79 protein-coding genes are annotated in these 102,874 nt (G+C 46.1%); 51 read left to right on the plus strand and 28 right to left on the minus strand.

Annotated elements, in window-relative coordinates; genetic code table 11:
* Positions 1-18: 18 nt before the first annotated feature.
* From V4C51_RS00005 to V4C51_RS00015, 3 genes are all read right to left on the minus strand, one after another.
* Positions 19-513 carry a helix-turn-helix domain-containing protein gene (locus V4C51_RS00005; protein ID WP_330923914.1) on the minus strand — a complete coding sequence of 165 codons (495 nt, stop codon included), beginning with the start codon at positions 511-513 and terminating at the stop codon, positions 19-21.
* A gap of 237 nt (positions 514-750) precedes the next feature.
* Positions 751-2,409 carry a ShlB/FhaC/HecB family hemolysin secretion/activation protein gene (locus V4C51_RS00010; RefSeq protein ID WP_330923916.1) on the minus strand — a complete coding sequence of 553 codons (1,659 nt, stop codon included), beginning with the start codon at positions 2,407-2,409 and terminating at the stop codon, positions 751-753.
* Positions 2,410-21,639: a leukotoxin LktA family filamentous adhesin gene (locus V4C51_RS00015; protein WP_330923918.1), complete on the minus strand. Its 19,230-nt coding sequence runs from the start codon at positions 21,637-21,639 to the stop codon at positions 2,410-2,412.
* Positions 21,640-22,095: 456 nt separating this feature from the next.
* Between V4C51_RS00015 and V4C51_RS00020 the strand changes: the two genes are divergently transcribed.
* The 9 genes from V4C51_RS00020 (at position 22,096) to V4C51_RS00060 (ending at position 34,067) form a co-directional block, all read left to right on the plus strand.
* The gene (locus tag V4C51_RS00020; protein WP_330923919.1) at positions 22,096-23,172 is read left to right on the plus strand and encodes a chymotrypsin family serine protease; all 1,077 of its coding nucleotides are present in this window, start codon (positions 22,096-22,098) and stop codon (positions 23,170-23,172) included.
* 103 nt (positions 23,173-23,275) lie between these two features.
* Positions 23,276-24,346: a chymotrypsin family serine protease gene (locus V4C51_RS00025; RefSeq protein ID WP_330923921.1), complete on the plus strand. Its 1,071-nt coding sequence runs from the start codon at positions 23,276-23,278 to the stop codon at positions 24,344-24,346.
* Positions 24,347-24,462: 116 nt separating this feature from the next.
* Positions 24,463-25,542 (plus strand): chymotrypsin family serine protease, encoded by a 1,080-nt coding sequence (locus tag V4C51_RS00030; RefSeq protein WP_330923923.1) that lies wholly within the window; start codon positions 24,463-24,465, stop codon positions 25,540-25,542.
* Positions 25,543-25,658: 116 nt separating this feature from the next.
* The gene (locus V4C51_RS00035; RefSeq protein ID WP_330923924.1) at positions 25,659-26,735 is read left to right on the plus strand and encodes a chymotrypsin family serine protease; all 1,077 of its coding nucleotides are present in this window, start codon (positions 25,659-25,661) and stop codon (positions 26,733-26,735) included.
* Between the two features lie 116 nt (positions 26,736-26,851).
* The gene (locus V4C51_RS00040) at positions 26,852-27,937 is read left to right on the plus strand and encodes a chymotrypsin family serine protease (protein WP_330923926.1); all 1,086 of its coding nucleotides are present in this window, start codon (positions 26,852-26,854) and stop codon (positions 27,935-27,937) included.
* Between the two features lie 1,107 nt (positions 27,938-29,044).
* The gene (locus tag V4C51_RS00045) at positions 29,045-30,127 is read left to right on the plus strand and encodes a chymotrypsin family serine protease (protein ID WP_330923928.1); all 1,083 of its coding nucleotides are present in this window, start codon (positions 29,045-29,047) and stop codon (positions 30,125-30,127) included.
* Positions 30,128-30,520: 393 nt separating this feature from the next.
* Positions 30,521-31,594 carry a chymotrypsin family serine protease gene (locus V4C51_RS00050; RefSeq protein ID WP_330923930.1) on the plus strand — a complete coding sequence of 358 codons (1,074 nt, stop codon included), beginning with the start codon at positions 30,521-30,523 and terminating at the stop codon, positions 31,592-31,594.
* A gap of 116 nt (positions 31,595-31,710) precedes the next feature.
* The gene (locus tag V4C51_RS00055) at positions 31,711-32,784 is read left to right on the plus strand and encodes a chymotrypsin family serine protease (protein WP_330923932.1); all 1,074 of its coding nucleotides are present in this window, start codon (positions 31,711-31,713) and stop codon (positions 32,782-32,784) included.
* 656 nt (positions 32,785-33,440) lie between these two features.
* The gene (locus V4C51_RS00060; RefSeq protein ID WP_330923934.1) at positions 33,441-34,067 is read left to right on the plus strand and encodes a heme-binding beta-barrel domain-containing protein; all 627 of its coding nucleotides are present in this window, start codon (positions 33,441-33,443) and stop codon (positions 34,065-34,067) included.
* Positions 34,068-34,386: 319 nt separating this feature from the next.
* Here the strand turns inward: V4C51_RS00060 and V4C51_RS00065 are convergent, their stop codons facing one another.
* Both V4C51_RS00065 and V4C51_RS00070 read right to left on the minus strand, forming a co-directional pair.
* Complete coding sequence (locus tag V4C51_RS00065; RefSeq protein WP_330923936.1) at positions 34,387-35,493, minus strand: hypothetical protein; 1,107 nt, start codon at positions 35,491-35,493, stop codon at positions 34,387-34,389.
* A gap of 160 nt (positions 35,494-35,653) precedes the next feature.
* Complete coding sequence (locus tag V4C51_RS00070) at positions 35,654-36,421, minus strand: SapC family protein (protein WP_330923938.1); 768 nt, start codon at positions 36,419-36,421, stop codon at positions 35,654-35,656.
* A 292-nt stretch (positions 36,422-36,713) separates the two neighbouring features.
* Between V4C51_RS00070 and V4C51_RS00075 the strand changes: the two genes are divergently transcribed.
* Positions 36,714-39,227: a hypothetical protein gene (locus tag V4C51_RS00075; protein ID WP_330923940.1), complete on the plus strand. Its 2,514-nt coding sequence runs from the start codon at positions 36,714-36,716 to the stop codon at positions 39,225-39,227.
* A gap of 182 nt (positions 39,228-39,409) precedes the next feature.
* Here V4C51_RS00075 and tuf read toward each other — a convergent pair whose 3' ends face one another.
* The 4 genes from tuf to rpsL form a co-directional block, all read right to left on the minus strand.
* Positions 39,410-40,603 carry an elongation factor Tu gene (gene tuf, locus V4C51_RS00080; RefSeq protein WP_330923942.1) on the minus strand — a complete coding sequence of 398 codons (1,194 nt, stop codon included), beginning with the start codon at positions 40,601-40,603 and terminating at the stop codon, positions 39,410-39,412.
* 33 nt (positions 40,604-40,636) lie between these two features.
* Entirely contained in the window at positions 40,637-42,733 is a 2,097-nt protein-coding gene (fusA, locus tag V4C51_RS00085; protein WP_330923944.1) for an elongation factor G, read from the minus strand.
* An 18-nt stretch (positions 42,734-42,751) separates the two neighbouring features.
* Entirely contained in the window at positions 42,752-43,222 is a 471-nt protein-coding gene (gene rpsG, locus V4C51_RS00090) for a 30S ribosomal protein S7 (protein WP_330923946.1), read from the minus strand.
* A 259-nt stretch (positions 43,223-43,481) separates the two neighbouring features.
* Positions 43,482-43,856, minus strand: a complete 375-nt coding sequence (gene rpsL / locus V4C51_RS00095) for a 30S ribosomal protein S12 (protein WP_263081729.1) — start codon at positions 43,854-43,856, stop codon at positions 43,482-43,484.
* A 1,039-nt stretch (positions 43,857-44,895) separates the two neighbouring features.
* Here rpsL and V4C51_RS00100 point away from each other — a divergent pair.
* A complete protein-coding gene (locus V4C51_RS00100) occupies positions 44,896-48,075 on the plus strand; it encodes a protein kinase domain-containing protein (RefSeq protein WP_330923950.1) in 3,180 nt (1,059 codons plus the stop codon).
* 305 nt (positions 48,076-48,380) lie between these two features.
* On the opposite strand, the gene fghA is transcribed toward V4C51_RS00100, so the two are convergent.
* Together fghA and V4C51_RS00110 are read right to left on the minus strand one after the other, a co-directional pair.
* Positions 48,381-49,238 carry an S-formylglutathione hydrolase gene (fghA, locus tag V4C51_RS00105; protein ID WP_330923952.1) on the minus strand — a complete coding sequence of 286 codons (858 nt, stop codon included), beginning with the start codon at positions 49,236-49,238 and terminating at the stop codon, positions 48,381-48,383.
* A 163-nt stretch (positions 49,239-49,401) separates the two neighbouring features.
* Positions 49,402-50,430, minus strand: coding sequence for an RNA-guided endonuclease InsQ/TnpB family protein (locus tag V4C51_RS00110; protein ID WP_330924067.1), 1,029 nt, complete (start codon positions 50,428-50,430; stop codon positions 49,402-49,404).
* A gap of 317 nt (positions 50,431-50,747) precedes the next feature.
* Between V4C51_RS00110 and V4C51_RS00115 the strand changes: the two genes are divergently transcribed.
* The 12 genes from V4C51_RS00115 (at position 50,748) to V4C51_RS00170 (ending at position 59,849) form a co-directional block, all read left to right on the plus strand.
* Positions 50,748-51,251: a hypothetical protein gene (locus V4C51_RS00115; protein WP_330923954.1), complete on the plus strand. Its 504-nt coding sequence runs from the start codon at positions 50,748-50,750 to the stop codon at positions 51,249-51,251.
* A 1,065-nt stretch (positions 51,252-52,316) separates the two neighbouring features.
* Positions 52,317-52,805: a hypothetical protein gene (locus V4C51_RS00120; RefSeq protein WP_330923956.1), complete on the plus strand. Its 489-nt coding sequence runs from the start codon at positions 52,317-52,319 to the stop codon at positions 52,803-52,805.
* 258 nt (positions 52,806-53,063) lie between these two features.
* The gene (locus tag V4C51_RS00125; protein ID WP_330923958.1) at positions 53,064-53,633 is read left to right on the plus strand and encodes a hypothetical protein; all 570 of its coding nucleotides are present in this window, start codon (positions 53,064-53,066) and stop codon (positions 53,631-53,633) included.
* 231 nt (positions 53,634-53,864) lie between these two features.
* Positions 53,865-54,374 (plus strand): hypothetical protein, encoded by a 510-nt coding sequence (locus V4C51_RS00130; RefSeq protein ID WP_330923960.1) that lies wholly within the window; start codon positions 53,865-53,867, stop codon positions 54,372-54,374.
* Between the two features lie 169 nt (positions 54,375-54,543).
* Positions 54,544-55,044 carry a hypothetical protein gene (locus V4C51_RS00135; RefSeq protein ID WP_330923962.1) on the plus strand — a complete coding sequence of 167 codons (501 nt, stop codon included), beginning with the start codon at positions 54,544-54,546 and terminating at the stop codon, positions 55,042-55,044.
* A 259-nt stretch (positions 55,045-55,303) separates the two neighbouring features.
* Positions 55,304-55,807, plus strand: a complete 504-nt coding sequence (locus V4C51_RS00140; RefSeq protein WP_330923964.1) for a hypothetical protein — start codon at positions 55,304-55,306, stop codon at positions 55,805-55,807.
* A 184-nt stretch (positions 55,808-55,991) separates the two neighbouring features.
* The gene (locus tag V4C51_RS00145; RefSeq protein ID WP_330923965.1) at positions 55,992-56,495 is read left to right on the plus strand and encodes a hypothetical protein; all 504 of its coding nucleotides are present in this window, start codon (positions 55,992-55,994) and stop codon (positions 56,493-56,495) included.
* A 184-nt stretch (positions 56,496-56,679) separates the two neighbouring features.
* A complete protein-coding gene (locus V4C51_RS00150; RefSeq protein ID WP_330923966.1) occupies positions 56,680-57,189 on the plus strand; it encodes a hypothetical protein in 510 nt (169 codons plus the stop codon).
* Positions 57,190-57,368: 179 nt separating this feature from the next.
* Complete coding sequence (locus tag V4C51_RS00155) at positions 57,369-57,878, plus strand: hypothetical protein (protein ID WP_330923967.1); 510 nt, start codon at positions 57,369-57,371, stop codon at positions 57,876-57,878.
* An 80-nt stretch (positions 57,879-57,958) separates the two neighbouring features.
* Positions 57,959-58,468 (plus strand): hypothetical protein, encoded by a 510-nt coding sequence (locus V4C51_RS00160; RefSeq protein WP_330923969.1) that lies wholly within the window; start codon positions 57,959-57,961, stop codon positions 58,466-58,468.
* A 179-nt stretch (positions 58,469-58,647) separates the two neighbouring features.
* Positions 58,648-59,151 (plus strand): hypothetical protein, encoded by a 504-nt coding sequence (locus tag V4C51_RS00165; protein ID WP_330923971.1) that lies wholly within the window; start codon positions 58,648-58,650, stop codon positions 59,149-59,151.
* A gap of 191 nt (positions 59,152-59,342) precedes the next feature.
* Positions 59,343-59,849 carry a hypothetical protein gene (locus V4C51_RS00170; protein WP_330923973.1) on the plus strand — a complete coding sequence of 169 codons (507 nt, stop codon included), beginning with the start codon at positions 59,343-59,345 and terminating at the stop codon, positions 59,847-59,849.
* A gap of 112 nt (positions 59,850-59,961) precedes the next feature.
* Here the strand turns inward: V4C51_RS00170 and V4C51_RS00175 are convergent, their stop codons facing one another.
* A complete protein-coding gene (locus V4C51_RS00175) occupies positions 59,962-60,477 on the minus strand; it encodes a hypothetical protein (RefSeq protein WP_330923975.1) in 516 nt (171 codons plus the stop codon).
* Positions 60,478-61,204: 727 nt separating this feature from the next.
* Here V4C51_RS00175 and V4C51_RS00180 point away from each other — a divergent pair.
* The 3 genes from V4C51_RS00180 (at position 61,205) to V4C51_RS00190 (ending at position 64,183) form a co-directional block, all read left to right on the plus strand.
* A complete protein-coding gene (locus V4C51_RS00180) occupies positions 61,205-61,723 on the plus strand; it encodes a hypothetical protein (protein ID WP_330923977.1) in 519 nt (172 codons plus the stop codon).
* 1,031 nt (positions 61,724-62,754) lie between these two features.
* Positions 62,755-63,270, plus strand: a complete 516-nt coding sequence (locus V4C51_RS00185) for a hypothetical protein (RefSeq protein ID WP_330923979.1) — start codon at positions 62,755-62,757, stop codon at positions 63,268-63,270.
* Positions 63,271-63,673: 403 nt separating this feature from the next.
* Complete coding sequence (locus V4C51_RS00190; RefSeq protein ID WP_330923981.1) at positions 63,674-64,183, plus strand: hypothetical protein; 510 nt, start codon at positions 63,674-63,676, stop codon at positions 64,181-64,183.
* Between the two features lie 167 nt (positions 64,184-64,350).
* On the opposite strand, the gene V4C51_RS00195 is transcribed toward V4C51_RS00190, so the two are convergent.
* Positions 64,351-64,800 carry a hypothetical protein gene (locus tag V4C51_RS00195; RefSeq protein WP_330923983.1) on the minus strand — a complete coding sequence of 150 codons (450 nt, stop codon included), beginning with the start codon at positions 64,798-64,800 and terminating at the stop codon, positions 64,351-64,353.
* A gap of 15 nt (positions 64,801-64,815) precedes the next feature.
* Positions 64,816-66,435: a PTS transporter subunit EIIC gene (locus V4C51_RS00200; RefSeq protein ID WP_330923985.1), complete on the minus strand. Its 1,620-nt coding sequence runs from the start codon at positions 66,433-66,435 to the stop codon at positions 64,816-64,818.
* A 207-nt stretch (positions 66,436-66,642) separates the two neighbouring features.
* Here V4C51_RS00200 and V4C51_RS00205 point away from each other — a divergent pair, with 207 nt between their 5' ends.
* Complete coding sequence (locus V4C51_RS00205; protein WP_330923987.1) at positions 66,643-67,722, plus strand: glycine betaine ABC transporter substrate-binding protein; 1,080 nt, start codon at positions 66,643-66,645, stop codon at positions 67,720-67,722.
* Between the two features lie 83 nt (positions 67,723-67,805).
* Entirely contained in the window at positions 67,806-68,912 is a 1,107-nt protein-coding gene (locus tag V4C51_RS00210) for a phosphoribosylaminoimidazolesuccinocarboxamide synthase (protein ID WP_330923989.1), read from the plus strand.
* Positions 68,913-69,189: 277 nt separating this feature from the next.
* On the opposite strand, the gene V4C51_RS00215 is transcribed toward V4C51_RS00210, so the two are convergent.
* Entirely contained in the window at positions 69,190-69,801 is a 612-nt protein-coding gene (locus V4C51_RS00215) for an alpha-ketoglutarate-dependent dioxygenase AlkB family protein (RefSeq protein ID WP_330923991.1), read from the minus strand.
* A 179-nt stretch (positions 69,802-69,980) separates the two neighbouring features.
* Here V4C51_RS00215 and V4C51_RS00220 point away from each other — a divergent pair, with 179 nt between their 5' ends.
* The 6 genes from V4C51_RS00220 (at position 69,981) to V4C51_RS00245 (ending at position 73,212) form a co-directional block, all read left to right on the plus strand.
* Positions 69,981-70,277, plus strand: a complete 297-nt coding sequence (locus tag V4C51_RS00220; RefSeq protein ID WP_330923993.1) for a hypothetical protein — start codon at positions 69,981-69,983, stop codon at positions 70,275-70,277.
* A gap of 322 nt (positions 70,278-70,599) precedes the next feature.
* Positions 70,600-70,896, plus strand: coding sequence for a hypothetical protein (locus tag V4C51_RS00225; RefSeq protein WP_330923995.1), 297 nt, complete (start codon positions 70,600-70,602; stop codon positions 70,894-70,896).
* 288 nt (positions 70,897-71,184) lie between these two features.
* Positions 71,185-71,475: a hypothetical protein gene (locus tag V4C51_RS00230; RefSeq protein ID WP_330923997.1), complete on the plus strand. Its 291-nt coding sequence runs from the start codon at positions 71,185-71,187 to the stop codon at positions 71,473-71,475.
* Between the two features lie 284 nt (positions 71,476-71,759).
* A complete protein-coding gene (locus V4C51_RS00235; protein WP_330923999.1) occupies positions 71,760-72,053 on the plus strand; it encodes a hypothetical protein in 294 nt (97 codons plus the stop codon).
* A 284-nt stretch (positions 72,054-72,337) separates the two neighbouring features.
* Positions 72,338-72,628: a hypothetical protein gene (locus tag V4C51_RS00240; RefSeq protein ID WP_330924001.1), complete on the plus strand. Its 291-nt coding sequence runs from the start codon at positions 72,338-72,340 to the stop codon at positions 72,626-72,628.
* A gap of 284 nt (positions 72,629-72,912) precedes the next feature.
* Complete coding sequence (locus V4C51_RS00245; RefSeq protein WP_330924003.1) at positions 72,913-73,212, plus strand: hypothetical protein; 300 nt, start codon at positions 72,913-72,915, stop codon at positions 73,210-73,212.
* 229 nt (positions 73,213-73,441) lie between these two features.
* Here V4C51_RS00245 and V4C51_RS00250 read toward each other — a convergent pair whose 3' ends face one another.
* The 5 genes from V4C51_RS00250 to V4C51_RS00270 form a co-directional block, all read right to left on the minus strand.
* Entirely contained in the window at positions 73,442-74,047 is a 606-nt protein-coding gene (locus tag V4C51_RS00250) for a LysE family translocator (RefSeq protein WP_330924005.1), read from the minus strand.
* Between the two features lie 40 nt (positions 74,048-74,087).
* Complete coding sequence (gene fdxA, locus V4C51_RS00255; RefSeq protein WP_330924007.1) at positions 74,088-74,423, minus strand: ferredoxin FdxA; 336 nt, start codon at positions 74,421-74,423, stop codon at positions 74,088-74,090.
* 54 nt (positions 74,424-74,477) lie between these two features.
* Positions 74,478-75,593 (minus strand): trans-sulfuration enzyme family protein, encoded by a 1,116-nt coding sequence (locus V4C51_RS00260; protein ID WP_330924009.1) that lies wholly within the window; start codon positions 75,591-75,593, stop codon positions 74,478-74,480.
* A gap of 68 nt (positions 75,594-75,661) precedes the next feature.
* Positions 75,662-77,074: an AmmeMemoRadiSam system radical SAM enzyme gene (gene amrS, locus V4C51_RS00265; RefSeq protein WP_330924011.1), complete on the minus strand. Its 1,413-nt coding sequence runs from the start codon at positions 77,072-77,074 to the stop codon at positions 75,662-75,664.
* Between the two features lie 589 nt (positions 77,075-77,663).
* Positions 77,664-78,344, minus strand: coding sequence for a hypothetical protein (locus tag V4C51_RS00270; protein ID WP_330924013.1), 681 nt, complete (start codon positions 78,342-78,344; stop codon positions 77,664-77,666).
* Positions 78,345-78,433: 89 nt separating this feature from the next.
* On the opposite strand from V4C51_RS00270, the gene V4C51_RS00275 reads away from it, so the two are divergent.
* On the plus strand, positions 78,434-79,096 hold the full coding sequence (locus V4C51_RS00275; RefSeq protein WP_330924016.1) for a methylated-DNA--[protein]-cysteine S-methyltransferase: 663 nt from the start codon (positions 78,434-78,436) through the stop codon (positions 79,094-79,096).
* Positions 79,097-79,138: 42 nt separating this feature from the next.
* Here the strand turns inward: V4C51_RS00275 and gltS are convergent, their stop codons facing one another.
* The 3 genes from gltS to V4C51_RS00290 form a co-directional block, all read right to left on the minus strand.
* A complete protein-coding gene (gltS, locus tag V4C51_RS00280; protein ID WP_330924018.1) occupies positions 79,139-80,338 on the minus strand; it encodes a sodium/glutamate symporter in 1,200 nt (399 codons plus the stop codon).
* 768 nt (positions 80,339-81,106) lie between these two features.
* Positions 81,107-81,493, minus strand: a complete 387-nt coding sequence (locus tag V4C51_RS00285; RefSeq protein WP_330924020.1) for a hypothetical protein — start codon at positions 81,491-81,493, stop codon at positions 81,107-81,109.
* A gap of 159 nt (positions 81,494-81,652) precedes the next feature.
* Positions 81,653-82,219: a hypothetical protein gene (locus V4C51_RS00290; protein ID WP_330924022.1), complete on the minus strand. Its 567-nt coding sequence runs from the start codon at positions 82,217-82,219 to the stop codon at positions 81,653-81,655.
* 91 nt (positions 82,220-82,310) lie between these two features.
* Here V4C51_RS00290 and V4C51_RS00295 point away from each other — a divergent pair, with 91 nt between their 5' ends.
* From V4C51_RS00295 to V4C51_RS00315, 5 genes are all read left to right on the plus strand, one after another.
* Positions 82,311-82,583, plus strand: coding sequence for a hypothetical protein (locus V4C51_RS00295; RefSeq protein ID WP_330924024.1), 273 nt, complete (start codon positions 82,311-82,313; stop codon positions 82,581-82,583).
* Positions 82,584-82,722: 139 nt separating this feature from the next.
* On the plus strand, positions 82,723-83,520 hold the full coding sequence (gene panB / locus V4C51_RS00300) for a 3-methyl-2-oxobutanoate hydroxymethyltransferase (RefSeq protein WP_330924026.1): 798 nt from the start codon (positions 82,723-82,725) through the stop codon (positions 83,518-83,520).
* Between the two features lie 16 nt (positions 83,521-83,536).
* A complete protein-coding gene (gene panC, locus V4C51_RS00305) occupies positions 83,537-84,388 on the plus strand; it encodes a pantoate--beta-alanine ligase (protein WP_330924028.1) in 852 nt (283 codons plus the stop codon).
* A 39-nt stretch (positions 84,389-84,427) separates the two neighbouring features.
* Complete coding sequence (gene panD / locus V4C51_RS00310) at positions 84,428-84,808, plus strand: aspartate 1-decarboxylase (RefSeq protein WP_330924030.1); 381 nt, start codon at positions 84,428-84,430, stop codon at positions 84,806-84,808.
* A gap of 21 nt (positions 84,809-84,829) precedes the next feature.
* The gene (locus V4C51_RS00315) at positions 84,830-85,231 is read left to right on the plus strand and encodes an SMI1/KNR4 family protein (protein ID WP_330924032.1); all 402 of its coding nucleotides are present in this window, start codon (positions 84,830-84,832) and stop codon (positions 85,229-85,231) included.
* 166 nt (positions 85,232-85,397) lie between these two features.
* Here V4C51_RS00315 and V4C51_RS00320 read toward each other — a convergent pair whose 3' ends face one another.
* Positions 85,398-86,228 carry an ABC transporter permease subunit gene (locus V4C51_RS00320; protein ID WP_330924034.1) on the minus strand — a complete coding sequence of 277 codons (831 nt, stop codon included), beginning with the start codon at positions 86,226-86,228 and terminating at the stop codon, positions 85,398-85,400.
* Complete coding sequence (locus V4C51_RS00325) at positions 86,225-87,148, minus strand: ABC transporter permease subunit (protein ID WP_330924036.1); 924 nt, start codon at positions 87,146-87,148, stop codon at positions 86,225-86,227. The genes V4C51_RS00320 and V4C51_RS00325 overlap by 4 nt, the downstream gene beginning before the upstream one ends.
* 903 nt (positions 87,149-88,051) lie before the next feature.
* Between V4C51_RS00325 and V4C51_RS00330 the strand changes: the two genes are divergently transcribed.
* Positions 88,052-88,777, plus strand: coding sequence for a putative adhesin (locus V4C51_RS00330; RefSeq protein ID WP_330924038.1), 726 nt, complete (start codon positions 88,052-88,054; stop codon positions 88,775-88,777).
* A gap of 476 nt (positions 88,778-89,253) precedes the next feature.
* Positions 89,254-89,964, plus strand: a complete 711-nt coding sequence (locus V4C51_RS00335; RefSeq protein WP_330924040.1) for a putative adhesin — start codon at positions 89,254-89,256, stop codon at positions 89,962-89,964.
* A gap of 108 nt (positions 89,965-90,072) precedes the next feature.
* Here V4C51_RS00335 and V4C51_RS00340 read toward each other — a convergent pair whose 3' ends face one another.
* Positions 90,073-91,215 (minus strand): ABC transporter ATP-binding protein, encoded by a 1,143-nt coding sequence (locus V4C51_RS00340; protein WP_330924042.1) that lies wholly within the window; start codon positions 91,213-91,215, stop codon positions 90,073-90,075.
* 728 nt (positions 91,216-91,943) lie between these two features.
* On the opposite strand from V4C51_RS00340, the gene V4C51_RS00345 reads away from it, so the two are divergent.
* The gene (locus V4C51_RS00345; protein WP_330924044.1) at positions 91,944-92,432 is read left to right on the plus strand and encodes a winged helix-turn-helix transcriptional regulator; all 489 of its coding nucleotides are present in this window, start codon (positions 91,944-91,946) and stop codon (positions 92,430-92,432) included.
* A 6-nt stretch (positions 92,433-92,438) separates the two neighbouring features.
* On the opposite strand, the gene V4C51_RS00350 is transcribed toward V4C51_RS00345, so the two are convergent.
* A complete protein-coding gene (locus V4C51_RS00350) occupies positions 92,439-92,798 on the minus strand; it encodes a PilZ domain-containing protein (protein ID WP_330924047.1) in 360 nt (119 codons plus the stop codon).
* Between the two features lie 173 nt (positions 92,799-92,971).
* Here V4C51_RS00350 and V4C51_RS00355 point away from each other — a divergent pair, with 173 nt between their 5' ends.
* The 4 genes from V4C51_RS00355 to V4C51_RS00370 are packed head-to-tail and all read left to right on the plus strand — an operon-like array spanning position 92,972 to position 97,229.
* Positions 92,972-94,018 (plus strand): Leu/Phe/Val dehydrogenase, encoded by a 1,047-nt coding sequence (locus V4C51_RS00355; RefSeq protein WP_330924049.1) that lies wholly within the window; start codon positions 92,972-92,974, stop codon positions 94,016-94,018.
* A gap of 43 nt (positions 94,019-94,061) precedes the next feature.
* Positions 94,062-95,165, plus strand: coding sequence for a pyruvate dehydrogenase (acetyl-transferring) E1 component subunit alpha (pdhA, locus tag V4C51_RS00360; RefSeq protein ID WP_330924051.1), 1,104 nt, complete (start codon positions 94,062-94,064; stop codon positions 95,163-95,165).
* Complete coding sequence (locus V4C51_RS00365; RefSeq protein ID WP_330924053.1) at positions 95,158-96,150, plus strand: alpha-ketoacid dehydrogenase subunit beta; 993 nt, start codon at positions 95,158-95,160, stop codon at positions 96,148-96,150. Before pdhA ends, V4C51_RS00365 begins: the two co-directional genes overlap by 8 nt.
* Positions 96,150-97,229, plus strand: a complete 1,080-nt coding sequence (locus V4C51_RS00370) for a dihydrolipoamide acetyltransferase family protein (RefSeq protein ID WP_330924055.1) — start codon at positions 96,150-96,152, stop codon at positions 97,227-97,229. Before V4C51_RS00365 ends, V4C51_RS00370 begins: the two co-directional genes overlap by 1 nt.
* A gap of 75 nt (positions 97,230-97,304) precedes the next feature.
* Here the strand turns inward: V4C51_RS00370 and V4C51_RS00375 are convergent, their stop codons facing one another.
* Positions 97,305-97,754: a hypothetical protein gene (locus V4C51_RS00375; protein WP_330924057.1), complete on the minus strand. Its 450-nt coding sequence runs from the start codon at positions 97,752-97,754 to the stop codon at positions 97,305-97,307.
* Positions 97,755-98,405: 651 nt separating this feature from the next.
* Between V4C51_RS00375 and V4C51_RS00380 the strand changes: the two genes are divergently transcribed.
* The 4 genes from V4C51_RS00380 to V4C51_RS00395 form a co-directional block, all read left to right on the plus strand.
* A complete protein-coding gene (locus V4C51_RS00380) occupies positions 98,406-99,758 on the plus strand; it encodes a protein kinase domain-containing protein (protein ID WP_330924059.1) in 1,353 nt (450 codons plus the stop codon).
* 324 nt (positions 99,759-100,082) lie between these two features.
* Complete coding sequence (locus V4C51_RS00385) at positions 100,083-100,613, plus strand: hypothetical protein (RefSeq protein WP_330924061.1); 531 nt, start codon at positions 100,083-100,085, stop codon at positions 100,611-100,613.
* A gap of 450 nt (positions 100,614-101,063) precedes the next feature.
* Positions 101,064-101,591 carry a hypothetical protein gene (locus tag V4C51_RS00390; protein WP_330924063.1) on the plus strand — a complete coding sequence of 176 codons (528 nt, stop codon included), beginning with the start codon at positions 101,064-101,066 and terminating at the stop codon, positions 101,589-101,591.
* Positions 101,592-102,100: 509 nt separating this feature from the next.
* Positions 102,101-102,874, plus strand: a 774-nt coding sequence (locus V4C51_RS00395; protein WP_330924065.1) for an FkbM family methyltransferase, incomplete at its 3' end; no start/stop codon positions are given.

Genomic DNA, 102,874 nt, shown 5'->3' on the forward strand with positions numbered 1-102,874 from the left:
CTTTCATCTTTTGGCGTATCAATCCAGCCCTCTACCTTGTCTGGCCGAATATCTGCCTGATTTTAAAAAACGCCCTACCTGTCGCTGTGAAATCGAGGAGACAATCCCTTTATCGACAGAAGCCATAGCCAGTGAGTTCTCCGACCAATGGCTGAAAGGATAGCCATGGTCTTCCGGTTTATCACAAGCCATCGCAATAATTTCGCAGATCTGTTCTGCCGTAAATTTTGCGGGCGCGCCAGAACGAGAAGCTTCCTTGAATCGTTCCATAACCGGCGTATCATCTGGACAGTTAACCCAACGTTTGCGCCAAAGTCTGACCGTTTCCCGGTTACAACCCAAGCTTCGCACAGATGCTTTGATGCTTACCCCATCAGCGGCAGCAAGTATGATCCTGCTACGCAAGACCAGAGCTTGAGCACTGTTTCGCTTTCTAATAATCGACTCCAACTCTGCACGTTGGTTATCTGAGAGAGTGATTGTTTTGGTGTGGTTCAACTGCATCCCTGCCATTTACTTATGTCTTACTGGAGATGCGGATTAAACCACATTTTCAAAGGGATAGATATTAGGGCTTAGCACCACTAGCCCGGATATTTCATAAACTGCCCTGAGAATTGCGCGGAACCTTGCGGCTCTAAGGGATTTTGCGAAGGAGCGCCGTACCGGGGAGTACGGTCGACTGAGCAAAACTCCCTTAGAGCCGCAAGGAGCAAGCAAGGCCAGGCGCATGTTTATGAAATATCCGGGCTAGTCCCAGACTACCCAGGTTAGACGCCCATAAATAGCCCCTTTATCCTGGTCCGGTACGATATTCTTAAGCGTTTTTGCCACAATCACATCCAATGCCAGGCTATCATTTTTCGTCACAGAAAACCCGATACCTGCTGAGGAAGGCGACTGCTTTGCTGTTACTGACTCCACCTTGCCATGGTCATAAAAAGCAAACACATCCAATGCGTAGTCTTTATAAGCCAAACCGTTATAGTGCAACTCATTTAAGTGATACCAGCCAGTATCACCACTGATTGCGCCACTTCTGTAACCTCGCAACGCTGAGGGCCCGCCGAGTGAGTAAGACACCGACCCCGGCAACCCCTCTTCAGAAGTAAACTGCCCATCAAACGACGTAATGGCATAAAAGGGTGAATCAAAATTATAAATAAAGGTAAGCCCAGCGCCGTACAGCCCAATCTTACGGCTTGTGCCCAACAATCTTTCTTTACTGTTGACATACTGGTATTGCTGTTTGCCCGTCAATTGCCATTGCTCGCCCAACCAATTCAGCTCAGCACCCACTTGATAGCGATCACTCTGGTAGTCCGACAGCGCTTCAGAGGCTACCGTGTTTTCCGATTGCGCATGGGTGAACCCGCCGGTTAGACTAACCCACAGGTTCGTATGGGAATACACCAGGTAGCTGGCTCCCAGTCCAAATTCCAGCGAATTGCCTTTTACACCCAGTTCACTAAAATCGCCTTCACTTAAATCACTGTCGGTATACTGCATATTGGCTGCCAGGCGCCAGCCGTCAATACCCACAGGCGTGTCATAAAACGCGCTGACAGACTTCAACCCTTTAGCCCCTAGCGCGTAAAGTTTGGCCGTATCCCCAAAACGCAGCAACTGTTGGCGCTGATATAACACACTGCCTTGTTCTTCCCCTGTGCTCTGGTAACCGTAGTTATCAACAAACAGGCTTAAACCATTTCGGCTTCTCTCTGGCACATTGATAATGACGTCGGTTAAACCAAAACTTTTTCCTGCACGTAACTCCGCCTGCAAGCGTTGAGCGTGAATACGATTGTAAAACAGAATATCGCGCTCCAGCGCAGCAATATCGATACTTTCCATTTGTGCGTCATAGTTAATCCATTCGCGCACATAAGCATCGTCGGTATATTCGTTACCTTCGAGTGAAATTTCACCAATACTCCCTTCCACCAGCCGGATAACAACCATGCCATTTTCGACATTCTGCTCTGGGAAAACAGCCACCGCCGTATAAATATTTTTCTGTCGATACAGACGATTGATACCCGCGAGAATTTTCTGTAAATCAGCAAAGCTAACCTCCTTGCCCAACCAGGGCTGGACAATAGCTGTCAACTCCTGCTGTGTCAGAATAGCTGAGCGAGTAAACCGGATACCATTGAGCAGAAAAACCGGGCCTGCACCACTGTCCTCAACGGGTGCAGGATCTTCTTCAATAGACGGTCGTTTTTTTTCTCTGGACTTATTGCTGCTGTTCAGGCGTTGCTCCCGCTGAATAAGGTCTTTGCTGATTTCACCTGCCGGGTCGGGCCTTGAAACCTCAGCGCTTACGCCCTGGCTGCCCAAGGCGACCAACAAAGAAGATAAAACTCTATAGCGCTTTTGTTTTTTATTATTGTTATTACTGATGACCATTTACAACTCCGTCACATCGTCTTTTTTAACTAACCAGTAGTCTTCTTCCTGAGGCCGTTGTCCACCTGCTGCCGTTGACGGCAGGTTATCTAACCAATTATCGCCCAGGGTGATCAACAATGACTCTTTATCCGGCAATGACTGAATAAACCGTGTTGTGACTCTTAACGGCGCATTGATGGCATTTTGATAATCTGCGCTGAGTCTGTAGTACGCTTGGGGCTGTCCGGTACTTTCCGCTCCTTCGCCAGTGCCTTTGTAAGAAAGCAATAACGTCGGATCATAGCGGGTAAACTGCGCATTCGTGGTGACATTCACGCCATCAACGGATAACCAAAACTCCCCAAAGGGTGTCATAAACTGACCGTCCACAGCAATAGCGCCACCATTGGAATTGTTCAGATCCATCGTCAGCTGCCCAGCGGTTTCTGCCCCTGTTATCAGGCGCAGGTTATAACCGGCTTGTGCCGACACAAGGCCTTTATCAATCATCAGGTCACCGCTCACTTGCAGCTCCCCACCTTTGGTCATCAGACTCGCCAATGTCAGCTGATCGGTATTACTGACGGTAACGTCCACATATTCTGCCTCCGTTAATACTGTGTCAGAAAATGCGCCACCGGCCAGAGCTGAACGATAAAAAAGGCTCGCCACATTATCGAGGGAAACAGCCTGATCAAACCCACCGAGGTTCAGCAGGGTTTCTGCCGCACCGCTACCGTCGATGCTCACGGTGATATCAGGCGCGTAAACAGACAATGGCTCCGGGCCGGTCTGGGTGATTTGATTCACTGTGACCTGTTGCGTTGACCGTAATGCCCCGCCACGAATGGTCATACGATCAGCAAACAACACGTCGTTCACTAGCAGCCATGGCGTACCAGCAAGCTCGTCTATCTCAAGGGAACTAAGGGCCGTCATATAAATATTGCCGCCGGTGGCTTTCAATAGCCGCGCCTTCAGGTCACTGGTGGCAATAATATGAATATCACCACTGTCGGTTTCAGCAGATAACCAGGGAAGATCGACCACCAGCGGATCACCGATACCTGTGGCCGCCTGAAGCTGCGCCCTGGCACCTGAACAATCACTATCCTGTGTCGTACAAACATCGCCTTTGATTGCCTGTAAGTGAGCCTGCCCCCCTGTCACATCAATATCAGTCCGCCCGGTAATAGCGCCTTCGGAACTTTTCAAAAAGAAAGCGGACGCTGTGGTGTCGGACACCAACTGACCTATCACCTGGTCATTCACGGTGTGGATAGTCATCTTACCTGCGGTTTGAACCAGAGTATCTTGCCCCATGGTAAAGCGCTCCGCGCCCACCGCACTGTCAGTCCCCACCGACAGCGTACCGGCTGTGATCCGCTGCTGATCCGCCAATGCCACTGCCTGCCCGGCATGAACCGACATTGACCTGTCCGCGGCCACTGACGCATTCAGCCATACACTGCCCGTCTCACTGACAACGGTCATATCATTGCTGACATTGACCCCTGCCAAAGACTGGTCGGCTGTTGTATAGATAGAGAGGTCATTTCCTACGTTAAGCAAGGAGCCTTCGCCCATGGAGAAGGATTCAGCCATTACCGTAGCGCTTGTTCCCGTTGACAGTTTTTTCCCATCCGCCAACACCAGGTCAGAGCGCCCGACAAGTTCCAGTGAACCTGTGCTGACCCGCACATCATCATTAAAACGGATCAGGCCCGCACTTTTCACAGCCATTCCATGATCAGCACTGAGCGTACTGTTTGCCGTTAAATCACTGCCAGAGACGAGGGACAGCATGTCGCCCGCTGTCACAGCCCCATGCAGTACCATTACCTTGCCACTGTCAAATGTTGCCTTTCCCGCTGCTACTGCCTCATCAGCCAGAGTAAGAGCGCCACCTGTTGAGAGGGTCAGATCATCACCACTGATCAGTCTATGCAAAAGCCCATGACCGCTGATGTGGATGGACAAATCATCACGCGCATGGAGCGAGGTATTTTGCTCCATACGCATTTCTGCCGAAGCAAACTCCGCCGTACCACCAGCAATCACCGGCTGACCTTCAACAATATGCGTCATAGTAGCTGCTGTTACCGCAAGGCTTTCACCGATATCAACGGTCTCATTGAACGTTATTCCTCCTGAAGAAGCACTGATATGAGCACTACCATCAACGGCAATAGTCGCCAATAACTGATTACCTGTTGTGTCGATAAACAGATTTCCCCTGGCCTCAATAAGGCTGGCCTCACCCATAGTGAGGCTGCTGGCATTTATCCTGCCGTCTGCACCGGTAGCAATAGATTGCTCATTCGCCAAGACCAGATCGCCTGTGGCCTTAAAGAGGCTATCACCGACTGCACTGACTGATTCATTGAATGAAAGCTGCCCACCACTGGTAACAACGATTCCCCCTTTTTGACTCCAAAGACGTCCATTAAAGGTACTATCACCACCGCTGGTCAATGCGGCATCATGCACCGCTGAGACATCGCCGCGGGTCATCAGTGATCCACCCGTGGTAATCGTCAAGCTATTACCCGCACTTACCCGGTGTATGCTGGCGTCAGCGTCCGCTGCCATAGTTAATGATCCATCGGCGTTTATATGTGAGCCATGGGCAAAATGTAACAATGCAGCCTTTAAAGAGATGCCATCGCCCGAAGAAAGTGTTTTCCCGGCTGAGAGCGAAACGGTGTCTGCTGATTCAACAGTAATCCCTTGACCAGCGTGCACTTTATCATTAAAAGCAACAAACCCTGTTAACGCTGAGACCTTAAGATCACCCCCCGCGTCCAACCCTGCCAGTGTTTGATGACCGGATGTGGTGATGGTGGTATCACTGCCCGTTTCCAGGGCACTGCCCACCCCCATATGGATACTGTCAGCATTGATGGTTGCCGTATTGCCAGCGGCCAGTGTTTGATTTTCTGCCAGCGTGAATCTGTCAAGGACATCCATTGATACGTCGCCAAAAGCATCAATACGACCATCAGCGACTAATGAGCGCTGCCCCGTCAAAATGACAGAACCCTGGTCGCTGGTAATGTCACTGTTAAAGAGCAGATGTCCACCTGCGCTGAAGGTAATATCACCTATCCCGGTTACCGTATCGTTTAAGGTGGTATTCTCGGCACTGGCAAAATGCGCAGATGTTCCCGCACTGACCGCGCCATTTACCGTCAACGTACCTCCACTGTTAAGGGTAATGGCATCGTCACTGCTGATATGGTGCACGACCATGGCATTTTGAGAAGTGAGTGAAACTCCGGCACCTGCCTGAACGCTGGTGTTATCCACAAAGGTGGTCTGTGTACCACTGGTTGCACTCACCACCCCCTGGTCGCTGGTAATGTCACCATTAAAGAGCAGATGCCCACCTGCGCTGAAGGTAATATCATCTACCCCGGTTACCGTATCGTTTACAGTGGTATCTTGGATACTGGCAAAATGCGCTGCTGTTCCTGCACTGACCGCGCCATTTACCGTCAACATACCTCCACTGTTAAGGGTAATGGCATCATCACCGCTGATATAGTGCACGACCATGGCATTTTGAGAAGTGAGTGAAACTCCGGCGCCTGCCTGAACGCTGGTGTTATCCAGATAGGTCTGTGTACCACCGATGGCATTCACTGCCAGAGCGGCTACCAGTTGTTTATTCTCATTCAGACGAATATCACCCTGTAAGGCACGCAATGTGGCTGCCCTGCCCACCCCCACATTATCGCCCAGGGTGAGTGAACCCCGGTCACTGCTCAAGGCTAAATTCTCACCAACCGTCAGTATTGCCAGTGCCTGATCACCCAAGGTGGTAATGCGGGTATCACGGCCAGAAACCATAGCGCTATTCGATCCCATCAATACTGAGCCACTGTTTATGTCAACGTCATTACCGGCTGTTATTGTCTGGTTATCAGACAATGTGAGTGAATCGGCCACATCAATGCTGACATCACTGGATGCCTTCAAACGACGGTTTATCAATAAAGACTGCTGGCCTTCCAGAATAATGGTTCCTTGCTCACTGGTAATATCAGCCATAAACAGCAGGTTGCCCCCGGTGGTGAATGCGACATTATCCACCGTTGTCAGGGTACCTTTCACAGTGGTATCAGCAGCACTGACAAACTGCGCCGAAGCGCCGATATTTAAGGCACCATTGGTGGTCAGGGTACTACCACTACTCAGAACCATGCCCTCACTACCATTCACGTGGTGCAGCGCCATAGCCTCACGGGTGGTCAGATTAATCGCCCCCACAGCCCGCAGTGTTGAACCATGGCGGAAGTTGAGTGTTTTGCTGTCAGCCTTCAGGGTGGAACCTGCCCTGAACAGCTGGTTTTCAGCCAGGCGAATCGCTCCGTTACTGGCAAGCAGCAACACATCCCCCCCCAGCAACGCGTGCTCGTTGAACTGGATAGTGCCAGCGTGACTGTTCAGCTCACTCGCCCCCCCGATGGTGAGCCGGGCGTAGGATTGATGCCCCTCGGTGGTCACTGTCCAGTCATTGTTGCCTGTTAAGTGGCTGCCTGCCCCCATGGACAAAGCATCAGCATTGATGGTTATTGCCCCCTGGGCAGCAGCACGTACCCCCGCTGATAGCGTCACGGCTCCCTTTGCTGTTATGTCAAAGGCGGCGCTGTTTACTGAGTCGTTAAAGGCAATGTTATTGCCCACCAACGTCAGGTCACCTTGACTGTTGATGGCCCTGAGGGCCATATCACCAATGGTGGTAATCGTTGCGCTTGCTTCGGACGCAAGGTGGGCACCCGCTGCCATAGTGAGCGTTTGCGCATCCACCACCAGCGCCTGCTTTGATCGGACAGGGCCGCTGAGCGTCATATCACCTGCCGCGATCAACGACAATATACCTGTATTAGCCGTAACAGCCCCCAACTGAGCCCCCGCGCCGTCTGCTTGCAGATAGACATTACTGCCCGATACCGCGGCTTTTTGCAAATCCAATGAACCTGCAATAATTGACATAGCCCCTGAACTGTCAGCATTCAGTGCTTCCTCTGCCACCAGCGCACCAGAAACAGTCATGGCGATACTGCTTGCAGCAACATCATCCACCATATTCACATCAGAGGTGGCACTAAAACCAAGGTCGCCCGACAAATCCACAGGGCCAAGGTTAACTTGCGACACACCCCCGGTGTTCACCCAGGCATTGGCACCCTCAAGTGACAGCTCACCACCGCCCAACTTCATATTCAGCGCACGACCCGACTCACCCAGGTCGTAACGACTGTTGCCCGAGATAGCGCTGATCACAGCGCCGTCAGCAATAATATGAACATTGTCGCCATTAGCCGACCAGTTACTGATAGCGCCATTGCTGCTCAGGTTCAGTAAACCACCCGCACCAATGGAGCCGAGCTTGAGGTCCCCCCCCACATGCTTTAACCAGATATCGCTAGGCGCAGCCACAGAGCGAAGGGCATTTTCAATAGCCAGAACAATGGGGCTCACCTGCGTACCAATATAGCCAGAGCGAGTAGACAGGTTCAGGTTACTGGCGGCAATAGTCGTGCTGTTACCGCTGGCGCTGGCAATATCACCACTGGCAGAAAGACGCACATCGCCGTCAGTAGTAATTTTTCTCAAGGTCATTCCCTGATCAGATTCCACATAGATCTGATTATTGGCCGTGAGGGAAATATAACCGTCTGCATTCACCTTGACAGGGTCCTGCTGTTTCACACGAACATCAACAACACTGCCATTGTTGGTAATAACCAGGTCTCCCGGCCCGGCTTCGAGTAACGCTGATTTCTGCGCATTGCTCAAACCCGGGTTAGTCCGGCTGATGGCAAAGGTCATATCATTTCTGTCATCCCCCACCCGGCCACTGCCAATATCGAGCGTCACATTGTTAGCGGAAATATTGGCAGCACGGCTGCTGATATAAGCATCTGTCACCGGCTCCAGTGCTGCGGCACTGATGGAGATTTCCAACTGGCTGTCTTGCCAACGGGCTCCTTCAGTCAAGGTGGCGTACAAGGCAGAATTTTCAGCGACAATAAACCGATAGCTGCTGTCGTAACGCTCTCCCAGTGAATAATCCGCCGCCAGCTTGCCTGAAGCTTTCTCAGTACTTAGCCACTGGTCGATGGCGCGATATTCACTCTCAACGGCAGCGGTCAACTCAGCCAGCGTGATGCTGTTTATATCAAGGTTAGTGCCATTGAGCGCATCCTGATGCGCCTTATAACGCACCTTAAAAGCATCAATATAATCAGCATTGATAGTAAAGTTACCCTGACTGTCATCATCGAGCCGTTGCTTGATTAACCAATACTGGTGGTACTTTGATGAAACCTGATTCTCATAAGCGGCGACTGTCGCTTTGCCAGCGCCATCACTGCGCAGATTGAGTTTGTCCCAGACACTGGCCTGATAGGCCAGCTCTTCATCGGTATAACGGTTTTGACCAATACCGTTAATCAGACTGCCATTGCCCAAAGCAATCCACACATCCCCCCCATCAGAGGCGATGGTACCCACTGTCATATTGCCGACGCTCTGGTTCAGGGCAATATCCCCGGCCGCTTTCATACTCACCAGCCCCGTACTGCTGACGTTCATCACGTTGTTGCCAGCCACATCACCAATACCACCAAATCGGCTGGTAATAGCCAGATCCTGCCCTTGCAAGTGAGTACCACTTCCCCAGGGCAGTAAGTCTTTATCCGCATTGACGGTCAAGGTGGTGTTTGCCTGCAATTTTTCAACGGCAATAGCGCTAGAGGCCGCCGTTAAATCAATATTGACCACCCCGCCACGCGCGGTGGCAGAAATATGGTCGGTGATGATAGTCATATACTGTCGGTTAGTCCCTATACCTCCCACAGCATCGAGTACTGTCTTGCGCGCATTGAGCACCGCGCCTTTGTCCATAACAATGCTGCCATCATCACGCACCACACCGCCGGTACCCAGAGTCCGATTGATACCCACCGTGGTAGTGCCCGACGCATTATTGATATTGCCGGTCATGGTCACACCGGTACGGGACGCAATAGCCACGGACCCGGCATCGGCCCCAATAAACTGAAACTTAATGGGGTGATCCGCTTTTACATAGGTGGTGGACTGCATGGCAATATAATAAGGCACATAGATGTTCCACTTGATTTTGGTAAAATCGCTGCCGTAATAGTTGCTATAGCTGGTCGTATAAGGGTACAGCCAGGTCTGGCTCTTGTAGCGATCATCGAGCACATGGGTCAGGTAGGTATTGACAGAACCATCGGCATTACAGCCGACACTGCCCACATAAGCGCAGGAGGTATAGCCATCCCAGGCAATATTCCACTCAGGGGTATTAGGGTTATCAGCATCATACTTCCAGTCACCTAATGGCTGATAAGTGGAGAACCAACCGTCTATATACCCGTCCTTGGTCATCTTCCAGTTTATACCGCGCTCCACTTCTTCACGCTGTACAAAATAATAAAGCTGCCCTTTTTTCGGCTGATAGGTGTACGTTTGCTTGCCATTTTCACTAAAGCCGACGGTACTTGCGCTGGCATGGGTATAACCGGTGGCATTGGCAGCGGTGACGTATTTCTCAATGGCCTGACCCGGCTCATGCACATACCATTCACTGAAATTTGCCCCGAAACGGTCCACATAGTTCAAATCCGTAACGCGAATTATCCCTGTGCTCTGACTGCCAGCATTGAGGTCATTGACCACCAGTTTGCTGGCTGAACGGTTGATCACATCAATGGAGCCACGGCCATCATCCACCAGAATCTGACCATCAGGCCCCGTAGACATGAGCCTTCCGCGCAAAGAGACAAAACCATTCCCACTGGCATTGACATCATCGAGGGTAATGGTGCCCGTGCCCACTTCATAGGTAATACTGATACCGGCGTCACCGCCATTGACCAGACTGACCTGCGGATCGACAGTACGGGTAATATAACGGCGAAAATCCAAAGACTTGCCATAGTCAGGGTTAGCTTCTTGCCAACTGAGGGTCTGTCCGGGGGAAAGCTTGATGGCGCTACCGGCACTGAGGCCACGAGCAGCCACGTACTGCGCTATTGCCGCGTCAAAGTTGGAACCCACCTGCACGGACCACTGGTTAAAGTTACCCGCGCGAATGGCTCCGTTAATGTCAATACGATAAGCATTAATGGCGACCACCTGGGCATTGAGGGCATAGCCACCCTGGTCACCATAACCCGCATTTTTTATCTGTTGATACGAGGCTGTTTTCACCAGATTATTCTGCAAATTCTTAATCTGGTTAAAGCCCCAGTTACCATTGCCGCGAGAGTTACCGCCAGCATTGTTATCAAAGCGGAAAATTTCACAATCGGCACCACTTTTACATTCGGCACCATTATTAAAGCCCCAGTTTAAATAGACGCGTAAATCGCCATCACGGTGGGTGTTATTTCCGTAATAGTCATTGCCATACCACCATTCGTTGAAGGACTCTTCGCCTTTTGACGTCATTTGACTGCTATAAGCAGCATTGACGTAATACATGACCAACTCGTCCGGCGTCGCCGGTTTCCATTGGGCGGTATAGCCCGTCAGGGATTTCGGATCAAACCCGTACACAGGACTAGCCCAGGCATTATTTAACAGGTACACCCCCGAGGGCACCGACAGCGCCATCTGCTTGGCTTCAACGGAACCCGTTTGAATCAAATTCCCCTTTTCAACATTCACAGTGACAACACCACCGAGGTTACTCAGTCCGCCTTGCAACACCACATCCGCGCCGTTTGTCACCGCAGGCTTATGCTGAATAGTAATGTGCGAACCGCTACCACTGTTACTCTCAACAATGCCAAGTCCGGTGGGCATGCTGTTGGCAACAGATCCTGTCACCAAGACCTTACCCCCACCAAGGTTAGGAATATACATATCGCCAAGGATCAGACTTTTACCGCTTAGATTCGTCACCGTAATGGTTGGATCACCATTGGCGGTGATGCTTGGTGTGCCCGATTGCACCAGAATCTGATCCGCCTTCAGATTAACATTACCGCCTGCCGCATAAAGCCCGCCCACATAGATCGCGTCATTGGAGGTATCGGGCAAGGTTTGTAACAGCGGCTCCAAAAAGGCCAGCTCTTCTTCGATCTGGGAAATACGCACCGGCGCATCCACGGCGTTATTGGATGAACCACTGCCCTGACTGTTGCTGCCATCACCAGAAACACCGACACTGTCCGTTACCCCACCGCTTTCATTTTCCAGCGCGGCTTTCTCCCCTTTAAGCTGATCAATATACGCCTGCAAACTGCCCCGGCTGGAGAAGGTGCCATAATCATAAGCAACTCCTTTGGTGCCTGTGCCCAGGGTAATATTGCCACTGGCATCAATACTCACCGATTGCTGATAACGACTGCCGGCAACCAAGGCACTGGTGCCATTAAAAACAATGGTTGAGGTGCCTTTATTGCCATTGGCAGAACCAAAGGTGGTTTCTGAACTGAACAGTTCAAGATAAGGGTTACGCTCAACACCATCGCCCTGCGCATAGGTTTGGCCCCGATCAGACTCCAGCAGGACATCCCTTACAGACGACACATTAACGTTGTTACCAAAGTACACATTATTATTCACGGTAATGTTCGCGTCGGCTTTTTTTGCCGCAGGAATGGGAATCGCCGTCCAGTTATACACATTGGTTCGCGCAACGGCAGAAAGATAGTTATCGGTAATATAGTCGGCGCTTTTTCCAGCCAGAATCTTCGCTGACTGAAACGCATCTATAGTTACATCGTCGTTGATAGTAATGCTGTTATCGGTTGTTAAATCCACCTTCGATACGCCACCGGCAACACCGGCAGCAGCCCAGATAGTACTGCTGGCGTCCGCCGTTGCCATACCACGGCTGTGCGTACCGAACTCAATCTGCCCCACCGGGTTGATCAGTTTGGCACCGTTGCCAATGACAATCGCATTGCTGGCATCCACTGTGATGGTCGATTCAGCGCCCGCGCCCTGCAATGCGCCCCCCACCTCCAGTACCACGTCGTCTTGCAGGTGATACCCTGTTGAGGCATCAAGTTGAATATGGTAATCCATCAGACTATGCTCAGGATCCAGAGCATCGGCAAGAGGGTCCAGCTTCAACACGGCATAACGGCCAATAGTCACCGTTGCCCCCAGGTGAGAGATATTCACATCAGACAGCGCCGCTGAACCATTGATCGCGCCACCGGCCCCCGCTTTCACGCTGTGTTTAAAACCGCTATACCAGGCGTTGTTGATTTGGTCGACATTATTGGTGGCGCTGATGGCAATCTCATTGGCATAAAAGCTGACGTTCTGCCCCAGATTAACAGAAGTATCAAGATCCACTTCAACATCCGAGCGGGCGCCGGAACCACCAAGCGCGGAGGCATTGATGGAATCCGCCCCGGCAAAAAACCAGGTTTGGTGATTGGCTTCCATCTGAACACGCCCGGCACCCACGGGACGGTTTTTGTAGTTACCGCTCCAGTTTGCCACCTCAACACTGGCGGCTTCTTTATCTTGAGTGTCTTTGGTCCAGGCATTACTGACCGTGGCACTGCCACTGATAACGCCACCACCGCCTGCGGTGGAAAACGCCTGATTCTCATCAATGCTGTTAGCCAGCAACACAAGATCGCCCGAGCGCGAACCCGGCCCAATGGGATCTTTACCCAACAACACCCGGGAGGCGGTTTGTGACTGTGCCGTGGAGAATGTTAACCCTGCTGACACGGCCCCGACAAAATAACCATCAGCATCGGAGATCTGTCGTGAGTGATTGGTGGCCTTTACGGTTAAATCCCCTGCGGGTAACTGCACATAGTCGCCTGTTTTTGCCACCGTATCGCTGTTATTGATGGCCACGGCCTCAGCACCGGAAATCCCGGCCAGCAGCGCCCCGGAGGCGGAAAACGCCGATGCGTCAGCGCTCACATACTGGTTGCCTGCTTTTCCTGTTTGTGCTTCAACGGTGACAGCGCTGTTATCAGAAAGCTGTGTACGATCGGCAATCCGCGCCGTGGCATGGGTATCGGCCTTTGCATAAGAGAATGAGCCACCAAGGGAGGCACCACCGGCAACAGTAACGCCATAGGCGCGGGAAAATGTCTCCGGGACAGTCTGTGCTTTAACGATAAGAGAGCCGGTGCCTGAGCCAATACGACCATAGACCACAGCATCAGCATCGGAATAATCCCTGGCATCAGTGACCACCCCCTGCACTCCACCAATGAGGCCACCGGCCGCAGCAAAAGCCGTTGAGCGCACTTTGCCTGTCACCACGGCATCCACCGTTTGGGTGGCATAACCATCGACAATTGCCACAACATCATCACTGGTTGATGAAGTGCCTTTATCATCGTAAGCACCCAACCAGGCATCCACATTGGCATTTTTCTCAGCGATACCCACCGAGACACCCACCGCGCCAGCACCTACTTGTATATTCATGGTGCCATCACCGGGGTTAGCAGACACATCGCTGCCAGTATCGCCAATACGGATTTCTGTGGCATCTTTCGCTGAGATAGCCAAAGTGCCAGCATCATTGACCGTATCGGCGCTCACAGCCTGCGTTAACCCGGCAGCAACCCGATGCGCTGAGCGCACATCAGAATAGGACACGCCGATGGCGGTACCGCCTGCACCTATGACAAAGTTTTTCATCTCTCCGGCGGCAGCGGCATCACTTTTATTGCGAATTAAACCACCAATGCCTACGGTGTCTGCGATTACATCAGCATCCACCGTGGCAATACTCATGTCGTATAAACGGGTGACACCGATTCCACCTGCAACACCTACCGCCGAGCCTTGTGCTGCGCCAATCCCCTGATAAGTATGCAACTGCGCATCACTGCTGACCCGCAATGTGCCCGCTTCAATAACCCCCCCGGAGATACGTGCTGCCGTCACGCTTTCGCCGCTGAGTTTCAGGCGATGACCCGAGTCTGTGGTGACAACCCCGGTAGCGGTGTTGCTGACACCGATGGCACCGCCACCGCCCATATTACTGGTGTCGTTAGTGTCCAGATGCGGGTTATAACTGTCGTAGTTTTCAGAGAGGGCATTATTTGCCAGCGTGCGGGAATCACCCCACTCATTCTCTGCATTTACCCCCTCATCGGTGGTGCTATCACCCTGACCCATCAAAACAAGGCCAATACTCACCGCGGCTGAATACTGCCCACCGGCACCAGAAACACTAACGAGATTCGCTTCTCGCAACGTATCAGCATCCACCTCAACGGTGGTGGCTTTCACTTCTGCGCCAACCATTTCACCATAGGTTTGTGAACGCCCAAGAAGCACGTTGGCAACGGCACCCACACCCACGGCAGCGCCGACACCTAACCCTGCAGCGCCGTGATTACCCTTGAGAATTTCCTGACCGCGCGCATTGACAGTGGCGGCTTTTGACGTACCGTCTTTGCCCCGAACCTTCGTCGTCCAGGCACTGTTATTGTATTTGCCATAAATGCCAGCGCGGGTTTCACCGGTGACTTCTGTCACGTTGATCATTGCCGCGACACCCGTGCTACTGGCACCGATACCGGCACCAAAAGCGTAACTGTTGATGGACGCCAAACGGCTGGCAGCCACATCCACATCATTCACATTAACCGTGGTGACGGTATTGTCATTACTGTCACCGTCGTTTTTACCAACGGTGGCTTTAGTGTCACCACCGACCCGGTTAACCGCTAAACCGGCACCGACACCCACAGTGGCACCAATACCTGCCGAACCTGCGGCAACATTTGCTTCCTGTCGTGTTTGAGCGTTAACGGCCAGGCTATTAGCTGTGACCGTTCCCCCTTTCAGGCGTGCCTTGGTATTGCCCGTTTGTTCCGTAATAACAATAGAGGCCGCGCCACCAATGCCCGAAGTACTGCCCGCTGACACGGCAAACCCTGCGGCGACGGCCTGGGCGATTTTTGAACTGATCGCATCAATCTTGAGTGCGTCTGCCGTGACCGCAGAGCCGCTGATATAAGCGTTGGTGTCCTTACTCTCACGATTGGTGGCAAAGCCGCCAATGGCCGCAAGGCCACTCTCACCGCCTGCTGTCACTGAGCCACCGGCGGAGACACTCAGCCCAAAACCGTGATTACTCCCGCGCACCAGCACATCGGCCTCACCCGTCAAAGTAACACCCTGGTTAATACTGGCGTTGTTAATGTAAGCGCTGGTTTCACTGCCCGTACTGGTGGTAGCGATGTTGGCGGTAATGGCAACATTCTTACTGCCCGAGCCACCCACGGTAATGGCTCGCTGCTTTTGCCGGGCAGTGGCCGTGACAATCACACCGCTGGCAGACTCACTACCAAGCCCCATGGTGCGCGCGGCAAAACCTGTGGTCAGCTGTCCCATACTGACGGCGGTACTTTCCCCTTCGCCGGAGGTGGATAAATCCGGCAACGGTGACGCGCCGGCAAGTTTGCCACTGCTGGCAGAAAAGTTTGTCCCCAGGCCTCTGGCAATAACCGCCGCATCATCAATAAAGGCTTCTGTCTTGCCATATTCAACAGCGGTGGAAATAGCTAACGCCCCTGCCCCGGCATCAATACCAATGCCCAGTGCCCCACTGCCCACCAGGTTAATACTGTTAGCTTCAGCATTAACAATCACGTTATTCCAGGCCCAAATGCTGGCATCTTGCGCGATGCGGGCTTTGACATCACCATCAATCACACCCGTACCAATGGAGGGGGCAAAGGACACCTGTTTAGACGCTGCCACACCGGCATCAATGGTTAACAACCAGTTGCGCCGCTGTGCCTCCACAATAACATTTTGTGCTTTGAGCGTGGTGCTGCCACGGGTGCTGTTATCCCCGAGAATGTCAGCGGTCACATCGACGTCTACCCGGTTAGTGGCTGTCGCTACCCCTACGGCAGAACCCTGACCTGAACCTGCCCCCATCCAGGCCGTGGCGACACTGTCGGTAAAGTCCTGCCCCCTGACGGTAACATCACCACCGCTGCTGGCCGATGCCTCTGCGGTACGATTGGTGCCGGTGTCTTTTATGCCTGCTTCGATGGTTTGATCGACATTGTTAACCGTGATGGCACCGGCAAAGCCTAACCCGCCCTGAAGGGCCGCTCCTACGGCAACGGCATTGCCCACCAGCAGGTTATGATTATCGGAGGTGCCGCTGTAGGCTTTTACGGTCAGGTCTTCAGCCACCTCCAAGGTGGTATTGCTGACCCGCGCCTTGGTGGAATGCTCGTCAGTACCCACAAGGTTAGTGGCTACTGCCAACCCTGCTGCCAACCCTGTTGCCCCTGCCACCGCCACAGAGCCGACAACATTAATCATGTCCATATCATTGTGGGCAGTCACTGCCAGCGTCGAGGCATTGAGGGTGCCCTTGTCAGCCCCCTCCCAGTCGCCCACTTCTGCCAGAATCTGGTTATTCAGACGGTTGACGGCCACTGAGCCCACGCCGGAAAACTGACCTTTACCCACACCAACACCAATGGCAACACTGTAGAGCAAGGCGTTATCCCGGGCATTGACGACAATATCAGCTCCGCTACTGTCACTGTGGTTGATAGCGCTGTTTGTGATACGGGCTTTGGTTTCACTTTTCACATCCGCATGGGCGTATGAAATCCCGAGATTGTTTTTACCTGCCTGTACGACACCTGCCACGGCAATAATACGCTTGCCCTCAGTGCTGTAGTTATAGGCAGAGCTGCTGCCATCTTCGCTGGTGCGCACACGGGTATTATCCATGGCGGCGGCACCACTGAAGTCGTAATGGGTGTTGGTCGTGCTGTTACCGAGCTTTGATAAAATACTGTCAAGCGCGCCGTCTTTTTCGCCGGAAGCATTCACCGTGACAGTGCCAGCGCCGGAAATATCGGCGCCTTTGATCAGCGCTTTGGTATCGGCACCAATGGCGCCAATGGCAAAGCTGCCCTGGAAACCAAAGTGGCCTTCGGTCATATCCGTATAACCAATACCGGCAGCACCAATACCAATGCGGCTAAGACCGCGGGCGCTGACATGAATGGCATCAAAGTGTTGTAATGTGTTGCCTGTGGAGCCACTGAAATCAATCAAGGCTTCTGTAGCAGCACCTTTATAAACGTCTTCGTTATAGGCGGTACTTAACACATTATTACCGTCGGGGTTAGCATCCCCCACGATAGCCGAAGGATCGTTGATTTCAGCAAAAGTAATGGCTAAACCTGCACCCTGTTTACCACCGGCGTATAGCGTACCACCACCGGCGCCTATATCAGTGTTGTTATACGCCGTTACTTCCAGCACATTATCTGCGCCATTGTTAGATGAAATGCTTGAGCCTTGAATCCGCGCAGAGGTGCCATCGTAAATTTGCGCGCCTGAAATGGACAATGCACCGCTGAAGCTGGTTGCCGTGCTGGCTGATGGGCGTGTGACTGCCAGCCCCAGCGCCACGGCTGTTAATTCCCCACCGTGCAATGCCTGCACATTCACATCATCAGCGTAGGAAATCGACGTATCCGTTACCCAAGCCAGGGCATCGTTAAAACTGATCTGATAAGAAATGGCCCCAGCGACGGTCGTCTGGTTTGTCGGTGATAATGCACCGAGCATGGATAATGCCGCAGAGCCAGAGGCGCTGGCAGAGATGATTTTTTCAAAGGCCTGCACGTTCACATCAACGTCGTTATAATCAACACCGTTGCCGGTATCATGACCGCTGATTTTGGCACCCTCCATCATGGCCTTTGAATCAATATTATTGACCGATACAGTAAAACTGCCCGCAGCAGCCATGCCTGTTTGTGCCTGCGATACTGCCGCGCTGCTGGAACCTGAACCACCTGAACCATTAGCGCCACTTGACGAATTCTTTCCCACTGAATGGCTGCCACTGCTGCCTGACGCGCTGGTATAATTACCCGCGACTTTTCCAGAGAGGCCATTAAACCAATTCTCAAATTTCGCGCCCACGCCCGGCTCACCCGTGGGTTCAGTGGTGACAGCCCCGGCAACAGCTAATGAGCCATTGGTTCCCGATGCACGACCGCGCACCGTCACCGAGTTAACCACAATCCCTTTGGTTGGCGCAGGTGCTGTGGGACTGCTGGGTGCGGGTTTATCCGTCTCAATGTTATTGTCGTTTTGAAACTTGACCTTGTTGTACGTTTTAGCGTTATCCCCAATGAACGCTTTGGTATCACCTTGTGAAACGTTTGCCGCAATGGCCAGACCGACGGCCGATTGGTCAGACCAGTTAAAGGCGCCTGCCGCCGTCCAGTTACCAAAGCCGTGCTCGGCATCAATCAACAGTTTGTCAGCAGATAACTGAGCATTTTTGTGTAACGAGGCATGGGTGAGCGTTTCTGCGTTTAAAAACCCAATCACACCATTAAAGCCAACCCCACGCCCCAACCCTGACGATGGCGTCACCAGAAAATGCCGCTCTTCCGTGCGCGCGTAAATGCCCACATTCCCTGTAGCGTTGACCCTGGCTGCACCGATACCTGCTACGGCTGAGCCACTTTGCTGAACATAGGTGATGGAGCCACCCACTGACTTGCCCTGCTCATTGGTACCGTTACCGTTGGGAAGTAAACCGAGCGCCCCCATGTTCCCGGCAAGACTGACCGTTTCCATCAGATTAAAAGCGCTCACTGTCACAGGGTTATCAAAGTCGAAGGTGTAGTTGATGTCGCTGAAAAATTCAGTACTTCCCAACAAGCCGTTGACCTTGGCATCGCCGGTCAAGGTATGAGAGGCACGCCAACTGCCACTTCCTGTGGCCGTTACACTGGCACCGTCGTTCACCCAGGCTTTGGTGTCCATATCATTCCAGAGCACATCCACCGAGCCACCGTAGGCTTCTTTATCAGCACTGGCACCGGCATTAGCCATGGAGGTCAGAATATTGTTCTGTAACCCCGCCATCCCATTAAACTTGCCCAGAACATCACCAAAGGTTTCCCACTTGTCGTAAGTGGACACAATGGGCATATGCTGTGCCGCCGCTACACCAATGTTTTCTCCCTGGAGTTGGACATATTTACCCACTTCGGCAATGGCGTCACTGTCGTTTATTGCAAAATTCAGGGCTAATGCCAGGCTTTTTTCTGAGGCGGGTGTCTGATTGGCACCGTTGGTCTGGTTACTCGGTGAAGCAACAGCCGCTTCTGCCGATGTCCGGTATCCGCCCTGGTCACCACCAAGAGCGCCATTGCTGTTTCCGCCGGCAACAGACTGGTTATCGGAGCCTAAATCGGTCTGACTGGCCACGAGAATATTGCCCGTCGCCTTGATGGTCGGCGCATCGGTTTGCCCGGACTTGTTGGTACCGATATAGCTGTAGGCATCATGATCCGAGAGGTTCAGGGAAAAAGCCAACCCACCTTTAAAGTTAACCTTACCCGTATCATCTGTCGGTACTGAATGCCCAATCGGCAAATAACTGGAGATAATACTCTGCACGCCACTTTGCATGCTGGCCAAACCGCCAATAACCTTTGAGCCGACGGTCCGCATAAACAGACTACTGCCCACTGTTACAGAGGAATGCACCCGTTGATTCAGCGTACGATCCAGGGCAATGACCGAAACATTGCCCACCTTGTCGCTGTCAGCGCCAATACTACTGCCAAGTTCTGCCGTTGCGCTGGTGTCAAAATCTCCCGCCGCAACGGCAATGCCATAGCGTGTATCCGTCAGCCCCATAGCCATGGCGCCGACATAGTAAGAGTTCTGATTCTCTGCGACTACCTTGATATTGGCGGCATCAAGGGTAACACCACTGTCAACTTTGGCTTTGGCATCCACGGTTGAGGCGCCAATGGCTGCTGCCAGCACAACCGCATTGTTATTAGCGGTAACAATATCCATTGCCGAGGCCGAAATATACGCCTCGTTATGGGCCGTGATGGCCATATCACCACCGGCCCGCAACGTCGCCCCTGTTTTAACGTGGGTAGTACTCGTTGCATCACTACGGGTATAAACCGCCGCTAATGATGCGGGCAGGCTACTGCCGATTGTGATGGGCATGGCTTCGGTGAGCCCATGGGAGGTGGACGAAAGGGTGATTTTGTCTTTTGCCTGGATAGCTGCCGTACTATTAACGTTCACTGTCGCTTTTGCGTCAGCCTCCATAATATAAGCGGATGCGCCAGCGAAGGTTCCGACCGAAATCATTCCTGCAGCGATGATGGGTTCTTCATAAAATGAACTGTTGGCAATGGACGTCGCTTTTACGGCAACATTGTTGGCAACAATGCTACCCCCCAGGTCAATGGTCGTTTTCGCTTCCGCCAACCCCATGCCAATGGCTTTAGAATCTGAAGCGGTAATGACCACATCCCCCCTTGACGCGTCTGCGACGCCGCGCGCATCAAGGGTGCTGCCACTGTTTAAAGCAATATCGTTAGCCGTGATAGTAAAGCCGTCATCAGCATACAAGTCACCGGAAATGTTAATGGCATTATCCGCTGTACTCGCTGCTTTCAGGGTGATGGCACCCCCGGTAACCTGAAGCGCCGTGGGAATCGTCAGGTCATCCACATTCACTGCCGAAACACTGCCCACTGCCACGGAGCCATGGGTGCTTCCGGCCATCACAATACCGCTGTTGTCTATCTGAATTGTATTCGCGTTAACATTCAGCCCTGAGGCAGTAGTGATTTTTCCCTGAATACGCACGGTGCCTGAAGAAGACACACTAAAGCTGTTGTTTAATAAATCATTGATTTCACTGTCAACGGGACTGCCGGAACTGATCAGATCGTTCATATCGCCATCGGCAGGCGTTTTGATGGACAAACTGCCAACATTGACAATGCCCGTAGAACCCACAATAAAACCAGCAGAACTGGCAAATACCACATCCCCGCCCAGCGTCCCATTTTTATAACTGTTCAATACGCCGTGGACCTCAGGTGCATCAGAACCCCTGACAATATTGACCAGTTTGTTGGCATCACTCGGTACCTTCAAGTTTGCCGTGTGGTGCGTGCCCACGACAAATTTATCAAACACATTCACAGCATTGGAGCCAGAACGTTTCTTTGAGGTAATTTCGTGAACATTGCCGGTGGTGGTGACATCGGTAAAAGCACTCACCGCCTGGATATCATTATTCACCGCCATGGCAGGCGACGATGTCGTAAGGATTGTACCAAGCGCCGTGGTGACCTGCGCGCGCCCGGAAACCGTGCGGCTCAGAAGGTTAACCCTGGCGATAGATGCCGACAACGGATTACGATCAAAATCAGCCATAGACCCCCCCTTCTTTCTTATTCTTTTTTATGCTTTTATTGTTATACCCTCATGTTACGCACCTGGCAAAATCAGCCATACTTCAGAGCATGAACACAGAGTTGTTTAAGCTGTAAGTACATGACCATTTGCTTTTCAAGTTGGTCTACAGGCCTTGCAAGGCCTGCCAGCAAGAAAATATATGTTTTCATTTGGTCATGTACTTATAGCGATTACCTGCTGTGCTTATTTGGCAAATTCGGCAAATTCGGCAAATTCGGCAAAACGACAGGCTCCCAGGTACTTCCATACCATATCCATGGTAAAGAATATATGACTTTTTCCTGTAAGAATCTTTAGGCATTTCTCTGTTCATTAAAAGAAGATCTGTCTATAGATAACCAAGCTGGAAATATATCTTTACGAGAAATTCCAAAAAAATTGTTAAGCAACCCCTCTTTAACATTGAGTATCAACATGCAGACTTTACCCAACGCATCACTCGAACTCGCATCAATTCAACAACGAGAAGAAACAGCACTACTGAATTTACCGAATGTCGTCGGTGTTGGTATCGGCACAAAACAAAAAGGAGAGGCAGATACCGGAACGCCATGCATCACTGCATTGGTTTCCACAAAGTGGCCAAAATCCCTGCTTGCCAGCACAGATTTGATTCCACACTGTGTGGGTGAGAAAAAGACACCAACAGATGTCGTTGAAGCTGGAGAATTTTTTGCCGGAGGTAGCTATTCAAACGACGCGCGGGAAAAAAGTGTTCATGATTCTCCCATTGCGAACGACAATCCTTCGCTTTTATCGCCGTCTGAATCAGGCTATAACCTTGGCGACCAACAGATAACACCGACATCTCTGAAACGAAGAGTACGCCCGGCACAAGGCGGCTTTAGTTGTGGTAGCTACCGAATAAAAAACTCAGGAACTATCGCCACTTGCTGTTGCGATTGGGAGCCTTCTCCCACAGAAACCAAGAAATTCTACATACTAAGTAACAACCATGTCTTGGCCAATTTCAACAACGCCCAGATTGGTGATCCAATCTTACAACCGGGTCCTGGTGATGGTGGCGTTTATCCGCAAGATATGATTGCTCGACTAACGCGTTTTATCCCCATTCAATTTTCCACTGACTCCAGTCAACCGTCGAATTATGTTGACGCGGCTATTGCGGAAGGTAACTTACAAGACCTCGATCGCGAAATCTATTGGGGAGGCCATGTAAAAGATTCATATACATCCCCAAACGTTGGCGATATTGTACAAAAATGTGGTCGCACAACGGGATTTACAACAGGAAAAATTATTACTATTAACACAACAGTGGATCTAAACTACCATTATGGCCGAAAAGCGCGATTTGCAAGACAGATAGTAGCCACAGGCATGTGTGAAGGAGGTGACTCTGGGAGCCTGGTTTTAAACCGGGATGAACATGCGGTAGGGTTAGTATGTGCCGGTTCACCTCAGGCAACCGCTATTAATAATATTCTTTATGTACAACGACTCTTGCAAATCAGAGTGCATGAAAAATAACGATTAATCTCAAACGCACGGATAGATGAGAGTACTTCTATTCTATTGATTTTTTTATTCGAAAAAATTGTTAAACAACCCCTCTTTAACATTGAGTATCAATATGCAGACTTTACCCAACGCATCGCTCGAACTCGCATCAATTCAACAACGAGAAGAAACAGCACTACTGAATTTACCGAATGTCGTCGGTGTTGGCATCGGCACAAAACAAAAAGGAGAGGCAGATACCGGAACGCCATGCATCACTGCATTGGTTTCCACAAAGTGGCCAAAATCCCTGCTTGCCAGCACAGATTTGATTCCACACTGTGTGGGTGAGAAAAAGACACCAACAGATGTCGTTGAAGTTGGAGAGTTTTTTGCCGGAGGTAGCTATTCAAACGACGCGCGGGAAAAAAGTGTTCATGATTCTCCCATTGCGAACGACAATCCTTCGCTTTTATCGCCGTCTGAATCAGGCTATAACCTTGGTGACCAACAAGTAACGACAACTCTGACACGAAGAGTGCGCCCGGCACAAAGTGGCTTTAGTTGTGCTCACTACCGAGTAACCAAAGGAACTATCGGCACTTGCTGTTACGACGCGCGGCCTTTTCCCTCAATGCACGAGAAATACTATATATTAGGTAACAACCATGTCTTGGCCGATTCAAACAAAGCCAAGATTGGTGATCCAATCTTACAGCCGGGTCGTGGTGATGGTGGCGTTTATCCGCAAGATATGATTGCTCGACTAACACGTTATGTGCCCATTCAATTTTCCACTGACTCCAGTCAACCGTCGAATTATGTTGACGCGGCTATTGCGGAAGGTAAATTACAAGACCTCGATCGCGAGATCTATTGGGGAGGCCATGTAAAACGTTTATTTACGGCCCCAAGTGTTGGCGATATTTTACAAAAATGTGGTCGCACAACGGGATTTACAACAGGAAAAATTACTACTATTAACACAACAGTGGATATAAACTACCCTAAAGGCAAAATCGCGCGATTTGTAGAACAGATATTAACCACACGTATGAGCATGTCAGGTGACTCTGGGAGCCTGGTTGTAAACGCGGATGAACATGCGGTAGGATTAATATGCGGCAGTTCAACTGCAGCATCCGTCATTAATAATATTCTTTATGTACAACTACTCTTGCAAATCAAAGTGCATGAACAATAAATATTAATTTCAAACGCGCAGGTATATGCTGAGAGTATATGAGAGTACTTCTATTCTATTGATTTTTTTATTCGAAAAAATTGTTAAGCAAACCCTCTTTAACATTGAGTATCAACATGCAGACTTTACCCAACGCATCACTCGAACTCGCATCAATTCAACAACGAGAAGAAGCATCACTATTAAATTTACCGAATGTCGTCGGTGTTGGTATCGGCACAAAACAAAAAGGAGAAGCAGATACCGGAATGCCATGCATCACCGCATTGGTTTCCTCAAAGTGGCCAAAGTCCCTGCTTGCCAGCACAGATTTGATTCCACGCTGCGTGGGTGAGAAAAAGACACCAACAGATGTTATTGACGTTGGAGAAATTTTTGCCGGAGGTGACGGAGGTGACTATCCAAACGACGCGCGGGAAAAAAGTGTTCATGATTCTCTCGTTACGGGCGATGATCCTTCACTTTTATTGCCGTCTGAATCAGGCTATAACCTTGGTGACCAACAAGTAACGACAACTCTGACACAAAGAATACGCCCGGCGCAAAGTGGCTTTAGTTGTGGTCACTACCGAGTAAACAAAGGAACTATCGGCACTTGCTGTTACGACGCGCTGCCTTTTCCCTCAATCCCCGAGAGATACTTTATATTAAGTAACAACCATGTCTTGGCCGATTCAAACAAAGCCCGGATTGGTGATCCAATCTTACAGCCGTGTCCTGCTGATGGTGGCGTTTATCCGCAAGATATGATTGCTCGACTAACGCGTTTTATCCCCATTGAATTTTCCACTGCCTATAGTAAACCGTTGAATTATGTTGACGCGGCTATTGCGGAAGGTAACTTACAAGACCTCGATCGCGAGATCTATTGGGGAGGCCATGTAAAACGTTTATTTACGGACCCAAGTGTTGGCGATATCTTACAAAAATGTGGTCGCACAACGGGATTTACAACAGGAAAAATTATTTCTATTAACACAACAGTGGATATAAAATACCCTAATGGCAAAATCGCGCGACTTGCAGAACAGATAGTAACCACACGTATGAGCATGTCAGGTGACTCTGGGAGCTTGGTTGTAAACGCGGATGAACATGCGGTAGGATTAATATGTGGCAGTTCAATTTCAACATCCATCATTAATAATCTTTTTTATGTACAACTACTCTTGCAAATCAGAGTGCATGAACGATAAATATTAATCTCAGACGCGCAGGTATATGCTGAGAGTATATGAGAGCACTTCTATTCTATTGATTTTTTTATTCGAAAAAGTTGTTAAGCAACCCCTCTTTAACATTGAGTATTAACATGCAAACGTTACCCAAAGCCTCACTCGAACTCGCATCAATTCAACAACGAGAAGAAACAGCGCTATTAAATTTACCGAATGTCGTCGGTGTTGGTATCGGCACAAAACAAAAAGGAGAAGCAGATACCGGAATGCCATGCATCACCGCATTGGTTTCCTCAAAGCTGCCAAAGTCCCTGCTTGCCAGCACAGATTTGATTCCACGCTGCGTGGGTGAGAAAAAGACACCAACAGATGTTATTGACGTTGGAGAAATTTTTGCCGGAGGTAACTATCCAAACGACGCGCGGGAAAAAAGTGTTCATGATTCTCCCATTGCAAAGGATGATTCTTCGCCTTTATTGCTGCCTGAATCAGGCTATAACCTTGGCGACCAACAGATAACACCGACATCTCTGAAACGAAGAATACGCCCGGCGCAAAGTGGCTTTAGTTGTGGTCACTACCGAGGAGCAATCACAGGAACTATCGGCACTTGCTGTTACAATGTGCTGCCTTTTCCCTCAATCCCCGAGAGATACTTTATATTAAGTAACAACCATGTCTTGGCCGATTCAAACAAAGCCAAGATTGGTGATCCAATCTTACAGCCGGGTCGTGGTGATGGTGGCGTTTATCCGCAAGATATGATTGCTCGACTCGCACGTTATGTGCCCATTCAATTTTCCACTGACTCTTTCAAACCGTTGAATTATGTTGACGCGGCTATTGCGGAAGGTAACTTACAAGACCTCGATCGCGAGATCTATTGGGGAGGCCATGTAAAACGCTTATTTACGGCCCCAAGTGTTGGCGATATCTTACAAAAATGTGGTCGCACAACGGGATTTACAACAGGAAAAATTATTTCTATTAACACAACATTGGATGTAAAATGCTTTGGCGGCAGATTCGCGCGATTTGCAGAACAGATAGTAACCACACGTATGAGCATGCCAGGTGACTCTGGGAGCTTGGTTGTAAACGCGGATGAACATGCGGTAGGATTAATATTTGGCTATTCAAATTCAATATCCATCATTAATAATCTTTTTTATGTACAACTACTCTTGCAAATCAGAGTGCATGAACGATAAATATTAATCTCAGACGGGCAGGTATATGCTGAGAGTATATGAGAGCACTTCTATTCTATTGATTTTTTTATTCGAAAAAGTTGTTAAACAACCCCTCTTTAACATTGAGTATCAACATGCAAACGTTACCCAAAGCCTCACTCGAACTCGCATCAATTCAACAACGAGAAGAAACAGCGCTATTAAATTTACCGAATGTCGTCGGTGTTGGCATCGGCACAAAACAAAAAGGAGAGGCAGATACCGGAACGCCATGCATCACCGCATTGGTTTCCTCAAAGCTGCCAAAGTCCCTGCTTGCCAGCACAGATTTGATTCCACGCTGCGTGGGTGAGAAAAAGACACCAACAGATGTTATTGACGTTGGAGAAATTTTTGCCGGAGGTAACTATCCAAACGACGCGCGGGAAAAAAGTATTCATGATTCTCCCATTGCGAACGATGATTCTTCGCCTTTTTCTTCACCTTTATTGCTGCCTGAACCAGGCTATAACCTTGGTGACCAACAAGTAACGACAACTCTGACACGAAGAATACGCCCGGCACAAGGTGGCTTCAGTTGTGGTCACTACCGAGGAACAACCACAGCAACTATCGGCACTTGCTGTTACGATTCGCTGCCTTCTCCCTCAATGCCCGAGAAATACTATATATTAAGTAACAACCATGTCTTGGCCGATTTAAACGACGCCCGGGTTGGTGATTCAATCGTACAGCCGGGCCCTGCTGATGGTGGCGTTTGTCCGCAAGATACGATTGCTCGACTAACGCGTTTTATCCCCATTGAATTTTCCACTGACTCCAGTAAACCGTTGAATTATGTTGACGCGGCTATTGCGGAAGGTAACTTACAAGACCTCAATCGCGAGATGTATTGGGGAGGCCATGTAAAAGATTTATATACGACCCCAAGTATTGGCGATATTTTACAAAAATGTGGTCGCACAACGGGATTTACAACAGGAAGAGTTATTGCGATCAACACAACATTGGATGTAGGCTACGTTGGTGGCAAAGTCGCGCGATTTACAGAACAGATAGTAACCACACGTATGAGCATGACAGGTGACTCTGGGAGCCTGGTTGTAAATACAGATGAACATGCAGTAGGATTAATGTGTGGCAGTTCAAATTCAGTGTCCGTCATTAATAATATTCTTTATGTACAACAACTCTTGCAAATCAGAGTGCATGAAAAATAACGATTAATCTCAGACGCCTGGGTATATACTGGGGGCATGTGAGGGCACTTCTATTCTACTTATTCTACTAATTGTTGTTAGCCAACGTACTCGCCAAACCTGAGGCAAAGAACAATGAATAATTAGTAGTTAGTCGATGGGTATTACCTGTGGTGAAGAAAGTTTTTTAATGGCTGGTGACGATTGTTGGACTCCCTCCCCCAAGACGCGACCAGGAGCCTGTCGGACTTAAGGCAATTTTGGCCTGAAATCCAGAAAGAGCGGCCATATTCACTTCGCGCTCGTGAGTACTGCGCTCATTTGCGTTGTAAACACATTCTTTATAAACATATAAACATATAAACATATAAACATATAAACAGTCATCGTCGTACGCCTAAAGATGCTTTACCGTTTTTCACAACACCTCTGTGGTATCTTAGAAGCAGTCTTAAAAGTCTGCCCGTAGCGAGGACTGTGAGAAATGGAGGATAAAAAGTCGGTTTTGTGAGGAGAATAGCGGGACTATTTGACGAACAAAAGCGACTTTTTAGACCCATTTATCGTAGCCGCAGTAAGTACATGACCAAATGAAAACATATATTTTCTTGCTGGCAGGCCTTGCAAGGCCTGTAGGCCAACTTGAAAAGCAAATGGTCATGTACTTAGGAGCATGACTTTTAAGACTGCTTCTTAGTGAACACATAAAACGTTAATCACTGCCACAGGAAAACCGGATAAGGATATCAGCAAAGCTGAGTCTATTGAATAGACGCGATCAATATATCTGATTTATAACCCTTTTTTATGCTTTTTATACGTTGCTTTTATCCTTTTTTTGTTCTTAAATTCAGAGGCATTCAGATGTTTGGGAGCCATCGGAGCGCTAGACCTGTCGCTACGTGGGCATTTTTAGCGACAGGTGGTTATGACCGCATTACGCGCACCAGGCACTTCCTTACCGTATCCATGGTAAAGACTATATGACCTTTGCTTGTAAGAATTTTTAGGCATTTCTCTGTTCATCAAAAGCAGGTCTGTCTATAGATAACCAAGCTGGAAATATACCTTTACGGGAAATTCCAAAAAATTGTTAAACAACCAATCTTCAAAAAATAGAGTATCAAAATGCAAACGTTACCCAAAGCATCATTCGAACTCGCATCAATTCAGAAACGAGAAGAAACGGCACTACTCAATTTACCGAATGTCGTCGGTGTTGGCATCGGCACAAGACAAAAAGGAGAGGCAGATACCGGAACGCCCTGCATCACCGCATTGGTTTCCTCAAAGTTTCCAAAGTCCCTGCTTGCCAGCACAGATTTGATTCCAAAATGTGTGGGTGAGAAAAAGACACCAACAGATGTTGTTGAAGTTGGCCATTTTTTTGCCGGAGGTGAGTATTCAAACCCTGTGCAGGAAAAACGTGTTCAAGATTCTCCCATTGCCGATGGTGATCCTTCGCTTTTATTGCCGTCTGAATCAAACTATACCCTTGGTGACGGCCCAGCAACAGCAACATCGGCATCTCTTACACGAAGAATGCGCCCGGCACAAGGTGGCTTTAGTTGTGGTCACTACCTGACGGGCTTAGGAACTATCGCCACTTGCTGTTACGATTTGGACCCTTTTCCCTCAATGCCCCAGAGATACTACATACTAAGCACCAACAGTGCCATAGCCAGTTTAAACGACGCCCGAGCTGGTGATCCAATCTTACAGCCGGCTCTTGGTGATGGCGGCATGTATCCGAGTGATATGATTGCTCGACTAACACGTTATGTGACCATTGAATTTTCGACTGACTGTAGCCAACCGGTGAATTATGTTGACGCCGCTATTGCAGAAGGTAACTTACAAGACCTCAATCGCAAGATCTATTGGGGAGGCCATGTAAAAGATTTATATACGACCCCAAGTGTTAACGATATTGTACAAAAATCTGGTCGCACAACGGGATTTACGACAGGAAGAGTTACTACTATTAACACAACATTGGATATGAACTACAGTAACGGTCGAAAAGCGCGATTTGAAAAACAGATAATAGCCACAGGTATGAGTAATGAGCCAGGTGACTCTGGGAGCCTGGTTTTAAATCTGGATGAACATGCAGTAGGGTTAATAAGTGGCGGTTCAAGTACAGCAACCATCATCAATAATATTCTTTTTGTACAAGCGCTCTTGAAAGTCAGAGTGCATGAAAAATAACGATTAATCTAAAACGCCCGGGTATATAGTGAGGGTATATGAGGGCACTTCTATTCTATTGATTGTTTTTAGCCAGCGCATTCGCCAAACCTGAGGCAAAAAACAGCTAATAAATTAATAATTAGTCGTTAAGAGGTGCCCTGAATAGAGTTTATCATTTTTTTAATTATCGAACATTTGGCGAAGGCGAATGTGACAGCTGAACACGCCTTACAACCCACTTCGTCGTGGATGGACACAAAAAAGCATATACCCTTTCTTTGTAAGAATTTTCAGGCGTTTCATCTGTTCATCAAGGGAAGTGCTGCCTGTAGATAACCAGGTTGGAAATATACCTTTACGGGAAATTCAAAAAAATTGTTAAACAACCACTCTTTAAAACTGAGTATCAACATGCAAACGTTACCCAAAGCATCAGCCGAACTCGCATCAATTCAGGAACGAGAAGAAACAGCACTATTAAATTTACCAAATGTCGTCGGTGTTGGCATCGGTACAAAACAAAAAGGAGAGGCAGATACCAGAACGCCATGCATCACTACACTGGTTTCCTCAAAGTTACCAAAGTCACTGCTTGCTAGCACAGATTTGATTCCACGCTGTGTGGGTGAGAAAAAGACACCAACAGATGTTGTTGAAGTTGGCGATTTTTTTGCCGGAGGTGCCGGAGGTAACTATTCAAGCTACGTGCAGGAAAAAAGTGTTCATGATTCTCCCATTGCGAACGATGATCCTTCGCTTTTATTGCCGTCTGAATCAGGCTATAACCTTGGTAACCTGGCAGATCTTCTGAGACGAAGAATACGCCCGGCACAAGGTGGCTTCAGTTGTGGTCACTACCGAGCAAACGCAGGAACTATCGCCACTTGCTGTTACGATTCGGATCCTTTTCCCTCAATGCCCAGTAGATACTACCTATTAAGTACCAACCTTATCTTAGCCAGGTCTAACGACGCCAAGATTGGTGATCCAATCTTACAGCCGGGTTTTAATGATGGTGGCGTTTATCCGCGTGATATGATTGCTCGACTAACGCGTTTTGTCCCCATTAAATTTTCCACTGCCTGTAGCAAACCGATAAATTATGTTGACGCCGCTATTGCAGAAGGTAACTTACAAGATCTCGATCGCAAGATCTATTGGGGAGGCCATATAAAAGATTTATATGCGTCCCCACATGTTGGCGATTTTGTACAAAAATGTGGCTGCGCAACGGGGTTTACAACAGGAAGAGTTACTACTATTAATACGACAGTGGATATATACTACGGTGATAGCCGAAAAGTGCGATTTGCGAAACAGATATTAGCGACCAATATGGGCAAGCCTGGTGACTCTGGGAGCCTGGTTGTAAACGTGGATGAGCATGCAGTAGGGTTAATCATTGGCGGTTCAAGTACAACAACCGTTATTAATAATATTCTTTATATACAACGACTCTTAAACGTCAGACTGCATGAAAAATAACGATTAATCTCAGACGCCCGGTTATATACCGAGGGCATATGAGGACACTTCTATTCTGTTGATTTTTTTATTCGAAAAAACTGTTAAACAGCCACTCTTTAACATTGAGTATCAACATGCAAACTTTACCCAAAGCATCACTCGAACTCGCATCAATTCAGGAACGAGAAGAAACATCACTACTCAATTTACCGAATGTCGTCGGTGTTGGCATCGGCACAAAACAAAAAGGAGAGGCAGATACCGGAACGCCATGCATCACTGCATTGGTTTCCTCAAAGTTGCCAAAATCTATGCTTGCTAGCGCAGATTTGATTCCACGCTGTGTGGGTGAGAAAAAGACACCAACAGATGTCGTTGAAGTTGGGGAATTTTTTGCCGGAGGTAACTATTCAAACTACGTGCAGGAAAGAAGTATTCATGATTCTCCCATTGCAGAGGGTGATCCTTCGCCTTTATTGCTGCCTGAATCAGGCTATAACTTTGGTGCCCCACCAAAAAAGCCGGCATATCTGTCACGAAGAATACGCCCGGCACAAGGTGGCTTTAGTTGTAGTCGCTACCGATCAGTAATCACAGGAACTATCGGCACTTGCTGTTACGACTTTGACCCTTTTCCCAAAATACCCAAGAGATATTACCTATTAAGTAGCAACCATATCTTGACCAGTTTAGACAACGCCCTGATTGGTGATCCAATCTTACAGCCGGCTCTTGCTGATGGTGGCATTTATCCGCGTGATATGATTGCTCGACTAACACGTTATGTGCCCATTGAATATTCAACTGCCTTTAGAAAACCGCTAAACTATGTTGACGCCGCTATTGCGGAAGGTAACTTACAAAACCTCGATCGTGAAATCTATTGGGCAAGCCATGTAAAAGATTTATATACGTCCCCACGTGTTGGCGATATTGTACAAAAATGTGGTCGTACAACGGGATTTACAACAGGAAAAATTAGGACTATTAACACAACATTGGATCTAAACTGGAGTGGACGAAGAGCGCGATTCGCAAGACAGATATTAGCCACAGCTATGAGTGGGCCAGGTGACTCTGGGAGCCTGGTTTTAAACCGGGATGAACATGCAATAGGGTTAATAAGTGGCGGTTCACGTAGAGCAACCATCATTAATAATATTTTTTATGTGCAACAACTCTTGAACATCAGAGTGCATGAAAAATAACGATTAATCTCAGACGCCCGGGTATATGAGGACACTTCTATTCTATTAATTTTTTTAGCCAACGCACTTACCAAACCTGTGGCAACAAACAATTAATAAATGAATAATTAGTCGTTAATAGAGGTACCCTAAAGAGGATTTATCATTTTTTTAATTGTCGAACATTTGGAGAATGTGAATATGACAGTTGAACACGCCTTGCAACGCACTGCATCGTAGGTGAACACAATAGAGGGAGTTATGGAGATTGGACAAGGGGAATAAGCAGCAAAGACCCTCGTTGAAGACCTTAAAAGTACTTAAAAAGTACTTAAAATAAAAGGTGAGCGAAGTGCTTACCCTGCATGGGTCCGCTAAGAAGCAGTCTTAAAAGTCTGCCCGTAGCGAGGACTGCGAGAAATGGAGGATAAAAAGTCGCTTTTGTGAGGAGAATAGCGGGACTATTTGACGAACAAAAGCGACTTTTTAGACCCATTTATCTTAGCCGCGGTAGGAGCATGACTTTTAAGACTGCTTCCCGGTTATTGTGTGTCTGTCGGACCAGATATTTTCATTTAAAAAGGTTTCAACAAGAGTATTTTTTTCAGGCCCAGCACTTCTGTTTTCAAGCTGCTATAGGTATTATCATTATTCTTATAAAACAATAATGACTTTTTATGAAAAAAATAATTGCTACCGGTTTATATACTCTTGCTTTCTGCTCATCAGGTTATTCAAACTCTACCATGATAGATGGCAAGGATTTTGGCCCACTTGCTCTATTAGTGGGTTCATGGGAGTCCACAGATACTGGTGGTGTTGACTTAGCGCCATCACAAGCAAAAGAGGGTGTGGCACCTGGTCAACCAGCAGTCTCTCCATTTTATGAAAAATTTACTTTTGAGGTCGCTGCCGATGCAACAAATGCCAGCAAGCAACACCTGGTAGCACTGTATTATAAACAAGAAGTCTTCAGAAAATCTGATAATACTAAATTTCATGATCAGCGCGGCTACTTCATCTATGATAAGGAAAGAGAAACCGTTTATAATTCATTCTGCATACCAAGAGCGACTTGTGTGACGGCTGAAGGTAAAGCAGGATTGAATATGACGTTGAAGTCCTCTGATAAAGGAATAGCAGAATCAAACTTCATGAACAAAAACGCAAAAACAAATAGTTTTGTTATGAATATTAAAATAGAAAAAAATAAATTATCCTACACACAAACAACTGATTTAGCTATTTATGGCAAATCTTTTTCGCACACAGATGGAGGTAATTTGGTTAAAGTTGGAAGTTAATTCAACGATACCCTCCCTTTTTTAAGGGAGGGGAAAACTTAAATTTCAATAAAACCCACTCTAATTGTCTAGGAGCCTGACCGAGAATAGCGCCCTTAGCGAGGATTGCGAGAAATTGAGGATAAAAATTTCTGTTTCTGAGGAGAATAGCGGGGTTATTTGATGAAGAAGCAGAAATTTTTAGACCAATTTATCGCAACCGCAATAGCGCAGTCTATTCTCGGACAGGCTCCTAGCATCAAAGCACCTTTCCCATCAAAAAAATGATAAAAGAGAATTATACACAACGCCTACCTTTACCCCATTAACTGAATAAAAATTAAAACCCAACACCTTCACAAATTACAGGGCTTTCTTTTCCATTAACACTCATAACACAATTACCTGTCGTTCTTTCTTCAAACTTAAAATCAACGTTAAATATGTTATGCGCTATCAAACTTAGATCATCAAGTATAGACCCTTTAACCCCAGTAAAAGCTGTAGTGGTATCAGTTATATAAAATGATGATTTGACCCAGTTTCTTTTTATCGTCGCAGAACCATCCGTTGGAACTCCTCTAATCATTGCAGAAGATCTATTGCTGGTTCCATAATCACCAAAATTAAACCAATTATCAGTAATAATTACATATTTTCCACCATTGCCATCATTATCACTGTGCATATCAAATTGGTGATAAGCACCTCGACCACCACCGTTCATCACTAAATTATGGTGCGCATAATAACCTTCCCCTGCAAGCCCGGAACCAGCTATAGCATGACGGTTTGCATCAAAAACATTACAGCTGATTTCTGCGCTGGCATTACCGTTCTGCACAACAACACCATAACCTAACCCCGATTTTATATTATGATGTATATAATTGTGATTAACGGATGCATTTTTAGATTTTTTTATAGAAAAGGCTGCCCAGGGCCACCCATGCAGCTCATTGTTGTCTATTTGAATATTTTTACTATTCTCCAATGTTTGTATGCCAATAGTTTTTTTAACTGATTCTGCTTCTTTTACCGGCCCCTCAATTCTCAATCCAGTAACTCTGGCATTGCTGCCAATAGTAATAACCGGGTAGTTATCCTCATTATTATTTTCATTTTCAGAAACCAACAACCTTCCTCCCGGACTACCATTAACCCCCCTGTCACTGAAAAGTGTTTGACCACTTTTTATTTCAAGAGCTCTTGGCAAGTTTGGAATATGAATAGTCGTATTTGAAGGAATGTAAATATATTCATGCCCTGCTTCTACTTCTTTAATTAAAGACTCGTAATCTGTTACTTCAAAATAGTTAACACTATGAGTAAATATTCTGTTTGGTATATAATGCCCACCACCAATGACACCACAGCTTTCATTAGAGAAAGCAATTGAATTTTTTGAAAATGCCATTATAGAAAATATTAAAATAATTTTTTTCATAAGCATTAAAAATTCTCACGAGAGACTACCTGTTACCCTGAATTCAGCAGTTGAATGCCATTTTTTCTATGAGAAATAAGGCGCTCAGCAAGTTAACAGCGATCCACTGCTGAATTCAGGGTTATATCTCTGCTACCCCCATTTGGGGAGCACTTTACTATTATACGCCAGCTTTTTCTTCTTCATGCTTTCCATCGGACTTTTTAATGACCACCTCTCCAGAAGGCTCAACCTTCTGGCGTTTCACCAACCTGTTCAGTGCTCCCAGAGAGTGCAAATGCGCATAACTCCACGCCAGCCAGCCTTTCTTAAACCAGTCACCGACTTTTTCTTCCGGTAGTTCTGCCAGCTTCTTTTCATCAATCACATATAAGCCTTCCAGACGCAATGGGTGATCTTTATCAAGCATCACTTGCAGGTTGAAAGCTGTTAGCAGATCCAGTGCCTTACATTCGGCGGTAAATTCACGGGTGGTTTTGTATTGGTTATCAAAGTTATTCAAAAACTGAATAACATTGTTTAATGTTTCTGAGTTCTCCCCGTCTTCCTTAAACAGAGCCTCGCCATCGTCGGTGCTGAACTGGGGGGCTTGCTGATCGAAGCACACAGTGCCCTCATCAGTAAGCGCAAAGGGATAACGGCGGACAAAGGCAGGAATATAGCTTTCATTCCAGGCACCGGCCTCGTTCAGTTGTTTGTGGCCTTCCTGCATCAGGGACAGGAGCGCCAGAGGGAAAAAGTCGCCTTTTTCATCCCGGCTGAACAGCACCGGCATATCACGGCTTGCCTCGAAAAACTCAATGCCCGTCAGTGGCACAGAATTGACACTTTCAGTAAACGAAAAATCATTCGTTGCTTTAAACGTCAATGTTTTGTGCACTTCACGATTCAGGAATGCTGGCTCATTATAAAACAGTAAGGCTGCCATAATTACTATCCCTTATTATTATTTTCATCAGACATCGTATTATTGATGACAGAACGCATTCTGTCACACCCTCAGATATGGGTCAACGGAAAATACGTATAACGACGATAAAAAATCCAGCACACCCCGAAGCGTCAGTCAGAAAGTCGGCTCTTATCCTGGCAGGCAAACACATCACAACGCAAAAGCTATAGTGTTTAGATAAATACTCACTATACCCAATGCCACCAACAAAGTAGCGGTTTGAAAGACCACGGGTATATTTACGATTTATTTTTACTGAGGAACTTACATGCCAGTCAAAGGGACTGAATCGCATCGCAGCTCTCCCTCTGTATTACCCAATGCATCGCCGTCTTCCAGGCCAGCCAAGCATCGCTTACGCACAATCACAACAACGAAAATACAGCCTTTTCTCAGCACTGCAAGGTCACGTGTTTCCACTTCAGTGAATACGCCGCTTTTTGCAAGAGCTATCAAAGTTCACGACAGCGTTTTTTTCTCCCCTGATGCTGTGGCAAAAAGGCTTGATGACTTCTTTGATCTTCCACAAGAGGATACCCCACCCGATTTTCAAGAAGCCCTTCTCCAAAAGGCGTTTGAAGCCGCCCAAAAAGCAGGACTTGACGATTGGCAGCTAGACCTTTCCCAGCCACTGAAAACACCGCTGCCACCAGAGATAAGGCCAAGCTGCCAGGCATACTGTGAAGAGCTGATCAAACAGTGCCGCAATGACAGCAGCATTGAGCACATCCTTCATCAGCTTGATCGTTACGGAAACTTGTTTTTTCACGATGAAAAAAATACGATCAGAGCGGTTGCATCCAAAGAAGAAGAAAAACTCTTATTACGCAACCTCAGAAACAGTCGAGGTATAAAAAGACATGTTGAAACGGCTCCCCATATAAAGTTAAGAAAAGCACTTGACCCAACTATTGACTACAGTCAATGGACGTACGCAAGAAAGATGAAGGTCACTGCTCAAAAAGACATTGCCAGGGCAGAAAAATCCATACTCAACAGACACCACTGGAAACATGCCGCCGCTTCTTTTAATGACAGTAGTCTCCCCCTTAAAGAGAGAGAGTCAGCGTTTCTAAAAGGCATTGAAGCCATTAACCACTTACGAAAACACGAGTTGATTGGCAGAGAGTACTGGTATCAAAAAAACAGCTTATCACCTTTTCGATACCCCAAAAAATGTGATGTCATGGTTATGGATGAGTATATTAAAAATGCAGTGCAGCCTATGCTATACGACTACTGCAAAAACGTCATCTATCACTGCTACGACAAGGAATCGTTAAACCATATCGAACAGATTATCGAAAAACTTGCCCATGAAAAAAAACTACCATTACAAACTGCCACTCATTTAAAAACAAAAATAGAAATCCAGCGACATGAAAGGACAATTCTTGACTATAACGGAAAACTGATATCCGTCACAAAAAACTGGAAACAGCTTCCCAAGCTCAGAAAAATAAAAATTAAAAGCGACTTAAAAAAGGCCATATCAGAGTATAAAGAAAGCTTCAAAAAAACAAAAGACACAAAAAAAATCGCAGAAAAATATGAAGCCAACATTAAAAAATTATTGCTGGAAGAGTTTGAAAAAACCGTTAATGATCAGTACAGGGCCAGAAAAACAGACAAAAGCCTGATTTCAGCATTCACTAAAGACTATAAAAAACTACAAAACAAAAGTCTGGAAGAGTTGTTAAAATTATCAGAAGACGATCCTGATAATTATCACAAGGTGACATTCACCACACTTAAAAAAGTAAAAGACCGAATAAACCATGCTTCTAACCGGCTATATGAGCAGGATCGAGGCTATCAACAGGCAATGAGCCTGCGTACAGTAAAAGAGTTCGAGGTACGCCATGGCACTCAGTTTAAAACCAACAATACACAAGCGCTTTTCCGTGGCGTGAGTGAGGGGCCGGAAATTATTTTCAAATCAGGGTTCAAACCACGCTTGCTTTCTCAGGTCGGCTATCAACAAGGGTTACTGAATGAGGCTTATGTCAATGCTTATAACACAGAGCACGACCCTAAAAAACATGGCTGGACGGGCGGGGTTGTCTCCACGTCTGACCACTTTCTCCACAGCGCTTCGGGTACTTATACCGCAACAACAGGCTTAGGCGAGCAGCCAGAGTCAAAAGAAAAGCCTGCCAGGTGGATCTATCTCACGGTTCCTGCTATCACGGCTGACTTATCACAACACTTGACCCAACAAAACCCTGCGCCACACGATGAAACATTCACTGAAGCCTGGGAAATGGCCAGAGATGCGCGTGAGGTCATTACCCCTTTAGTAACGGCTGATCAGGTTATCGCTGGCCGACCTGTTTATAGTGATGGTACCTTTGGTAACACAGTATGGAACCCTGAAGCCTCTGCTAAAAACCCGGAATTGTTCAAAAAAGGCCATGTATTTAACAATGGGGATATACAGGCATTTTTGAATTCACAGTCTGTTGGCCAGCTAGAAGCCAATAATCCTGATCGAAAGAACCTTAACGACGATGATCTCGTTAATTTGTACGAAGCGCAAAAGCAGCAAAGACTTCTCCAAAAACACCAGGCAGAACAAGCAATACGTGAATCACAAGGAGAAGCGACTTATGCGGCAAAGCAAGAGGTGGAAAAGAAACATACGGCAGGACTGAGTCGATACAAAGAAGCGCTCGCAGAAGACGTTAAGCGTCGTGCTGGCAATCAAGCCAGTTGGCAAGACAGTCTGATCGATATAGAGCCTGAAGATAATAGCCTCCAATCAAAAAAGCCCGACAAATAGTCGGGCTTTTAACATTAAACCTATTCACTAGTGCCGTTAAGCGCTGGTACCCATACAGTCGTCATTCCCGCGAAGGCGGGAATCTACCAGAAAATGGACTCCCACCTTCGAGAAGTGACCAAAGTGATGGTTGTATGTCTATTAACGCTTGTTTGCACTAGCAGACGATGCCTGCATCATGATCACTCGATGATTTTAGCGACAACACCGGCTCCAACAGTCCGGCCACCTTCACGGATAGCGAAACGCAAGCCGTCTTCCATGGCGATAGGAGCGATCAGAGTAGCGTTAACGTTTACGTTATCGCCAGGCATTACCATTTCAACGCCTTCTGGCAGTTCAACAGCACCGGTAACATCAGTAGTACGGAAGTAAAACTGAGGACGGTAGCCTTTGAAAAATGGCGTGTGACGACCACCTTCGTCTTTGGACAGAACGTAAACTTCTGCCTCAAACTTGGTATGAGGTGTCACAGTGCCTGGCTTAACCAGAACCTGACCACGCTCAACGTCTTCACGCTTGGTACCACGCAGCAGACAGCCAACGTTCTCACCAGCACGGCCTTCATCCAACAGCTTGCGGAACATTTCTACGCCGGTAACGGTAGTCTTGGTCGTCTCTTTGATACCAACAATTTCGATTTCTTCGCCCACTTTAACGATACCGCGCTCAACACGACCGGTAACAACAGTACCACGGCCAGCGATGGAGAAGACGTCTTCGATAGGCATCAGGAAAGGCTGGTCAACAGCACGCTCAGGCTCTGGGATATACTCGTCCAGGGTTTCCACCAGCTTACGAACAGCAGTGGTGCCCATTTCATTGTCATCTTTGCCTTCCAGCGCCATCAGTGCGGAACCAATGATGATAGGCGTATCGTCACCTGGGAACTCGTACGTATCCAGCAGTTCACGTACTTCCATTTCAACCAGTTCCAGCAGCTCTTCATCGTCTACCATGTCAGCTTTGTTCAGGAAGACAACAATATAAGGAACACCTACCTGACGGGACAGCAGGATGTGCTCACGCGTCTGAGGCATGGGGCCATCAGCGGCGGAACAGACCAAAATGGCACCGTCCATCTGAGCGGCACCTGTGATCATGTTCTTAACGTAGTCAGCGTGCCCTGGGCAGTCTACGTGAGCGTAGTGACGAGTAGGAGAATCGTACTCTACGTGAGCAGTGGAGATGGTGATACCACGCTCACGCTCTTCTGGCGCGTTATCGATCTGATCGAACGCCTTGATGTCACCACCCCAGACTTCTGCGCAAACGCGAGTCAGCGCAGCAGTCAGAGTCGTTTTACCGTGGTCAACGTGACCGATGGTGCCGACGTTTACGTGCGGCTTACTACGCTCAAATTTTTCCTTAGCCATTTCTCTTAACCCTTGATATCAATGGATCGGGGATTAACCCTGGTTTTTAATCACTGCTTCAGCAACACTGTTAGGTGCTTCGGCATACTCGTCGAATTCCATGGAGTATGTCGCACGTCCCTGAGTTGCTGAACGCAGGTCAGTGGCATAGCCGAACATTTCACCCAGCGGCACCTGAGCACGGATGACCTTGCCGGAAGTGCTATCTTCCATACCCTGAACAATACCGCGACGACGGTTCAAGTCCCCCATAACATCACCCATGTAGTCTTCCGGTGTCACCACCTCAACTTTCATCATAGGCTCCATCAGGGCAGGATCAGCCTGCGGCGCGTATTTCTTCAGCGCTTGTGAAGCGGCGATTTTAAACGCCATTTCACTGGAGTCAACATCGTGGAACGATCCGTCATACAGACGAGCTCTCAGACCCAGCAGAGGATAACCGGCAATAACACCGTTTTGCATCTGCTCTTCGATACCCTTCTGTACAGCCGGGATGTATTCCTTGGGAATAACACCACCCACGATCTCATTAACGAATTCCAGACCTTCTTCTTCAGCCGGAGAGAATTCGATAACCACGTGACCATACTGACCACGACCACCAGACTGACGGGCAAACTTGTGGTTTGCTTCAACGCTGGTCTTGAGCTTCTCACGGTAAGCAACCTGCGGCTTACCAATGTTCGCTTCAACCTTGAACTCACGCCTCATTCGATCAACGATGATATCCAGGTGCAGCTCGCCCATACCAGAGATGATGGTCTGGCCCGTTTCTTCGTCAGTGTGAACACGGAAAGACGGATCTTCCTGAGCCAGCTTACCCAGGGCAATACCCATTTTTTCCTGATCCGCTTTTGTCTTTGGCTCAACCGCTACGGAGATTACCGGGTCCGGGAATTCCATACGCTCGAGCGTAATGACATTATTCATGTCACACAAGGTGTCACCGGTGGTGACATCTTTCATGCCGATCAAGGCGACAATGTCACCGGCCAGACACTCCTTGAGCTCTTCACGGTTGTTAGCGTGCATCTGCACCATACGGCCAACACGTTCTTTTTTGTGCTTAACCGGATTGTAGACAGTGTCACCCGATTTCAACACACCGGAGTAGTTCCGAACGAAGGTCAACGTCCCGACAAAAGGATCCGTGGCAATCTTGAATGCCAGCGCGGCAAATGGCGCGTCATCGTCAGCTTCACGGGTAGCGACCGTGTCTTCAGCGTCGTCGAGAATACCTTCAATCGCCTTCACTTCAATAGGGCTTGGCATCAGCTCGACAACGGCATCCAGCACAGCCTGAACCCCTTTGTTCTTAAACGCGGAGCCACCGAATACCGGCACGATTTCGTTCGCCAGTGTCCGGGCGCGGATACCTGCCTTGACCTCTTCCTCGGTCAGATCACCTTCTTCAAGGTATTTTTCCATTAACTCTTCAGAAGATTCAGCCGCTGCCTCGACCATGTATTCACGCATTTCAGCGCAGGTATCGGCCAGCTCAGCAGGAATATCTTCATAAGTGAACGTCATCCCCTGGTCAGCTTCATTCCAGATGATAGCTTTCATCTTAACCAGGTCAACCACACCCTTGAACTCGTCTTCGGAGCCGATGGTCATCTGCATAGGCACAGCATTGGCGCCAAGGCGCTCACCGAGCTGGTCTATAACCATCTTGTAGTCAGCACCGGTACGGTCCATCTTGTTCACAAACACCATACGAGGGACTTCGTACTTGTTTGCCTGACGCCACACGGTTTCTGTCTGTGGCTGAACACCGGAGGAACCACACAGCACAACGACAGCGCCGTCAAGGACACGCAGGGAACGCTCCACTTCGATAGTAAAATCAACGTGTCCTGGGGTGTCGATAATATTGATACGGTGCTCATCAAACTGAGCATCCATACCACGCCAGAAACAGGTAGTGGCTGCAGAGGTGATAGTAATACCACGCTCTTGCTCCTGCTCCATCCAGTCCATGGTGGCAGCGCCATCATGGACTTCACCAATCTTGTGACTCAGACCTGTGTAAAACAACACACGCTCAGTAGTGGTTGTCTTACCCGCGTCAACATGGGCACAAATACCGATGTTGCGGTAGCGTTTGATCGGGGTTTTACGGGCCACGACTCAATCCTCTGATACTTAGAAACGGTAGTGAGAGAACGCTTTGTTGGCTTCAGCCATACGGTGCACGTCTTCACGCTTCTTAACAGCGGCACCTTTGTTTTCGGAGGCATCCATCAGCTCACCAGCCAGGCGCAGCTCCATGGATTTTTCACCACGCTTACGCGCGGCGTCTACCAGCCAACGCATCGCCAGAGCGGTGCGACGAGACGGACGCACTTCTACCGGCACCTGATAAGTAGCCCCACCCACACGACGGGATTTCACCTCTACCATTGGGGCGATGGATTCCAGTGCTTTCTCAAACTGCTCCAAAGGATCCTTGTTGGAACGCTCCTGAACCTTGTCCAGGGCACCATAAACGATCTTCTCAGCGACAGATTTTTTGCCGCTCACCATGACATGGTTGATAAACTTGGTCAGGGTTTTGTTGCCAAACTTAGGATCTGGCAGTACTTCGCGCTTGGCGACAACTCTTCTTCTAGGCATGATAAGTCCTACATATTTGCGGTCTTCAGGTAGCCCGAGATCTTGTTTTGACTCGGCCTTACTCTTATCAACCGGTATTCGTTGTAGTTATGAGCAACCTTTAAAAACCCTTTTTTTACCCGGGTTTTGACCCAAATTGTTCTGGCTTGAAAGGCGCAAACTCAATGCTACAAACAACTCAGCCGTTTTTGCGGCTAACAGCGCAAAAAAACGAAAAATACGCATCCAAAATGCACAGCAATCCTTTAGCGTTGCTTTTTTACTTCTTGGGACGCTTGGTACCGTACTTGGAACGGCCCTGCTTACGGTCGTTAACACCCTGTGTGTCAAGGCTACCGCGAACGGTGTGGTAACGCACGCCAGGCAAGTCTTTTACCCGACCGCCACGGATCAGAACAACGCTGTGCTCCTGCAGGTTGTGACCTTCACCACCGATGTAGGAAGTCACTTCAAAACCGTTGGTTAAACGCACACGACAAACTTTACGCAGCGCAGAGTTAGGCTTCTTGGGGGTAGTGGTGTATACACGGGTGCAAACACCGCGACGCTGAGGACAAGCCTGCAGCGCAGGTACGTCGCTTTTAGCGACTTTGCGCTTGCGGGGCTTGCGCACCAGCTGGTTAATTGTTGCCATAGGGCGAACTCCAATCGTTTCTAAAGTAAACTGAAACCGAGACAGTCCCGCCTCGTTATTTCAGCAAGGGGCACACAGGGCGAAGACCTGGAAACCCCTCAGGCCAGGCGACCAAAAAAAAGCCAGCCTGGTGGCACATCCTGCTACCACATTGCCGGGCGCGTCAGCGTCAGAGGATTTGCGCCGTACACCCGCTCAGACAATACACATGCCTGAAAATACGTTTTGCGTCGCGTTCAGAGGCTTGATGAAAGCGCAGCCCGGCAGGCTGGTCAACACCTTTTATATAAACTGAACAGGTATCGCCATGAGAAACGTATTTTCATCCATGTGACCCCCACAATAATGGATTGCTTTCAACCACTTGCGCACCACTGACAAATGAAGGCCATAATAAAGCTGCCAAATTTTACGGGGGACTGCTCCTGACGTCAAGAAACATCAGCGACAGAGCCATAAGGGATAGTTCCAGATAACTTGCAGACTTTCATGCGGCTCTGGTTAACAAATACCAGGAGCCTGTCGGACTTAAGACAATTTCAGCCTGAAATCCAGAAAGTGCGAGAAAGTGCGAGAAAGCGCGGCCAGAATTTCCGATCAATTTGCTTAATTAAATAGGTCCGACTATTCGCACAAATTGATCGAAAATTCTGACTCGCCCTACTGAATTTTATGCTCGAAAGCATAAGTCCGACAGGCTCCTAGCCTCAGCAACAGGGTAAGCGAAAGGCATCAATGCCAATGAAACACTATACCCGTACAACAATGAGATAATAATGAAACAATGATAAGGCGTATTGTTTAACGATACCTTCCTGAAGGCCGTACAGAAAACAAATGCAGCATCAACAAATAATCAATTCGCATAAAAACCAGCTTCCACCCATACAAATTCGTACAGAAATTACGATGCTTTTTTTTCAATAAGGGCTAAGCTAACCTTTCGATCAATTTAACAGCCAGCGATATTTATCGTGCTCGAGTTTATGCAATTTTTGCCATCGACTTTTATCACTGGTTTTATTAACCGGCCTTAGCTATGAAAACAATACTTAAATTCTTTTTTTGCCAGACACTGATAGTCGGCATTGTTTCCGCGCTGTTTCTGAATGATGCCCGCGCATCACTGGCAAATAAGATCTACAGTTATAAGGAAGCACTTAAAAGTTTTGAAAAAACCTGGACACCCCCGATTGAAATAAGCGCAGAAAAGTTAGCCAGGGCGGGTTTCTACCGAGACAATGACCCGTCGATGATCCAGACCGATGCGGTACAATGCCCAATTTGCCAGCTTAGTTTATTCAAATGGGAGAAGATCGATGATCCTTTACATGACCACCTGAGGGATAATCCCCTCTGCCCACTGGCTAATGCCATAAGAAACCACACTTATATCCCGGAATCTGGTAAAAGTTTTCCCCTTCTGGAAACAGAAGTCCCTAAACATCACCAGAGAACACCACCTGTCTATCACCCTGCCTCCTCACTTGGCGACAGAATCAGGGTTGTCGTGACATGGAAAGACCCAGAAGACCCAGAAGAATACATCTACTACAAGTTCGGCAGCATTGCTAAGCCAGAAGCTGGAACCTCCCCCTCATCGTTTCAGGTAGTTTTTGATAAACCCACTGGAAGAGTTTTCAGAGACCAAACACAATGGCCTCAGGAAAGCGTAACGCCTGTTGATGCTTTTTTATCTGGCCTGGGGTTAAAAAATGAGGAGCATTTCAACAAAATAGTCGAGAAATTGCAACCACTAATGGGTAGCAGGGGCATTAAACAGCTGATTATTGAAGCGGCTATAAGGCTAGATAAAATCCCGGAGAAAACAACCAATAAACTACTGAGCTCCCTTAGCATTGATACGACTACATTATATTTAAACATACTGTTTCATTCAGGCTTTGAAAGTGATGAACGACATAAATGCAGCATTGCTTTAAGTCATAAAGAAAAACTTGACCGCTGGGGACTTACTTCCGATGAAGTAATGTGGCGATCATCTTCCCTCAAGGTTTCTTTCGATGACACTATTGTTGACCAGCTTATAAAGAAAAAGGTTTGTGATCATCTGGGAAGCTCTGATCTAAACCAGGCTGAAAAAACATATCATAAATTAAAACTATTTTTCGATGAACTAGAGCCAAAGCATCTATTGAGTGCTGCTGAAGAAAGAAACAAATGGGTTTTTCCTCTGTATAACGGCATAAAACCTCCATTAGTACATCCGGTTGAATTATTCTTTGTTCTGGCATTAAACTTGAATACCAGAGGTAGCGCAAGGCAAACTGACAACTGTACAAAATTAAAACAACAAGCTTTAGATTTAAACAGCTCAATTGCCCTATGGCTGAAAGCGTTTCATAAGTATCAATCTGAGGCTATTCATAGCCACGATACCTTACAAGTGCAGATTGAAACCCTCACTGCAATTTCAGCAAGCAACATTTCAGCAAATAACTCAGCAAGCCACCAAGACGACAAACAAAGTCAATCGTTATTATCTCAAGCTCCAACACGGCCTGAACCTCCCAGATTGAGAACACGCCGACCAACACCACAACACCTGACAACTGCCCATCAAGCTGTTTATCTGAACAGGTCGCCTCGATCGGCACCAAAGTCGGCAATAAGTCAAACCCGGCAGGTTTCAGGCAGGTCTGCTGTTGTCCAAAGTGGAGTGAAAATATCTCAAGAAGAGACATTCCGTCGAAAAGAGCGCAAAGAAAGCAAAGAAAGCAAAGAGAAAGCGCCACCAGCATGGACCGCTCCCTCTCCAAAACAGAGTTCAACAGTATCTACTGATCCTAATAACCCTCAGAGAGTCTTTGACTTTTTTCCACCATGGATAAAACACCGGTATACGATGAAGCGCAGACTTGATATAAAAGGCAGCGAGTCAATCCTTTATTTAATAGAAGGAAATAACGACGGACAAAAACTCGTCTTGAAAAAGTTAAAACTCAGGAGAGAAGAAAATGGCCCAAGACTCTCAGACCTCCTTAGAACAATACAAAAAGCCCAGACTAAAAGAAAAGATGACGACGGTGTTAACTTCATCACCAAGATACACTGTGTGTATTATAACCCGGTTACTGATGGTGAGCACCTCTATTTATTTGAAAGCTATCACTCTGAAAATTTACTTCAGTGGCTAATACGCCACCCTGATAATCAATGGGGAAAAACTGTTAACCAAATGACTTCTCTCAAGCAGTCCATTCAAATAACGAAAGCGCTTCAATGGTTTCATTTACATGGAATGATGCACCGAGATATTAAGGCCAACAATATTATGCTCACTGAAAACGGTGATATTGCCATTACAGATTTTGGTTTTCTTATCGATACAGTTTCACTGACGCAATCACACACCCCAGAGGATTCACCTTCCCATCACTACGATAAAATTTGCACGACCGTGTGCGGAACCCGAGAAACTGTAGCGCCAGAAGTCATTCCAAACAGGCGGGGTCAACGTTACTCAGACGGCTATGGTGTCAGTTCTGAAATATGGAGTCTTGCTGCTGTCATATGGCAAGTGTACGGCGGCATGAATCTAATTGCCAAACCTGATTATATGTCCCTGGACACCTGGAATGACAACAGGGATTATTACAAAAAATACCATCAAGCGCTTAACAAAGTGTTTCCTGAGTCAAGCACTGTGATTGACCGGTATGAAAAGCTTAAAAAAACAGTCCCGACAATGCCAGAGTATATCTTGAGACTATGCGCCGCATCATTTGACAGAAATCCAGACAAAAGACCGTCGTTAACTCTCATTCTGGAGCAGCTCAATAACCCTGACCACGATATTATTATCCTTGACGATTCCACGGGCGCTGTTAGTTGTGAAAACGAAACGCCCCCCCCACCTGTCACCGATCAACATTGCCTGGCTGGCTTTGAGGCGTCACCGGAGGGCGCTTCACCGCCTGGTCACAATGGAAGCCAATCTGTATCTTATTTTTCGACAACAGATGATGGCCAGCCATCCTCAATGGACTCGATTGAGATCCTGTCATTCCCAACAAGCTATAAAAAACCGTCCACACATGAGAATGGCTATCAACAACCTGGAAGCTTTCACTTCCCGAGCACTGACTCAGCCCTCAACCAGTCTTGGCAAATAACCAACTATGATTCAGACAGCGTTCAAAATAATGCCGGGGAAAGCGATTTCTCCATCCTGACTACTCCTGAAGAAAACAGTTGAGCCAGCAGCCAGCAGCCAGCAGCCAGCAGCCAGCAGCAATAGATGCGAGCAAAAGTACCAACAGTCCATAGTCCATCATTTCTGCAAAGGCAGGAATTCCCACCGTGGCGGGAACAAAACACGGGTGGGGTTTTCATTCCCCCTAAGAAGCAGTCTTAAAAGTCTGCCCATAGCGAGGACTGCGAGAAATGACGGATAAAAAGTCGCTTTTGTGAGGAGAATAGCGGGACTATTTGACGAACAAAAGCGACTTTTTAGACCCATTTATCGTAGCCGCAGTAGGAGCATAACTGTTAAGACGGCTTCTAAACACCGCCACCCTGTAAACAGGCGTAGTGAAAATTCAAATGCTCTTCAATAAAACTCGTAACGAAGTAGTAACCATGGTCATAGCCGGACTGTAACCGATAGTCGAGGCGCACGTCTTTTTCCTTAGCTAAAACCACCAGCGACTCCGGCATTAACTGCTCATTGAGAAACTCATCATCGCCTCCCTGATCCACCATTAAGGGAGGAACGGTGGCAATGTCGCTCTCCCTCAACAGTTTTATGGTATCGTACTTTTCCCATTTAGCTCGGTCATCCCCTAAATAGTTTGAAAAGGCTTTTTTCCCCCATGGGGCTTTAACAGGGTGACAAATAGGACTGAACGCCGACACTGAGCTGTAAACCCCGGGGTTTCGTAAGGCAATCATCATGGCACCGTGCCCGCCCATAGAATGACCACTGATGGCGCGCTTAGACGACACCGGAAAGTGCTGCTCAACCAAGGCTGGAAGCTCTGTGACAACATAGTCGTACATACGATAGTGTTTAGACCAAGGTGCCTCGGTGGCATTGACGTAAAAGCCTGCCCCCAATCCTAAATCATACGCGCCATCAGGGGCATCCGGCACACCCTCGCCCCGTGGGCTGGTGTCAGGCGCAACAATCGCCAAACCCAGCTCAGCAGCGACCCTGAGCGCGCCGGCTTTCTGCATGAAGTTTTCATCGGTACAGGTTAACCCTGACAGCCAGAAAAGCACTGGTACCGGATTTGATTTGGTTGCGAAAGGAGGCAAATAAATGGCAAACCGCATCTCACAACTGAGCACATCGGATGCATGAACAAGCCGTTCATGCCAACCGCCAAAACAGCGCTGGCGGCAAGACAGTGTTAACATTATTTACACCTTTCAATAGTGGACAGCAGTGGAGATCTGAACGAATTCTCATACCTTCTCAGTGCGTCAGGTCAAAGGCTTAGTATATATCATCAAGCTCCATAGCGTGGGTAATGATGCCATTGCGCTGTATCACAATAGCCCCGGTGACATCCTCCCCGCCCTAAAGGACGGGGATTCCTACCGCTAGACGGCGATGCCCCGCCGCAAGAATGTTTCTGGCCGCGTTTATATCGCGGTGGCGCTCAGCTCCGCACTCTGAGCAGATCCATTCTCTTATTCGCAAACCTGTTCTACCTTTCGGACTACTGGGCCCGATAGTGCCACAGCACGAACAGGTTTGGGTGGAGTAGGCTTCATTGATTTCTTCAAAAACCACGCCTGCGTGATCGCATTTGTATTCCAGCATAGTTTTGAGTGAGTGCCACCCTGCATCCAAGACAGATTTTGCCATTTTTGTCTTGGTTAGGGCTTTGCTCGACACGTTACCAACGAAGATAGCCGCATTCTCATTGACGAGAGTCCGACTGTATTTGTGCAGGCTATCTTGCCTGCGGTTTCTGATTTTTGCGTGTATGGCCTTTACACGCTTTTGGTTTCTGGCTCGCTGGACGATTCCCAACTTAGCCTCTAACCGGCGATATTCACGCCCTTTGATACGTGTGCCATTGGAATCAGTAGCGGACTCTTTGCAACCAAGGTCAATGCCCACTGACGACTGCCCTTGAGAGGCTTCGGTTTCAACTGTCACAACGACATTAAAATACCACCGTCCTCTGGCATCTTCATTAAAGCTGGCAGACCGGAACTTATAGCCACTTAATCTGAAGGAGTCCCACACTGAAAAGTGAAGGCCATTATGGAATATCTGCCCATTTTTCCACTTAGCCTGGCCTGTATTAACAGGAATCCAGCCAAGTGATCGACGAACACTCCCAGACTTGCGCCAATTGAGTCGGGCTTTCTTGAATTGCTTTCTGCGGGTGACGTACTCAGAGGCTATACACTGCAATGTCTGCCTATGCGGGCCAAGCTCTTTACCAGCGCCCTTGGTGTACGGATGAATATCATAGGCTGACAAAAACTGACCACGCTCTTTGATCGCACGGGTACTGAGTTCATTGATGTAGTTCCAAACAAAGTTAACCGCACAAGCCATGTTTTTTAGCTGTCTGGCGTGTTTGCCTTTAATGTGCTTTCAAAGATAGCGCGCAGAATTTTAATGTCAAAAACAACGACACTGGCAATACTGTCGCCATGTTTAGGTGGACTACGCGGATGGGGGTGCGCGATTTTATGATAGTAGAGGCTCCTGCCAACTTTATTGCAATTAAGGATAATCCCAACTATTTTAAAACCAACAGATTAAATTTGGCTTGTGGTTAGAAATGGACACCCGTAATCAGACAGTGATTTAATACCAATCGACTTCCCTAAATGCGCCACTGCCTGCTCAACGGATTAGAAAATGGAACCGGTATTAACAGTAATAGACAGCCGGAGTATATCATGAATATAAATTCTACTTTACGGGCCGGAAAGCTCATAGCAAGCAAATCGCTTGTTTATATTTTTGGCGTGTTGAGCCTATCCATCATGGGTAACGCTTTTGGCTTAGATGGCACCATTGAAATTAAAAATGTGATACCCCCAGGTCAACCTTATTACTCAGAAAATGGCTATACGATTAAAGCCAATGGTGATGGTAAATGCATGTACGGAGTGTATAATCCCGCTTCATACACCGCAACTTATGAAAACGGCATTGGCAGGGTTCGCGTGCATTATAACGCTTCACCTTCACACGGGTGTTCGGTCAAACGCAGCATACAGAACTTTGACGTGATAAACAATGATACAGGAGAGGTGACCGCCAAGTTTGAATGGAGCACAGTATTAAGGTCGTGTTATATAGTGGTGAAAGAGGGGCCTGCCAACTTTATAGTGAGAGTGAAACGTCGTCATTTCGAACCCAATAGATTGAACCTGGATTGTTTTTTGGATCTAATGTGAGTTGTTATTTGTGAGCTAGTGCTGTTAAGCGTTAATACCCATACAGTCATCATTCCCGCGAAGGCGGGAATCTACCAGAAAATGGACGCCCGCCTTCGCAGGAGTGATCAAAGTGATGGTTGTATGTATATTAACGCTTGTTTGCACTAGCCCGGATATTTCATAAACTGCCCTGAGAATTGCGCAGAACCTTGCGGCTCTGAGGGATTTCGCGAAGGAGCGCCGGTACCTGGGAGTACGGTCGACTAAGCAAAACTCCCTTATAGCCGCAAGGAGCAAGCAAGGCCAGGAGCGTATTTATGAAATATCCGGGCCAACCTCAAACTTGCCGGGTTGCTCAAGCTTGCCAAAGAGGCATAGTAACAGACTATTTTTCACTACTGAAAAAACGACAACTTATCACCGGCAAGATGTCAACAGTGCCGGGAACCTTGCGTCGCCCTAGAAGGGGCACAGATTCCTTTGCCTTTTGTTGTGATGTCGCAAAAATTGGTATTTCTTCACCCTGTAAAGGAAAGGCGCGAAAATCGAACGTCACCCGCCAACTAAACCGTTGAATCGGACTAGCCTGATATCAATGATTGGCTATTACCTATCGTTGAAGTACTCAACATGAATGGCCGTATTAAGAAATTCCGCGCTGGATGGTCTGATGAGAGAGCCAGAACTCGATCACCGCCAGCTCCAGGGATTAGATAGTCAATAAGGATGTCGCGAAACTCTGAAATACACCCCGCACCGTCATCCTGTACAGGGAATGCACAGGAACCACACTCTATGGAAGGCACCCTAACCGCGCACGCATCATGCGGGTTTAGTGATTCTCATCCTTGTGGCATAGATCCCATACAATCCCTGCACGGGATGACGACGGAGAAAATTAAGCGTTTTGCGACACCCTCTTCAGGTGGCGAATGAACGCCACCTAAGCAACACAACCTTCGAGGCAAGGCTTCGCAATGCCTGCGGTTGTTTTCTCCACCAAGCTAAAGCTCTGGTGGGGGGGTTGACCCTGCGCTATTCGATAAAACGGGTCTTAATCGTAACAGATGACAGGAGTCCATCATGAGCATGAAGTCTATCTTACGGTCTGGAAAGCTTATATCAAACAAGCCGTTTATTTTTTTTACCGCTGCCTTAAGCTTATCCACTATGGGTAACGCTTTTGGCCGAGATGCTGCCCTTCTGGTTAACAACGCGATACCAAAAGGTCAACCTTATTACTCAAAAAAAGGCTTTACAATTAAAGCTAATGGCCTTCGCGAATGCATGCTCGGAGTGGACCCCGCTTCAAGCACTGCCACTTATGAAAACGGCACGCAAACTATATACATACATTATAAAGCTTCATGGGGATGCGCATTCAAGCCCAGCACACAGGGTTTTGATGTTATAAATAATGATACAGGAAAAGTTGTCGCTAAGCTTGTATGGGGCGAAGCATCATGGTTCTGTAATATGTATCTGAAAAAGGGCCCTGCCAACTTTATAGCAGCTGTGCATTTCAGGGAGTATAAACCCAATAGATTGAATGTGACTACTTTTGTGCAATGAATGCGCGTTATTATTTATGAGCAAATATCATAAGTGAAGCGCCAATAGTCTACAATGAAACAGGCGACTTAGGGCAACTACCCCTGCCAACCCTGCGTTGAAAATCCTCGCGATAGCTGGGGCTATTCAAGTAATCAACATGAATTGCCTTACCGCCAAAGGCGCTAAACAGCGAGTCAACATTCGCTCATCGCCTGCCTACTCTGGGGGTTAGAAAATAGAACGGGTATTAGTTGTAGCAGGTAGCAGGAGCTCATCATGAGCATTAAATCTGTCTTACGCGCTAGAAAGTTCATGGCAGCCAAACCGGTTGTTTTTATTACTGGATTCTTGGCCTTATCCATCATGGCTAACGCTTATAGCTTGAATGCAAGTCTGTATATTGATGATGTGATACCCCTGGGTAAACCACATTACTCGAAAAACGGCTATACACTTAAACCCAGTGGGCACGGATACTGCATGTACGGCGTGTATAATCCGGCTTCATGCGCTTCCGCTTATGAGACCGAATCTTGTTATGTACGGATACATTATGCTTCTTCACGCTGGCACTGGTGCGTGTTTAAGCACAGCTCCCAGGATTTTAACATTATCAACAATGATACAGGCAAAATCGTCGCTTCGTTTCAATGGTTCTCAAACGGCTGGAAAAATCCGGTTATAAGAAGGGTCAAGGATCCTGAACATATTACGACAGATGTAACGAAAAAACCTCTTTGGTACCATGTGAAAAACAAACTGAATATCTATTGTTATAAAGGTATTATACCCCACGGATTTCAAGCTGCTACGCACCGGCAAGTAAGTGAAGCCCCTGGAGTCTGAAAATAGCAGGTGACCGGGGGTTAACGAACGCCGCCAACAAAGTAGCCCCTTGAAAAGCGACGGGTATAAAGCTATTTCTTCACTGCTGAAGCAGGAGACAGCCAATCACTGGAAAAATATTGACAGTAACCAAAACCTTTCACACCGTTGAGTTACAGGAGATTCCTCTGTAGTAGTTTTGCAAAAGTCATTATTTCGTCGCTGCTCTGTAATAGACAGTAGGAGTAGATCATGAGCATTAAATCTGTCTTACGCGCTAGAAAGTTCATGGCAGCCAAACCAGTTGTTTTTATTACTGGGATCTTAACCTTATCCATCATGGCTAACGCTTATAGCTTGAATGATAGTCTGTATATTGATGATGTGATACCCCTGGGTAAACCACATTACTCGAAAAACGGCTATACACTTAAACCCAGTGGCCGCGGGGACTGCATGTACGGCGTGTATAATCCGGCTTCATGCGCTTCCGCTTATGAGACCGAATCTTGTTATGTACGGATACATTACGCTTCTTCACGCTGGCACTGGTGCGTGTTTAAGCACAGCTCCCAGGATTTTAACATTATCAACAATGATACAGGCAAAATCGTCGCTTCGTTTCAATGGTTCTTAAACGGCTGGAAAAATCCGGTTATAAGAAGGGTCAAGGATCCTGAACATATTACGACAGATGTAACGAACAAACCTCTTTGGTACCATGTGAAAAACAAACTGAATATCTATACCTACAAATGGTAAAATACTATTTTTTCACTGCTGAAGCAGGAGACAACCAGTCACTGTAAAGAGGTTGACACTAACGAGAAAGCCTTACGCCACCCCACCGAGTTACAGGAGACTCCTCTGTAGTAGTTTTGCAAAAGTCATTATCTCGTCGGTGCTCTGTAATAGACAGTAGGAGTAGATCATGGGCATTAAGTCTGTCTTACTCGCTGGAAAGTTCATGGCAGCCAAATTGGTTGTTTTTATTACTGGACTCTTGACCTTATTCATCATGGGTAAGGCTTTTGGTCTGGATGCCGTTCTTGAAATTAGAAATGTGATACCCCAGGGTCACCCTTATTACTCGAAAAAAGGCTATACAATTGCAGCCAGTGGTCATGGCATATGCATGCACGGAGTGTATAGTCCCGCTTCATGCAATGTCACTTACGAAAACGGTACTCAAGCTATAGGCTTGCATTATAAAGCTGCATGGGGATGTGCATTCGAGGCAAGCGCACAGAATTTTAAGGTTATAAACAATGATACAGGAGAGATTTTTGCTATGTTCAGATGGGAAGAATACGCCCACAATTGTGGTATAATATTGGTAGAGTCTCCTGCCAATTTTATTGTGGCTCCAGAAGATACTGATCACTTTAAAGACAACAGATTAAATATAGTTTGTGATATGTTTAGAATGTGATTTGTCATTTAGGAAAAGGTATCGCATTGACCAGTTTTTTTAAGCTTGCCAAAGACGGCAAAATGGTAATAAGCTAATTTTCACTACTGAAGCAGGCAACAGCCAATCCCAGGCAAGATGTTGGTAATAGCCAGAACGTTGCCTCACCCCATGGAGAGGTACTGGGGGTTCCTTTCTTTTTTGTAGCAGTACAGCAAATAATAGTGCAGCAAAAGTCATTATTTCGTCACTGCTCTGTAATAGACAGTAGGAGTACATCATGAGCGTTAAGTCTGTCTTACGCGCTGGAAAGTTCATGACAGCCAAACCAGTTGTTTTTATTACTGGACTCTTGACCTTATTCATCATGGCTAACGCTTATAGCTTGGATAGAAAGCTTTATATTGATAATCTGATAGGCCCAGGTACCCCACATTACTCGAAAAATGGCTATACACTTAAACCCAGTGGCCACGGGGACTGTATGTACGGCGTGTATCATCCGGCTTCATGCGCTGTCCGTTATGAAACCAAAGTAAAGTATGTAACCTTACATTATAATGCTTCACTCAATCACTGGTGTGTGCTTAGGCACAGCTCACAGGATTTTAACGTTATCAACAATGATACAGGCAAAATCGTCGCTACGCTTCAGTGGTACATAGAAGACGGAGACGCGTCTATAAAAAATATCAAGGATCCTGAAAATATTATGGAAGATTTAACGGATAAATGCGAAAGGTATTCCGTGAAAAACAAACTGAATATCTATGCTCACAAATAGTAAAACGCTATTTTTTCACTGTTGAAGCAGGAGACAACCAATCACTGTAAAAAGGTTAACACTAACGAAAGCCTTACATCCTTCCATTGAGTTACAGGAGACTGCTTTTTCTTTTGGAACTCGATAGGGAGGCGCAAAAATCATTATTTCGTCGCTGGTCTTTAATAGACAGTAGGAGTACATCATGAGCATTAAGCCTGTCTTACGCGCTGGAAAGTTCATGACAGCCAAACCAGTTGTTTTTATTACTGGACTCTTGACCTTATTCATCATGGCTAACGCTTATAGCCTGAATGAAAAGCTTTATATTGATAATCTGATAGGCCCAGGTACCCCACATTACTCGAAAAATGGCTACGCACTTAAACCCAGCGGCCACGGGTACTGCATGTACGGCGTGTATCATCCGGCTTCATGCACTGTCCGTTATGAAACCAAAGTAAAGTATGTAACCTTACATTATAATGCTTCATTAAAGCACTGGTGTGTGCTTAAGCACAGCTCACAGGATTTTAACATTATCAACAATGATACAGGCAAAATCGTCGCTACGCTTCAATGGTACACAGACGAAGGGAAACCGTTTATAAAAAATATCAAGGATCCTGAAAATATTATGGAAGATTTAACGGATAAATACGAAAGGTATTCCGTGAAAAACAAACTGAATATCTATGCTCACAAATAGTAAAATGCTATTTTTTCACTGCTGAAGCAGGAGACAACCAATCACTGTAAAAAGGTTGACACTAACGAAAGCCTTACATCCTTCCATTGAGTTACAGGAGACTGCTTTTTCTTTTGAAACTCGATAGGGAGGCGCAAAAATCATTATTTCGTCGCTGGTCTTTAACAGACAGTAGGAGTACATCATGAGCATTAAGTCTGTCTTACGCACTAAAAATTTGATGACAATCAAACCGGTTGTTTTTATTACTGGGATCTTGGCCTTATTCATCATGGCTAACGCTTATAGTTTGGATGATAGAATGAATCTTGATGATTTGATACCCCCGGGTAACCCACATTACTCAAAAAAAGGCTTTACGCTTAAACCCAGCGGCCACGGGTACTGCATGTACGGCGTGTCTAATCCGACCTCATGCACTGCCCGTTATAAAAACAAACCTTGTCATGTGTGTATACATTATGCCGCTTCACGCAAACACTGGTGTGTGTTTAAGCACAGCTCCCAGAATTTTAACATTATCAACAATGATACAGGCAAAATCATCGCTTCGTTTCAATGGTACTCAAACCACTTGAAAAAACCGGTTATAAAAAAGATCAAGGATCCTGAAAATATTACGACAGATGTAACGAATAAAGGTTTTTGGTACCATGTGAAGAAAAAACTGAATATCTTTTGTTACAAATTTTAAAAAGCTATTTCTTTATTGCTAAAGCAAGAGACAGCGAATCACTGGAAAAATGTTGACACTAACTAAAGCCTTACACCCCATTGAGCTACAGGAGACTCCTTTGTCTTTTGTAACTCGATAGGGGAGGTGCGAAAGTCATTATTTCGTCGCTGCTCTTTAATAGACAGCAGGAGTACATCATGGGCATTAAATCTTTCTTTCTGGCCAGAAAGTTCATAGCAATCAAACCAGTTGTTTTTATTACTGGGTTCTTGACCTTATTCATCATGGCTAACGCTTATAGCTTGGATAAAAACCTTTATATTGATAATCTGATACCTTCAGGTAACCCACATTACTCGAAAAGTGGCTATACACTCAAACCCAGTGGCCACGGGCACTGCATGTACGGCGTGTATAATCCGGCGTCATGCGCTTCCGCTTATGACACCAAACCTTGTTATGTTGTCGTACATTATGCTTCTTCACTTGACAACTGGTGTTCATTTAAGCCCAGCTACCAGGATTTTAACATTATCAACAATGATACAGGCAAAATCGTCGCTTCGTTTCAATGGTACATAAACGGCGCAAGGGCGTTGGTAAGAAACATCAAGGATTATGAAAACATTACAGCGGATGTAACGGGTAAATATCCTAATTATTGGGTGAAAAAGAAAGTGAATATCTGTGCTCACAGACGGGGATAAGTTACAAGAGGCTCCACGTTTGTAACGGTGTCGCAAAAATTGGTCTTGCATCGTTCTGTCATAAACAGCAGGAGGGCATCATGGGCATTAATTCTGTCTTGTGGGCCAGAAAGTTCATGACAACCAAACCGGTTGTTTTTATTACCGGGTTCTTGACCTTATTCATCATGGCTAACGCTTATAGCTTGGATGAAGACCTTTATATTAATAATATGATACCCTCAAGTAACCCACATTACTCGAAAAGTGGCTATACACTTAAACCCAGTGGCCACGGGCACTGCATGTACGGCGTGTATAATCCGGCGTCATGCACTTCCAAATATAACACCAAACCTTGTAATGTTGTCGTACATTATGCGGCTTCATTCCATCACTGGTGTGTATTTAGGCACAGCACTCAGGATTTTAACATTATCAACAATGATACAGGCAAAATCGTCGCTTCGTTTCAATGGTACATATCCCATTGGAAATATGCGGCTATCAGAAGTATCAAGGATTCTGAAAATATTACGGCAGATGTAACGGGTAAACATTTTAAGTATTGGGCGAAAAACAAACTGAATATCTATTGTTACAAATGGTAAAAAGCTATTTTTTCACTACTGAAGCAGGAGACAACCAATCACTGGAAAAATGTTGACACTAACCAAAACCTTACACCCCCCATTGAGTTACAGGAGACACCTTTGTATTTTGTAACTCGATAGGGAGATACAAAAGTCATTATTTCGTCGCTGTTTGTAATAAACAGCAGGAGTAAATCATGGGCATTAAATCTTTCTTTCAGGTCAGAAAGCTCATAACAACCAAACCGGTTGTTTTTATCACTGGGCTCTTGACCTTATTCACCATGGCTAACGCTTATAGCTTGGATGAAGACCTTTATATTGATAATCTGATACCCAAAGATAACCCACATTACTCGAACAGTGGCTATAGACTTAAACCCAGTGGCCACGGGCACTGCATGTACGGCGTGTATCATCCAGCGTCATGCGTTGCCCTTTATGAAGCCAAGGAGTGTTATGTTGCCATACATTATGCGGCTTCATTCCACCACGGGTGTTTTTTAAAGTCCAGCTCTCAGGATTTTGACATTATCAACAATGATACAGGCAAAACCGTCGCTTCGCTTCAATGGCACCAAGGCTTCGATCTCCCGTCTATAAGAAATATCAAGGACCCTGAACATATTATGGCAGATGTAACGGGTAAACCTGTTTGGTATTCGGCGAAAAACAAACTGAATATCTATGCTTACAAATAGTAAAATGCTCTTTTTTCACGGCTGAAGCAGGAGACAACCAATCACTGGAAAGAGGTTGAATCCAGCGATACTAACGAAAGCCTTACGCCACCCCATTGAGTTACAGGAGACTCCTTTGTCTTTTGTCACTCGATAGGGGTTGCAAAAGTCATTATTTCGCCGCTGCTTGTCATAAACAGCAGGAGGACATTATGGGCATTAAGTCTATCTTACGCGCTGGAAAGTTCATGGCAACCAAACCGGTTGTTTTTATTACTGGGTGCTTGAGCTTATTCATCATAGCTAACGCTTATAGCTTGAATCAAGACCTTCATATTAATAATCTGATCCCCCAAGGTAAACCACATTACTCGAAAAGTGGCTATACACTTAAACCCGGTGGCCACGGGCACTGCATGTACGGCGTGTATAATCCGGCGTCATGCTCTTCCGCTTATGAAACCAAATCTTGTTATGTTGTCGTACATTATGCCAGCTCAATCTCGCACGGGTGTGCATTTAAGCACAGCTCCCAGGATTTTAACATTATCAACAATGATACAGGCAAAACCGTCGCTTCGTTTCAATGGTACATAAACGGCGGATTCCCGCTTATAAGACAGATCAAGGACCCTGAAAACATTACGGCAGATGTAACGGGTAAATATTTTAATTATTGGGTGAAAAACAAACTGAATATCTACGCTTACAAATGGTAAGATGCTATTTTTTCACTACTGAAGCGGGAGGCCCACACGCTTTTCATTATACTTCACACAACAGGCTGGCATTTTTGCGATTTTTAATCAGTCATTCTTTCACATCAATATTTCACTGGACATTGCCATCTATATACCTCTGACACTTGAGATTTAACACGTCAGATTGATAATCTTCCTCTGATACATCTAACATGAAATAGTCAGGATTGGTCAGCATATCTATATGAGGCGCATCCAATAATGGCTTTTTCCATCTAAATCTGCCCACAACATGTCCTGTATCCTCATTTATCACATTGAAATCTTGGGAGCTGCTCTTGAATGCACACCCTCCTTTTCCTGCAGAAGCATAATGTATGCCTATATGACCACAACGGCCATTATAAGTCGCCGTCCATGAAGCGGAATCGTACACACCATACATGCAGGAACCATGGCCGACAGGTTCGATTTTATAGCCTTTTTTTGAGTAATAGCGATCACCTGGGGGTATTGTATTTCTAATTGAAATAAAGGAATTTGAGCCATAAGCGTTGCCCATGATGGATAAACTCAACACTACAGCAAAAAAAAACGATTTATTTGCTATAAGCTTTCTAGCCTGTCTGATAGATTTCACACTCATAAATGTACTACTGCCCCTTACTACCTTAAGTTACGTACCAAACTGATTTTTAACATGTCATATTGAAAAGGCCTGGTTCCCATTGCCTGAATTTTGCCCTTTGCGCTGCCTGAGCGAACGACGTAGATTAGCCGGGCTGATCCAGGGCTTCTCGCTACCTTGCAGGTGACTGACCTTTTTTTAATGACCCCTTCACTGCTTTAAGTCTATTCTTGAGGGCCATTATTATTCCCTTTTACCAACTTTTACTTTATTACTTATAGTACTACTGTGCTTAACGAGGTATCCTGAGCCAATAATTGAACCAGTGTTAAAAAAATACTAGACATTTTTAGCTCAACAGATTGAATCTGATTTGTCAGGTATGAGTAAAATATCACATTGTATGGTTTTTGCGGGGGTTAGTCGGAGTTCACCCGCCATCTGCTTAACGACTCAGTAAGGTTGCTAATAGTAGACGTCTTCCCCGGCCTGGATGACACAACAGTCGTTTTTTATACCGCTCTCGCGACGGTAACAAGGCATGATTCAGGATGGCTTCCTATACTAACCAGACTTTTTAACTTCGTCTTGAGCTATTTAATTGGATCGAAAGACAAGAGTAATTGACAATTCATAGCCGTCGCTATGACCAATAGCCGCAATGCAGTATTTTCCCTCGAATAACCACCGCAATTGAACAGTTAGAAAATACGACTGGTGCGGTAATAAACGACAGGAGTTCATCATGAGCGTGAAATCTACCTTACGGGCTGGCAAATTCATGGCAAACAAATCGTTTGTTTTTTTTACTGCTGTGTTGAGCTTATCCATCATGACTAACGCTGCTTATGGCAGAAATACCTATATTTCAATGAGAAATACCATACACTCAGGCAATCCATTTTTCTCAGAAAAAGGCTATAAAATTGAAGCTATCGGCCATGGTCAATGCATGTACGGCGTGTATACTCCCGCTTCATGGACTTCCGCTTATGGCCAACCCTACGGTCATATAGGCATACATTATGCTGCTATAGGAAAAGGGTGTGGATTCAAGAGCAGCACCCAAAATTTCAAAGTGACAAATGAGGATACAGGATATGTTGTGGGCAAGTTCACGTGGGTAAAGACAGCAGGGAACCCTCCGAGTCTGGACTTTATAGAAAATCTTGGCCACTTTATGGTTGAGGTAACAGGCGGTCAGGATGATCACAACAAATTGAATCTCAGGTGTGAGGACTATGTAGCGGACAATGTTAAATAAGTTGAATAAAACGTTGATTTGAGGGAGAAAGTGAGTGGCTTAAAATAAGTATTGTACAAGCCCTTTACCTCAAACAGCCTCCTTCTTTTGCGGCACGCTCTCTTTGCAAAAGCCGACTAAAGCTTCTTCAGGGAAACATCAACCTATTTACCCCATAGCTCTCGCTATATTCAGCCTGAGATATCCTGGCAATGTTCAGCCTGTCGTATATTGCCAAAACCACACCCATAGCGCAAAAACAGCCGCCAGAGCAAGCACCTCAAATGGTTCTTTATGTGAAAAGATCTGGTGTAAAAACTCTAGGAGCCTGTCGGACTTAAGGCAATTTCGGCCTAAAATCCAGAAAGAGCGGCCATATTTTCCGATGAATTTGCTTAAATAGGTCAACTATTCACACGAATCCATCGAAAAATCTGACTCGCTCTACTGAATTTCATGCTCGAAAGCTTAAGCCCGACAGGCTCCTAGTGCTTGATGAGATTGCCTGAATGATAGTGGATTGAGCAATGAAAGACTCACTCCAGGCCCATACCCCGCACACCTTTCATTGAGCTTCACATAACAAGCTTGCATTTTCGTGATTTTATATTAACTTTATGCTTGTTATTTTATGTTTTCATAGCCAGCTCACCTCTGAATGTCAGGTTATTTCTGTTCCCTTTGCTTTCTCTGTCTTTTGTAGAAGTGTTACGGTAGCTCGTACTTCGTCGTCCTGTAAAGGGAATAAGAAAAAATAAAACGTCGTACGGCAACTGGTTTTGAGTCAAAGGCATGATATCACCGCTTGGTTATTATCAACCATTCAAGTACTCAGCATGAATTGCTGTAGTGCGAAGTCTTGTACTGGACGACCTAAAGAGAAAGTTAGCGCTCGCTCACCTCCTGCTCAATGGGTTAGCAGGAGGGGCTGATAGCAAAAATTTTCCCTTGGCAACATCATAGGACGGCAATTTTTTATGCCTCTTTTCTTGATGTTAACAGGGCATTTTTTTAGATGGCTTCTTGATAGTAGTGGATGGTAGGAGTACATCATGAGTATGAAGTCTATATTACGAGTCAGAAAGTTCATGGCGAAAAAGTCGTTTGTATTTTTTACTGGCGTCTTGAGCTTATCCGTTATGGGCAACGCTTATGGCAGAAACTCCCTTATTCTAATTAAAGATACAATCCCCAAGGATCAACCCCATTACTCAAAAAAAGGCTATACACTTGCGGCCAGTGGTCATGGTTCCTGCATGTACGGCGTGTATGCCCCCTCCAGATGCACCGTCACTAAGGGTGACGGCTTTTGTTTTGTACGCCTCCATTATAGTGCCACTATTCTAGGGTGTGGACTCAAGAAAAGCACTCAGAATTTTAACGTGATAAACAATGATACTGGAAAAATCGAAGGCAGGTTTACATGGAAAAAGCCATCAGGATCAGATCCAACAATAGTGATGTTAGAAAATCCTGACGAATTTATGGTGGATATAACGGGTCATCAGGTTGAACCCAATGTATTGAATATCAAGTGCGGCAAAACAACAAAGGTTAATATCCAATGAAGTGTTGATTTGAGAAAGGGGAACGATCAGCTGAAACCCGGTATGGCGCAAGCCCTTTACCTCAAGCACTCTGCAACGTGTTCAGCACGCTCACTCCATGGAAGAGTGAATCAAACCGATGAAAGCTTTGATTGGTCTGCTTGGCACTGGGAAGCTCGCCATGATCTTTTGTGAAAAGCAAAACCGATGGAGATGCTGTTTGTTTTTCAATTTTCCAAGGGGCTGTCTTAACCGTTTGTGTGTAGCGAGGGTCCGCCAGAAAAGGAGAAGAAAAGATCGCTTTTGTAAGGCAACAGTGGCTCTGTTGAACGAAAAAAAGCAATTTTTCAGCCTCCTTTTGTGGTGGTCTTGTGGTGATCGCAGTAGCAACACGACGTTTAAGATGGCCTCTGAGGGTTATATTATGAATTATATCTTGCGAGTCAGAAAATCCATGGCAAACAAATCGTTTGTTTTTTTTACTGGCATCTTGAGCTTGTCCATCATGGGGAACGCTTATAGCAGAAATACCACTCTTTCAATTAGAAACATAATATCTCCAATTGATATGTCATATTCAGCAAAAGGCTACACAATTTCACCCGGTAAAAAAGGTAAATGCATGCTCGGAGTGTATAATCCAAGGGAACACACGGCCCTTTATGGTAAACGCTATGGTCATATAAGGATACATTATAACTCTGCAGGAGAGTGCGCATTCAGGGACAGCTACCAGAAGTTTAACGTGATAAACAATGATACCGGAAAGGTTGTGGGCAAGTTTGCCTGGGAAAAGCGGACAGGGGATAAGGCGTTTATAGATATGTTAGTCAATCCTTACAATTTTATGGTGGATGTAACGGATGAAATGAATAAGCCCGACAAACTGAATCTAAGGTGTGAGAAATTTGATGCAGCGAAAAATGCCGGGTGAAACGTTGATTTGGGCAGAGGAAGTGGGTCGCTGAAAATCAGTATTGCGCGGGCGCCTTACCTCAAGGCGGTCTACAACGTGGTTAGCGCACTCACTTCATGGAAAAACCCCTTGAAGCTTCTTCGCTGACATCAAAAACGCGTAAAACCCCTTATTTATAAGGGGTATCAAGCGACAACTAATTCATGGTAAGGGCGTTTATTGAACACGTAATACTGAACCACTGAATAAAGGGCATAGAGACCAAGGGTCGCGCAGCATAAGGTGATTTTCTTACGTTCTATCTGCATATAGTCTGAAAGAGCGCATTGCCCAAGGGTAAAAGGCGTATCAACGCTTAGCAAGTACTTACCCAGTGTCCTTTTAATTAAACGACAGCATATATAACTATAACCAAGATAAATACCAATAAACGCCAGAAGAGTACATAATGTAAAACCCATCAGAACAGGCAATGCAGCCGGGTCATTGAGGGATAAGATTCCCTCGTTATTGCCAGAAAAGATGTAAGTAACAAGCCGTAAAAATACGGATATAACTATTTGTATAAACATCTTTGCTATCAAAAGATCAATAACAAAAGCACCTGTACGTCGAAACTTGTTACCTGACATCATCTTTTACTGTCCTGCTTATTTACCACGGATTGAATTGATCTGGGCCTTGTAAGTAGCAGCCTGAGCGCCATAAATGGCCTGAATACCCGTGCTACCTACTTTAACCAACCCTTTAGCACCGAGTTCCTGAGTCCAGTAGTCATTATCTTTTACCAGAGCACCCTTTTTCACGGTAATGCGCAGACGGGTAATACAAGCGTCCACGTCCTCAATGTTGTCGCGTCCACCGAGGGCCTCAACAATCTTTTGCGCCAACTCGCTGCCTTGACCGGCACCTGCTTTAGAAGCCAGAAAGTCTTTTTTGCTGACAACTGCTACAGCACTCCCCTTCCGTCCGGGCGTTTTAATATCAAAATGAACGATGTACCAGCGGAACAGGAAATAGTAAAGCGGCGCATAAATGGCACCGACCACTGGAATGAAATACCAGTGATTATTAACACCTGTAACCCCAGGCAGAACACCAAACAGAACAAAGTCAATGAAACCACCACTGAAGGTCATACCAACTTTTACATTCAGAATGTCCATCAACATGAAGGAGAGGCCGGCCAGTGGTACGTGAATAGCATAATAAAGCGCAGGTGACAGGAACAGGAAAGTGAACTCAATCGGCTCGGTAATACCTGTCAGGAAAGCCGTAAGCGCTACGGAGGTCAGCAGGCCACCAGCAACTTTTTTGTTTTCCTTATCTGCAAGGGCGTACATAGCGTACGCGGCAGCAGGCAGACCAAACATCATGAATGGGAACTTACCCGTCATAAAGTTGGTAGCGGTAAATTCAGAGAAGTCTCCATTGGCCAAAGAAGCAAAGAAGATGTTCTGAGTACCGTGGACAACCTGATCACCAAATTGTGCTATGCCACCCACAGATGACTGCCACAGTGGCAGATAAAAAACGTGGTGCAAACCCACTGGAATCAATGAGCGCTCGATAAGACCGAACAACAGGGACGCTATCCAGCCAGAGCCTGAATCACTCAGGCCACCGAGGGCATCACCGATGGCCCCGAAACCCACACCCAGGTAGGGCCAGACAAAGGTTAAGGCGATACCGTAAAACAGTGCGGCGAATGCGGCAACGATCGGTACAAAACGGGCTCCACCAAAGAACCCCAGAACGTCTGGCAGCTTCACCGCATGATAACGATTATGAAGCAAAACAGCCGAAGCGCCAGCGATCAAACCACCAAACACCCCCATACTCAAGGTGTTAGTTATGCCCAGCATATCAGTCAGAACACCGTCATATACCTTCCCATTGATTAAAACAGCTGTTCCTTCAGGGTGAATCATATGAGAAACGACAAGTGTTTTCGCCATTGCTACATTCATAACCAGATAAGAAATCACCGCAGCCAGAGCAGCAGCGCCTTTTTCCGCGCGAGCAAAACCAATGGCAATGGCCATTGCAAAAAGAACCGGCAGGTTAGCGAATACAATATTACCGGCATCCGTCATAATTTGAAGGAAGCCATTAAGAACACTACCGTCGTGCAAAAGGCCAACATGATAAGCTTCAATCATTGTCTCGTTGGTAAAACTTCCGCCGACACCCAACATAATACCGGCCGCCGGAAGCAGGGCAATTGGCAACATAAGCGCCTGGGATAATCTACTGAAAAAACCCTTCATCACTTGTTTCCTACATGTGTTTTAAACATTACATTTTTAACGTAAACGCCTCCCACCCCAGGCGGCATAACATCAACTTATTCAACATCAACTTATTCAACACGGAGGGGTTTACTGACCCTCAGGGCAATAGCTGCGTGGGATTTAACCGGCTTTGGGAGATAGAAACACCTACTATTATTTGCCTGGACGTGGAAAGTTCAGCGGATGACGATTATACGCCTTTTTTTATTCCCGAAAATATGCCATAACTCAATAAAACGACATTTCACAGAGGGATATCTGTTGGGGCACTTACTGCTTGGTCTGTTGCTGTTTATAACACCAGCCTCTGGTCTGGGCTTTTTTAACTGTGAAAATACCATCACTGTTGCTAATTCCAACGACCCTGTTGCCCGGCTGATTGCCCATATTGACCATTATTTTCTTACCCGGGGCTATGATTGTGCCGCGCAACTGGTACCCGGGGATAATACATCGAGCATTCATCGGATGGTAACAAGGGGACAACCTGATATTATCTCCGCCTTGTGGCTTAATGACGCTAAAAAGGTGGTAGAGAAAGGCGTCACCGACCAGCGGCTGCTAACCATTGGCGATGCCGTTTACCCTGGCGGGGAGGAAGGCTTTTGGATGCCTGATTATATGTTCAAGGAATATGGCGTGTCTGCCAGCATCCATAGTATCAAACAACATGTTTCTGTATTTAGCCGTCCCCAAAATTCCGAACGTGGTGTTTTTTACGGCTGTCGTCCAGGCTGGCCGTGTCAGACAACTGTCAAACAACTTTTTAAGGCGCTAGGGTTAGCAGAAGCAAAATACGACTACAGCACGCTGGGTTCCCCGACCACTTTCGACCAGATGCTAGCGGGCCTCTATGAACAAAAACAGCCCTGGTTTGGCTATTATCGCTCCCCATCGGTCATGCTTGCCAACTACCCCATGACCAAAATAGGGTTTAACGCGGGCGTGCTTGAAGAAGAGTTTTTTACCTGTACAGTTGACCCGGCTTGTACCAACCCTAAAATCACCCAGTATCCCCGCTCGCCCATTCAGACAATCACAACCTATGGATTTGCCGTAGAGGCCGGCGACGCTTTTTCATATTTGAAAAACCGTACATTTAGCCATCAGGTACTCAATTCCCTGCTGCATTGGCAACACGCCAACAGCGCCAGTGATAAAGAGGCCACCTTGCACTTTTTAATGAATTATGAAGAAACCTGGCGTCCATGGGTGCCAAGGTTGGTGATTGGGAAGATAAGGCGGTCGCTGTATCCCCGTTAGGAGCCTGACCAGAGATGGCACGCCTGCCAATATCTGTTAAAATTTTTCTCGTTTTTGCCCAATCAATAACAGGACAGGTGGCTATGACTCTCGCCAGTGAGGTATTAGCAATAAACAATGATTTGCCCATTCGGACAAATCAGCCGGTGCACAACGGCAAGGTACGCTCCGTTTACTGGCTGACTGCAGCGGATAGTCATCGGCTGATTGCCGAACGGAGCTACGATGTTCCTGCCGATACCCCTCTGGCGATTATGGTGATCAGTGATCGTATCTCTGCTTTTGACTGTATCTGGCACGGTACAGAGGGCATGATGGGCGTGCCTGGTAAAGGAGCCGCGCTCAATGCCATTGCCAGCCACTGGTTCAAGCTGTTCAAAACCCGAAAGTTGGCGGATAACCATATCCTTGAAATACCTCACCCCCTGGTCTGGATTGTTCAGAAAGCACGCCCCATAAAGATTGAGGCCATCGCCCGCCAGTATATTACAGGCTCCATGTGGCGAGATTACGCCAAGGGGCAGCGAAGCTTTTGCGGCATTCCATTGCCTGACGGACTGGAAAAAAACCAGCAATTGCCTGAGTTACTGATCACGCCTTCCACCAAAGGGGTTTTAACAGGCATTCCCGGTGTGCCTGAAGTCGATGATGTCAATATCACTCGTGAAAATATTGAGCGGAATTACGCCGCCTTCAATTTCAGCACGCCCGGTGATATTGATTTGTATGAGAATCTTCTAAAGGAAGGTTTTACGGTGATTAGCGACGCTCTGGCACAGCTGGATCAGATTTTTGTCGATACCAAATTCGAGTTTGGTTATATCACCGATAAAGCGGGCAGAGAAAAACTTATCTATATGGATGAGGTGGGCACGCCAGACTCCTCGCGTATTTGGGATGGCGCTGAGTACCGCAGGGGGCATATTATTGAAAAATCGAAAGAAGCTTTTCGCCAACGTCTGCTCAACCACGTTCCTGACCCTGATATTTTGTTGAATAAAAGCAAAATGGCAGAACGGGCAGCCCTGGCAAAAAATAATGCCCTGCCAGCACAACTCCTGCTGGAAACCGCTGAGACTTACCTGACCATGGCAGAAAAAATTACAGGCCACCGTCCAACACTGTCTTCTCACCCAAAACAAGCCATTATTGAGACATTAAGACGTCACTATCAACTGATTGACGAATAATATTTGGCGCAGACAAGCTGCCTTACCGCCAATGGCTGGTCATGCTTTTTGTGGCAGTTAGAAAAGATGATTATGTTCTTATGTCAACAGACATCCCAGGAGCCTGTCCGAGAATAGACCGCGCTACTGCGGTTGCGATAAATTGGTCTGAAAATTACTGCTTCTTCGTCAAATAGCCCCGCTATTCTCCTCATAAACAGAAATTTTATCCTCAATTTCTCTTAATCCTCGCTACGGGCGCTATTCTCGGTCAGGCTCCTAAGTTATCACTCACCTCTTAAGACACAATTGTACGAAAGGTAAGGTTCACACGAGGAGAGTGAACCCCTTTACTCAGAGGCAGACAATGCAACCAGTGGTTTTGCGTCACACCTTTCATAACCAGTAAGCTACCATGGGACAATACCTGTGATACTTTCTCTTTTGTTCCTTTGTGCTTAAGCAAAAAGGCTCGCTCTGCTCCTAAACTGAGAGAAGCAATCGCACCATTTTTTTTCAGGTCTTTTTCCCCGTCATTGTGCCAGCCCATCCCCTCATTGCCATTGTGGTATAAGTTCAGCAGGCAAGCGTTATAACTTTCACCACAGACACCTTCGAGCTTTTCTTTTATTGATAACAATGTTTTTGTCCAGGGTAATGCTGTTTTTGTCACGCCTGAATAAGTGTAGGAAAAGGACCCGTCCCCGTACCAGGCAGTCTTGCGCTTTGTGGTAATTTTTTTACCAAAGATCAACACTTCATCATGGTGCCAGGCAATATCCATGAGCAACACCTTTAAAAAATGATCCGCCTCCCCCACAGACATGATGACACCATAGTAGTCAGCGCTGCCATCGTAAGGCAGGATATTGCAGGGCAGCATTGTCTGCTGTTCAAAACGGTGCGCCATCAACCATCACCCCTGTGCCCATTAAAATACACCCAATTCTCAGTTATCGTAGCGACCTTGGCACAATACAAACGAATTATTCCCGATGCCACAGACTGGGCCGTGTTGCTTTCTTAAACAGGACACCTATATTTACCCTATATAGCTTCACCTGTTATCCCTTTATACTGGAGTCTGGCATGAAAAAAACCATCCTTTATTTCAGCCTTCCCGCGTTGATGCTATGGGCAACCGCCAATGTCTACGCAAGTTCATGTATGGATGATTTTAAGGCAATAGCTAACATTGTTCACAAATCTCGTGTCCTGGTTACGGGAAATGGGGTTGAAATTGGTTCGATTATTGGCCCTGTCACCACCGATGGCGATGGATCGTGTAGCGCGCAGGGAAAAACTCGAGGTATTTTATCTGCACCTTATAAGCTGCACTGGCCAAGGGGTAAATGGAAATCACCAATTGTCGCCTATCCGAAGTAGCAGGCAGTTCTCTGACAATACAGACGCGTCCATTTCAACATTAATTTTTGGCGGGGCTATGCCATAAACTTTGTCATAAATTATACCATCAATTGGTTATTGCCTATGGTTTGATTCATCACATGAAACGGTTTAAAACCTCGGCCTTCAGGCCGACGATAACACTGCAACCATTGCCAGGCCTTGGTGCGTGGTGCCCTTGTTTGTTAAGTAGCAGGTCATATGAAATCAACGATTTCTAGCTAACTAAGCAGGCGCTGTGCAATGTACAACGGAAGTAGCATAGGCCCACCAGCTATATAATCGACGTTAGGAGTCTGGTATGAAAAAAACCAGCCTTTATTTTATTCTTCCCGCGCTGATGCTGTGGGTAGCCTCAAATGTCTATGCGGCTTCATGTCAGCATGATTTTAATGAAATAGTTACTATTGTAAAAAGACGTCATTACATCGTTACGAAAAAAAATATTGTCATTGGTTCGGTTTCTGGCCCTGTCGTTGACGGTGGCGATAATGTGTGTGGCGCACCGGCAAAGACTGCAGGTGCTTCTCCTCGTCTTTGTAATATCTTTTGGATGAAAGGTGACTGGAGGTCTCAACTGGTGTCCGCTCCGAGGTAACATGGCAGTTAGTGCTCCGACAATACAGACGCGTCCATTTCAACGTTAATTATTGGCGGAGCTATGCCATAAATTGTGCCATCAGTTGATTGTTACCTGTTGTTTGATTGATCACACGAAACGCTACAAAAGCGCATTTTTTGGGAGAGGTGAAAACGCTTTCTCAGTTATCGTAGCAAGATTGGCGCAATACAAATTAGTTATTCCCAGCGGTGTTGCTTTCTTGAATGTGACGCCTATATTTATTCTGCGTAGCTCCGCCTCTCATCCCTTTATTCGGAGTCTGACATGAAAAAAATCTTCCTTTATTTTAGCTTTCCCTTATTTATGATGTTGGCAACCTCGAATATCTATGCAGCAGCTTCATGTAAGAGAGATCTTGACGAAATGAACTTTAAAATTCAGGCTAAAGGTAGCCTGCGTACGACAAATGGTATTATAATTCATGTGGTTCATGCCCCTGTTATGACCCATGACGATGAATCGTGTGCCGCACATGCAAGTGGCAACCATCTTAATTATGCAATCTTTTGGAAGGCAGGTAGCTGGGAACATACACTTTTCGCCTGTCCTAGATAGCAGGACGGTTCTCTGATAATACAGACGAATCTATTCCAACGTTAATTATTGGCGGAGCTATGCCATAAATTGTGCCATCAGTTGATTGTTACCTGTTGTTTGATTGATCACACGAAACGCTACAAAAGCGCATTTTTTGGGAGAGGTGAAAACGCTTTCTCAGTTATCGTAGCAAGATTGGCGCAATGCAAATTAGTTATTCTCAGCGGTGTTGCTTTCTTGAATGTGACGCCTATATTTACCCTGTGTAGCTCCGCCTCTCATCCCTTTATTCGGAGTCTGACATGAAAAAAGTCTTCCTTTATTTCAGCTTTCCCTTGTTTATGGTGTGGGCAACCTCGAATATCTATGCAGCAGCTTCATGTAAGAGAGATTTTGACGACATAGGCTTTGAAGTTCAGGAAGGTAGCCTGCGTACGACAAATGGTAGTAAAATTGATGCGGTTCAAGGCCCTGTTAAGACCGGTGGCGATGAGTCGTGTGGCGCACATGCAAGTTACAACCATCACCATCTTCATTATGCAATCTTTTGGAAGGCAGGTGACTGGAAACATACACTTGTCGCCTATTTTAGGTAGCAAGGCGGTTCTCTGATAATACAGACGCGTCCATTTCAACGTTAATTATTGGCGGAGCTATGCCATAAATTGTGCCATCAGTTGATTGTTACCTGTTGTTTGATTGATCACACGAAACGCTACAAAAGCGCATTTTTTGGGAGAGGTGAAAACGCTTTCTCAGTTATCGTAGCAAGATTGGCGCAATACAAATTAGTTATTCCCAGCGGTGTTGCTTTCTTGAATGTGACGCCTATATTTATTCTGCGTAGCTCCGCCTCTCATCCCTTTATTCGGAGTCTGACATGAAAAAAGTCTTCCTTTATTTCAGCTTTCCCTTGCTTATGATGTGGGCAACCTCGAATATCTATGCAGCAGCTTCATGTAAGAAAGATTTTGACGAAATGGACTTTAAAGTTCAGGATCAAGGTAGCCTGCGTACGACAAATGGTACTAAAATTGATGCGGTTCATGCCCCTGCTATGGCCGGTAGCGATGGGTCGTGTGCCGCACATGCAAGTCAGAACCATCTTCATTATGAAATCTGTTGGAAGGTAGGTAACTGGGAACATACACTTATCGCCTATTTTAGGTAGCAGGGCGGTTCTCTGATAATACAGACGCGTCCATTTCAACGTTAATTATTGGCGGAGCTATGCCATAAATTGTGCCATCAGTTGATTGTTACCTGTTGTTTGATTGATCACACGAAACGCTACAAAAGCGCATTTTTTGGGAGAGGTGAAAACGCTTTCTCAGTTATCGTAGCAAGATTGGCGCAATACAAATTAGTTATTCCCAGCGGTGTTGCTTTCTTGAATGTGACGCCTATATTTATTCTGCGTAGCTCCGCCTCTCATCCCTTTATTCGGAGTCTGACATGAAAAAAGTCTTCCTTTATTTCAGCTTTCCCTTGCTTATGCTGTGGGCAGCCTTTAATGCCCATGCAAAGGCATCATGTAGCGATGATTTTCGCAGCATGTCTAACGCGATTTGGCGCGAAAGAGTCCTGCTTACGCATAATGGTATATTTATTCATAAGGTTACTGGTCCTGTTACCGCTGGTGGTGATGGGTCGTGCGGCGCGCATGCAAATGGTAACAATTGGTTTTATGACCCTTTTAGAATCTTTTGGACGGCAGGTAACTGGAGAAAGTCTCTCGTCGCCTATAATGGATAGCAGGGCTGCTCTCTGATAATACAGACGCATCTATTCAACCGTTAATTGTTGGCAGAGCTATGCTATCGATCGTGTTATCGGTTGGCCGTTGTCTGTGGTTTGTTTGTTCACAAGAAACAGTTTAAAACTCGGGCCTTCAAGCTGCTAACGATAGCGCTGTAACCATTGCCAGGCAACGGCTTTAAGCGCGCTTGTTGGCCCAACTGAGAGGAGCGCAGTAAAACGGCCTCTATGCTTTGATGGCTAATAGTATACTTGAGATAATTAGCATACTCCCAGCTATGCGACCTGGCATCATTGAATTTGTATTAATATGTCGAATTTTTGATGACAAATAGGCATAACCTAGCAAAGTGCCACTAAGAACGACGGCAATTATTAAGCCTATTGCCACAACATCCGGCAATGCTAATGCTGAAATATTAACGAATACAGGGAGAAAGCCCGCATAGAAAAAAATCACTTTGGGGTTACATAGAGTAATAGCCAATCCTAATGAAATTTCATTCCACCATGAACCTCCCTCCTTAACAACACGACGAGCGCTTGATGGGTGATGCGTGAACATTTTACAACCCAGAAAAAATAGATAGCAAGCGCCTAAATACTTAACATAGTTAAACACATCACCCAACACATTGGTGAGTTGATAAAGTCCAAAAATCGCGAGAATCAAATAGATTGCATCCCCTAAAACAATACCAACAATGACCCCTGTTGAACGATAAAAACCCCTGGACAAAGCAACGGATACTGTGACAAAAACACCTGGCCCTGGGATGATCGCAAGGATAAAAATAGCAAATGCCAAACTAATGATTGTTACCATACTCATCAGTCATATCTTTTCTTTCAGGATTTATGTCATGTGAAGACTAAACTGTATTGTAATCATCGAGGTAATTAAGTTTACCTTGCACGCCATCCCACTTTTCCGCATCGGGCAATGGGGCCTTAACTTCTATTATCCTGGGCCATTTTTTTGAATATGATCCGTTAACTTCCAGCATGTGTAACTGATCATCGGGTAAATTTTCCTCACTGTAGATTGCGTCAATTGGGCAGTCAGGCACACATTGATTGCAATCAATACATTCATCGGGGTTTATTACCAGAAAATTTGGCCCTTCAAAAAAGCATTCTACAGGGCAGTTCTCAACACAGTCAGTATGTTTGCATTTTATGCAATTTTCAGTCACTACGAAAGTCATTACTCTTCACCTGTATTCAGCCCCAAGGTAATAAATCTTGCTATTGGATCATCGTTATTTTATCAATCTATCAGGCAAAGCCTGATTAATATCTTGCTTTATATCTTCAATATCCTCTAATCCAAAACATAAACGCACCAGATTTTTACCAATCCCCATCGCTTTTTTTTCTTTTTCACTCATTGAGGCATGACTGCCAGAATAGGGCTGAGCAATCATCGATATTACGCACGCCATACCCGTTCCTGTTTTAAAGAGTTTTAATGAATCTCGAAACGCCTCATAATAACTGGAAAATGCTTCTGAAAATTCAAAAAACAGTATGCCTGAATACCCTGTTAATTGTTCCCCATCAATTTCTGGAAAATAAACCTTATCTATACTTTCTTTTTCTGATAAAAAATCAACCATTTGCCTGGACGTTTTTTCGTGATGCCGCAAACGCAATGTCAATGTTTGCAAACTACGCCGTAACAACCAGGCTGAAAACGGCGGTAAAATCGCACCACTATAAAAACGGATTTCTTTTAAACGTTCATAAAGATCTTGAGAGTCAGTCAATATAACGCCTCCCATAACATCACTGTGGCCTGAAAAGAATTTTGTCGCGCTGTGCAATGATATATCAGCCCCATGCTTGAGGGGTTGTTGATATAATGGCGTAGCCCATGTGTTATCAACCACAATAAGTGGCTTCTTTTTACGGTTATTAACGTATTCTCTCAAACGCGCAATATTAATTGTCTTAAGAAAGGGGTTTGTCGGTGTTTCAAACAGTATCATCGTCGTGTCAAAGGGAATATCCTTCCAGCTCTCTTTGTTTGATAAATCCTGAACAATCAGTGTTATTTTCCGCCTCTGGCATAAATTGACAAAATACTTATAAGAGCAGCCGTATATCAACTGATTAATGACCAGTGTATCACCCGGCTCAACAAGCTCCATGACGAGGTTAATTGCAGCCATGCCTGTTGTCGTACTGATAGCATAACTGGCTTCCTCCAGGGTCCTGACAACGTGTTCAAACTCAAGGCTATTTGGGTTGTCTTTTCTTGTGTAAAAGTATGGGCTGTCAGAGCTAAAGGCACTTGCCTGAAAGATCGGTGTCACTGAAGGATGAGCGTCAGTGAGGTCAGTCGTCAAACCCAGAGCAGCTGTTAATCTTTTCATTTTGCGACCTTAGTTTCTAAACAGTATTGTTATTGAGACTGTTTAGCCTCAACTATTACCAATAGCACTTATTTTTTTCGAGACTTTATCCCTTTTAAACTGGTATCAAGATCTTCAAGCACTGGAAAGTGCGCTCTATCTAACACAGGATAGAATTTTAACGCTACATCAGCATTCCAACCAAGGTTTATTTGCTGTTCACTATCAGAATCTCTGGAGATGATAATTCTACTTATCCCTTTGCCAAGCATATAGTAAGCATTCTTTCTACTGGAAGAGGACACCTTCAAATAAACTTTTTGGGTGGCGCTGCCAGTAAGCTCAACATGCAACGAGTTCGCTTCTACATTCCAATGAAAAATAGTTTTTCGGATAACGTTAAAGTCATCAGGTTCTTGTAGTTTTTTGATGCCATCAAATGGATATTTAATGGAAGTGGGTGTGCCACAGTTTTCACAACAGTTATCTTTATTGATACCCACTACGCTGGCTTTTAGACCAAAGCGCTCAACAAGCTTATGGCCACATTTCGTACAAAATGTATTAGCAGCATTTTCATCAAATAAATTACCTAAATAGCAGTGCTTGATGCCTTTTTTTTTCGCGAGACGCCTGCCTTGATAAAGTATCTCTGGAGAAGTTCTTGCCACTTCAGTGTATTTATAGGCTGGATGAAAGGCAACAAAGTGTAAAGGTATGTCTGGCCCAAGATTTTCATAGACCCAATCAATTGTTTTCCCGATATCCACCCTATTGTCATTTCTATCAGTGATAACCAGTTGACTTATTTCTAAATGGCGACCAGAAGCATGGACTTGTTTTATTCTCTCAAGCACAGGCCCCAGTTCAGCTTTCGTGAATTTTCGGTAGAAATCCTCACTCATTGACTTTAATGAAATACTGAATATATCTATACACTCAATGAGTTCTTTTACGGGTTCCTGTTCAATATAAAATGCTGATTTATAGAGCGTTTTAATACCCTGTTTTTTAGCCAGGATAGAAGTATCGACAACAAACTCATGCCAGACAACAGGATCATTATAAGTCCAGGATATAATACCTATGCCGCTATCAATACATGATTTAACAATATCTTCAGGCGTGTAATATTTTACAACGGATGGATTTAAATGCTTCACTTGTGAAGTTTCCCAGTTCTGGCAAAAATCACAGGACATCATACACCCCACATTACCTAAACTAAGAATTCTGGCCCCTGGCGCATAATGATTAACAGCCTCAGTTTCAATTAACTCTTCTGTGGCAGCAACTGACTTCCCGTAATTGAACGTATATAACTTGCCGTCAACAGTACCACGGACTCTATTAAAACCGAACTGCCCATTTCTAGGACGGCAATGGCGTGGACATAAACGACATTCTACCTGATTCTCTTTGTAGGGTACCCAGTGCCTGGCAATAACCCCGGATTTTCTCCAATGCTGATCTTCAGTAGATACGATAATTGCTTGTTTCATGGGTAGCTAGCTCCTTTTGGACAACTTTCCGGGATTCGCCGACATATATCACACTCACTGTCAACGCCTTATGTGGGGCATCAGGAAAAGACCCTTCTGGAAACAATCCAAAAGTATAGCCGTCACCTTTCAAACGACCTGCTACGTTGAGTTAAACAACTCTTTATTATTAATGAACCATCTTCTACCCATAATATGAAAGAGCATGGTAATTATGATAGTTATGCTATTTCATCACTATTTTCTCAGCCTTCTACCGCGGCTTTAACTGAGACTGGATTTTAACAATTTTCAGGGCTACCTTAATCATTTTTTATACCTCAAATTGAATGTTCACAAAATCTCTCAGCGCTAAAAGTATTGATAATAGTCTCTGTAAAAACACTCGCACCGTAAATAAGTACAAACACCGATTTACACACTTCATAAACACTGGCTTGACTCCATGACGGATGTTTTTTTAACGGACTCAATAAAACACCTGTCAACTCTTCAATACAGTGGTTCTTATTTTGAATTGATTAGGAGGCTCCCTTTCAGAAAAACGGGTAGGTATTCATGCAAAAGCACTTATTGCTTGAATCCAGCACTACTCTAAAGAAGATCTCTCAAATTCAAACCTCCTGACATCACATAAAGTCTCATAACCAAAATAGCTATTCGCAAGCGCGGCATACTTTAAGCGCTTAAATGCATCCATTAAATCAGCATCATCTCTGTTAGCTAAATACTCACCCAATGTTGGGAAAAATAAATATATGACACCTGGTCTTCCAGGGGGCTTATAGTTTCCAAAGAGTCGGGGAGGATAGAACAATGATTTTATTGTGAATATATGCCCACACTCAGACTCACCAGATGCATAAAATCTTAAAAACTTTATTAAAGAACTCTCGGGTAAACAAGCCCACATATTGTTTGGTGTATTAAGACCCATTATGCTGTAAAGTGCCAGTGTTTGCAGTGGATCTGGTCCGAAAGATTCAACGCAACCCCTAGTACAGCCGAAATGCGCCTTGTTTAATGAAGGCAGTGTTATTGAAATATTATGGGGCTCATTATCTGGGTGTAGCATTTTGGGAATTCTGGCAGCGACAAACGCCATTCTGTCTTTGGCAAGATCACTTGGAAAGTCTTTGCGCCAGGCAGCGAGCCAACTCATTGTCGCTAACGTTTCAAGTGCCTGAAGATTTTTTGGGTGTGGATAATTACCTGGTACCAGTGCCAGACCCGGTATGTATTCAGCACCAAAAGAAGCTGTCTTTCTCATAGCGTTCTCTCAGAAGCAGTCTTAAAAGTCTGCCCGTAGCGAGGACTGCTTCTCAGTATTGTAGCCTGTGAAAACAAAGGTAATACCCTATGGAACGTTTTAGGTACATCTCAAGAACCGGCGATGGGGCCACTGATACTGTTTCCCCGTCGGGCTTTGGCGCCAGTGACCGGGTATGCGAGGAAACCAGCTCCGGCATTGGCTCGCCGCCAAAGTGTTACAAGGTGGCAGATGTTGCGGGCGAAACCATTGCCTACACCTGTCGTCATACCGCCCTTGGTCTGATGATGATGGCTGCCACAGAAAAAGGAATTTGCTTTGTACAATTTGGTGATGATCAGGCACCTCTTATCACACAATTAAAAAAGGAATTTCCCAAAGCGGTATTCAGTGCCTCTCCACCAGAGAAAGCCCCAAGGCTAAACAGCTGGATAAAAGCACTGAAACAGTCCATCAACCAAAACACCCCTATACCGGACTTACCACTGGATATGCGCGGTACAGCTTTTCAAATAAAGCTCTGGCAGTTTCTATTGGACACATCCGCAGGAGAAGTAATGAGCTACAGCGATTTAGCGACACGCGCTGGAAACCCAAAAGCTTTCAGGGCAGCCGCCTCCGCCTGCGCAAAAAATCGAATCAGCGTGTTAATTCCCTGTCATCGCGTGTTAAAGGGTGACGGTAGCCTGGGTGGCTACCGCTGGGGGCTGAAGCGAAAGCAAGCATTACTGGATGCTGAAAGGCATGATTAATTGCCGCAGACAAAAATGCTCTCAGCATGCGTCAGTAAATGATTAATTGAGCATATCCATAAACAGTTGCAATACCACACTATTAGCGATATCAACAAAGAACGCGCCTGCCAGTGGCACAACCACAAAGGACTTAAGAGATGCGCCATAGTGCTGTGTCACGGCAGTCATATTTGCCATTGCGTTAGATGTCGCACCCAAACCAATACCCACAAAACCAGAACTCATAACAGCCGCATCATAATCTTTTCCCATCACCCGGAAAACAATAAAGTACACAAACAGCAGGATCATAACAGTCTGGACAGCCAGAATAACCAGCAGTGGGCCAGCCATGGCTGCCAGTTCCCATAATTTCATAGCCATCAAGGACATAGCCAGGAACAATCCCAGTGACACATCGCTGATCATTGCCAGAGAAGGTGTAGCACCTGACCATTGCAGTCGGGGAACAATCAAGGGCAGTAAATTGGTAATCAAAATACCCGCAAACAGGCAACCAACAAACTCGGGCAGAAATAAACCATTGCTCGAAGCATAATCGGAAATATAACTACCCAGCACCATCGCAAGTACAATCATAAACAGCGCAAACATCGTGCTCTGGGCATCAATCAGTTCATGCTCTTCGTTGAAGCGGCTACCGATGGTAATGTGCTCTTTGCTGTTGGACTTCAGCTTGTATTTTCGAATCAGTCGCTCTGCCAGTGGGCCACCGGTAAAGCCTCCCAGCACCAGACCAAACGTGGCAGCAACGGCACCCAGTTCGACCGCATTCTCAACACCAAAGGCCTCTTGCAATTGCGGTGCCCAGGCAATAGCCGTACCGTGCCCACCAGTGAGGGAGATAGAGCCTGCAATCAGACCAACGACCGGGTCAAGACCGAGCATTGACGCTATGGTAATACCCATGAAATCTTGCAACAACAGCAGCACAATCAGTAAACCGAGGAAAACCATCAGTGCACGCCCCCCCTGTATTAACGTGCTCAGTCGAGCAGATAAGCCAATACTGGAATAAAAGGCGAGTAAAAGCGCTGAACTCAACTCGGAGTCAAAAGAGAAGCTAATACCCCGCATATGCAAGATGGCAATAATAATGGATACAAACAAGCCGCCCGTGACAGGCTCTGGAATATCATAATTTCTGAAAAAAGAAACCTGTCTGTTGATTAGCTTACCAACAAACAATACGACCATAGCAAGTAGTAATGTAGTTAGAGTGGAAACTTCAACAATCAATTCAAACTCCTAGTGTAAGTTATTCGGCTGGGAAACTAACACATCGCAGCAGCGTCGTCATTTTCTAACAGAAAAAAAATTAAGTGATTTACCGAATTGACATATAAAAAACACGGATGGTAACGAAGCCATCCTCAGTGAAATCACCAACAATTACTTCGATTTACATGCAGCCCTTCGAACAGTGTTCAGGCAGAATAACCTTGAAAAAAACAGCGAATAGCCAGGAGCCTGTCGGACTTATGCTTTCGAGCATAGAATTCAGTAGGGCGAGTCAGAATTTTCGATCAATTTGCGCGAATAGTTGACCTGTTTAAGCAAATTGATCGGAAATTCTGGCCGCACTTTTTCACACTTTCTCGCACTTTCTCGCACTTTCTCGCACTTTCTCGCACTTTCTCGCACTTTCTCGCACTTTCTCGCACTTTCCTGGATTTTAGGCCGAAACTGTCTTAGAAGCAGTCTTAAAAGTCTGCCCGTAGCGAGGACTGCGAGAAATGGAGGATAAAAAGTCGCTTTTGTAAGGAGAATAGCGGGACTATTTGACGAACAAAAGCGACTTTTTAGACCCATTTATCGTAGCCGCAGTAGGAGCATGACTTTTAAGACTGCTTCTTAAGTCCGACAGGCTCCCAGCTACTGCCAAGCAGTTTCAGCGTTCAAGCCGGTAGAACCAATGATAATGTTCAGGCGGCAACATCTGTACTTTGACGTTACTTGAGCGCAGCTGCACAGCCTACTGACAGACTGTGCAAATATTTCCTTGATTCACTGGATTTCAGCAAACAACTGGTCATGGTCACAGGTAAACAATTGTTGTCGTGTTTTGTAATCGTTCTCTTGATCCAGGCGGAATTCAGTATAACGATAGAGACTGTCCCTGCAATGGGTATCTCCCATTTGCCCATAAGCGATTCCAAGCAGAAAACTGCTTTGCATAAATCGACTGATAGCTTTTTGCGTATCGGGGTAGCTTGATAAAGCAGATTCTGCCAACTCAAAAGCAGCCCCCAGGTAAGGAATCGCCTGCTCAATTTGCCCGCTTTCTAAATAAAACTCTGATGCATCAAGCCAGGAAAGCCAATAGTAATCAAGGCGGTCGCTCTCTGAGGTTAACCACTCCTTGTGCCCAGGGCATAAGTAGGAATGTTTCATACAAATTTCCTCTTGAATCTTGGGTTAAGCTTTCGAGCATGAAATTCAGTAGAGCGAGTCAGATTTTTCGATGGATTTGTGCGAATAGTTGACCTATTTAAGCAAATTCATCGGAAAATATGGCCGCGCTTTCTCGCGCTTTCTCGCGCTTTCTGGATTTCAGGCCGAAATTGCCTTAAGTCCGACAGGCTCCCAGGCGCGGTGAGAGTCAGAAGAAACGGAGGATAACAACAAGCGGGCTTTTTTTAGCGGTTCTAAAAAGTGATCGATATGCGCTGTATTGAGGTATCTCATACAACCAAGAATCCATGTGGAAATACCAGGTGCCGGCAATTCACTGTACAGCCTGCTTTTTGTTTTACTCAAAATAGCGCGCATGGCCTCTGTATTACCGATACTCTGGTAGGCATAAGCCAACTTAACACTGCTATAAGTCAGTCGACTGACAGCAATTTGTTGATTACAGCGGTAACATGAAAGTGTTAATTCTGCCAACTCAAACGCATACGTCAGTGACTTAATAGCCTTATCTGTACGACCAAGTGTCAGTAAATAGTCTGCTGCTCTTATCCAGGTCAGCCAGGTTACTTCGTTAGGATTATCATTAAAAAGTGCTCTTGCACGCAGCTTGTTGCTCGAAGTGAACATGTTCATGGCATCTCTCCACTGTTCTGCCTTCTGATAATAGATAATAACAATTATCATTTGCAACAATAATTCACGCATTCCATTGCGCCTACCCTCACAAAAGCCAAACACGGCCGCCACAGGGCACTACAATGAAACAATAGAAACCAACAAACATGGATGAACATCAATGTCAGAACAACAGGATTACACCCCCAAAATAAAACAGGCCGTAGATCAAGGCGCGTCTATGGCTGAGGCTATTTTAAAGGTTTTTGACGACTTGCCGTTGCTTCATCACGAATCCACCATTAACACCATTTTGGGCAATTACTCCGCTCAGGATCTACAAAATGGCAGTGATTACTTTTTTTTAGATGGCAGCCGCCTGAACATTGACAGTCAGTGTGACTCTATGACCGCAACAAAGGGGATAAACCGGGGTAACCACACACGTCACTAAGCCAATGTAAACACTTTTTATTTTTTAACCACCTTATTAAATCTCTGCCTTTCATGAAAATATGACCTTTAACTGACACAATCAACCAGTTTACGTATACTCTGCCTCATTTTAGATTGAGATGTAGGGATTCAAGCCTGTGGTAAAAAAAATAACGCTTAACAGCCTAGCCTCTATGAAACATTCAGGTGAGAAAATCACCATGATAACAGCCTATGACGCTACCATGGCAAACATTGCCAGCAACAATGGTATCGACATTTTGCTGGTCGGCGACTCATTAGGAATGGTCTGCCAGGGTGAAAGTTCGACGGTACCTGTCACGATTGAGGAGATGTGTTACCACACTCGCTGTGTCAGCAAGGCAAGTAATGATGCCATGGTTCTTTCTGACCTGCCTTTTGGGAGTTGCGCCACTGAAGAGCAGACCATTTTAAATGCCATTAAACTGATGCGGGCTGGGGCAGAAATTGTCAAGCTTGAGGGCGACCGCTGGTTAGCCCCTGTGATCACCCGCCTGAAACAACAGGGAATACCTACCTGTGTCCACATGGGCTTGACACCACAGAGTGTCAATGTCTTTGGGGGATACAAAGTACAAGGTCGTGACCTGGAGCAGGCGAACAGCATGATCGCATCAGCCATCGAACTGGAAGCAGCAGGCGCCGCGATGCTTGTACTCGAGTGTATCCCTGTAACGCTGGCAAAAGACGTGACCCGCTCAGTCAGCATACCCGTTGTAGGAATAGGTGCCGGCCCCCACACTGATGGTCAAGTGCTGGTGATCTACGACATGTTAAACCTTACGGCAGGAAAGCTTCCCCGCTTTGTCAAAAACTACATGGCTAATGCTCACACCCCCCAAGAAGCCATTCGCCTTTATGCCGATGAAGTAAGAACCTGCCGGTTTCCTGCACTTGAACACTGTTTTGAGTAACTTATCAAGGCCTCCCATGAAAATAATCAACACGATTGCTGACATTCAGCATTATGTTGCCGCAGTAAAAGCAACGGGAAAGCGTGTTGCCTTTGTCCCCACTATGGGTAACCTGCATAAAGGGCACCTGAGTTTGGTGAAACAGGCAAAGTTGCTGGCGGATGTTGTTATCGTGAGCATCTATGTTAACCCGCTGCAATTTGGCGCTGATGAAGATTTTGACGCCTACCCAAGAACCATGGAGCAGGACTGTGAGCAACTGATCGCATACAATACCGATGTACTCTACGCAGCCGCCTCCGATGAAATTTATCCTGAAGGCAGTGAAAAACATACCCACGTGAGTGTCGACATCCTTGACTGTATGCATTGCAGCAACACTCGCCCGGCCTTTTTCCGTGGTGTTGCCACCGTTGTTGCCAAACTCTTCAATATCGTCCGCCCCGATGTCGCAGTGTTTGGTGAAAAGGATTATCAGCAACTGACCATTGTCAAAAAAATGGTCAGTGATATGTGCATACCTGTTGAGGTGATCGGTGCCCCCACTGTCAGGGAAAAAAGTGGGCTGGCGATGAGTTCTCGCAATAACTATCTGACGGATACCGAGCGCCAGCACATTGCGCCCGCCGTCTATCGGACTTTGTTACAGGCCAGAGAAGCCATTGTGGCGGGTGAGCGTGACTACCAGGCTGTGCGCGCGCGCGCCTTTGCCAGTTTGTCTGAAGCCGGTATCAAACCTGATTATTTTAACGTTAGTCATCCTTTGACATTACAGCCAGCGGAACCTGATGAAAAAGACCTGGTCATCCTGGCAGCCGGATATTTAGGTAAGGCGCGCCTGATTGATAACCTATACTTCAGCATCTGAATACCAGTGCCTCTTATTTGATCAACACAGGAGAAGCCTATGCAAAATATCCTACTGAAAGCCAAGCTGCACCGGGCACAGGTAACTCATGCGATGTTAGACTACGAAGGTTCATTATCCATTGACAGTAATCTGCTGGAGCTGGCCGGCATGCATGAAAATGAGCAAATTCAGGTCTACAACATTAATAATGGTGAGCGCTTTACCACCTATATTATCAGTGGTGAGCCTGGCTCTGGCATCATCTCCGTTAATGGAGCTGCTGCCCATAAGGTAACAGAAGGTGACATTATCATCGTCTGCGCCTATGGCATATACGACGAGAATGAAATCAAAGACCATAAGCCTCGCCTGATTTATATGGGTGAAGGAAACAGCGTGAGTCATACGGCAAACGCTATTCCGGTTCAATTAGCCTAATAGCCGTCATTAAGGTAACGAATGGAAGACACCATTGAATTACTCAGGGAGCAAGCCGTTGATGTGCCAGTCCCCCTGTCTTTACCCGATGAAGACGACCTGGTCAGTATTGAGGAGGAGCTACTGATTCCCCTCCCTTATGACCTTCGCCTGTTTTTACTGGAAGTGAGCAATGTTGTCTATGGCTCCCTTGCGCCTGTAACCATCACAGATCCCCATGCCCATACCCATTTACCCGATGTCGCCTCTGTGGCCTGGGACTTGTATGTTCCCCGACATTTAATTCCGGTGTGCCAGGATGGCGATCGTTATTACTGCATCAGTGAAGAAGGCCAAATCTCACTGTGGTCTGCTGAAGGAGAAGCAGAGGAAACCTGGCGTTCTTTGTGGCTGTGGGTGAGAGATATCTGGCTGAACAGTTAAGTGCTTATGTCAACAGAACCTAGGAGAGCTTTCTGGCAAGGGGCGGCAGTTTAGCCGTATCAGTGTCACCGATACTGCATGCGCTGCCATCATATCCTTGAACCTCAATTCAGCAAAAATTGCACGAAAAAGGCAGTTAATCTGCTTAACGGCGAACTCCCCCCTTTTATTGACTATGGTATTTCAGCAGTGCCCCCTGCCTTTCTTTTTCGGCGCGCCGCATGAGCCACCAGCCAACAAATGCCGCCATAGAAACAACCAAAATAATCAGCGTGGCCAATGCATTAATTTTGGGGGATATGCCAAGGCGGACTGATGAAAACACGACCATCGGTAATGTTGTGGCACCCGGACCTGAAACAAAGCTGGCAATCACCAGGTCATCCAGCGACAGTGTAAAGGCCAGCAACCAGCCCGCGGCTAACGCTGAAAACAACGACGGAATGATTATCAGGAAAAACGTTTTTAACGGTGTAGCGCCCAAGTCCAATGCGGCCTCTTCAATAGACTGATCCACTTCCTGTAATCGTGAACCAACGACAACAGCCACATAAGGTATGGAAAAAGTGACATGGGCGATCCATATCGTCATCATCCCCCGTTCAACTGGCCAGCCTATCCAGTCAGAGAGCGTGACAAACATTAGCAATAACGATAAGCCGGTAATCACCTCAGGCATAACCATAGGGGCGGTGACCATTGATGAAAAAGCGGCTTTACCACGAAAGCGCCGAAAACGCGCCAGGATAAACGCCGCCATGGTGCCCAGAATCAAGGCCATACAGGCATTATAAAAGGCAATTCGCAGGCTCATCCAGACTGCGCTGATAAGTTGTTCATCCTGGAATAGCTCACTGTACCACATGGTGGAAAAGCCAGCCCAGACAGTCACCAGTCTTGAAGCGTTAAACGAGTAGATGGTCAGCAGTAGCAGGGGCAGGTATAAAAACAACAATCCCAGAATCAATATAGCGTTTGAGAAACGAGCTCGCCTCATCCTGCTGTCTCCTTCATTCCTTTGCTTTGCTGGTGGTTAAACCAGATGATAGGGATACACAGCAGCAACAACATAACCATAGCCAGGGCGCTGGCAAGGGGCCAGTCACGGTTATTGAAAAACTCCTGCCATAATACTTTACCGATCATCAAGGTGCCTGGGCCACCGAGAAGTTCAGGTATTACATATTCGCCCACCGCCGGGATAAACACCAGCATCAAGCCCGCGAAAATGCCTGAACGGGACAGCGGTAATGTGATAGAAAAAAATGTGCGCCACGGTCTGGCACCCAAATCCTCAGAAGCCTCAAGTAACGAGGAATCTATTTTGACCAGATTGGCAAAAACTGGCAGAATCATAAACGGCAAATAAGCGTAGATAATCCCAATATATACGGCAGTACTTGTATTTAAAATAGACAGTGGTTGATCAATCACACCGAGCCATATCAGCAAGTTGTTCAGTAATCCATTGTTTTTCAAGATCCCCATCCAGGCATAAATGCGGATTAAAAATGATGTCCATGAGGGCAACAGAATCAGAATTAACAGTATTATTTGTCGCTGTTTTGACATGCGTGACATGGCATAAGCCATGGGGTACCCCAGTAGCAGGCAAAATACCGCCGAAATCAAAGCTATCTTGACAGATGAAAGGTATGCCATCAGGTAGATGGGATCATCTGCAAGATAGAAATAATTACCCAAATTCAGGTTGATAGAAAGTATGCCATCAAGATATTCAGTAATTTGTGTATAAGGTGGTATCGCTATATCAGCCATGGAGAAGCTGATTTTCAGTACAATAATAAAAGGGATCAGAAAGAACACCACTAGCCACAGATAGGGAACGCCAATGATCAAACGGCGTCCCCAAAGGGCCTTGAAGGCTCTCACCCAATCTACCAATAACGCTTGCATTGTTTCACTTCCTGCTAAGATATATTCGATGTATATAGTGTGTATAAGATTATGTAGGAGCGTGTATTAAAAGTCATACGTCTAATTCAGTGGTTATATACGACTATAATTGTTAAAAACTTCTGCTAATGGACGCGCAAAATCCAATGTTATTCTCTACTATTCACAAGCCTTACTCCGGTTAGTCTGTTAAGGTAGTCGCTGAGAGTTGTCCGAAAATAACCTGCCGATTACTTAACCCGAATGTTTCGTAAACTTCCCTGAAGATCGCGAAGAACATTGTGGCTCTGAGGAATTTTGCGATGGAGCGCCGTACTGGTGTATACGGTCAACTGAGCATAAATTTCTCATAGCTGCAAGGGGCAAGGGGGATCAGGGGCATGTTTATGAAATATCCGGGTTAAACCATTCCTACTCTGAATTGAAGCTGTCGCAGTCAGGGGATAGATATATTATATTGACAGGATTTATTTTTACTGGCGACCTGTTTTATTAACACTGGCGAGGGAGAGCGGGACAGGGCAAGATAGCTGCCCGGATATTTTTTAGAATTGTTACAAATCGTCAGTAACGAGAACGACAGAAGGCTCATCAATCATTTGTACGTACTGTCCTATGATTTCTCCACACGAAAGCCGTCAATTTTCTAACCAGATTCTTATATCAACAGAACCTGAATTTATCCACAATCTGTTTGAGGAGGGATTAAAAAAAGATTAAGAAAAGATGAGAAAAATGAGCAAAGATGAGAAAGATGAGTAAAGATATAAGAGCTTAAATGACAGTATTTATGACAGTGCCTCTTATTGAAGCTGCTTCGTGATACTGGTACTCAAGTTAGTGGTGTTAGTTTACAGGAGGTTTTTCAGGTTTCCCGGGGTTTTGCAGAGGAGGTGGTTAAACATGCCTAAAACACGGACTCTTACCAGAGAAGCAACGGTACCGCATCCCGTACCATTATCGCGCCTTATGGATGATTACGATGTTCAGGTAAAAGTGTTGGAGGGAAAATTAAAACTGTATACCTACCCCTACCCTTTTCAAAGTGAAGTAAAAAACGCAATCCTTTGTTGTCACGGTGGCATTGAAGGCGACTCCTTGTCCTCTTTGACTATGAGGACTTTACTGAATCGGGGCAGTCCCCGGTTCACGGTGCCTCCGTGGACTTTTCTCTGTTTTTACGCGCCACATGACAGCTTGTTACAATGGTCCATTGGTGATGAACCGAGGGTTCTCACCGAATTTATGACGAATGTAAACACGCCTTTTGAAATCATTCCGCCCCAGGCCAGCTCGTATGATTACCTGTTGCAACCCTGGAAGTCGGATGAATTTGCTAAAAATGAAGATCAGATAAAAAGAGCCTTAGCAATGACACGGCTAGGGGGTATTTTCGAAAAACCACCAGCGGTTCTTTTTGACTTTATTACCCTCAACCCTTCATGGATGTTTCCTACAAGGAGCGCCACTCTCAAGGAAGTGCTTGATATATTAGCCAAAACTGGGCACCTCTACAGCAAGATTCACTATTTTTCCTGCCGCTACGTGTTCGACAGGCGCGTGGAAGACAGCCAGCTTTATCTACCCGTTCGGCCATTCAACAAAGATATAGCACCGATACCACAATGATGGACGCAACCCCGGGAAAACCCACGAGTATAACTGGTCAGACGCTATACCAACAGGACCTGCTGATTTTTTCAATTAACGGTTCAGTAGTATACCAATCGACTCTTGTAATTGCGCTTTATGCTGCCAGCTTCAACGCGGGATTTCCCCTCAGGTGGCCGACGCAACAAGAGATTTAGACATTTAGAATTGTTACAAATCGTCAGTACCGAGAACGACAGAAGGCTTATTAATCATTTTCAGGAACTGCTCCATGGGTTCTACAGCATGAAAACCTCCAGTTTTCTGACTATAATTATCCACAATTTGATTGAAAAACTTAAACGACAGTAATTTTATAACTGCCTCTCTTGTGATTAAATCATTAAATTATTAAAGCTATTTGGTAATACGGTTACTCAAGTCAGTGACATTCAGTGACATTAGCTTACAGGCAATTTTTTAGGATTTATTAGCATTTTTCAGTGGAGTCAAGTATGCCTAAAACACACACCATCACTAAATCACCAACGACGTCTAATCCAATACCAGTATCGTGTCTTATGGATGAAAACGACACTCAGGTAAAATTACTGGAGGGGAAATTAAAGCTGTATTCTTATCCTTATCCTTTTCAAAGTAAGGTAAGAAACGCAATCCTTTACTGTCACGGTGGTATTGAGGGCGATGACTTGCCCTCTTTGACCAAGCGGGCTTTACCGAATAAGAGCAGTCCCCGATTCAAGGTACCTCCGTGGACTTTTCTCTGCTTTTACGCGCCCCATGAAAGTATACTATTTGCATCTGATAGTGACCCCAGACTTTTGCGCACATTTATGACGTACCCGAACTCCCCTTTTGAAATAATTACCCCCGAGGCGAGCTCGTATGATTACACGTTAGCCTCTTGGAAACCGGATAAATTCAGTGAAAAAGATCAGCAAATCAGGGATGCCTTATCATTGGCACGGTTAAGCGTCACCGAAGGAACACCAGCGGTTTTTTTTGATATTATCACGTTGGACTCATGGTCTTTCAAAAAAACGGTGACGCTCCAGGAAGCCCTTAATATATTAGCCCGAACCGGGCATCTCTATAACAAGATTCACTGTTTATTCTGCCGCTATGTGTTCGGCAGGCACATGGCAGACTGCCAGAGGTATTCCCCCATACGGCCAGCCAACCGAGACGTTGCGCCTATGCCATAAATGCCATAAATGCCATAACCAAGAGACAACTTACCGCAAACCCGCAATACGGCATAACCTGACAGATGCTCCGACATATCCTCTTAAATCGTCAGTACTGAAATTCAATCAGCTATTGAGAACGACACCGCTGTTCGGCTCCCAGCTCACATACACTTCGTCATCCCATGTAGGGTGATCAGCGCTTCTTTCGGTATTGGCCATGTTGGACTGCACAATTTTCCCCGAGGGAAGCTTAATGTGATACACCGAGTGGGCCCCCAAATAAGCGATGTCATGGACTGTCCCTTTTGCCCAGTTGTGCTCACCCTCAGGTTTCTCCCGCTGCATGACGGTTTTTTCCGGGCGCAGGGCATACCACACCTTTCGCTCTTCCAGTGCCGATGTGATTCCGTGTCCAACATAGACAGGCTTGGCAAGATCACCGGACTGAATCAGCACATGATCTGCCGCTTCATCAATGATTTCTCCTTCAAACATATTCACTGAACCAATAAAACTGGCCGTCATCCGGGAGTTAGGATTTTCATAAATATCCACAGGTGTTCCAACCTGGACAATCCACCCGGCATCCATAATGCCAATACGGTCAGCCATGGTCATCGCTTCTTCCTGATCGTGGGTCACCATAAGACAAGTGACGCCCACTTCCTCAATAATATCCACCACCTCAAGCTGCATTTTGGATCGAAGCTTTTTATCCAGTGCCCCCATTGGCTCATCCAGCAACAGCAGCCTGGGTTGTTTCGCCAAAGAACGTGCCAAAGCCACCCGCTGGCGCTGACCACCAGAGAGCTGATGGGGCTTTCGGTTACTGAAACGGTTCATATGCACCATGTTCAGCATATCCTTGACCCTCTGCTCTATCTCACCTCCAGGTAGCCGATCTTGTTTTAGCCCAAATGCTACATTTTGTGCCACCGTCATATGGGGAAACAAAGCATAAGACTGAAACATCATATTAACGGGCCGCTTGTAGGGCGGTAGTCGGCTAATGTCTTTCCCATCGAGATAGATACTGCCCGAGCTCGGTGTATCAAAACCTGCTAACATGCGCAGCAATGTTGACTTGCCTGAACCAGAGCCACCGAGTAAAGCAAAAATCTCGCCCTTGTTAATGGCCAGGGAGACATCATCAACGGCAACGACACTGTCAAAATACTTTGAGACATGGTCAATTTTTAACAGTACCTCATCTTCGGGTGAGACCGGGGACGGGTTATCCCCATTGAGGCCAGCAACAGCAGGCATGAGCAGTACTCCATTAACAGGTATTGTAAGACTCTGTTGATATATTTATGCAACCTCAGCTATTAAAGACTACTGACGTTTTATGGCCTGGGAGCCTGTCGGACTTATGCTTTCGAGCATAAAATTCAGTAGGGCGAGTCAGAATTTTCGATCAATTTGTGCGAATAGTTGTGACCTATTTAAGCAAATTGATCGGAAATTCTGGCCGCGCTTTCTCGCGCTTTCTGGGTTTTAGGCCGAAATTGTCTTAAGTCCCACAGGCTCCTGGTTCTGCTACTACTGCCCAAAGGCACAGGACTTGACACACCTGGGTAGAAACCATCTTAGTGGGTTTGCTGAACATGCAATTATATCAACATGGACTAAATGCCGAGTGTCGCATTGTCTCTGTTTTTTTCACCCTTGAACATCCCCTTGAGATAAATCACGATACAGCCCCAGATCAGTAGTAGTAAACAGTCCTTTTAACGGATATTTCAGATATCTTCTCTCCTTCTGACTTGAAGAATAAAGAAATGTAACCTACCCTCGAATCCCCAAAGGTAATCTATTTAAAGGCTTTCTTGCTTGAAAACAGGAAATAAGGCGCCTCTTGTCATTAAGACTTTAGTCCCTTATTTTTGAGCGCCAGTAAAAAGCCCTAACAGACTCATTGCTTGGCGGCCACCACCAGCTTTTCAATATGAACAGCGGTAGCCGCTAACAACTATCACAATGTTGTAAACACCATGAGAAGTCGAAAAGAAATTGTACGCCAACTTGATCGAATTGATCTCAGCATATTAAGAGTTTTGCAGGAAAACGGTCGTATTTCCTATGTAGAACTGGCTGACAGGGTAGGATTAAGCACAACCCCCTGTATGGAGCGGGTAAAGCGTCTGGAGCGTGAAGGAATCATTCTGGGCTACAGCGCACGCCTCAACCCTTCTTGTCTCAAGGCAGGATTATTAGTGTTTGTTGAAATAAGCCTGTATAACAAGTCGGACAATATTTTTGAAGAATTTCGCCGAGCCGTCATCGCGCTACCAAACGTGCTGGAGTGCCACCTTGTATCAGGCCAGTTTGACTATCTGGTCAAAGCCCGAATATCAGAGATGGCATCTTACCGGGAGCTTCTGTCCGACATTCTGCTAAAGCTGCCCGGCGTCAGGGATTCAAAAAGCTATGTCGTAATGGATGAACTCAAAGAGACGTTGAGCCTGCCAATAGCGGAATAACGCCACTCATTGGCCAGCAACATTGTAATCGCGAATGAAGTAGCTCAGCGCGACAGCATCTTGCTCCTGAATATCAGACAAAGCAAACCCTGCCGCGTACTGTGATTTTTCATTCAGTCCCTTACACCAGACACACTGGGCAGTGACTGACACCTTGTGAGTCGCCGCCTGTGGCCCTGGGAGCACCAATGTGACATTACGAATATCTGATGGCCGAATTCCCCGTGAGGTTAACAGGCGAAAACCGCCCTTTGATACATCCTTGAGCATGCCAATGATCATGCCAGTATCGTTATCGATCACCTCAGCTGGCTGATCCAGCTGTTTACGGGGAAACCGGCGCTTTTCCTGTACGCAACTTTCCATAGCCGTTTCCTCTTAGTTTTTTCTTTGTTATTTCTTGCCTGTTCTCAGCCAACAAGATAACCAGTTTTCGCTTTAAAAACAAAATCACAAAAACAACCACTTGACAACGCAATACAACATACCTTGTAATTCAGTGTGAGCCTAAATTCCTGAACCACTCGGAGGATCCCGATATGTTCAGTCAAATAATAGAGGCACAGGTTAACGACCTTCATTTTAAATTTGATGAGGTCAGCGGCCTACGATCGATTATTGCCATCCATAACACACAACGCGGCCCTGCCCTCGGTGGCTGTCGTATTATTCCTTACTCGTCCTCACAAGACGCGATAAGGGATGCTATTCGTCTTGCCAAAGGCATGAGCTACAAGGCAGCACTTGCCGGACTCAGCCTTGGCGGCGGTAAAGCCGTTATTATGGAGCCCGAAGAACCTTACTCAAGGAAACAACTTTTTACTGCTTTTGGCCGGTTTGTGGACGAACTCGGTGGCCGCTACATTACAGCCATGGACAGTGGTGCCACTATAGAAGACATGGATGTGATTGCCCAACAAAGTCCACACGTCACCTGTACCTCTTCTACTGGAAGCCCGGCCCCCTTCACTGCCAAGGGTGTTTTATTTGGCATTGAGGCCTGCCTGAAATCCCTCCCGAAGCTCTCTGGCTCCCTGTCAGGCCTGTGTGTTGCCGTTCAGGGATTGGGTAACGTGGGTTATGAGCTGTGCGGTCTACTCCACCAGCGAGGCGCTCGCCTGATTGTTGCTGATATTGATGAAAACAAAGTCAACGCTTGCGTTGACCTGTTTGGGGCAGAAGCTGTCAGTACTGACACTATTCACAAAGCCTCCTGCGATATTTTCAGCCCCTGCGGACTTGGCGGTATTCTCACCGAACAAAGCATATCAGAGCTACAGTGCCACGCTGTTGCGGGCGCAGCCAATAATCAGCTGTTAACACCTGAGTGTGGCTACCTGCTTTTTCAACGTGGCATCCTTTACGCGCCAGACTACCTGATTAATGCCGGTGGCTTGATTTTCGTTGCTATGGAGCACCAAAGGTGGAGCATGGAACAAGCAAGCCTACACGTTCAAAGGATTGAGCAAACACTGCTGAAGATCTTCAAAAAAGAGCAACAAAGTGGACAGCCCAGTAACATTATTGCCGATCAAATGGCTAATGCTATTCTCTTTGATCGTTCTTCCAGTCAAACGAGTGCCTGATAACCCATTTGTTGAATGAGTGATTATGTTCAAAGAGGTCTTTATGCCTGACAAAAGTTCGTTACCTATTCCCCTGGTCCGTTACCTTGATGAAGAGGGCGAAATTCTTCAACCGCTTCCTGGTTGGTCTGAGGATGGCAAAATACTGGAAAACTATTATCGCCATATGGTGATCGCCCGACAAAGCGACCTGAAAGCAGTCGCTATGCAACGAACGGGTAAGATGGGTACGTACCCCTCTTGTCTGGGTCAGGAGGCCATCAGTACGGTTTACTCGGCACTGCTTGAAAAAGACGATGTCCTGGTGCCTTACTACCGTGATCTCCCCGGTCTTATGGGACGTGGCGTCCCTGTGAGTGATGTCTATCTTTATTGGGGAGGGGATGAACGCGGCAGCGCTAATCCCGCCTGGAAGCAGGACTTTCCTAACTGCGTGCCCATAGCGACACAAGCAGGCCACGCTGCCGGCGTGGCAACCGCCTTTAAGATTCGCCATGAATCCCGTGTTGTTTTATGTGCCCTGGGTGACGGTGCAACCTCCAAGGGAGATTTTCTCGAAGCTCTGAACCTCGCTGGTGCCTGGCAACTGCCTGTGGTCTTTGTGATTAACAACAATCAATGGGCCATCTCTGTGCCCCGCGCTATTCAATCTGGCGCTCCTACGCTGGCACAAAAAGGGATTGCGGCGGGTCTTCCCTCTATCCAGGTGGATGGTAATGATGTCATCGCGCTGCATGAAGTGCTGACAGAGGCCATTGAGCGAGCCAGAAGTAATAAAGGCGCAAGTGTTATAGAGGCGATTTCATACCGCCTGGGAGACCATACCACCGCTGACGATGCCAGCCGTTACCGCAACAGCGAAGAGCTCAATGCAGCCTGGCGGAAAGAACCGATTAAACGATTGAGAAACTACCTTTTTCACCGGGGTTTATGGGATGAGGCCAAAGAAAAAAGCCTTAAACTTCACGCCGATAAACTTGTAGAAAAATCCGTCAAAACGTATACCGAAACGCCCCTTCCGACGGTTGCCGATTTATTCGATTACCAATACGCTAATATGCCCCCCTCCCTCGAACAACAAAAACAGGCGGCTATTATCCGGGCAAAGGACAGGGCTGAAATGAATGGAGGTTCGCCACATGCCTGATCCCATTACTATGGTAGAAGCTGTCAATCTGGCCCTTGATCATGCGATGAAAAAGAACCCCGATGTTGTCTTGCTCGGTGAGGATATTGGGACCAACGGCGGGGTGTTTCGTGCCACTCAAGGCTTAAGGGATAAATACGGATTAAAGCGAGTAATGGATACGCCTCTGGCAGAAACCATGATTGCCGGGATCACTATTGGTATGGCCTCACAGGGGCTAAGACCGGTGGCTGAAATCCAGTTTATGGGATTTATCTATCCCGCCATGGAGCAGTTGATTTGCCATGCCGCACGCATGCGCAACCGGACACGGGGACGGCTAACCTGCCCGATGGTATTACGCGCGCCTTTTGGGGGAGGCATTCACGCGCCTGAGCACCACTCTGAAAGCACTGAGGCACTGCTTGCTCACATTCCGGGGTTACGGGTTGTCATTCCGTCTTCTCCGGTCAGAGCTTACGGTTTGCTGATGTCAGCAATCAAAGAACCCGACCCGGTCATATTCCTTGAACCTAAACGCATCTACCGCGCCGTCAGGCAGGTCGTTGATCAATCAACACCGGCATTGCCCCTTGATACCTGCTTTACCCTGAAAGAAGGGCGCGATATCACCCTGGTCAGCTGGGGCGCCTCCATCAAAGAAACACTGGAGGCAGCCAGGGAGCTAGAAGTTAACGGCATTTCAACAGAGGTCATCGACCTCGCCACCATCAAACCCCTCGATATGGCCACCTTGCTTAGCTCAGCGCGTAAAACCGGTCGTTGCGTTATTGTTCACGAAGCCTGCAAAAGCTTTGGTGTGGGCGCTGAAATCGCCGCGCAACTGAATGAACACGCTTTCAACGATCTTCGTGCTCCCGTTGAGCGCGTCACCGGTTTTGATACAGCCATGCCTTACTACCGTATGGAGAGTCACTATATTCCAGGGTCAGATGATATTGTAAAAGCCGCTATCAAAGCCCTTGCTTTCTCGGGAGACGCATAATGACAATTTTTTATTTACCTGATTTGGGCGAAGGGATTCCAGAAGCTGATATTGTTCAATGGCATGTTAAAGAAGGCGACACGGTCAAAGAAGACCAGGCCATGGTTTCTGTTGAAACAGCTAAGGCCGTGGTTGACGTGCCTTCACCTGTCACAGGAACCGTTGCCCGTTTACACGGTAAGCCCGGTGATACGATTATGACAGGCGCTCCCCTGGTGGAATTTGACTCAGATAATGAGGATACCGGCACTGTCGTTGGCAAACTCACGCAGGAAAATCAAAACCCGGAAGAAGAGGATAGCTTTATCATTGGCGCTGCACCTGACTCAACCGCTGAGCACGCACCGCCACCTTCACAAGGCATCTCGGCACTGGCTGATAAATACGGTGTTAACCTCGGGTCACCGGCCCACAAAAACGGCCACAGCACTATCAAGACCTATCCGCTGAAAAACCCTGAGTCCCTCAAAGGTGTTCGCAAACATATGGCAAGGACAATGGCCGAGTCCCACGCAAGCGTTGTGCCCGCCACCTTGTTTGACGATGCTGATATTCATCACTGGTCTGAAAAAGAAGACATTACCGTTAGACTCATTCAGGCCATTGTTGCTGCCTGCAAGGAAGAACCTGCCCTCAATGCCTGGTTTGATGGTGCCAGTATGAGTCGGGAAGTTCACCAGAGCGTCAACCTTGGTTTAGCCATTGACAGTAAAGACGGACTCTTTGTCCCCGTTATACAAGCAGCGGAACATCAAAATGCACAGCAGCTTCGCCAGCAAATCAACCGCTTGCGCGAAGGGGTCAATAATCGTTCTATTCCACCGTCTGATTTACAGGGCGCGTCCATTACCCTTAGCAACTTTGGTGTTTTTGCCGGCAGCTATGCGACACCGGTTATCGTGCCACCAATGGTTTGTATCATCGGTGTGGGAAAATTACGTCATCAGATTGTTAGTGTCGATGGAAAAGCTGTCAGCCATCGACTATTACCACTGTCTCTGACATTTGACCACCGTTGCGCAACAGGTGGTGAGGCTACCCGGTTCTTGCACGCACTGATTCAATCTTTGCTTAAATAACCAATAATTATCTATCCTGTGTGTTATAAAAATATATACAGGGTAGATCGCTACCATCTAAAAATACGCTAACCCCTAAAGAAAAGCATTTTTTTCCCGCACGGGGCAGGTGAGGGGCTTGATTCGATCAAAAAACGGTCTTTTACATTCGTTCAGCGCATAACTTATTCGAATACCCTCGGACAACACCGCGCCTTGGCGTGAATGTATTCTGTGAGGCTCAGCACCGAGTCGCAATAACCGCTCAACGAGGTGCCTGGTCATCACGCTACCCTTTTGACCAGACCACTCAATATGAACCACCGCCTGTGTCAATGGACCTTTATAACTCACACTGTAGTCATCCAGCCTTGACTGAAGGGCTTTTACCGAATCACCCCCTGCCGGAAAATCGGACTGCGTATTGATGACGGCACCAGAGAAGGCAACATAACCATAGGGTTTTATCCCATGACTATTAGCGCCGATGATCAAAACAATACAAGCGAATACTGATAAGAGAAAACGAGAAATAGTGAGTATCATTATTATATCTCTACGGTCTATGAGCCTGTCGGACTGATGCTTTCGAGCATAAAATTCAGTAGGGCGAGTCAGAATTTTCGATTAATTTGTGCGAATAGTTGACCTATAATAGTTGGCCTATTTAAGCAAATTGATCAGAAATTCTGGCCGCTCTTTCTCGCTCTTTCTCGCTCTTTCTGGAATTTAGGCCGAAATTGTCTTAAGTCCGACAGGCTCCTGGTTAACTGACGCTAATCTTTTTGCTGCATGACGTTACGGGTTTCATATCCTCTGAATGTAAACCTGGTCGAGGAGTATAACCCCCAATCCCTACAATAATTCATTGCAATAAAACTAACCGGACAACATTGTTATTATTTATTTTTGGTGATGTAGAATCAATATAATACGTCTTATGACGTATTAAACCCATTTTAAAAACCTGACTCAGGCTCTGTCTCAAAATAACTTCCGTATTTGACAAAGTTTATGAATGCTACCTCCTGCTCAGGGTTTTGTCACTGCGGTGCATTTATGCAACATTATTCACCAGCGACTTTTCCAACGCGCAAAGAACACCCTGAAAATAATCACATTATCACCCTACTTCCTATATTTTTTAACCCCCATGTCGATAAGTTATTCTATTATCTCAACTAAAATTGATTACCGATGAAACCAATCAACCCTCATGCCTCAAACCCTCTCACCAAGCCTTCTGAAAAGGAGGTAAACACCGATACTAACGAGGCTGACTGGCAGCATAAAAAAGTAACCAAGGCCCCATCTGCGTTAAAATATACCCCAACAACCAGAAAAGAATCGGGTTATCGAAGCCTCAGTGACTCGTCATCGAGTCGCTCCGTTTCACCCACTTCTGATACCGAAATACATCTGACTGGGTCAGAAGAGTTAGAAGATTCAGTTTTTCTTGATAATAATGATAACGCTATGCTGGGCAAAAACGCGTCAATCACTAAAACATTGGGGTACGGTGCCACCGCTATTGTGGATCTGGTTGAACAAACAGATAGTGATGGCAACTTGGAAAAGTTTGCCCTGAAAAGACCGAAAAACACCTCCCATCAAAATACAGGTGAAAAGCTGCTACGCCGGGAAGCAGAGATAATGAACAAAGTGGGCGATCACCCAAACATTGTCAAGTGTTATGGTTTTCATGAAGTCGATAACCACTCAGGATTGCTTTTTGAATACATTGATGGGCAAAATATTGAAACCCTGACTATCACACTCATGCACCAACTGAAAACAGGGGCCATTACTCACAACGAGTTTTTTAACGCCTATGCCCATCTGCAAAAACAACAACTGTCTGCATTGGCACACCTGGAAAAACAAGGCATTGTTCACTCTGATGTTAAACCATTTAACTGTATGTTTGACAAAAATACCCAAAGTGTTATGCAGCTGGACTTTGGACAAGCGACAGTTGCAGGAAACAGATTGCACTTTGGTAGTGAAGATTTTTCCGCACCAGATACGTTCAAACTGCTGAAAGACCTGAACGCAGATGTTCCAGCAAAAACGGCAGACGACGCTTTTTCATACGGTCAGGCCCTGCACAGAGTTCTCAAAGAGCTGGAAACCGGAACGGCGGCCAGCTTTTGTCACGATGCCGACTTATCTGGTTTTTCCAGCTCAGAGCGAAACGCCAGAGCACGGGCAATTTCCCTGGCTTTGGAGAAATACGAAACGATAAAGCCTGATAACACCTATCACAAAGCTATAGCTGATGATGAAAAAAGTCTGGAACAACTAAGACTGAGAGTTGCCTCTACAACACACCCCACTATTCAAGACTTCGATACACTAACCGAAACGGCTGATGCCTTAAAAAATTATATTGACCCCATGGTTCGCTTGATCAATGGTCTTTTACACCCCAATCAGTCATTACGCGCCCTTCCTTCCCAAACATTGCACCATAAGTGGTTTGAGCACTGTATCTTCAGTTCTGAAGAAGCCAAGAAAACCCAGGTTTTTGCTGTTAACAACAAAGCATAACGCTTGGTATAACCTTTGAAGCAGGTTTACACCATTCGACTCTTCGGCAAGCTCAGAGTTCAGGGTGAACGAAAATCGGAAAGTTATTTTTAGACTGCTCCTAAGTGAGAGCTTGGATCGGAATAGAGGCTGAGAGTCATTAGATATGAGCCGCTTATGCCATTATGGTTCAAAAATAAGGCAGAAACTATCAAGGTCATAGAATAAACTAATCAAAGACACAGTGCTCTGATTACTGACGACCTGTTTTGGCATACAAATTAGTGAGGGGGTTATGTGTCTCATTTCATTCGTCGAACTCACGTTAAACAGCAGGAGGACATTATGGGCATTAAATCTGTCTTACGCGCTGGAGGTTTGATGACAATCAAACCGGTTGTTTTTATTACTGGGCTCTTGACCTTATTCATCATGACTAACGCTTATAGCTTGAATAAAAACCTTGATATTGCTAATCTGATATCCCCAGATAACCCACATTACTCGAAAAGTGGCTATACACTTAAAGCCAGTGGCCACGGGTACTGCATGTACGGCGTTTATAATCCGGCTTCATGCACTGTTACTTATGATTTAAAGCATTTCAAGGTTTGTCATGTTGTCATACATTATGCGGCTTCACTCAAGGATTGGTGTGCATTTAAGCAAAGCACCCAGGATTTTAACCTTATCAACAATGATACAGGCAAAATCGTCGCTTCGTTTCAATGGTACAAAGCAAACGGTGGAAGCCCGCTTATAAAAAACGTCAAGAATCCTGAAAATATTATGGCAAATATAACGGATAAACCTTTTTTTTATTGGATGGAAAACAAAGTAAATGTCAGTGCTCACTCACGAGGACTTATACGTTGATGGCGGCAGAAACCCTGTAGCTTACTGGCATGTTAAGCCCGGAAGTATCAGTGCAAAAGAGCGTTATCAAGTTTATGCCTTTAACGACCCGATGGTGCTCAGGAGCAGTCTAAAAATAAATTCCCGATTTTCGTTCACCCTGAGCCGAAGAGTCAAACGGTGGTGGCGGCGAGCTTCGACAGGCTCAGCCCGAACGGCAAACTGGGAAGTTATTTTTAGACTGCGCCTAAGTGAGAGCTTGGATCGGAATAGAGGCTGAGAGTCATTAGATATGAGCCGTTTATGCCATTATGGTTCAAAAATAAGGCAGAAACTATCAAGATCATAGAATAAACTAATCAAAGACACAGTGCTCTGATTACTAACGACCTGTTTTGGCATACAAATTAGTGAGGGGGTTATGTGTCTCATTTCATTCGTCGAACTCACGTTAAACAACAGGAGGATATTATGGGCATTAAATCTGTCTTACGCGCTGGAGGTTTGATGACAATCAAACCGGTTGTTTTTATTACTGGGCTCTTGACCTTATTCATCATGACTAACGCTTATAGCTTGGATGAAAACCTTGATATCGCTAATCTGATACCTCCAAGTAACCCACATTACTCGAAAAGTGGCTATACACTTAAACCCAGTGGCCACGGGTACTGCATGTACGGCGTTTATAATCCGGATTCATGCACTGTCACTCATGATTTCAAGCATTTCAGGGTTTGTCATGTTGTCATACATTATGCGGCTTCACTCAAGAACTTGTGTGCATTTAAGCACAGCTCCCAGGATTTTAACCTTATCAACAATGATACAGGCAAAATCGTCGCTTCGTTTCAATGGTACATACGCGGCGGAGCCCCGTATATAAGAAACATCAAGAATTCTGAAAATATCATGGCAAATATAACGGATAAACCTTTTTTTTATTGGGTGGAAAACAAAGTAAATGTCAGTGCTTACTCACGAGGACTTACGCATTGATGGCGGCAGAAAATTTTGGTAGCAAGTGATCTTTGCCGTATTCCCGTGCTGATCATGGATGTGAAGAAAGCCTTGACGGTGGATATCCACTGTCTCTGGCCTTTTTCAATGAACACCGTCCGTTGGCTTCAACTGCACACATAAACCCGGTTTGATCGTTTTTTATCGTCTCACTCGTCGCACTCACGTTAATCACCTCATATCTAACCTCTTTCAAGTGGCAACGCAAAAATACGTATTACTACTTATTTTTATTCAACCTTACCTATGGTTTTATTAATCATGCCATTACAGAGTACTAGCTATTTTTGGTAATTTAAAAAAGGATATAATAATGAAAACAACAGAAAAAAAAATAGATCCAAAGAAAGTCTTTTCTCTCACAAGAAAGAGCACTCCTTGCCTGAAAACAGTTGATAATTAAGCCTATAACCTCACCCCACCGGATTTTAGGTGGGGATTAAATTGTATAGAGATTGATTTAGTACAGGTAACAAAGGGGGGCTACAGTGAAGTTAAGTAATTTTTTGGATAATTTTGAACCAATAAAAATTCTTGATATAGGTTCAAAAGCTTACCTATCAAACTCACAAAACTATCATAAACTGAGTCACTATAAATCAATAGGAATCGACTTTTATAATGAGGAAGAGTTAAGTATTTCTCTTAAAAAATCAGGATTTGATAATCTAATCAGCGCTGTGATTGGAGACGGTAGCACCAGAGAATTGAATATCTGTGAATTCGAGTCTTGCTCCTCTCTTTTAAAACCCAACCAAAGACTTTTATCAAATTTTCAACATTTATCAGAATGGCTAAAAGTAAAAGACAAAACCTTAGTAGAGACAGAAAAATTAGATGATATCAAGCTACCCTTTCAGCCTGACTTTATAAAATCAGATATACAAGGATCTGATATCCATGCTATTAATTATGGTAAAGAAACTTTTTCTACCGCAGTAGCTGTTGAAATCGAAGTCGAGTTTATTCAGCAGTATGAAAACCAACCCCTGTTTTCGGAAATAGAGCTGTTATTAAGAAAGCAAGGATTTATCTTTCATACCTTTACAGGGTATGGTTCACGTTTATTAAAACCTGCTAACGATGAAAAAGATCCTTATCGAACGCTGAATCAGTGGATGTGGTCTCACGCTGTTTTTTTTAAAGATTTTTTGAATAAAAATATTTCTGAAGAAGAATATTTTAAGGCTCTTAATGGATTCCGGGGAGTCGTCAGAAATACGGTTTTCCCGACTACAAAAACCGAGTGTTTCAACGTAAAA

The organism is Candidatus Sororendozoicomonas aggregata (assembly GCF_031528575.1).
Taxonomy (GTDB): domain Bacteria; phylum Pseudomonadota; class Gammaproteobacteria; order Pseudomonadales; family Endozoicomonadaceae; genus Endonucleibacter; species Endonucleibacter aggregata.

Excerpts from the sequence above, each read along its gene's own strand:
- V4C51_RS00005 (WP_330923914.1), bottom strand. The coding sequence starts at position 513 with ATGGCAGGGATGCAGTTGAACCACACCAAAACAATCACTCTCTCAGAT.
- V4C51_RS00010 (WP_330923916.1), bottom strand. The coding sequence starts at position 2,409 with ATGGTCATCAGTAATAACAATAATAAAAAACAAAAGCGCTATAGAGTT.
- V4C51_RS00015 (WP_330923918.1), bottom strand. The coding sequence starts at position 21,639 with ATGGCTGATTTTGATCGTAATCCGTTGTCGGCATCTATCGCCAGGGTT.
- V4C51_RS00020 (WP_330923919.1), top strand. The coding sequence starts at position 22,096 with ATGCAGACTTTACCCAACGCATCACTCGAACTCGCATCAATTCAACAA.
- V4C51_RS00025 (WP_330923921.1), top strand. The coding sequence starts at position 23,276 with ATGCAGACTTTACCCAACGCATCGCTCGAACTCGCATCAATTCAACAA.
- V4C51_RS00030 (WP_330923923.1), top strand. The coding sequence starts at position 24,463 with ATGCAGACTTTACCCAACGCATCACTCGAACTCGCATCAATTCAACAA.
- V4C51_RS00035 (WP_330923924.1), top strand. The coding sequence starts at position 25,659 with ATGCAAACGTTACCCAAAGCCTCACTCGAACTCGCATCAATTCAACAA.
- V4C51_RS00040 (WP_330923926.1), top strand. The coding sequence starts at position 26,852 with ATGCAAACGTTACCCAAAGCCTCACTCGAACTCGCATCAATTCAACAA.
- V4C51_RS00045 (WP_330923928.1), top strand. The coding sequence starts at position 29,045 with ATGCAAACGTTACCCAAAGCATCATTCGAACTCGCATCAATTCAGAAA.
- V4C51_RS00050 (WP_330923930.1), top strand. The coding sequence starts at position 30,521 with ATGCAAACGTTACCCAAAGCATCAGCCGAACTCGCATCAATTCAGGAA.
- V4C51_RS00055 (WP_330923932.1), top strand. The coding sequence starts at position 31,711 with ATGCAAACTTTACCCAAAGCATCACTCGAACTCGCATCAATTCAGGAA.
- V4C51_RS00060 (WP_330923934.1), top strand. The coding sequence starts at position 33,441 with ATGAAAAAAATAATTGCTACCGGTTTATATACTCTTGCTTTCTGCTCA.
- V4C51_RS00065 (WP_330923936.1), bottom strand. The coding sequence starts at position 35,493 with ATGAAAAAAATTATTTTAATATTTTCTATAATGGCATTTTCAAAAAAT.
- V4C51_RS00070 (WP_330923938.1), bottom strand. The coding sequence starts at position 36,421 with ATGGCAGCCTTACTGTTTTATAATGAGCCAGCATTCCTGAATCGTGAA.
- V4C51_RS00075 (WP_330923940.1), top strand. The coding sequence starts at position 36,714 with ATGCCAGTCAAAGGGACTGAATCGCATCGCAGCTCTCCCTCTGTATTA.
- tuf (WP_330923942.1), bottom strand. The coding sequence starts at position 40,603 with ATGGCTAAGGAAAAATTTGAGCGTAGTAAGCCGCACGTAAACGTCGGC.
- rpsG (WP_330923946.1), bottom strand. The coding sequence starts at position 43,222 with ATGCCTAGAAGAAGAGTTGTCGCCAAGCGCGAAGTACTGCCAGATCCT.
- rpsL (WP_263081729.1), bottom strand. The coding sequence starts at position 43,856 with ATGGCAACAATTAACCAGCTGGTGCGCAAGCCCCGCAAGCGCAAAGTC.
- V4C51_RS00100 (WP_330923950.1), top strand. The coding sequence starts at position 44,896 with ATGAAAACAATACTTAAATTCTTTTTTTGCCAGACACTGATAGTCGGC.
- fghA (WP_330923952.1), bottom strand. The coding sequence starts at position 49,238 with ATGTTAACACTGTCTTGCCGCCAGCGCTGTTTTGGCGGTTGGCATGAA.
- V4C51_RS00115 (WP_330923954.1), top strand. The coding sequence starts at position 50,748 with ATGAATATAAATTCTACTTTACGGGCCGGAAAGCTCATAGCAAGCAAA.
- V4C51_RS00120 (WP_330923956.1), top strand. The coding sequence starts at position 52,317 with ATGAGCATGAAGTCTATCTTACGGTCTGGAAAGCTTATATCAAACAAG.
- V4C51_RS00125 (WP_330923958.1), top strand. The coding sequence starts at position 53,064 with ATGAGCATTAAATCTGTCTTACGCGCTAGAAAGTTCATGGCAGCCAAA.
- V4C51_RS00130 (WP_330923960.1), top strand. The coding sequence starts at position 53,865 with ATGAGCATTAAATCTGTCTTACGCGCTAGAAAGTTCATGGCAGCCAAA.
- V4C51_RS00135 (WP_330923962.1), top strand. The coding sequence starts at position 54,544 with ATGGGCATTAAGTCTGTCTTACTCGCTGGAAAGTTCATGGCAGCCAAA.
- V4C51_RS00140 (WP_330923964.1), top strand. The coding sequence starts at position 55,304 with ATGAGCGTTAAGTCTGTCTTACGCGCTGGAAAGTTCATGACAGCCAAA.
- V4C51_RS00145 (WP_330923965.1), top strand. The coding sequence starts at position 55,992 with ATGAGCATTAAGCCTGTCTTACGCGCTGGAAAGTTCATGACAGCCAAA.
- V4C51_RS00150 (WP_330923966.1), top strand. The coding sequence starts at position 56,680 with ATGAGCATTAAGTCTGTCTTACGCACTAAAAATTTGATGACAATCAAA.
- V4C51_RS00155 (WP_330923967.1), top strand. The coding sequence starts at position 57,369 with ATGGGCATTAAATCTTTCTTTCTGGCCAGAAAGTTCATAGCAATCAAA.
- V4C51_RS00160 (WP_330923969.1), top strand. The coding sequence starts at position 57,959 with ATGGGCATTAATTCTGTCTTGTGGGCCAGAAAGTTCATGACAACCAAA.
- V4C51_RS00165 (WP_330923971.1), top strand. The coding sequence starts at position 58,648 with ATGGGCATTAAATCTTTCTTTCAGGTCAGAAAGCTCATAACAACCAAA.
- V4C51_RS00170 (WP_330923973.1), top strand. The coding sequence starts at position 59,343 with ATGGGCATTAAGTCTATCTTACGCGCTGGAAAGTTCATGGCAACCAAA.
- V4C51_RS00175 (WP_330923975.1), bottom strand. The coding sequence starts at position 60,477 with ATGAGTGTGAAATCTATCAGACAGGCTAGAAAGCTTATAGCAAATAAA.
- V4C51_RS00180 (WP_330923977.1), top strand. The coding sequence starts at position 61,205 with ATGAGCGTGAAATCTACCTTACGGGCTGGCAAATTCATGGCAAACAAA.
- V4C51_RS00185 (WP_330923979.1), top strand. The coding sequence starts at position 62,755 with ATGAGTATGAAGTCTATATTACGAGTCAGAAAGTTCATGGCGAAAAAG.
- V4C51_RS00190 (WP_330923981.1), top strand. The coding sequence starts at position 63,674 with ATGAATTATATCTTGCGAGTCAGAAAATCCATGGCAAACAAATCGTTT.
- V4C51_RS00195 (WP_330923983.1), bottom strand. The coding sequence starts at position 64,800 with ATGATGTCAGGTAACAAGTTTCGACGTACAGGTGCTTTTGTTATTGAT.
- V4C51_RS00200 (WP_330923985.1), bottom strand. The coding sequence starts at position 66,435 with ATGAAGGGTTTTTTCAGTAGATTATCCCAGGCGCTTATGTTGCCAATT.
- V4C51_RS00205 (WP_330923987.1), top strand. The coding sequence starts at position 66,643 with ATGACGATTATACGCCTTTTTTTATTCCCGAAAATATGCCATAACTCA.
- V4C51_RS00210 (WP_330923989.1), top strand. The coding sequence starts at position 67,806 with ATGACTCTCGCCAGTGAGGTATTAGCAATAAACAATGATTTGCCCATT.
- V4C51_RS00215 (WP_330923991.1), bottom strand. The coding sequence starts at position 69,801 with ATGGCGCACCGTTTTGAACAGCAGACAATGCTGCCCTGCAATATCCTG.
- V4C51_RS00220 (WP_330923993.1), top strand. The coding sequence starts at position 69,981 with ATGAAAAAAACCATCCTTTATTTCAGCCTTCCCGCGTTGATGCTATGG.
- V4C51_RS00225 (WP_330923995.1), top strand. The coding sequence starts at position 70,600 with ATGAAAAAAACCAGCCTTTATTTTATTCTTCCCGCGCTGATGCTGTGG.
- V4C51_RS00230 (WP_330923997.1), top strand. The coding sequence starts at position 71,185 with ATGAAAAAAATCTTCCTTTATTTTAGCTTTCCCTTATTTATGATGTTG.
- V4C51_RS00235 (WP_330923999.1), top strand. The coding sequence starts at position 71,760 with ATGAAAAAAGTCTTCCTTTATTTCAGCTTTCCCTTGTTTATGGTGTGG.
- V4C51_RS00240 (WP_330924001.1), top strand. The coding sequence starts at position 72,338 with ATGAAAAAAGTCTTCCTTTATTTCAGCTTTCCCTTGCTTATGATGTGG.
- V4C51_RS00245 (WP_330924003.1), top strand. The coding sequence starts at position 72,913 with ATGAAAAAAGTCTTCCTTTATTTCAGCTTTCCCTTGCTTATGCTGTGG.
- V4C51_RS00250 (WP_330924005.1), bottom strand. The coding sequence starts at position 74,047 with ATGAGTATGGTAACAATCATTAGTTTGGCATTTGCTATTTTTATCCTT.
- fdxA (WP_330924007.1), bottom strand. The coding sequence starts at position 74,423 with ATGACTTTCGTAGTGACTGAAAATTGCATAAAATGCAAACATACTGAC.
- V4C51_RS00260 (WP_330924009.1), bottom strand. The coding sequence starts at position 75,593 with ATGAAAAGATTAACAGCTGCTCTGGGTTTGACGACTGACCTCACTGAC.
- amrS (WP_330924011.1), bottom strand. The coding sequence starts at position 77,074 with ATGAAACAAGCAATTATCGTATCTACTGAAGATCAGCATTGGAGAAAA.
- V4C51_RS00270 (WP_330924013.1), bottom strand. The coding sequence starts at position 78,344 with ATGAGAAAGACAGCTTCTTTTGGTGCTGAATACATACCGGGTCTGGCA.
- V4C51_RS00275 (WP_330924016.1), top strand. The coding sequence starts at position 78,434 with ATGGAACGTTTTAGGTACATCTCAAGAACCGGCGATGGGGCCACTGAT.
- V4C51_RS00285 (WP_330924020.1), bottom strand. The coding sequence starts at position 81,493 with ATGAAACATTCCTACTTATGCCCTGGGCACAAGGAGTGGTTAACCTCA.
- V4C51_RS00290 (WP_330924022.1), bottom strand. The coding sequence starts at position 82,219 with ATGCGTGAATTATTGTTGCAAATGATAATTGTTATTATCTATTATCAG.
- V4C51_RS00295 (WP_330924024.1), top strand. The coding sequence starts at position 82,311 with ATGTCAGAACAACAGGATTACACCCCCAAAATAAAACAGGCCGTAGAT.
- panC (WP_330924028.1), top strand. The coding sequence starts at position 83,537 with ATGAAAATAATCAACACGATTGCTGACATTCAGCATTATGTTGCCGCA.
- panD (WP_330924030.1), top strand. The coding sequence starts at position 84,428 with ATGCAAAATATCCTACTGAAAGCCAAGCTGCACCGGGCACAGGTAACT.
- V4C51_RS00315 (WP_330924032.1), top strand. The coding sequence starts at position 84,830 with ATGGAAGACACCATTGAATTACTCAGGGAGCAAGCCGTTGATGTGCCA.
- V4C51_RS00320 (WP_330924034.1), bottom strand. The coding sequence starts at position 86,228 with ATGAGGCGAGCTCGTTTCTCAAACGCTATATTGATTCTGGGATTGTTG.
- V4C51_RS00325 (WP_330924036.1), bottom strand. The coding sequence starts at position 87,148 with ATGCAAGCGTTATTGGTAGATTGGGTGAGAGCCTTCAAGGCCCTTTGG.
- V4C51_RS00330 (WP_330924038.1), top strand. The coding sequence starts at position 88,052 with ATGCCTAAAACACGGACTCTTACCAGAGAAGCAACGGTACCGCATCCC.
- V4C51_RS00335 (WP_330924040.1), top strand. The coding sequence starts at position 89,254 with ATGCCTAAAACACACACCATCACTAAATCACCAACGACGTCTAATCCA.
- V4C51_RS00340 (WP_330924042.1), bottom strand. The coding sequence starts at position 91,215 with ATGCCTGCTGTTGCTGGCCTCAATGGGGATAACCCGTCCCCGGTCTCA.
- V4C51_RS00345 (WP_330924044.1), top strand. The coding sequence starts at position 91,944 with ATGAGAAGTCGAAAAGAAATTGTACGCCAACTTGATCGAATTGATCTC.
- V4C51_RS00350 (WP_330924047.1), bottom strand. The coding sequence starts at position 92,798 with ATGGAAAGTTGCGTACAGGAAAAGCGCCGGTTTCCCCGTAAACAGCTG.
- V4C51_RS00355 (WP_330924049.1), top strand. The coding sequence starts at position 92,972 with ATGTTCAGTCAAATAATAGAGGCACAGGTTAACGACCTTCATTTTAAA.
- pdhA (WP_330924051.1), top strand. The coding sequence starts at position 94,062 with ATGCCTGACAAAAGTTCGTTACCTATTCCCCTGGTCCGTTACCTTGAT.
- V4C51_RS00365 (WP_330924053.1), top strand. The coding sequence starts at position 95,158 with ATGCCTGATCCCATTACTATGGTAGAAGCTGTCAATCTGGCCCTTGAT.
- V4C51_RS00370 (WP_330924055.1), top strand. The coding sequence starts at position 96,150 with ATGACAATTTTTTATTTACCTGATTTGGGCGAAGGGATTCCAGAAGCT.
- V4C51_RS00375 (WP_330924057.1), bottom strand. The coding sequence starts at position 97,754 with ATGATACTCACTATTTCTCGTTTTCTCTTATCAGTATTCGCTTGTATT.
- V4C51_RS00380 (WP_330924059.1), top strand. The coding sequence starts at position 98,406 with ATGAAACCAATCAACCCTCATGCCTCAAACCCTCTCACCAAGCCTTCT.
- V4C51_RS00385 (WP_330924061.1), top strand. The coding sequence starts at position 100,083 with ATGGGCATTAAATCTGTCTTACGCGCTGGAGGTTTGATGACAATCAAA.
- V4C51_RS00390 (WP_330924063.1), top strand. The coding sequence starts at position 101,064 with ATGGGCATTAAATCTGTCTTACGCGCTGGAGGTTTGATGACAATCAAA.